Origin of the sequence: Rahnella woolbedingensis (assembly GCF_003602095.1) — a bacterium.
In the GTDB taxonomy this organism is placed as follows: domain Bacteria; phylum Pseudomonadota; class Gammaproteobacteria; order Enterobacterales; family Enterobacteriaceae; genus Rahnella; species Rahnella woolbedingensis.
The window spans coordinates 115,344-223,614 of the sequence record NZ_RAHH01000005.1; the positions used below are offsets into that span (position 1 = coordinate 115,344).

Sequence of the window (108,271 nt, forward strand, 5' to 3'; positions counted from 1 at the left end):
TACGCACCACCGCGTCAAAACCGTCCTCCACCACATCGACAATTCGGTCAGTAAAATCTAAATCCAGTTCGATATCGGGATAGCGGCGCATGAACTCGCCAAGCACCGGCAATAACAGCGAACTGACCTGTGGCAGACTCAGCCGCAGCCTGCCGCGCGGGCATTCCGACAGTTGCAGCAACTCGCTTTCTGCGGCTTCAAGTTCCGCGACAATCCGCCGACTGCGCTCCAGAAACAGCGAACCTTCGGCAGTCAGCGTCACGCTGCGGGTGCTGCGGTGAAACAGCCGCACATTCAGTTTGGCTTCCATCCGCGCAATGCTTTTCCCCACCGCCGACGCGGAAACACCAAGGATGCGCCCGGCGGCTACAAAACTGCGGGTTTCCGCCACATGCACAAACACATTCAGGCTGCTCAGACTTTCCACCTTCACCTCCGATTGCGGACATTTTCGTCCGTATATTCTGGAAATCTACCCTACTTTTTCCGCAACAGGGAGTTCTCTATCGTGATTTAACTCTTTCTGAAACCGAGATAACACTATGGACACTGCTGCACTGAAATCCCGAACCGATCAGGTTCTCGACCGGGCGATTGAATCAAAACGGCTGGTCGGTGCCATCGTGCTGATTGCCCGTCACGGCGAACTGATTTATCACCGCGCCACCGGTCTGGCTGACCGTGAATCTGCCCGTCCGATGGCGGAAAACGCCCTGTTCCGTCTGGCATCTGTCAGCAAACCCATCGTTTCTGCTGTCGCGATGACGCTGATTGCACAAGGAAAACTGGCTCTGGATGACGACATAACTCAATGGCTGCCAGATTTTCGCCCTTCCCTGCCAGACGGACAGCCTGCACACATCACTGTCCGGCAGTTATTAAGTCATACCGCGGGGCTGAGTTACCGCTTTTTTGAGCCTGACGGTGAAGGCCCGTACGCCCGCGCAGGGATCTCCGACGGCATGGATAGCAGCGCTATTTCGCTGGCAGAAAACCTGCGGCGTTTATCCGGTGTCCCTTTGCTTTATGCACCGGGAACTTCATGGGGATATTCGCTTGCCGTGGACGTATTAGGTGCAGTACTCGAACAGGTCTGCGGATTACCGCTCGGCGAGGTGGTGAAACAACAACTGACCGGACCGCTGAATATGCAAAATACCGGTTTTTTTGCCCACGATCCCACACGACTGGCGACGCCGTATGTCAGTGATCTCCCTGAGCCTCACCGCCTGCGTGAAGGCGAATTAGTGCCCGCTTTCGAAAACACCGTGGGTATCGAATATTCTGTGGCGCGGGCGCTCAGTGCGCAGGCGTTTCCCTCTGGCGGAGCAGGCATGGTCAGCAGCGCAGGCGATGTGCTCACAATGCTGGAAATGCTGCGCCGTGGCGGTGAACCGTTACTGACGCCTGCGCTGGTCGATGAAATGGGACGTGACCAGACCGGCGGCGCTGAACTGCCGGAATCACCGGGTCTCGGCTTCGGGCTGGGCTTTTCTGTGCTGCGCGATCCGCAGGCGGCGGCCTCGCCGGAATCCGCCGGAACCTGGCGCTGGGGCGGAGCCTACGGGCATTCGTGGTTTGTGGACTGTGCCGCAGGGCTGAGCGTCGTGGCTTTCACCAACACGCTGTATGAAGGCATGTCAGGCGCTTTCGTCAATGAACTGCGTGATGCCATTTACGGAGTTCAGCCATGAATTCCACTGCACAAAAATCCCCGCTTCCGCTTTCGGCTTTACTGGCGATGGCGCTGACCGGTTTTATCGCCATTATGACCGAAACGCTTCCGGCCGGATTATTACCGCAAATTGCGACCGGTCTGAACGTTTCACAGGCTATAGCGGGGCAGTTGATCACGCTGTATGCCGCCGGTTCGCTGATGGCAGTCATTCCTCTTGCGGCACTGACCCGGGGCTGGAACCGCCGCACTGCGTTGCTGACCGCCATCGTCGGATTTCTGGTTTTCAATACCCTGACCACGTTCTCCACGCATTATATGCTGACACTGTTTGCGCGCTGGATGGCCGGGGCTGCGGCGGGTCTGGCGTGGGGCTTACTGGCAGGCTATGCGCGGTGGATGGTGCCGGTTGAACAGCAAGGACGCGCGTTATCGGTGGCGATGGTCGGTACGCCGCTGGCGTTGTCGGTGGGCGTTCCGCTCGGCACCTGGATGGGGTCTCTGCTCGGCTGGCGGATGGCGTTCGGGGTGATGTCTGCGCTGACACTGTTTCTGGTGGTCTGGGTTATCAGAAAAGTACCGGACTATCCCGGACAGGCCGCCAGCCAGCGCCAGTCGTTGCGTCATGTGGTGACGATGCCCGGCGTACGCAGCATTTTGCTGGTCATCCTGCTGTGGATGCTGACGCACAACCTACTTTACACCTACATTGTGCCGTTCCTGCAACTATCGGGTCTGAGCAATCGTGCGGATCAGATATTACTGGTCTTCGGGACGGGTGCGCTGGCGGGCATCGGTATCACCGGCCTGCTGGTTGACCGGCGCTTGCGGCAGACTCTGTTGCTCAGCCTTGTGCTGTTTGCCCTGGTTTCCCTGGCACTGGTTTTCTTCAGTCAGTCACCCGCGATGGTGGTTTTGTGTGTGGCGCTGTGGGGATTCACGTTCGGCGGCGCGGCGACGTTACTGCAAACGGCTATCGCAGACGCCACCAGCGAACACGCCGATATGGCGCAGTCGATGGTGGTCGTTGCGTGGAATCTGGCCATTGCAGGGGGCGGCTTAACCGGAGGTATCTTGCTGGAAACCACCGGCGTTAAGGCTTTTCCGCAAACGATGCTGCTTCTGCTGGTCGCCGGACTGCTCATCGCCTGGCGCGCTAAAATGCACGGCTTTCGTCCCGGCTCCCGCCATACTAAAACAGCACAAAATCCTAAAGGGCAGCAACAGGATCAAAGTTTCAAAACGGCTGAAAAGGTATAATTTCTTAAACCTTTCCGGAACCAGTTGCCTGAATGTCTGCCAGTAGCCCCTGTTTCTGGCAGACTAAAAAACAGGCAGAAAATGAAACAATGAGAACCATGGAAGCACGTAACAAAGCCGTTATACTTTTGTCAGTGATCCTTGCCGCCGCCCTGCTGCTGATGGCGTTCGAATGGCTGAGTGATCAGGCGGTGCCTGAACTGAAAGAGCACGTTATTCACTATGTGGATGAACACATGGCGCACTAAATTGCCCTGATGGCAGGAGGAGTGAGGGTAACCAAAAGGATGATGACCAAACACTGGAAAATGGTTGTAGTGCTGTTGTGCATCTGCGGCGCATTGATGCTGTTGCGCTGGGCGGCGATGTTCTGGGGGTAAAGTTTTGCAAATTCCCCCTTTTAAAACTGATTAAATAAGCACCAGCCCGGTCAGGGGCTTGAAACCTTCCGCCTCGCGGGCCAGAATATCCTTAGTGATTTTTAAGAGCCCGTTCGTCTGCTTATGAATAACCGCAAACCGCGTCGTCCTCACGGGCGATGGACTTATTACATCATGTACGAAGACATTCTGTGGCCCTGCCCGGTTCGCTGGGAATGGGAGAATGGCTACGGCGGCTGGCTGCCATTTTATTACTCCCCGACGCTGGAATTTGTCGCGGGCGATCCTGACAGGGCCACCAAAGTGGCGGGCAACAAGGCCCGCGCTCTGCGTAAACCCGTCAGAATTCACGAGTATGAATACTGATTTCTTATCTTCTGCAAAACCTTACGCGCTTTCGATCAATCCGCTGGCACGTAACACCCGCCGCTTCACGGCATCCGGCAGTACCGAATTCACTCCACCGACACATCCCAGACTGAACCAGTGACGCGCACGCGTGATACCGGTATAAATCAGCTCGCGGGTTAAAATCGGGCTGAGATTCTCCGGCAGTAACAACGCGGTGTGAGTAAATTCCGACCCCTGCGATTTATGCACCGTCATCGCGAACACCGTTTCCACCGACTGCAAACGCCCCGGCATCACCCAGCGGATGTCCTGAGTGCCGTCTCCGGCCAGAAACGCCACCCGCAGCACCTGCACCACGGAACCGTCTGCCAGCCGGTGCGGAATTTCCAGCGTAATGCCGATGTCGCCGTTCATCAGGCGCTGACTGTAATCATTTCGGGTCACCAGCACCGGACGTCCGGGATACCAGCCGACCGAAGCTTTGAGTAATCCTTCTTGATACAAAATTTCAGCGATGCGCTGATTAAGCCCTTCCACACCCCAGCGCCCGCCACGTAAGGCACACAACAACTGGAACTGGCTGTACGCCAGCAGCACTTTGGTCGCCCAGCGGTTAAAGGCTTCCGGCGGTTCGTCGTCCGCTGGCCGCTCTTTGATCATCACGTTGAGATAATGCTGATAGCCGACCGGTGGTTCGGTACCTTCGCGTTTCGCCGCCGCAGGAAACTGCGCTGCACTTCCCTTCACCACCCAGTTGCGCAGTTCGCTGTCATCGTCAGCGCTTAATGTCAGTTGCGCGAGATCGGCATATCCGTGTTTCAGGACCTGTTTCAGCGTTTTCACATCACCTTCGTTTACCGCTTCCGCCAGCTGGCCAATACCGCTTTGCGCATCAAAACGGTAACTGTGGCGCAGCATGACGACCGCCTGATCCATCGCAGACCCTTGTGGATCCACCAGCGCATCGGGGATCTGCTCACCGGTGGCACTTTGCAGCCAGTCGCGGGTTTGCGGCAGATAATGACCGCCCGCCGCACGTTGGCATAACTCGCTGAGCAACGCACCCGCTTCCACCGATGCCAGCTGATCTTTATCACCGAGCAGGATCAGGCGAGCGTGATCAGGCAACGCCGCCAGCAGCGCTGCCATCATTTCCAGATCGACCATCGAAGCTTCGTCCACCACCAGCACATCCAGCATCAGCGGATTTCCCTGATGATGGCGAAAATGTCGGGTATCCGGGCGGCTGCCAAGCAAACGGTGCAGCGTGACGACTTCAGTATTAATGCTCCCACGCACTTCATCGCCGTTACCGAGCCCGCTGAGATCCAGCTTAGAGACCGCACCGGCAATCGACTCATTCAGACGCGCCGCCGCCTTACCGGTCGGCGCAGCCAGGCGTATACGCAGCGGCTGACCGTTTTCTTCCAGCGCCAGCGTCTGTAACAACGCCAGCAGACGCACCACCGTCGTGGTTTTGCCCGTCCCCGGCCCGCCGGTAATGATGCTAAACGCGCTGCCCGCCGCCAGTGCGCAGGCCAGTTTCTGCCAGTTGGCAGTAGCGGAGTTCGCCGCAGGGAATAACGCCGTCAGCGGTGCCTGCACCCTTTGCGCCGGTAATGTGTGCAGCGCGCTGAGTGCCAGACGCTGTTCAATCGCCGCCCGTACATTCTGTTCGTACTGCCAGTAACGGCGCAGATACAGGCGCTGTCCGCTGAGCACCAGAGGTGAATTTCCCTCGCCGTGTCCGACCAGCTTCGGGTGCGCCAGCGCCGCCATCCATTCATGCAAACTCAGGTCGTCCAGCACTGCTGCCGGGCGGATCACCGCATTGTCAGCATGATCACCTTCCGGCGGCAGAGAGAGTGAAAACGCGCTGTCTTCGAGCGTGGCCTGCAAATCCAGACACACATGCCCGCGCCCCAGCTGATAGCTGGTCAGCGCCGTCGCCAGCAATAACAACGGATGCGCATCCGGCGCTTCTTTTGCCAGAAACGTCACCAGTGCGCGATCCAGTTCGCGCAACCAGCCACATTCCACCCAGCTCGCCAGCAGTCGGGCAATCTCTTCACGGCTGTTGATTTTCATACTTGTTCCTCCGCACCGCTGAACAGAACGTCGAGCTGTTCCATTAACGCTTTATCCGGTCGCTGAACGCAGACGCCGTTACCCGGTGCATGGCTGCCACGCAGGAATAAATACACTGCACCGCCGATGTGCCGGTCGTAATCGTAGTCTGGTATGCGGGATTTCAGCAGCCGATGCAGCGCAAACAGATACAGCGAGAACTGCAAATCGTAGCGATGATCACGCATTGATTGCGTCATATTTTCCTGACCATAGCCGCTGGCGTCTTCACCAAGCCAGTTGGATTTGTAATCCAGCACGTAATAACGTCCGTCATGCTCAAACACCAGATCGATAAAACCTTTCAGCATGCCGTTGAGATCTTCCGCCAGCAACGGCGCGCGTCCGGCCCCCTCAAGCGTATGTTGCTGAACCAGCTTATCAAGGCGTCGCGTCGGCACGCGGGTCAGCGAGAACCAGAACTCCATTTCGACCTGATAAGGCGCCAGTTCAGCCAGTGAAAAAGTATTCCCGCCCGGCAGCGGCAACGGCTGCGTCAGTAAAGCCGTCAGCCAGCCGGTCAGCGGTACGATCCACTTTTCCCAGCCGCGCGTATTACAGCGACGCGCGACCTGATCGGCGATTTTCGCCGGGTCTGCCGCCAGCGCCGCAAACCCTTCATCACCGGCCCATTCGAGCAAACCGTGCAGGAAATTACCCGGCGCAGGGCCACGCGGGAACGCATACAAGTTCTCACCGGTCATGGGCAGCGACAGCGCCTGTAGCGGAGCTTGCGCCGACTCCCTGGCAGCGACCTGCGTTCTCTGATCTTCCAGATAGCTGTCTTGTGCGGCGCTTTCGATTTCGCCACGCGGTTCACTGTTCAGTATTTCAGGCATGACATACGTGCCAGCCGGTGCAATTTGCAGACCGGAGAAACTCGACACCCACCAGCGCGGCCCTTTACGGGTACGCAGCGGCGGACGCGGCCCCAGTTGCGGCAACGTCTGCTCGCTGCGATATACCGCACCGTCAGACACCGGCAGCGGCCACGCGCGAATATGCTCCGTTTCCAGCGCCTGCAAACTGGCAGGCAGCACGTCGGCCTCCATCGCCTCACCGCCGTTAAAACGGTCATTGAAAAATAAATAGCCAGGCGCGCTTTTTTCAAACTCTTTCAGCGGAGCCATTCCCAGCCACAGCGCATAGCGCGAACGGGTCAGCGCCACGTAAAACTTGCGCAGATCTTCCCCCAGACGCTCGCTGTCAGCCAGTGCCAGCTGTTCATCGGACGCACTCAGCGCCACTTCCAGCTCACCTTCCGGCGTATGCCATTTCAGCGGTGAATCCTGCTTTTTCACGGCGCGGAATGCACAGGCAAATGGCAGGAAAACCAGCGGATATTCCAGCCCCTTGGATTTATGCACGGTGACGACTTTCACCAGATCCGCATCACTTTCGAGGCGCAGTTTGCGGGCATCGCCGCCCTGATGTTCGTCCTGACACTGTTCCGCCAGATAACGGATCAGCGCATGTTCGCCATCGAGCTGCACGCTGGCCTGTTGCAGCAGTTCGGAAAGATGTAGCAGATCGGTCAGCGCGCGTTCGTCACCACGGCCAAGCAAACGGCGCGGCACGTCGAATTCCCACATCAGGCGGCGCAGCATCGGCAGAATACCCTGCTTGCGCCAGCAGGTACGCAGCGCCTGAAACTGCTGAACGTAGCGCTCCCACTCGTTTTCGTCCTGATTCAGCCTGTCGAGCGCCTCCCAGCTAAGGTTCAGCGAAGGCGTGCCCAATGCCGCGCGCAGCAGACGATCGTTTTCCGGCGCGGCACAGGCCGCCAGCCAGTACTGCAATTCACCCGCCTGCGCACTTTCAAAAATTGATTCCTTATCAGAAAGATACACGCTGCGCACGCCACTTTTTGACAGTGCCAGACGTATTGCCGCCGCTTCACGACCGGTGTTCACCAGCACCGCGATATCCCCCGGCATCACCGGTTTCAACGTTTCCCCTGGCTGACCAAAGCCTGCACAACCCTGCTGGCCAAGGCGCAACAGCTGGACGATTTTTGCCGCACAGCCTTCAGCCATCAGCTGAACGTATTGCGATTTTGGCAACGTTTCCGTCTGATTCTCGGGATACCACAGCGTCAGTGCGGTGGCTTCGGCGTCGTCGATCACCAGCGTGTCGGCGCGCCCTTTGGCTTCCACCGCCACGAACGGCACCTGATTTTCAGCACCACGGCGGAACAGGAAAGCGCCCTCGCCGGAGCGGCGGTTTTCCGCTAATTCAAACACATCGTTAACCGCGGCCACCATTGCCCGGGTGGAACGGAAGTTAGTCGCCAGCGTGTAGTGGCGGCCACCGGTATCACGACGGGCACGCAGATAGGTATAAATGTCGGCGCCACGGAACGCATAAATCGCCTGTTTCGGATCGCCGATCAGGATAAGCCCCTGCTCCGGCGAGTTTTCAGCCACACGGTATATGGTGTTGAAAATGCGGTATTGCAGCGGATCTGTATCCTGAAATTCGTCGATCATCGCCACCGGGAATTGCGTGCGGATGATCTCCGCCAGCCGCGCGCCGTTGTCACTGCGCAGGGCGACATCCAGACGGGTCAGCAAATCGTTGAAGCCCATCTGCGCGCGCTTTTGCTGCTCGGTATCAAAACGGTTCTGGATCCAGCGGCAGGCGTGTTGCAGTAATCCGCTGCGGGCATCCGGCAAACTTTCCAGACGTGCTTTCAACGTTTCCATCGCCGTCAGCGCCGCATGTGCAGGCGGTTCGCCCTGCTTCCAGCACTCGGCTAAACCTTCCGGCGTCAGGCGCTCCCAGCCGGTTTTCAAATCCGGCATGACTTCATCACTGGTCGCCCAGGTATGCAGTTTCTCCAGCCACGGATTGAAATAACGCGCCTGAATTTTCCGGCCATCGACCACTTTCGCCGCCACCGCCCCTTCGAGGATCGTGCGCAGCTCCTGCGTCCACTCCGGCCAGCCTTGCTTAAGTTCAGCCAGTTCCGCCGCTTTCTGCTGGCTGACTGTTTCGCACACTTCAGCTGGCGTCTGCTCTGAACCCAGCTCTTCAGCATATTCCAGCAGCGGCATCACGCTGCGGTGTAAATCTTCCGGCGCACGCCACCAGCCACGCAGGGTACGGATTTCTTCCTCGCCGAGCGGGAAATAAAAACTGCGCCAGTAATCGCGTACCACGTTCATCAGCAGTTCGGTTTGATCGGTTTCCAGTGTCTGAGTAAACAGGCTGTCGCTATCGAACGCGTGCTCACCGAGCATGCGGTTACACCAGCCGTGAATGGTGGAAACGGCGGATTCATCCATCCATTCCGCCGCCAGTTGCAGCTTGCGGGCACAGCCCGGCCATTGCTCCGGTGTATATTCCGCGCGCAGGTTTAGCAGGAATTCGTCGCCAGATGACGGCTCATGCGGGTCTTCCTGAAAACACACCGCGGCTTTGGACAGGCGTTCACGAATACGATCGCGCAGCTCTTTGGTGGCGGCATCGGTAAAGGTCACCACCAGAATTTCCGGCGGCGTCAGCGGACGGCTGAAGGCGTTATCGCCCCCGTGCCCGAGCACCAGCCGCACATACAGCGCGGCAATGGTGAAGGTTTTGCCGGTACCGGCGCTGGCTTCAATCAGGCGGCTGCCGGTCAGCGGGAAGTCCAGCACGTTCAGGGTGGATGGCACCGTCTGCTCCGTCATTCCTTCGCTCCTTTTTTGCTGCGGGATAAGTGATTTCTCAGCGGTGCCAGCAGGGTATCCGCCAGCCGGGCGAACTCACCGTCTGACCAGAGCGTGGCCAAATCCGGCCATGCACGGGCCAGATAAGCATTGCTGTCACGCTCACCAAATTTCATGTTCGCCGGGTCATGATTTTCATAACTGTCGCGGGCGGCGAACCAAGCATCACTGTCTGGCGCACTGTGCTCTGTACCGTCTTTTTTCAGCCAGACAAACGCGGTTTTCACTGCCAGCGGCAACGGCCGCAACTGCCCCGTTTTCCACGTTTCAATCAGCGTTTCCCACAAATTGCGCGCCAGTTCAGTATCCAGCGGCGGCAATTCGGCGGTGCCGTTTTTACTGACAATCACCGTCTGCATTGGCTTTCCGTCGAGATGCCCTGCGATATGCGCGACCCAGTAAGGCAGCAGCCGGTCGAAGCGGTAACTGCGTTCTTTGGTCATGATGCCGATACTTTCCAGCACCACGCGCGCACGGTCGCCTGCCGGATTTGCCCGCAGTTCGCTCAGCCAGTCGGAGAACATCACACTGCCGGTTTCAGATTCCAGCGCCTCATTAGCCAGCGGTTGCGGCCAGTTATCCAGCACCTGCTGATAGCTGTCAAACAGTGTATCCATCGGCTCTGCCAGATCCTCACTCAGCACCGCAGCAAATTCACCCGGTGCCAGCTCGCCGCGCCGCTCAATGCGTTCAAGCTGCTGGCGTAAAACGTCCTGCCGCGAAACGCCCGCTTCCAGCGCCCATTTCTGTGCGCGGATCAGCTCATCCTGCAAACGCCAGTTTTCCAGCGCATTGATGTCGAACGGTTCCTGATCTTCACTGCCGGGATTTTCAAGTTCAAAATAGATATTCAGCCGCTGGCGGAAGAAACTGCGCACCGGATCTGACAGAAAATCCGACAGCTGACGCAGCGTCAGCGCGCCTTCCTGCTCCACCGGTTGCAAGGGTTGCGCGACAATTGCGGCAGTTTCCGCTTCCAGTCCGGCGCGCCATTCGTGGGCGTAACTGAACAGCGTACTTTCCTGACTAAAATAGTCGCGGTTGAACGGTTGCAGACGATGTTCGACGGTCAACGCATGTACTAAATCTTCGCCGTCTTCCGCTTTCCAGCCTGCCGCCAGATGGTCACGCAACTGCGCCACCAGCACGGACGGCGGCCGCTCGGTGTTGTCATGAATGCTGCGCCCTACCCAGCTGATGTGTAAGCGTTCGCGCGCAGAAAGCAGCGCTTCCAGGAACAGATAACGGTCATCTTCGCGGCGCGAACGGTCACCGGGACGGTAATCGCGCCCCATCAGGTCGAAATCCATCGGCACACGGTTACGCGGATAATCGCCGTCGTTCATGCCCAGCAGATAAACGTGGCGGAACGGAATGGCACGCATCGGCATCAGCGTGGCAAACGTCACTGCGCCGCCGAAAAACGGTTGTGTCAGGCCGGACTGATCGAACTGCGCCAGCCAGTGATCGCGTACCACCGACAGCGGCAGTTCGGCCTGTAAATCCACGCTTTCGCAGGCCTCGAGCCAGGTTTCCAGCTCGCCATGCAGACGCACTAAAATAAAGCCGTCTTCGCCGTCATCTTCCGCGAAGTATTGCGAAAGAATATTACGCAGACGCTCGCCCCACACCAGCGGCGGCGCAGGTTCCCGCAGCTGACGCCAGGTATCATCAAGACAGTTCAGCAGATGCGACAACGGGCCAATCAGCGCCGCATCCAGTCCGCCGATTTCATCCAGCGGCTCGATGTTTTCCCACGCCTCACCGCTGCCCACTGCATAACCGAGCAACATCCGTTGCAGGCCGAAGAACCAGCTGTTTTGCTCCGGCGACAACGGCAGTTCGAGGCTCTGACGCTGTTTTGCATGCAGCCCCCAGCGCACATTAGCGGCGCGGATCCAGCGGTGCAGTAGCGGCAGTTGTTCTTCTTCGATGGCAAAACGCTGACGCACCGACGGCACATCGAGTAAATCCAGCAAATCGCTGACCGCAAAACGCGACTGCGGCAGTTCCAGCAGGCTTTCCAGCGCGCCAAGTAAAGAGTTGTTCTGGCGCGGCCCCTGATCGGCGACGGTGAACGGGATATAACGCGGGTCGCTGCGTTCCATCAGGCCAAATACTGCCTGAATGTGCGGCGCATACCCGTTGATGTCCGGCACCATCACGATGATATCGCGCGCTTTCAGCGTCGGATCTGCCGCCAGCGCTGCCAGCAGGCGGTCGTGCAACACTTCCACTTCGCGCTGTGCGCTGTGGGTAATATAGAAGCGCAGGGAATCGTCGTTTTGAATATCGACCGCGGGCCATTCTTTGATTGTTTCGGCCAGCGGGCGCAGCTGTAAAATATCTTCCTGTAACTGATGTAACAGGGTATCGGTGCCGTTCGACGTAAAGAGATCGATGCGCGGGATCACCGGCGCCAGTTGCGCGGCATAGGATTCGTGATTGTCATATTCATTGAGCAGACCGATATAATCGCGCCCTTGTTTGCCCCACGCCGCCAGCAGCGGATGCGCGTGCTGATGGAGTTCATCTTCGCTAATTACCTGCGGCATTCCCGGCTTACGTAACTGGCGTTTGCGTTCTGCACGCAGCAGATCTTTATCAGCGATAATATCGCTCCAGTCGTGCTCGCACGGGTTATGCACACACATAAAGATATGTGTCCAGCGGCCCAGTACTGCCAGCAGTTCAAGGGATTGTTGCGGTAAGGAGGAGATACCAAACACCACCAGTCGTGCGGGTAAACCGGCAGGACGCTGGTCTGCAGGGAGGGTTAGCGCGTGTTGCAGGAACCGCTGATGCAGCGCCGCACGGCTGGTGCCGCGCTCATTTTCAGGCACATCTGCCAGCAGCGCACGCCACAGTTGCGGCTGCCACAGCAGGTTTTCCGGCAACGGCTCGTTACCTTTACGGCTGGTGCGCAGAACATCCAGCCCGTTGCCCCAGTCTTCCAGCCAGTCAGCGCGGTAAACCTGATACTGGTCGAATAAATCCGCCAGACGTTGGGAAAGCTGATGCAGTTTGCGCATATCGCCGTCATCTTTTAAGAAACGTGCCAGTGGCGCAAACACCGGTTCGGCAAGCAGTTCAGGCAGCAGGCGGATCAGGCGCCAGGTCAGCAGCGGACGGTCGAATGGCGACGATTCCGGCACCTGTTCTTTGCCGAGCACCGCGCGGTAAACCTGCCAGAAAAAGCGCGCCGGAAGTTTGATATCCAGCGCTGCCGCGATCCCGCAACCACCGTCGGCCACATCGCGGGCCAGCGCCAGTTTCAGCCACTGGTTTACACCGTTGCTCTGAACCAGAATCACTTCATTTTCCAGCGGCGACAGTGGATGCGCCGCCATCCACGAGACCAGCACGTCCCTCAGCGCTTCTGAGTGATTTCCGTGTAACACCATCAAACCTGAATTCACGCCCGCATCCCTTGTTATCGCCTGTCAGGGTTCAGATTTTGCGTTGATTTGGAAAGGATTGAAAGGACAGAAAAGAAAAGAGGCAAGGCTTGCGGCCAGCCTCGTAGTAAAATGCAACGTACTGAAATTTACCCCCGCGCATTCCTCGCCGCCCCGATCATCCCATCCAGCCATTCCTGATGGCCGTTGATCATCGGGTTAGGTCGCGTTACAGCCAGTTCGCGCGCCGGTTTTCCGTTTTGGGTTTCCTGCGTCAGGATACGCACGCGGCCGCCGGACAGTTCTTCTATCAGCCATGCGTGATGCACGTCGAGACGGGTGTCGGCATCGCCTTCAGCCCAGCCATGCCACGCCATGCGCGCTGGCTGACCTTTGATCGGCGGGACGTATTCGTTAACCTGCGCTTCTACCGGAAAACCGAAGGTGCTGAAGCGAAAACGTGCGCCGTCGCTCAGGCCTGGTCCGCTGCCGTCGTGAAAGGCAATGTCAGATACGTTGCTGTAATAAACAGGCCATGCGGCTGTGTTATCAAGCTGCGCCCAGAGCTCTTCAACAGTCAGGCCGGTGATGATCACTTCGTTAGACGCGAAGTTGTCAGTTTCGCCGGGGATATAGCCTTCCGGCCAGTTGATCGCATTCATCTGTGTTTCCTTTATATCTGTGGAACAGCCCGCGGGCTGGTGTTCACAAAGAATACGGCTCGCTGAGATATTACGTAAATAATGATTTTTGATAGTCGGTATGTATTATTTTTATATCTGGAGGCGGGACAAAAAAACAGGCAGAAGAATATTTCTGCCTGTGGGTTAATTCGCTGAACTAAAACGATTATCAGCTGATGCTGTAACGCTCAAGCCAGTGTGCATAAGGCGCAGGCAGAACCCATGACGGATTATCCTCACCCAGCTCTTTCGCCAGCGCATACGGATAATGCGGGTTGGCGAGCATCGCACGACCGATCATCACCAGATCCATATCTCCTTCGCTGATGCAGCGCTCGGCGATTTTCGCGGATGCCACACCCCATGAACTGGCCATCGGCAAACCGGCTTCTGTACGCACGCGACGTGAAACCGGCGCGAGGAAACCGGCACCCCACGGGATCTGCGCCTCCCAGGTGGAGAACCCCACGCTGACGTTGAGCATATCCAGCCCTTTTTCACGCAGAATACGGGTCAGTTCGATGGATTCCGCCAGCGTTTCTTCGTCGCGGCCATCGTATTCAATCACGCCAAAACGCGCGGTGATCGGCAAATTTTTCGGCCAGACGGCATTCACGGCGTCGAAAGTTTCAATCAGGAAACGGCTGCGACCGGCGAAATCACCGCCGTATTCGTCGGTGCGCGTATTGGAATGCACGGAGAAGAAACTTTGTGCAAGATAGCCGTGGGCAAAATGCAGTTCCAGCCATTCAAAACCGGCATCGCGGGCGCGTTTTGCGGCGGCAACAAAATCCGCCATCACGCGCTGGATATCGGCTTGGGTCATTTCTTTCGGCACTTTTGGCAGATGTTTGCCGAACGCGACGGCGGATGGCGCGATGGTCGCCCAGCCACGCGGATCGCCTTCAGCGATGTGATCGTCCCCTTGCCACGGCAGGTTGGCGCTGGCTTTACGGCCTGCGTGGCCGATCTGGATCCCCGGCACCGCGCCTGCGGCTTTGATGGATTTGGCGATCTTCGCCAGTTCAGCGGCCTGTTCATCGTTCCAGATCCCAAGACATCCCGGGGTGATACGGCCTTCCGGTGAAACCGCCGTCGCTTCGACAATCACCAGGCTCGCGCCGCCGCGGGCCAGCGTTGCGTAATGCACCTGATGCCAGTCGTTCGCTACGCCATCTGTGGCGGAATACTGGCACATCGGCGGAACGGCAATGCGGTTTTTCAGGGTGATGTCTTTGAGCGTAAAGGGCGTGAACAATGCAGACATAAAATTTCCTCGGTGGATTGGCGCATTCAGCACTCAGAGTGCTGCCAAAGAGCTATAAGCAGAAGTATAGAAATATTATAGTGCGTATCATCTTTCGTTATAACTCAATCGGTGCCCTGCCCATGCGCAATCTGAAGAGTCTCGACCTGAACCTGCTAAAGACTTTTGATGCGCTGCTTGATGAGCGCAACGTGACCCGCGCCGCAGAACGTCTTTCCCTGACGCAGCCCGCCGTGAGCAGCATGCTGACACGTCTGCGGGAAAGCTTTGATGATCCTTTATTTGTGCGTGCGCGTTACGGCATCGTGCCGACCGAACGCGCGCTGGCGCTGGCTAAACCGGTGAAACGGGTGATGGCGCAAATCGATGCCTTGTTGCAGCCGGAAGAGTTTGTACCCGCTGATTGCGAAATGACGTTTACCCTCGCTGCTACCGATTACGCGCTCAGTGTGATTATCGTGCCGTTCTTTTCTCTGTTACGGCAGCTGGCGCCGGGCATTCATCTGTCGGTTCAGCGGGCTGAAGACTCAACGATTCAGGCGCGGCTTGAGCGCGGTGAAATCGACCTCGCACTGCTCACGCCGGAGACCACGCCGCCAGATTTGCATATCCGCCATTTATACGATGAGCGGTACGTTTGTACGCTGCGCAAAGGCCATCCGGCGCTGGATAAAGGTAAGATTTCGCTGGATACTTTTTGTCAATATGACCACGCGCTGGTGTCGCTGAGCGGAGAAAATTTTGCAGGGGTGACCGATACTGCGCTTCAGGCGTTGGGTAAAAAGCGCAATGTGGTGCTGTCGGTGAACAGTTTTCTGGTTCTGCCGCCGGTGTTGCAGACCACGGATCTGATTGCTGTCGTGCCGGAACGACTGGTGCGTGACGGACCAGGGCTGGCAGTCATGCCCCCGCCACTGGATATTCCCGGCTTTACCAAAGTCGCCGCGTGGCATGAACGCTCACATCTTTCTGCCGCCCATCAGTGGCTGAGACAGCAATTGGCTGATGTCTGTCGCGAACAATAATTACGCTTTCTGAAACTACTATAAAACTACTTTAAAAGGGTTCAACCGTGGAAAAACTCCCTGCCATCACCATCACTTATTGTTCCCAATGCAACTGGATGCTGCGCGCCGCGTGGATGGCGCAGGAATTGCTGAATTCGTTCAGTACCGATCTTGCCTCCGTGACGCTTGTCCCCGGCACCGGCGGTATTTACGAGATTAAAGTTGATGACGAAGTTATCTGGGAGCGTAAACGCGATGGCGGTTTCCCGGATGCTGCGCCGCTCAAACAGCGCGTGCGTGATATCTGTTTCCCACAGAGATCGCTTGGGCATGTGGATAAGAAGAAGATTGAGGGGAAATAGGCCCTACGGCTGCCCTTCATTAGCATGAGGGGCATTAGGTTATTTTTCTGGTTATTATTAACTTGGCTTAAATATTAATTAGGATTTCATAAAGCAGCCAGAGAAATTAACGAGTCAGGGAGTATTGCTCATACTGGTTTTATCATGAATTATCTGATTCCTGACGTTGATAGTTGTATTCATTATTTAAAAGCCCCCCAGAAAGCAATGAATAACCTTTTAAATAAAATGGTTTTTGTGGTAATTTTGTTCAAACCCTAAAAACCTAGGCTCATCATGGCTGAAATAATCCCAACCATTAATAGTTTCCCTGGTAAATCAACTTTAGGGGAAAAGCGTTTTGCACGAAAAGTAGAAACATCTCTCAATGATAGCTGCTTATGCTGGTATGACATTCCTGTTGGGAAATTGCGGCGTTATCCTGATTTTATCATTCTCAATCCGGAGCGTGGTTTACTGTTTCTGGAAGTGAAGGATTGGTCAATTCAAAATATTCTGCAAATAGACAAATGCAGCGTTAAGTTTCAAGGTAATGATGGCATCAAAACAAAGTCTAATCCTTTTGAACAGGTCCGTCAGTCCGGTTATTCTGCAATTAATCAGTTAGAACGCGACATCAAATTGCAGCAGGATAATGAAAAATATAAAGGGAAATTATGTGTTCCCTATAGCTGGGGGGTAGTTTTCAGCAATATCACGCGAAAACAATTAAACTCAGCAATCCCCCTTGAAATACAAGAAGAAATACTCCCTCCTCAACAAGTTATCTGCAGTGACGAAATGACTGAATCTGTCAGTAAACAAGATTTTTCTGACAGAGTGTGGGGGATGTTCCGTTATGATTTTAAAAAACCATTACAACCCTCACAAATTGATCGTATACGCTGGCATTTATTCCCTGAAATCAGGATCAACCATGCTCAACTTGATTTATTTGGAGAAGAAACGGTAAACGAGCAAGACTCATACTATTCAGAACCCCCTGAAATAATTAGAATTATGGATATCCAACAGGAGCTTCTAGCACGAAGTTTGGGTGAGGGGCATAGAGTGATTCACGGCGTTGCGGGTTCAGGTAAGACCTTAATTCTTTTATACAGATGCCTTCATCTGGCTGCAGCAATTTCCACGCCCATTTTGGTTATTTGTTTTAATGTCACACTGGCAGCCAAACTTAGAAAACAGCTTGCTGAGCGTGGTTTATCAGACAAAATAGAAATATCTCATTTCCATGGCTGGTGCAAAATTCAGGTCGATAAGTATAATCTCCCCCTAATGAATCCCGAAAAAAAAATCTGGGAAAGACAAGCTGATGCTGTCATGTTGGGGGCAGAGGAAGGCAGGGTTCCGCCAGGTCAGTACGGAGCGATATTAGTCGATGAAGGGCATGATTTCGATTCAGCATGGTTATCGCTTATCACCAAAATGGTTGATGTAAAAACGAATGCCCTTCTCTTCATGTATGACGATGCGCAATCAATATATAAAAAACGAGCTGCGCTCGACTTCTCTCTTGCCAGTGTAGGGATTCAGGCTCAGGGCAGAACGTCTATTCTGAAATTAAATTATAGAAATACGAAAGAGATTTTACATTTTTCCTATGACTTTTCTAAACAATACTTTGACTCTCATGATGAAGAACATATGGCTTTTATGCAACCGGAAGCGGTCGGTATGAAGGGGAATTATCCTGTCGCAAAGTCATTCTCTTCATTGTCAGCAGAAACCCTTCACCTTATTGCATGGATTAAAAACCAACACGCCCTTGGAATAAACTGGAAGGATATTGCAGTCCTCTGTCCTTCGGGGAGAATCCGCAAGTATCTTGAAATAGTATTTTCTAAACAGAATATCCCTCATGGGTTCTTATTTACTTCTTCGGAAAAGAAGGATTACAACCCCTCCGATGAAAAAATATGTATTTTCCCCTTACCTAGCAGTAAGGGCCTGGAATTTAATTCAGTTGCGGTAATAGACAGCAGCCATATAATTGAAGATGGAGAAGATCTTACAAATTCTATTCGCCGGTTATATGTTGGTTTCACAAGGGCAACTCAGAATTTGCTGGTTAGCTGGCACAAGAAAAATTCCCTGAGCGAGATTTTGGAAAGAACATCTTCAATTAAATAATTATCTGCTGGTGACGCTGCGGTTTTCACCGCAGCAATCCGGTCATTAACCGGCTTTCAGCATATCTAAAATGACTCTTGCATAGCCTTTCGCGATGGCGGGATTGGAAAGATATTGCATCATGATTTCCTGCTGGGCGGCGTTACAGCCCATGATGGCTTCATCAACCGCTTTTGGAAAGTCTCCCAGCATTACCTGCTCAGATGTATTATTCGCAAGTTGCGTCATAACCGTCTGGTTTTCAGAAATCTTGCCGCAAACAGTGTATAAGCCGCTGATCAAATCTTTTTCCGTCAGGTTATCGGTAATAAACAGTTCGTTTAAACGCTCCAGCACATGCGACAGAAAATCCTCCCGCCGGTCCTTGGCTTTTGCCGAACCAACGTCATTACCGGGTTCCAGCCGGTGTTCAGGGGAGTCTTCTTGCAGCCGCAGACTTTGCTCGCGCATTTTCGACAGACGGTAATGACTCATCACCACGTTCTGCAAATCCACATCATCTTCCTGCACATTTTGTTCGCGCAGCAACGGGCGCAGGTGCCTCGCGAACAGGCTGAGCTTCTCCAGATCTTTATTGTCGTAATCGATAATTTGCGAAATAAATTCATAAAAACGCACAAAGCTGCCGAGGTCTTTTTTGAAAATTTCCAGCCGGTCTTTTTCTTGTTTGCATTCTTTAAAGGTGTTTTCCGCGTTGGCGATAATCACCGGATCCTGCGTTTTTTTTGTGCGTTCAAGGATATCTTTAGCCTGCTTGTAAGCGGCAATCGCCGAGGCATAGCGTTTTTCCCAGCGCACTACAGCCGGTCTGCTGATGTTGCTGAGTGCCGCGCTGGATTTGTTTTTACTAAAAAATGCCGTGCAGAACTGTTCGACTTCGTTCCATTGAAAAATCCCGCTGGTACGCAGCTTTTCAAATAACTCGAACACCAGCGCCGGATCGGACACATCCGTCAGTTCGGCGGTCTGATAATACGGCTGAAAGGCAGCGAGAATGTCGTCCGGTAGGTTATAGAAATCGAGGATAAAGGTGCCGGATTCAGCTTTGCCCGGATAGATGCGATTCAGGCGTGAAAGGGTCTGCACGCACTCGACGCCGCCGAGTGGTTTATCAACATACATGGCGCAGAGTTTTGGCTGATCAAAACCGGTCTGAAATTTGTTCGCTACCAGCATCACCTGATAATCGTCGCTGTCGAAAGCCTTTCTCATATCGCGCCCTTTCAGGCCGGGATTCATATTGGTTTCCGTGAATTTCTGCCCAAGCTGCGCGGCGCTGTTCGGGTCACTTTCCGTGAATTCCACTTCCCCGGAAAACGCCACCATTGCGCTAATTTTCTGGTAATTATTTTCAACAATGTATTTATCGAACGCCAGTTTGTAACGCACCGCTTCCTTACGCGAAGACGTGACGACCATGGCTTTGGCCTGGCCGCCGAGCAAGTTCATGACGTGATTTTTGTAGTGCTCGACAATCACTTTTACCTTTTGCGAGATATTGTAATCGTGCAGTCGCACCCACTGATTCAGCCGGGTTTTGGCCTTTTTACTGTCGACTTCTTTATCCACATCCGCCTGTTTTTGCGCCAGTTTATAAGCCACCTGATAGGTAACGTAATTTTTTAGCACGTCGAGAATAAAACCCTCTTCGATGGCCTGCCGCATGGAATAAACATGAAACGCCTGTGGCCGGTTGGTTTTAGAAGCCGGTTCACCGGGATTGGGAAGACGGCCAAACAGTTCCAGCGTTTTGGCTTTCGGCGTGGCGGTAAACGCGTAATAGTTAAGATTGGTGCTGCCGCGCCTTGCGGCCATGGTGGCGTCCATGATGTCTTCGCAAGTCAGCTCAGCATCATCGCCGGTATCTTCCAGCATCAGCGCTTCTTTCAACTGTCGCGCCGTTGAACCGCTCTGCGAAGAATGTGCCTCATCGACAATAATCGCGTACTGGCGCTGTTTAAGACTCAGGCTGTTTTCAATCGCTTTCAGAACAAATGGAAACGTCTGGATGGTGACGATAATGATGGGCTGCGAGTTTTCCAGCGCGGCGGCGAGCTTCTCAGCTTTTGAGCCTTCGCCGGTTTTATTATTGATGCGCCCGACCACGCCTTCGGCATGTTCAAACTGGTAGATGGTGTCCTGCAGCTGGTCATCAAGCACCGTGCGGTCGGTAACCACAATCACCGAGTGAAACTGCTTTGCGCCGTCTGCGGTATACAGCGTCGAAAGCTGATGCGCCACCCAGGCAATCGAGTTGGATTTGCCGGAACCGGCGCTGTGCTGGATCAGATATTTATTCCCGCAGCCCTCTTCTACTGCCGCGCACACCAGTTTATTCACCACATCCCACTGATGATATCGCGGAAATATCAGCGCTTCTTTTTTGTATTTCAGCCCCTTCCAGTCTTCTTTCTCTTCGATTTGCAGATGCACATAACTACCTAAAATCGTCAGCAGATTATCGGGCAGTAACACTTCATTCCACAGATAATCCGTCGCATAACGGGTCTGATCGACAGGCGTCGGATTGCCCTTTCTGCCTTCCGGTGTACCTTTGTTGAACGGCAGGAAAAACGTCTGATTGCCCGCCAGCCGGGTGGTCATGAAGACGTCGTACTGGCTGACGGCAAAATGCACCAGCGCACCGCGTTTAAATGTCAGCAGCGGCTCCGGCTTTTTGGTTGCCGGATCTTTCGGCACACGGGTTTCTTTATACTGACGGATGGCGCTCTGCACCGTCTGCTTAAACTCGGATTTCAGCTCCAGCGTGGCGACCGGCAGGCCGTTGACGAACAACACCAGATCGATACGCCAGCTTTTGGCTTTACTGCCGGTTGCCGCAAAATGTTCCGCGCTGGCATACGGGCTGTAAACCAGTTCGGGCACCACGCGGCAGATGTTCTGCCGGAAGCGCGCCAGCGTATCCGGATTCAGGCCGTGCTCCGGTTTGAACTGACACAACATGAAACTGGCATTGCGGATTTTCAGCCCGTGGCGCAATACGCCAAGCGTGCCGTAGGTGCGTGAAAGTTTGTCCGTGGCGTTGGTGTCCGCTTTGTTCAACTGCGCCAGCAGCGCATCAAGGAAATGACGCTCAGTGTCATACGGATGCACCCGCGCCAGCTTCTCCCACTCATTCGGCTGCGTGGTTTGCACAAAAGTCAGAACGTCCCGAAGATACAGCGCCCGCGCACGGTCGTAGCCGTCCGGTTTACCGGTGATCCAGCCGTTCGCGCAGAGTTGCGATACCATTTCATCCTGAAAATTTCGCTCTTTAGTAGGATCCGACATCATGCCATCACCTCGTCGGATTCAGTTTGCGTGACAGGAACCTGCCAGTCGCGGACGTCGATTTTGCCGGTGACAGCGGCGGAAATCAGGGCGGTGCGGCGTTCTTTGAGGAGTTCGATCTGTTGCTGCTGGAGTTCGATCAGGGTATCGATTTTGGCGGTTTCGTGATCGAGGAAGGCGGCGATTTGGGTTTGTTCTTCCGAGGAGGGTATCCACATATAAACAGAGCGTAGTATTGCCTGTGTAATACTGAAAACTTTCACCCCCTTTACAGAATACTTGATTTGACTTCTGAACTGTGAACAATCGAAAAGATAAGCATAGAACCGGCTATTTTTACTTTCATGAGGACGAGCAATAATAGTATGGTAACCAGCAAATAAAACGTCATCACTTACAAGTTGAGTGAAATTTCCTGAACCTTCAATATCTTCGGATGTGTCAGCGAAAACCAAATCACCTTTATTCAGCAATGAATTCGGCGAATTTATTAAATATTGTATATTTACGCATTTAAGAAGATGTTTTTCAGGATTGACTTCGAAACCAAATTTTGAATGCACCTCGCCATAATTAACACAAGGAACTCCTTCATCCATTAAATTCTCTTTTGTAATTGTCAATCCTTTCCCAAATGAAAACATATACCGCATCTTATTAATGCGCCAACATTTAGGAATCACCCCCAGCCACTCAACCCCGGAATCCTTATATTCCCCATACGCCTTATACCGCCCGCTCATGAGTGCACCTCCTGCAGCAGCGTCATAATTTCGGCACTGATCGCATCGAGGTCGGCGTCGATCTCTTTCAGGTCTCGCGGCGGCTGATAAACATAGAAGTGGCGGTTAAACGGGATCTCGTAACCGACGACGCCGATCTCATTGTCTTTGGCATCGCGTTTATCGGCGTTGATCCAGGCGTCACTGACGTGCGGTTTTACCTCGCGTTCGAAATAACTCTCGATAAGCTGGATGGTGACGACGTCAGGATTGAGCGGGACGTTTTCGTTGTCGCGTAAATCACCGTCCGGCTCGAATTCCACCACTTTGCCTTTGTAGCGGAACGCGCCATACAGCGGCTGTTCGCTTTCTTTCAGAATTTTTTTCACCACTGGTTCTGCAGAAGGATTTTTGGTGGTGACGGCATCGATGAACTGCTTTTTCTCTTTGGTATCGAACTTCACACCGGCGATGCTGAGCGCTGTTTTCAGTGAGTTTTCAAACTGATTAAAGTCGTTGCTGACGCTGTGTTTACCGCCGTCAGTAGCACCAAACGCGGTCTGGATCAGGCGGGCCTTTTCCATCAGCGTGCGTTGCGCCAGCCACAGTTTGGAGTCGAGCAGATCTTTGATCTGCTTCTCTTTCAGTTCGGGGAAATCGGCTTTGATAATGGCGCGGGCTTCGGTTTCCACATCAGAGAAATCGCCGTAAGTTTGCGTATTCCACGGCGCGGCGAAATCCTGATACAGGCGCTCCATCGGCGCGTTAAACGGTTTCGGCGCGAATCGTAAAGTAGCGACGGCTTCATCGGTGATTTGAGCAGAAAGGCGCAGCGGGCGTTCGATGGTCAGGCGACGGTAGCCGAAATCGGTGCTGTTAAAGATTTTGCTGGCGAACGTTTTCGGCGCGTCTTTTTTACTGCTGGCAGACTGACGGCCACGGCTGGATTTCTGCTCCGGCGCTTTTTCTAACCCCAGTTCATGTAATGGCGTCGGGTTAATGACCGCGAAATCCCCGAAGGTGCGGGTGATGAGTTTGATATCCTCCTCGCCCATCAGATTGCGTTTCGCCCCCAGGGATTTGCGCATTTTGCCGCACAAGTTTGAGCCGTCGAGCAGCTGTACTTTGCCTTTGCGCGCACTATCTTTGTTATTCGACAGGATCCACACATAGGTCGAAATGCCGGTGTTGTAAAACATGTCGGTCGGCAGCGCGACGATGCCTTCGAGCAGATCGGCTTCGAGAATATACCGGCGGATCTCGCTTTCACCGCTGCCCGCCCCGCCGGTAAACAGGGGTGAACCGTTGAGAATAATGCCGATGCGTCCGCCGCCGTCTTTTCCGCTGTCACGCATTTTGCTGATCAGATGCAACAGGAACAGCAGTGAACCGTCAGATACACGCGGCAATCCGGCACCGAAACGGCCATCAAAACCTTTGAGGGTATGCTCGTCGCTGATCTCGGTTTCAATTTTCTTCCAGTCCACACCAAACGGCGGATTGGAGAGCATATAGTCAAATTTGTCGGCAGGAAGCTGGTCGTTAGAAAGCGTATTTCCGAGTTTAATCAGGCTGACATCCTGCCCTTTAATCAGCATATCGGCCTTGCAGATGGCGTAGGATTCCGGGTTCAGTTCCTGCCCGAACGCACGCATCACGGCTTTCGGATTCAGCTCATGCAGGTATTCCATCCCCGCCGATAAAAAGCCGCCGGTGCCCGCCGTCGGGTCATAAATGGTGCGGATGATCCCGTCGCGGGTCAGCGCTTCATCGTCTTTCATAAAGACCAGCGCGGTGGTCAGGCGCACAATGTCGCGCGGGGTAAAGTGCTCGCCCGCTGTTTCATTAGAGCCTTCCGCAAACCGGCGGATCAGTTCTTCAAACACCAGCCCCATATCGTGGTTGGATACCGCCGCCGGGCTGAGATCGGTTGCTGCGACTTTTTGCACTACTTTAAACAACAGATTGGCTTCGCCGAGCTGACTGATAAATTCGCTGAATTTGAAGTGTTCGAAAATCTCGCGGGCATCGGTAGAGAAGCTCTGAATGTAGTTCTCCAGATTATCCCGGATATCTTTTTGCCCGAGATTTCTGAGATTCATCGGCGAAGTATTGAAGAAAGCCAGTCCGCCGGTGGCGCGCAAAATCAGCTTTTCCTGCGCTTCTTCCGGCAGGTACATCGCCTGAACTTTTTGCGCCTCCATCACGACGGCGTCTTTGCTGTTTTCCAGCACGCATTCCAGACGGCGCAGTAAGGCGAAGGGAAGGATGATACGGCCGTACTGTGACTGCTTGAAATCACCACGAAGCAGATCAGCCACTGACCAGATAAAGGCAGCAGTTTGAGAAAAGTCCATTCTTGACATGGAAAGTCCGTTTCTATTTTTCGGAAAGGTAAGCGAAATACATTAGCGATACTGAAGATAAAAAACCCAACACAGATCATATTAAAGACAATTGATCTGTATTAGCACCAATTTACAATAATTAATAATAAATAACGTAAGCGATATTCATGTTATTTATCTATAACACCTTTCCTTCCCGTGCAAACCGCTGCCGTCTTCGCCCCTCTCAATACTGTTTATTTTGTGACTCACTTCAAGTTTTTTCCTTTCCTGCCGATACATAAAACTTAAGATTCCTTCCAGGGAAACGCCCATGTTAAAGACTATCCGCTCACGCATTATCACAGCCTGTATCGCCATCGTAGCGTGCTCGCTGGTTATCAATACGTTCCTCAGTTACACCGTTGCTAACAAATATAACGGTCAGGCGACCGACAGTACGCTGAACGCCCTGACCTCCAGCCACACGCAAGGGATAAGCGACTGGGTGAGTTCTAAAACAGGGATGATCGTTTCACTGCAACAAGTCGCCATGTCGGAAGATCCGATCCCGGTGCTCAAACAGATTGCCAGCGCAGGCGGATTTACTAACGTCTATGTCGGTTATGCCAACAAAACCGCGAAGTTCTCCGATCCGACCGGTGTGCCTGCGGATTACGATCCGACCGGTCGCCCGTGGTACACGCAGGCAGCACAAGCCGGACATCCGGTTGCCACGCCGCCGTATATCGATGCAGGCACCGGTAAGCTGGTGGTCACTTTCGCCGTCCCGGTTATGGAATCTGGCACCCTGAAAGCGATTGTGGCCGGTGACGTGTCGATGGACAGCGTGGTGAATAATGTCAATACCATTCATCCGACGCCCGGCAGTTTCGGCATGCTGGTGGATAAATCCGGTATTATCATTGCGCATCCTGATGCCAGTCTGGCGCTGAAACCCTTTTCTGCGCTGGCACAAGGTGTCGATTTACCGGCGCTATTTGCGGCGAATTCACCGCTGGATATTGAGCTTAATGGCACGGTAAAGCGCGTTCGCGCCATGCCGGTGGCGGGCACCGAGTGGTTTACGCTGGTGGCGCAGGACAAGAAAGAATCCACGGCGGGCATGCGATCCCTGCTGACCTCATCGGTAATTACGCTGATTGTCATCGTACTGATTTCAGCAGTGGTCATCGGGCTGATGATCAGCAAATCCTTCCGCCGTCTGTCGGTGGTGCGCGATACACTTAACGCGATCAGTTCCGGTGAAGATGACCTCACACAGCGCCTGCCGACTGACGGGCACGATGAAGTGACGCAAATCGCGCATGCCTTCAACACCTTCGTCGATAAGCTCAGCAAAGTGATGTCGGAGATCCGTACCACCAGCGAATCAGTCAAAATTGCCGCTGATGAAATTGCCGCTGGCAATAATGATTTGTCGGGCCGTACCGAATCCGCAGCGGCCAGCCTGCAACAAACGGCGGCGTCGCTGGAACAAATCACAGCGACGGTTTCTCAGTCGGCAAGTTCGGCCAAACAGGCGTCCAACACGGCGCGATCGGCATCCGAAGCGGCCATACGCGGTGACGAAGTGGTGACCAAAGTCATCACCACGATGGAAAGCATCGAAACGGCTTCTTCGAAAATCGGGGATATCACCGGCGTTATCGACGGCATCGCGTTCCAGACCAACATTCTGGCGCTGAACGCGGCGGTCGAGGCCGCGCGTGCCGGAGAACAAGGGCGCGGTTTTGCGGTAGTCGCCAGCGAGGTACGCAGTCTGGCGCAGCGCAGCGCCCAGGCGGCGAAGGAGATCAAAGTGCTGATCGAATCCACCGTCAGCAGCGTGGCATCCGGCTCGGCGCAGGTGCGGCTGGCCAGTGACAGCATGAGTGAAATCGTCAGCAACGTGTCAAACGTCAGCCATGTGATGCTCGAGATCACCCACGCCTCTGAAGAGCAGATGCAGAGTATCCACGAGATCAACCGGGCAATCACCCAGCTCGACGGCATGGTGCAGCAGAACGCCGCCATGGTTCAGCAGTCCACCGGTGCCGCGTCGGCATTGCAGGAACAGGCAACGGGTCTGGCGCTCGCCGTAGGGCATTTCCGGGTGTAATCACGCCGCCTGACTAAGATATTCACCGTAGCGCCCGGACTTTATCCTCCGGGCGTTTTTTGTTTTACTTCTGCGACTCTTCCTGCAATTTCCGCCGACCTCAGATTTTTCGCAGTGTCTTTTTTATGCTAGGATTTCGACAAGAATATATAAAAACAGCGTGTCATCTTTGAGGAACAATGAATGAAGTATCCCGTTGAGTTTCGATGGACTCAAAAACATGAGGATTATTGTGTACACCATAAGATCCATCTTAAATTCCCGGAAATAGTGAAAGGAATATACAAAAAGAGAAATATATTCCTTTTTAAAAAAGGGGAGAGAATAAAATTCACCACGGATGTTTGGATCGAAGAATATGCCTCGATGCCGCGGAAAAGTTTCTGTTCGATGGGCGCGTATTCTTATGCGTGCAGTAAATTACCCAATAACCTCAAAACCGGCAGATTTTGCAGCCTGGCCGCAGGGGTGCGGATTATGGGGCCGCAACACCCCATCCACCGGTTTACGACCAGCCCGCTGACCTATCATGATTTTTTCCCGAAAGTGGCACAGGAGCAATTCGGAGAAACGCTCAACATTGCCGGGTTCGACTATATTCCGGCGGAGACGGTATTAGGTCATGATGTCTGGGTGGGAGAACACGCCGTATTAAAAGGCGGTATCACCATCGGTAATGGAGCTGTTATTGCGGCCAATGCGGTGGTCACCAGTGATGTGCCGCCTTACGCCATCGTCGGCGGCATTCCGGCTAAGATCATTAAATACCGCTTTGCACCGGAGATCATCGATCGCCTGCAGGCGATTGAATGGTGGGATTATAAAATTACCGATCTACCCGATGTCACCCAATCGCATGACATCCTTTATTTCCTCCAGCAGATGGAAGAAAAAATAGCCCGTGGCGAAATAAGAAAATATCAATATAAAGTGGTTAATATCGCGCAAGAGTTGGCGAAAATATAACAACATCCACACGCTGCCAGCCACTCCTCAGAGGTGTGGCCGGCGGTTCATCACTTTCCCGTTCTCGCCGCGAAAATTGCCGACAGTCTGTCCGGCCTTTTTCATGCGCCTGCGGGCGCTAGGCTTTCAGTTCCCGCTCAACCAGCGTAGTCAGCACGCCGATACCCAGCGGAATGATGTCGTCATTAAAGTCATATCGCGGGCTGTGCAAAGAGGCCGACGGCGTTGCGCCATCCGCACCTAACCAGAAATACGCCCCCGGACAGGCCTCGAGTAAATAGGCAAAATCTTCTGCGGCCATTGACGGCGCATTATTGAAATGCACTTTCTGAATGCCAGGCGTATTTTCAGCTGCGTCGCGCACAATATTCGCCTGCGCAGCGTGATTTTGCGTCACCGGATAGCCATATTCCCAGCGCACTTCCCCTTTCACACCAAACGGCTGAGGCACCGCATTGACGTATTCCTCAATCAGCTGCCAGCAGGTTTCACGGGTTTTACTGCTCAGGCAACGCAGCGTGCCCGACATTTGCAGCGTTTCCGGGATCACGTTGATGGCTTCACCGGCCTGAAGCTGCGTCAGGCTGATCACCGTTTGTTCCAGCGGCGACAGGCGGCGTGAAATCAGGCTTTGCAGCGACAGGATAAGTTGCGCGCCCGCCACCACCGGATCTGCGCCAAGTTCCGGCATCGCCGCGTGGCAGCCCTTACCGGTCAGCGTGATAAAGAAATTATCCTGCGAGGCCATCATCGGCCCCTGACTGACCGCCACCTCGCCGACCGGCAAGCCCGGCCAGTTGTGCAGCGCGTAAACCGCCTGCATCGGGAAGCGTTCAAACAGCCCTTCTTTCACCATCATTTCGCCGCCACCAAAGTTCTCTTCGGCAGGCTGAAAGATGAAATGCACAGTTCCGCGAAAATGGCGGTTCTCACTCAGATGTTTTGCCAGTCCCAGCAAAATCGACGTATGGCCGTCATGACCGCAGGCGTGCATCAGCCCCGGATTCTGCGACTGGTGAGCGAAATCATTCAGTTCATGGATGGGCAGCGCATCGATATCTGCGCGTAAACCAATGGACGGCCCCTCGCCGTTTCGCAATGTTGCGATAACGCCGGTTTCCGCGATTCCGGTGTGGACTTCGAGGCCAAATGACAGTAACAGCTCACTGATTATTTTTGCGGTGCCATGTTCATTCAGACCCAGTTCCGGGCGCATGTGGAAGTCCCTGCGCCATTGTTTTGCCTGCTCAATAATGTGTTGGGAAATGACCGCCATAAACCCTCTGTGCTGTTCAAAATCCGAAGCTGTGCGATGCGCTCACCGGCACGTATTGGGTTAAAAGTATCACATCCCGTCGTGAACAGTTAAACGGGCTCGATGAAATTACGGTGGGGGATCTACTCCCGTGTTCCTAAAATGGCTCTCTGTTTCTGCTTTGTATATCAGGGTTTATTTTCAGGACATTTCGATCTGCGCCCTTAAGTTACGGACACGAAAAAGGCGGCAAACGCCGCCTCTTCTGCATACTGCTAATGACTGCTCAGCTTATTTGTACATTTCTGCTGTACCGTAAAGCTGGTTATTACCGGATGCACCGATAATACGATATGAACTTGCGCCCGCCTGGGTGGCTTTTGCATTCAGTTCTGATTGCAGACCGGAAATTGAACCGGTGCTTGATGCGCCGACCACACCGAGTGATTGCTGACCTGCCGGAGCGGACTGAACTTCAGTGGCTGCCAGAGTGGTGAATGATGCGGTTGCCAGTGCGATAGCGGCGAATGTCATAGCGATAGTTTTCATGATGTTATTTCCTGTTCGTTAATTTTTGTTCGGGGTGCCTTCTTCAGGAACCTCAGTTTCAGGTCAACGTTATTTATTCATTAACGTTCGATAAGTAAATATTAAGCGTCGGTGATATGTTGTGCAAGCACTTTATTTAACGAACGTTAACTAATTGTGCGTTCGCAAGGAAATGGCAGAGATAAGGTGTAAAGCTGGAAAGGGGAAACCCCGACAATCACGCGGGGTTTTAGGGATGCCTTCAATGCAGACCCTGAAGTGATGTCTTCTTATTTTTTGTTAAAGCCCGGTATAAAGCGGTTCACATCCACTTCAAGGAACTCGCTGCGCTGGAAATTCGCTTTCAGGTTGTAAGGTACTGTGCAGTCGAAAATGGTTTTGCAAGCAATACCGTGGTCGCGCACCGACGGGCTGAAGGCCGGATCTGATGATGGATCCAGCGGATGGCAGCGTACGCCGGGAATAAAAACGGTGCTGACGTCGCCCTGATAACGGGTGGTCATTGCCCAGATCACGTCGTTGAGGTCGAAGACATCGACATCTTCATCCACCAGCATCACGTGTTTCAGCTCGGAGAAAGCGGCGAATGCCAGTAATGCGGCCTGGCGCTGGCGACCTTCATCCGCTGCAAAACGTTTTTTCACCTGCACAACCGCCAGGTATTTACCAGTACCCGGAGACGGGCAGTGAACGTTCTGCACAAAGCCCGGCAGCGCGCGTTCTACCATCTGCAAAATACTGGCTTCGGTCGGGATACCGGCCATATTGGTATGTTCGTCGCTTGGCCCGATACAGGTTTGCAAAATAGGATGGCGGCGGTGCGTGATGGCTTTCACTTTAATCACCGGCACTTCGGCCTGCGCGGCACCGGTGTAACCCGGGAATTCAGGCATCGCTTTGCCGGTGTTGGTATTCTGATCTTCGCGAACGCGATAGTTCGGCACCAGTTCACCTTCGATAACCACTTCGGCGTTGGCGATACCACGCGCGTTAACAGTCAGAGCATCCACCAGTTCGACGGCCTGATTACGCAAACTGCCTGCGACAGACAGTTCGTCAAAGCCCAGAGGCGTGGTTGGCGGCTCGAAGCACGCCCCGATTTCAATCGCCGGATCAACGCCGATGCTGATGGTGATAGGCAGCGCTTTACCTGCGGCCTCGGCTTTCTGGCGGAATACGTCGAGGTGGCGGACAGGCACAAAGTACATAGAGATTTCGTCTTTGCTCTGCACGCACAGGCGGTGAATGGTGACGTCATGCTCGCCGGTTTCAGGATCTGCGGCATAACACATACCCAGTGTGAAATACGGGCCTGCGTCATCCGGCGTATTGGTTGGCGCTGGCAGGATTTTCAGAATGTCGAAATCCGGGTCGGTTGCCAGATGAACCACTTCCTGACAGACCGCTTTTTCACGCGGGATAACGACCGGCGGAACAGGATTCGACACCGAATCTTTCAGCATAAACGCCAGATTTTCCGGCGTGGTGCCAAACAGGCGCGCCACACGTTTACGCGAAGACAGCAGGCCAATCAACACCCGCATATCGTCATACCCTTTGACCTTATTAAAGATCATCGCCGGACCGGTTTGGGTCGGACGTTTCACGGTGCCATTGGCCCCTACGTAGCGATATACACCGGATAACTCTGCAATGGGATCAACAGGTTCATCGGTGTAGATAAGTTCGTCGTCGTACTGGCTTAACACCTCCAGTGCGGAACGAAGATCAGTCACTTTGGTTTGTTTTTCAGACATCTCAGGCTCCTTAATTCATGTAACCGGTAATGCAGCCGGAAAATTAGTACTGCTGCTTCCCGCCAGTGTGCAAAGGATCGGTGATAAGAGTCCAATAACAATACACGGCTCTTTGATAAGGGATTATTATGAGGAAAACGCATGGGAGGATTTATGGATCACCGGCAATTACAGTCATTTGTGGTGCTGGCAGAGGTACTGCATTTTGGCAAAGCGGCCCTGCAACTCAACATCGCGCAACCCGCATTAAGTCAGCAGATTAAAGCACTTGAACAGTCACTGGGTATCCCGCTCTTCACCCGTGATAAGCGCCATGTGGCGCTGACCTTCGAAGGGCAGCAGCTGGTGGAAGAAGCACGTACAGCTATCACGCACTACGAGAGATTTCTCGAGAACGCGCGCAGTTTGCGACAGGGGCATAAAGGGCAGCTGAAGATCAGCTATGTCGGGTCGTCGATTCTGGATCCGGCTCTTGCGCTGTTAATTAATGGTTACCGCAGACAGAAACCGGACATTGAAATCGTTATCGAGGAACATAACGTTCACGAGCAACTAACACTTTTACTCAATTATCAGCTGGATATCGCCCTCGTGCGTTCGCCGGTGCCACGGTTTGCGGAACTTGAGTATCTCGATATCGCCACCCGCCCGCTGATTGCCGTGCTGCCACGTGATCACCCTGCCGGTTCCGGGCAAAAAATCGCCCTCTCCTCGCTCTCGGGATCCCCCTTCCTTATCCAGAAGGATCCGCCGGGTGTGGGCCTTGGCTGGTCAGCCATCAACGCCTGCCAGCAGGCCGGATTTGTGCCACAGAAAATTCAGTTCACGCAGGATGTTTCCGCTGCAATCGGGCTGGTTTCGATGGGCATGGGCGTGACGCTGGTACCAGAAACCCAGCGCTCAATGATGATTTCGGATGTGAATTACTGTTTCCTGACCGATCCCGGTGCGACCACCACGCTGACCCTCAGCTGGCAGCGGCATCTGAAAAATAAAGCGCTGGCGGATTTCATGGTTTATGCGCGGGAACTGACGAAGCCTGTGTAACAGGAGTTCGCCTGTCAGCAGGACAGCCCGAACTCATGCTTTTTTTCTACAGCATCAAATTCATGCTTTTCACCATCATGATTGAACAGACCTGGACTGCTTTCTGCTCTCGTGAAATTCAATAATCAGCGCGGCAAGGTCGTCTTCTTCAGCGTACAGATAGGCAACTGGCACATCCAGCACTTTGGCTATCCGCTTTACCGTGTCCTGATCCGGCTGATGTTTGCCCTTTTCATACTGATTCATGCGCGCACTTGATGATGCCTCATCCACACCTGCCAGAACGCCTAACCTATATTGAGAAAGTCCCGCACGCAGACGCGCTTCCTTGAGTCTCTTAATCAACATGATGTCGGAGCCAACCTTTTACTAAGTTATTCTTAGTTTTGTATTGTGTTATTTTTAAGCGCCACACATACTAAGGATAACTTAGTAATCACCATTAACAGTGAGTCTTACATGACAGGTTCAAAAGATTGGCACACTGCAGATATCATCGCAGCAATCAGAAAGAAAGGGACAACAATGGCTGCAGTTTCAAGGGACGCGGGATTGAGTTCATCCACACTTTCCAACGCGCTGGCAAGGCCGTGGCCGAAAGGTGAAATGATCATTGCCAGAGCAATCGGGATCGAAGAGAAAGAGATCTGGCCGAGCTGGTACAGGGATGCAAAAACAGGAATTGTAATAACCAGAAAACTGAGAAGCTGAGCGGGTTAATGATTTGAAATCAGGAGGATGTAAATCTTAAATGGTGCCGACTACCGGAATCGAACTGGTGACCTACTGATTACAAGTCAGTTGCTCTACCTACTGAGCTAAGTCGGCATTTTGGAGTGTTACCGGGGAACTACGGGGTGCTAAATTAGTGAAATCTGACGCTGACGTCAAGCCCTCACAGGTGCGTTTGCTGCTTTTCTCATCACCCTGCTCAAAATAGGGACTTAGCACCGGCTTCATGACGAAAAATCCACCGGTGCTACGCGTTACGGACGGACTAAATCGTCGCCGTAACCAATCCATTTGTAGGTCGTCAGGGCTTCTAATCCCATCGGGCCGCGGGCGTGCAGTTTTTGCGTGCTGACCGCCACTTCTGCGCCTAAACCGAACTGCCCGCCGTCGGTGAAACGGGTGCTGGCGTTGACGTAAACCGCGGAGGAATCCACCTCACGCACGAAACGGTCGGCGCTGCTGATGGAACGGGTAAGGATCGCATCAGAATGCTCGGTGCCGTAGGTGCGGATATGCGCCACGGCGGCGTCCAGACCAGCGACCACGGTCACGTTCAAATCCAGCGACAGCCATTCATCCGAATAATCTTCTTCGGTCACGGCCAGTACTTTCGCCGGGCCATTTTGCAGATAAGGCATCGCGGATTCGCTGGCGTGCAGCGTGACGCCTGCACGGTGCATTTTATCACTCAGTTCCGGCAGGAAACGGGCAGCAATCGCCTGATGTACCAGCACGGTTTCGAGGCTGTTACAGGCACTCGGACGCTGCACTTTTGCGCTTTCCAGCACGGTCAGCGCTTTGTCGAAATCTGCGCTTTCATCCACAAACGTATGACATACGCCGATACCGCCGGTGATCACCGGAATGGTGGACTGCTCGCGGCACAGCTTATGCAGCGCCGCGCCGCCGCGTGGGATCAGCATGTCGACGTATTTATCCAGACGCAGCAGTTCCGCGACCAGTGCGCGATCCGGACTTTCGATGGCCTGTACCGCCGCTTTCGGCAGACCGCACTCTTCCAGCGCCAGCTGAATGACGTTTACCGTCGCCTGATTGGTGTGATGCGTTTCTTTTCCGCCGCGCAGGATAACGGCATTGCCGGTTTTCAGGCACAGGCTGGCGACGTCGATGGTGACGTTCGGGCGCGCTTCATAAATCACGCCGATCACACCGAGCGGCACACGACGGCGTTCGAGACGCAAACCGCTGTCCTGCAGTGAACCATCCATCACCTGCCCTACCGGATCGCTCAGACGGCAGACGTCGCGCACGTCGCTGGCAATCGCCGATAAACGTGCGGGCGTCAGCAACAGGCGGTCTAATAACGCTTCGCTCATGCCGCTTTCGCGTGCGGCGGCCATGTCGAGTTCGTTGGCAAGAATAATGCTCTGGCTGTTGGCTTCGAGCATGTCGGCCATCAGCATCAGCGCGCGGTTTTTCTGCGCGGTGCTGAGGGTGGAGAGCTGCCAGGACGCGGCTTTCGCGGCCTTGCCCATCTCGTTAAGCATGGAATACTCCTTAACTGACAATCATGTCGTCACGATGCACGGCAACCGGGCCGTATTCGTAACCGAGAATTTCGCTGATCTGCTGAGAGTGATGGCCGGCAATCATGCGCATCGCATCGCTGTTATAGCGGCTGACACCGTGCGCGAGGTCGCGTCCGTTCAGGTTGCGGATGCGGATCACTTCGCCACGCGAGAAATCGCCTTTCACTTCGCGGATACCTTTTGGCAGCAGCGAGCTGCCACGCTCCATCATGGCGGAAACCGCGCCGTCGTCGATGGTGATTTCACCGGCAGGCGGTGCGCCGAAGATCCAGCGTTTACGGTTCTCCAGCGGCGTCTGCATCGCGTGGAAACGGGTGCCGACTGACACGCCGTTAATCACATCGCCAATCACGCCCGGCAGGTTGCCTGCGGCAATAATGGTATCGACACCCGCACGGCACGCGACATCCGCAGCCTGCAACTTGGTCGCCATACCGCCGGTGCCCAGGCCGGAAACGCTGTCGCCCGCCACGCCACGCAGTTCGTCATCAATAGTCATGACTTCGCGGATCAGTTCCGCCTGCGGGTTGGTGCGCGGATCGGCAGTAAACAGGCCACTTTGATCAGTCAGCAGCAGCAGTTTATCGGCACCAGCAAGAATGGCCGCCAGCGCAGAAAGATTGTCGTTATCGCCGACTTTAATCTCCGCCGTCGCCACCGCATCGTTCTCGTTAATGACCGGCACAATGTGGTTATCGAGCAGCGCATGCAGGGTGTCGCGGGCGTTCAGGAACCGCTCGCGGTCTTCCATATCGGCACGCGTCAGCAGCATCTGACCAATGTGGATGCCATAAATAGAAAACAATTGCTCCCACAGCTGGATTAAGCGGCTTTGCCCGACGGCAGCCAGCAGCTGTTTGGAAGCAATGGTGGCGGGGAGTTCGGGGTAGCCAAGATGTTCACGCCCGGCAGCAATTGCGCCCGACGTCACAATCACAATCCGATGCCCTGCCGCATGTTGCTGCGCGCATTGGCGGACAAGCTCAACAATGTGAGCACGGTTGAGGCGGCGTGAACCGCCAGTGAGCACGCTGGTGCCCAGTTTTACAACCAGTGTCTGGCTACCACTCATAATCGTTCCATTAGTGTGAAGAAGAAGTGCTTCTGTGTCTTTTTAACAGGGGAGAAGCGTTATGCCAACCGGCATAACGCTATAATAGCAGCATTCAGTATGGGAATGGGTAGTACGGAAGGTCAGGCAGAGAGCTTCACCGGTTGTTCGCTGAAATCATCAGCGGGTTCCAGTCTGAGCGACATCTCTTCAATCATCTTATTCAGGTTCTTGTGAAACACTTTTAGTGTCGTCTCAAGCTTCTCACGAACTTCAGCATCTTTAATGTTTTGCGCTTTCCAGATGCCATCTTTATCGAACAAACCGAAATGATAAACATAGGTAAAACGTTCAGCTTCTGCCTGTAACTCAATCCACCAGCCCCAGAATTCACGTTTCTCTGGCGCGGGTTTCACGTTCACACAAACCGCTAAGCAGTCAAAGAAAAAGCGGTCGTTCTCGCATTTCCCTTCTCTAATGTACGGCCCCAATGTACCGAAACGTTTCATTAGCCTGCTTTTAGGATGACCACTTGGTAACGTCATTGTACAACCTCCATAGAAAGACGATCCTTTTTAGCAAAACGTTAGGAATTAGCAACCGTTAAGTTAACGCATATGCTTTTGCAACCACTCACAAATCTCGCGCAAAGCGCGATCAAAATGCGCGTAAAGCGGCTCGTTCTGAATCGCTAAAAGCTTGCCTTCAGATGAGGAATCCGCAATCAACTTGGCTTCAGCCTTCGGACTGAAGATGTCATTTTCCCAATACGCAGCCAGCATTGGCGTCGGCGTTCTGCGCCCGAGCAGCCCCTGCATTTTCAGAGAATATCGATTAAGTTCGGTTTTGAGGGCGGAATCCGACGCGCTCGACATCCCGAGCCGGCTCGCCAGTACATCCATATACATATCGGGAACCTGTTCCTGACATTTCGGACAGCTCAGCAGGGAATGCACCAGCGCGCCTAATGTGGCGACAGCGCAAACACGGCGCGGTTCGAGATAGGCCAGACGCACAGCGACGTTCGCACCAAAGCGATAACCGAGCAGGCTGACACGTCTGGCATCGACCCACGGAACATCGGAAAGCTGGTGCAACACCTGCTGATGCAGGAAGCTGGTGTCCTGAGTGAGTTTCCATTTCGACGAAAACCCGATCGACGGCATGTCGATGGTCAGCATCGCAATGCCCATCGGCGCGAGATATGAACGGAACAGGCGCTGATGGTCACTTTGCAAAGTATCCAGACCCCCGCACACCATCACCGTTGGGAACGGCGCTTCACCTTCATTCGGCAGATGCAGAAAACCGGTAATTGGCGCTCCGCCCGGAATTTTGAAGTCGATCTCTTTGAGAGAATACGGCGAATGTTCTGACGCTTTTTCAAACGCTTTATTGGCCAGCACTTCGGACTGTTCTGCCAGCGTATCGCCTTTCAGATGCGGATAACCGGCGATGCTGTAAAGATTCGCCGCCTTCAGCCAGTATTCACTGGCCAGGTTCGGATCTTTTTCTTCGGCGGCTTTTTGCTGCCACGCCATCGCCTGATTAGACCATTCGTAAACCCAGTTGCCGTTACGGTAGCCAATCACCGTGTCCAGCAGCAGCGGATTGCTGTGCTCGGCTTTGGAAACTGCTATGCGCGAAAGCACTTCTTCAACTTCTAAAGGATCTACACCCCGCCATATCCACATCAGGCGGTTAATGGTTCTGTACCAGCAATTTACCGTGTCGCCTTCCAGCGCAGTATGCATCGGCGGGTGCGTTTTATGATGATGAACGCGACGAACCAGCGTCGAAGTTTCCGGGTATTTAAAGGAAGGTTTAAACAGTTTTTCCGTAAGGTTGGCTGGAGCCATAATGCATGATCCTCCGTTAGCAAGCAGCAGGCCGCCTGCAGGCGACCCTTTCTGGACGGGATTATAACCCGCCCACGGTGCGACAGGACAGGAATGAGGTCAAGCGGAAAGGATTTCAAGTCAACAAAAGCAAAACGCCCGGCAATGAGCCAGGCGTTTATAAACAGCGGGAAAAATTATTTTCCTACCAGAGGCGGGACGAATACCACGCCCATATCCCACGGCTGTTCGATCCAGGTGTTCTGCGGAATGTCGATCACGTAATCATCGACCAGCGGTGCGCCGGCTGGTTTAGCGAAGATGGTGATGAAGTGTGCTTTCGGATACATTTCGCGAATGGCTTTCGCGGTGCCACCGGTATCAACCAGATCGTCGATGACGATAAAGCCTTCGCCGTCGCCTTCTGCGCGTTTCAGCACGTGCATTTCGCGCTGATTATCATGGTCGTAGCTGGAGATACACACGGTATCCACATGGCGGATGCACAGCTCGCGAGCCAGCAACGCTGCAGGAACCAGGCCGCCACGGCTGACTGCAATAATACCCTTCCATTGTTCTGCCGGCAGCAGGCGTTTAGCCATGGTGCGGGCGTGGATTTGCAGCATGTCCCAGGTTACAACGTATTTTTCGCTCATAAAGGTGTCCCAGCCAGTGAATTAACGGCTTTTAAAAATTTATTGGGGGGGAAAAAGGTTGCGCGAGATTATAGTGAGTCCGGCTCACAAAAACCAGTAATTATCTGGCCTCAGCGGCCTAAAAATCCCGGAATTTATCCCCGCGCCCGCGCACAGGTTAAGATTAAGTGATATTCTGTCAGACCACTCGCCACACAGTCTGGCGGGGATTACTTAACCTTAAACCTACAGCATCTCAATCAGTTCCCCTGCAAATGGAGCCTGAATGAGCTGACTGTTACAGGAGACTTATAGTGTCTGAACTGTCTCAGCTTTCGCCACAACCGTTGTGGGATATTTTTGCCAAAATCTGTTCAATTCCGCATCCTTCTTACCATGAAGAAGAACTGGCAAAACACATCGTTGAATGGGCACAGGAAAAGGGTATCCACGCTGAGCGTGATGAAGTCGGCAACATTTTGCTGCGTAAACCGGCCACCAAAGGCATGGAAAACCGCAAAGCCGTAGCCCTGCAGGCGCACCTCGATATGGTGCCGCAGAAAAACAACGATACCGTTCATGATTTCACTAAAGATCCGATCCAGCCCTTCATCGAAGACGGTTGGGTAAAAGCCCGCGGTACTACGCTGGGTTCTGACAACGGCATCGGTATGGCGTCCGCGCTGGCTGTTCTGGCTGATGACAGCGTAGAACACGGCCCGCTGGAAGTGTTGCTGACCATGACCGAAGAAACCGGCATGGCAGGCGCATTCGGCCTGCAACCGAACTGGTTACAGTCTGAAATCCTGATCAACACCGATTCCGAAACCGAAGGCGAAATCTATATGGGTTGCGCCGGCGGGATTGATTTTACTGCCACACTGCCATTAAGCCGTGAAGCGGTACCGGCCGGTTTCACTACCCTGAAACTGACCCTGAAAGGCCTGAAAGGCGGCCACTCCGGCGCTGATATCCACTTAGGGCTCGGCAACGCAAGCAAACTGCTGGCGCGTTTCCTGGCTGATAATGCCGAAACCCTCGGCCTGCGCGTACTGGACTTCACCGGTGGCACACTGCGTAACGCCATCCCGCGTGAAGCGATTGTGACTCTGGCCGTTGCCGCAGATAAAGTGGATGCACTGAAAGCGGCTGCTCAGGAATTCCTGGCGACCATTCAGTTCGAACTGTCAGCGGTTGAGAAGAAAATTGCTCTGGTCGTGGAACCGGCTGAAAGCGCTGCAAAAGCGCTGACCGCTGAAACTCAGGGTAAATTCATTGCCTTACTGAACGCAACGCCTAACGGCGTGATCCGCATGAGTGACGACGTGAAAGGCGTGGTAGAAACCTCGCTGAACGTCGGTGTTGTCACCATGAAAGATGACGAAGTGGCGATCAACAGCCTGATCCGTTCTCTTATCGACAGCGGTAAAGAATATGTGGTCAGCATGCTGAATTCACTGAGTGAACTGACTGGCGCGAAAAGCCTGGCAAAAGGCAGCTACCCTGGCTGGAAACCTGAGCCAAGCTCTCCGGTCATGACGCTGGTGCGTGAAACTTACCAGACACTGTTCAACAAAACTCCGAACATCATGGTGATCCACGCCGGTCTGGAATGCGGTCTGTTCAAAAAACCGTATCCGGAAATGGACATGGTTTCCATCGGGCCAACCATCACCGGGCCACACTCGCCGGATGAGCAGGTTGAAATCGCCAGCGTTGAGCTGTACTGGAAACTGCTGACGGCTCTGCTGAAAGCGATTCCTCAGAAGAACTGATTTTTAAGCTCCCTCCCCTGCGAAGGTGTTTAGACCGGACACATGGTGAACACATGTTCGGGGACATAGTGAACACTTTTTGCCGTGTTTACCCACCGTGATCGACTTCGTCTTGAGGTCGATCACGCCGATTTTCGTTTTATACCACCACACGCTGTAGATGCCATCAATTGCCTCTTCTTCTATCCCTAATTGCTCTTTGATAAAAGCCTTCCCAACGCGATACGCCTTCCCGTTAAGCGTCAGCTTTCCGCTGATATCTACTTTTCTCGTCTGCATGTTGCTATCGTATTCCGCTGCTTTAGGCTGTGGATTGTAAGCTCGCGAGCTCGGGCTGTAGCGGCTTGATGGAACGGATAGCGCGATGCCTTCGTGAGGCCGTTGCGTGTTGTAAATCTCCCGCCACTCATCCAGCGCCTGCTGCATCACGGGCAATGACGGGAAGTCCCGCTGCACCAGAAGCTCCTCTTTTAAAGTCCTGTGAAAACGCTCATCCTTGCCCTGCGTTTGCGGATGGTAAGGTCTTGAATGACTGACGCCTATTCCCTGACGCATCAGCCAGAGTTCCAGCCGCGTCCAGATGCCGACGGTGCTTCCCCAGGGCGAACCGTTATCCATCGTCATCCTTTCGGGCAGGCCATAACGCTCGAACGTGTCGATAAGCTTATCCTGCACCGTCTCCCGGCGTTCATCCTTACACCCCTGTAAACACAGGGAAAATCGGGAGTGGTCGTCCAGTACGGTCAGCGGGTGGCAACGCCCGTCGCCACAGGGGACGTGCCCTTTAAAATCCATCTGCCACAGGCTGTTGGGATAAGGATGCTCGAAGCGCCCGACGGCGGGATGACCGGCGGGCTCTTTAGGCTGAATAAGACCGTGGCGCGTCAGTACGGCGTGCACCGTGCTGACGGCAGGCAGCGTCAGGCCGAGATCTTCAAGCCGCCGCTTCAGCTTGCGTGCACCCCATGCGGGATGCTGATGACGCAGTGAAACGATGCGCTGTTCAAGGTCGGTGTCGGTATGTAAAAGAGAGGTAACAGGCCGGGTAGAACGGTTGACCAAGCCCGCCTCGCCGGCGTCGACAAATCGCCGGAGCCACTTATAGCCGGTGTTCGGGGCAATGTTGAACGCCCGGCAAAGTGCGCGAAAGTTAGCGCCTCCCCCTTCGCAGGGGGAGGCGCTAAAAGCAGCCCTTACAAACGCTTAAAATTATTCCCAGGGCAACAGCAACTGCCGCTCAATCTGCGGATCCTGCAACGTCACATGCAACCCCACCAGCCTGACTCCCCGACCGCCGCGCCGTTGTTCCCAGGTATCACGCGCCACTTTCAGCAAATCTTCTTTATTTAGCACCGGCCAGACGTGTTCCTGCGTGGTCTGCTGGAAATCATGAAATTTGAGTTTTACGCCCTGCCGCGCAATGCGCAGATCCGGACTGACACGGCTTAAGCGCGTCTGTAGTTCGGGATATAAACGTTCGATCAGCGCCACGCACTCTTCCCAGCTGTGAATATCTTCCGCCAGGGTACGTTCCACGCCGACGGATTTACGCAGGCGTTCAGGCGAAATTTCACGTTCGTCGATCCCCTGACAGCGTTCCCACAACACGCGGCCAAACTTACCGAAACCCTTGAGCAGTTTTGCCAAATCATAACGCTGCACATCGCCGCAGGTGATCAGCCCCTGCTCCTGCAAGCGCTGGGCGGTGACTTTACCAACGCCTGGGATTTTACTCAGCGGAAGATCCTGCAAAAACGTCTCGACTTTGTCCGGTGTTATCACAAACTGGCCGTTAGGTTTGTTCAGATCAGAGGCGATTTTTGCCAGGAATTTGATCGGCGCAATGCCCGCAGAAGCCGTCAGATTGATCTCATCGAAAATAGCCTGACGGATTTCAGCAGCAATCAGCGTGGCAGAACCGTTGCACTGCGTGGCCACGGAAACATCCAGATAAGCTTCGTCGAGTGACAACGGCTCGATCAATGGCGTATAACGCGCGAAGATTTCACGAATATGATTGGACGCTTCTTTATAAGCTTCCATTCTGCCGGGGATGACTTTCAGATGCGGGCACAGTTTCAGCGCCATTCCGGTGGGCATCGCGCTGTGAACACCGAATTTGCGGGCAGGATAATTGGCGGTACTGATGACACCCCGGCGGTCACGACTGCCGCCGATGGCAATAGGAATGTCGCGCAGGGAAGGATCATCGCGCATCTCGACGGCCGCGAAAAAGCAGTCCATATCCACGTGAATGATTTTACGCATAGCCCTCCCCCAATGACTGTATAAGTATACAGTTGAATGACGTAATTTCAAACACAGAAAATATCGGTTGATTTCGCTTAATTAATCACCAGGAATGGCATTGGAATAGTTTTACAATTCAAAGCCACAGAAATGATTATTTGGTGATTGCTAAAAAATTAATCAGTATTAATATGGCATCGTTTCAGACAGGCAGTACATAAGAAGAAAATCAGTGGCGGTCTTACAGGCAGTTCAGCTGTAGACAAAATAATCAGAAATATTACCAAGCAGGATTTAGAATGATCAGAATCGCGCTGTTTCTTGCGATGCTTCTCAGTTTGCCTTTATTTACAGCAAATTACGCCGTAGCCAGCGACGCTGTCCCGGTAAACGCAGCACTTAAAAAACAATTATTAGGTGCGCCCGTTTATATCCAGATTTTCAAACAAGAACGTAAACTCGAATTGTATGCTCAGCTCGACGGCGAATTTCGTCTGATCGGCAGCTATGGTATCTGTGATTTTTCCGGCGGTTTGGGAAATAAACGTCGCGAAGGCGATTTCAAAAGCCCGGAAGGTTTCTATAACGTGGATATTCACCACCTGAAACCCGACAGTCGCTTTTACCGCGCCATTAACATCGGCTTCCCGAATGCTTACGACATCTCGCAGGGTTATTCAGGTAAGTATCTGATGATCCACGGTAACTGTAAGTCAATCGGTTGCTATGCGATGACCGACGGTTATATGGACGAAATCTTTACCTATGTGCAGGCCGCGTTCCAGTTCGGGCAGCGTAATCTGCAAATCAGTATTTATCCGTTCAAAATGACCGATGCCAATATGAAGGCGCACAAAAATTCCAGCTACTTCAGCTTCTGGAGCCAGTTGCAGCCGGGATTTGCGTACTTTGAGAAACACCATCAGCCGCCGAACGTCGTGGTGAGTGATGGTAAATATGAAGTGTTGCAGCCGTTGTCCAACACCCCGCTGTCTTCACAGCTGGCGTTCGCCCCGATGAAATAATGCGAACTCACCTGGGGCAATTTTGTTCCAGGTTTCGTTTGCCGTCAGCGGTTGCGTGGCAATCACGGTGACGACATCGTTCGGTGTCGTCTGCTGCTGAAAATCAATTTCCACATCCTGATCCAACAACGTTGCCTTACCGAAAGGCGCCCGCCGCGTGATCCAGTGCAGATTGGTCGAGCAATACGCCATCACAAATTCCCCGTCCGACAGCAGCATGTTAAACACGCCTTTCTGCCGTAACTCATCCGCCAGCGACGCGATATAACGAAACACCGGCGGCCAGCTCGCAGGCCGGCGCGGATAACGTTGGGTGAGTTTGTGCAGCAGCCAGCAAAACGCATATTCGCTGTCGGTCTGACCTATCGGGCGCAGCGTACCGGTTTCCAGCTGGCGATAACCGCGAAGCTGGCCGTTATGGGCGTAAGTCCAGTTACGTCCCCACAGTTCGCGGGTAAACGGATGGGTATTTTCCAGCGCCACTTCGCCACGATTCGCCTGGCGAATATGGGAAATCACCGCGCAAGATTTGATCGGATATTCCTGAACCAGGCGGGCAATGGGCGAATTAAAACTCGGCATCGGATCTTTAAAAGTACGGCAGCCATTGCCTTCATAAAAGGTAATACCCCAGCCGTCTTTATGCGGGCCTGTCCCGCCTCCGCGCTGCACTAATCCGCTGAAACTGAAACAGATATCAGTTGGAACGTTAGCGCTCATCCCGAGCAATTCGCACATCACCAGCCTCCTTTATGGCAAAGGTCTTATGCCTTCGCCATTTCTTTTTCGATCAGAAGAATCAAAATATGAATGACTTTGATGTGGATTTCCTGCACGCGGTCTGCGAAACCAAAGTGCGGAACGCGGATTTCCACGTCGGCTGAGCCGTCCATTTTGCCGCCGTCTTTACCGGTCAGGGTAATGACTTTCATGCCTTTGGCACGCGCCGCTTCGATAGCTTTGATCACATTGCCGGAGTTGCCGGAAGTGGAGATGCCCAGCAGAACGTCGCCTTTCTGACCCACGGCTTCCAGATAACGGGAGAAGATATAGTCGTAGCCGAAATCGTTGCCGACGCAGGAAATGTGGCTGACGTCAGAAATGGCAATCGCCGGATAGCCCGGACGGTTTTCACGATAGCGGCCAGTCAGCTCTTCCGCGAAATGCATGGCGTCACAGTGTGAACCGCCGTTACCGCAGGAAATCACTTTCCCACCCGCTTTGAATGAATCAGCCAGCAGCACTGCTGCACGTTGAATAGACTCAATATTTGCCGGATCGCTGATGAATTTATTCAGCGTATCAGCAGCTTCGTTCAGTTCAGTACGGATAATATCCTGGTACATAGCAGCCTCTTTTATGTCCATTTGCAGCCGGTTTCAGCACGGCCGATAGCAATAAAACGTTCCGCTGTGCAGTTTAACGGAAAGCCGAAACAGCGAGAAGCAATGAAGAGGTAATGATTCCGATAGTTTCGGATTTTGACGCTTCGTGCGGCCGGTTTGTGAGCTGTGTTGTAATTAGTATGTAAACACATTGATAAAGAAATGAGCATGAACTAAAACCATAGTATCCCTATAACAGGTCAGACCTCCTACTACTCAGGAGCTTTACTATGATGGTTCTTAGCATTGTTGCATTTGTCGTGATCCTTGGTGTGTTGTTCTATCACAAGGTCAATCTTGCCCTCAGCAGCCTGATTTTACTGGCGTTTACCGCTGTCATGGGTGCCATTCATCTGTGGACGCTGTGGCTGTTACTGCCGCTGGCGATCATTTTGCTGCCGTTCAACGTGCCCGCCCTGCGCCGCGCATTGTTCTCAGCCCCTGCCCTGCGCACCTTCCGTAAGGTGATGCCGGCGATGTCGCGTACTGAAAAAGAAGCGATTGAAGCCGGGACTACCTGGTGGGAAGGCGATCTGTTTGGCGGCAAGCCGGACTGGAAAAAGTTGCAGGATTATCCTGAACAACGCCTGACCGAAGAAGAGCAGCGCTTTATCGACGGCCCGGTTGAAGAAGCCTGCCGCATGGCGAATGACTTCCAGATAACCCATGAGCTGGCTGATTTGCCGCCGGAACTGTGGGCATATCTGAAAGAGCATCGCTTCTTCGCGATGATCATTAAGAAAGAGTACGGCGGCCTGGAATTCTCTGCTTACGCTCAGGCGCGTGTGCTGCAAAAACTGGCCGGTGTATCAGGTATTCTGGCGATCACCGTCGGCGTGCCAAACTCCCTTGGCCCTGGCGAACTGCTGCAACATTACGGTACTGAAGAACAGAAAGATCACTATCTGCCGCGTCTGGCCGAAGGTCTGGAAATCCCTTGTTTCGCCCTGACCAGCCCGGAAGCAGGTTCTGATGCCGGCGCAATTCCGGACTTCGGTATCGTGTGTCAAGGTCAGTGGCAGGGCAAAGAAGTTCTCGGTATGCGTCTGACCTGGAACAAGCGCTACATCACGCTGGCTCCTATCGCCACCGTGCTGGGTCTGGCGTTTAAACTGAAAGACCCCGATCACCTGCTCGGCAATGAAACCGAACTGGGCATAACCTGTGCGCTGATCCCGACCGATACCGCCGGTGTCGAAATCGGTCATCGTCACTTCCCGCTCAACGTTCCCTTCCAGAACGGCCCGACGCGTGGTCACGACATTTTCGTGCCGATCGATTACATCATTGGCGGCCCGAAAATGGCCGGTCAGGGCTGGCGGATGCTGGTGGAATGTCTGTCCGTAGGACGTGGTATTACCCTGCCGTCTAACTCGACGGGTAGCCTGAAATCTCTGGCGCTGGCGACCGGCGCATATGCTTATATCCGCCGTCAGTTCAAACTGCCTATCGGCAAAATGGAAGGTATCGAAGAGCCGCTGGCGCGCATTGCCGGTAACGCTTATGTGATGGATGCCGCCGCAACCCTGATTACCAACGGGATTATGCTCGGCGAAAAACCGGCGGTGCTGTCCGCTATCGTCAAATACCACTGTACCCACCGCGGCCAGCGCGCCGTGATGGATGCGATGGATATCACCGGCGGTAAAGGCATTATGCTCGGTACCAGCAACTTCGTGGCCCGTTCTTATCAGGGCGCACCGATTGCGATTACCGTGGAAGGTGCCAACATTCTGACACGCAGCATGATCATCTTCGGTCAGGGCGCTATCCGCTGCCATCCTTATGTTCTGCGTGAAATGGCCGCTGCCGAGAAAAACGATCTGGTTGATTTTGACCGCGCGCTGTTCGGGCATATCGGTCACGTCGGCAGTAACAAAATGCGCAGCTTCTGGCTGGGTCTGACTGGCGGGCGCACCAGCGATACGCCGGTTAACGATAAAACGGCGCGTTACTATCAGCACATTAACCGTCTGAGCGCTAACCTGGCGCTGCTGTCTGATGTTTCGATGGGCGTGCTCGGCGGCAGTCTGAAACGTCGCGAACGTATTTCCGCCCGTCTCGGCGATATCCTCAGCCAGATGTATCTGGCGACGGCGACGCTGAAACGTTATGACGAAGAAGGCTGTCACGAAGCGGATTTACCGCTGGTTCACTGGGGCGTGCAGGATTGTCTGCATCAGGCTGAAGTGGCTATCGACGATTTGCTGCGTAACTTCCCTAACCGTTTCGTGGCTGGCGTGATGCGTCTGGTGATTTTCCCGCTGGGCCTGTCACACGCGGCACCGTCTGACCGTCTGGATCACGAACTGGCGCGTATTCTGCAACTGCCCTCTGCGACCCGCAGCCGTATCGGTCGCGGTCAGTATTTGGCACCCAGCGAGCACAACCCGGTCGGTCTGCTGGAAGAAGCGTTGCAGGATATTCTGGCCGCTGAGCCGGTGCACAAACGCCTGTGCGAAGCGATGGGCAAAAAGCTGCCGTTCACCCGTCTGGATATTCTGGCGCAAAAAGGTCTGGATGCGGGTCATCTGAGTGCTGATGATGCGCGTATCCTGAGCCGTGCGGAAGAAAGCCGTCTGCGTTCCATTAACGTCGATGAGTTCGAACCGGATGCCCTGGCCGCACAAAAACCAGAAGCGGAGAAAGACAGCGCAAAAAAGGATGAGGCGAAACCCCGCCACACCGAAGCTGCCTGATTTAACCGTTAACTTATAAAAAAAAGCCTGAGTGTTTACGCACTCAGGCTTTTTGCTATTTGTGAAGATAACCACGTATTACCCTAAATAGTTCGTGTCACAGGAAGGCGGCAAACAAGCGAGTCCCGAATCACTTACTTAAGTAAGTGATTCGGGCGAGCATGTGCAGCCAACGCACCTGTGACGCGAAATATGACGGGTAATTTAGAAGAAGTATTTGAAGCGAACACGCCCGCCGTATCTCTTCTCGTTACTGTCGACATCTGAGTACGTTCTCTCGCCATCAAGCATCGACACGTAGGCCCCGAGATAGACGTTGAAGTTTTTCATATCCATGACATTTGGGATGAGGTAGCTGGCATGGAGGGTGTGAATATCGTAGCTGCCCGGTTCATTAAACCAGTCGTCTTTGTAATCTGATGCACGCAGGCCATCAATACTGAAATCTTCGATTTTGTTATGCGCGTAGATGTAGCCCAGTTCGAGATTTTTCCACAGCACATTCGCTCCGACGGTAAAATCTTTTTCGTCTGTCGCGTCCATATATGCGGTGCTGAGGTTAGTCACAATGCCGTTTTCCGGATCAGCTTTCTGCCCGTTCCAGGTCATGGTCAGGCCGTAACCGTTACGTTTGGACTGATCGATGGTATTACCCTGCGCATCTTTGTAGCCGTAAGCATTGTCGACCACGTTGCTTTCCATCGCGGCGGCGACCGAATAGACATCCCCTTTCCAGGCAATAACCGGGCGCAGATAGGCAACGTTTTTATCTTGTTCCAGATGGTTACCGTGATAATTGTTGTCGGCAAACAGTGAGGTCCCGTCTTCAAGCAGGGTATTAAGCTCGAAGTACCAGTTGCCGATGTTTTTGTTCAGCAGAATGTTGCCACCGCTGTTACTACGCCCGCGCCCTTCTTTCATCATGTAGACATAACCGTAACCGTCAGCGTACAAATCGTTGGCGGTATTACCGGAATATTCGATGAAGGTATCCTGATTAAGCGGGAACATATCATAGGCTTCGAAGCGCCCGATTTTCGCCATCCAGTCTTTTTCTTCACCGAAGAAGAACGTCGCATCATCCACACCCATCGAGCCATTTAAGTTAGCGGTCGGTTGCACGGAGAAACCGGAGAACTGACCATTTTCATTACGGCGATAACCGTCAAGACCGATTAATAAACGGCCGTTCACATCCCAGCGTTCATTGTTACCTGCTTTCCAGTTCTTATTATCACTGGTGCGGATTGACGTTAATTGCCCGCTACGACTGGTTCCGTCGACGTTAAATTCCACATCGCCGTATAATTTCAAATTATCAAAACCATTCAGGGTTAAAACCTTGTCTTTCGATATACCGTCAGTTTTCACTTCTACCGGTGCGGCTTGTTTCACACTGGCTATTTCCTGCTCGCGTTGCACATCCTGTTTGGTGAGCTGCTGAATTTGTTTCTCTGCCGATTCTGCGCGCGCTTCTGCCTGCTGCAGGCGCTGTTCCAGCAGTGCCATTCGGGCTTCGAGACTGGCACTGGAACTTGCCGCCATCGCTGAACCAGATACAGCGATCCCCACTAATAAAGCCAGTGTTTTAATCTTTCTCATAATTCAGATATCCTTCCCAATAGAAAACAAACCCGCCGCTATAAAATCAACGTCGTTGTTTTATTTTTTAAAATAATGCCCAGAGATTTCATAATGAGAAATGAAGATAGATTCAGGCTTAATAAGCTGTCAAAATTAAACTGGGGAAACGTGAAGTAAAACTGTAATAACGAAATATCATCCTTATAAAACTAATAAACGTAAAACGGGGCGCTTTAGTTAAAAGCACCCCGCTTATTATTCATTTTGAATTTATTTCACTGAATATACGTATTCAGCGATTGTTCAGTCTTAGCCCTTTTTCGGGCGAACTTTCGCGGTCAGACCTTTCAGGAAGTAACGCAATACCTGATCGCCGCAAGGACGGTAATTCTTGTGGCCTTCTTTACGGAAGAACGCGCTCAGTTCACCTTCGGAGACTTTGAAATCTGCCGCAGTGAGCACGGAAATCATGTCTTCGGTTTTCAGCTCAAACGCCACACGCAGTTTTTTCAGCATAATGTTGTTGGTCAGGCGCTTTTCCACTTCCGGTGCCGGGAAGCGATCGTCTTTGCCACGTTTGAAAGTGATCAGGCCATTGAGGAAGTTCGCCATGACTTCGTCCGGCACTTCCATATAGCCTTCTTCGTCTTCTTTTTTCAGGTAACGCGACATCACTTCAGGGCTGACAGGCGTACCGGTCGTTTTGAGGATCTCGATCAGCTGGCCTTCGCTTAAATCCAACATGTAGCGCACGCTGCGCAAGACATGGTTATGCATCATAATTCTGTATTCCTGTTAAAAGTAAACCGAGGAAATGCCACCGGGTTTACCCCTACGCACCTCGAAGCCGGCATTATACAAGAATCTTACAGGATTAGCTGAACTGACGGATCCGCGCAATAAGTGACTCCACATCGCCGATTTGTTGTGCGGTCAGAATGAGTTTTTGTCCAAGGCTCAGCGCATGGCGCTGGCAATCGGCACGCATCGCAGCCTCTTTAATGGTATCGAGATCAGCGACATGCGCCAGCCCGATGGTCCGGCGGATCAATTCCGCGCCGCAGTAACCGACCGCATCGTGCCAGACTTCCTGCAGGAAAGCCTCTGCATAACCGGGCTCAGCCAGCGTCGGATCCTGTGATTTATCCCGCGCCAGCTGCAGGAAACGTTCGGAGAAACTCAGCCACAGTTCGCGCACATCTTTCAGGCGCTGCTCGCGGCCATCTGCCGCTTCACGCACGCCGACCAGTCCCGGCAGGCCGCAGTAGTTGAGCAGCAAATTGCCCATCGCGGAACCGGGGTCAAATCCGACCGGACCGTAATAGCCAAATTCCGCATCGATGGCTTTCAGTTTTCCTTCGGCAACGAAAATCGAACCGCTGTGAATATCCCCGTGCAGCAAGGCTTCTGCTTTGCTCAGGAAACGATGTTTCAGGGCAGCGACCGCCAGACGCAGCGGTTTGTCGGCACGCAGCGCGTCCACTTCCGGCTGCAATATGGCGTCAAAATTATTACGCTCGTGATCCACATACGGATCGGTGAAGAACAGATCTTCCGTTATCTGACACAGTTCCGGATTGGTGAAACGGGACACTTCGGCTTTTTTGGTCTGCGCGTTCTGGAAGAAATCCGAGGTATGGAACAGCGTCTGCGCCAGATATTCACCCAGCTGGGCGCATGCCTCGGGGTAATATTTTCCCTGCACCAGTTCGCTGCGCCAGATGTGATGATCTGACAAGTCTTCCTGCACCATCACTGCCAGTTCAGCATCATGATGCAATACGGTGACAGTATGCTGCGGACAGTACTGACCGTGGATAATCAGGGTTTCGGCTTCAATACGCGCACGGTCTAACGTCAGCGGCCAGGATTCCCCCACACAACGCACATAAGGCAGCGCCTGTTTGACAATCACCCGGCTTATGCCCGCGGTATCGCGGATCTTAAACACCAGATTCAGGTTTCCGTCACCGATTTCATCGGCGGTGACCAGAGATTGAGGATCCGCCACGCCACCAAACTGACGGGCATATTCAACGGCATCTTTGGCGGTAAATGTGTAGTAGCGTGACATCCTGACCTCTCGAATTCTTTTTTAGCCTTTAAAGCGTTTAGACGTCTATACATCCGTTCAGCATGTTGGCAGAATAAGTGACCAGATGCAACCGGGCAACAAGGATTTAACTAATAATGCAAAGCCTCACAACCACCAGTTTACGTATTCGTGAAAACCAGCTGTGGATCCTCGATCAGCAAGCCCTGCCGCAACAGTCTGACTGGCGCGAATGCCGTGACGTCAGCGAACTGGTGGATCACCTCCGCACCCTGCGTGTTCGTGGCGCGCCGCTGATTGGTTTATCCGCCAGCCTGCTGCTGGCCCTGCTCGCCGAACAGGGGATGGCGCCTGATGAACTGCATCACGCACTGGAAACGCTGCGTGCCTCGCGCCCGACCGCCGTGAATCTGATGAATAATCTCGACCGGATGAACGCTGCGTTGCAACAACCTGATTACGTGAAAGCCTTAGTGGAAGAAGCGTTGCGTCTGGTGGAGGAAGACAAAGCGCTGTGCGACAGCATTGCCACTCACGGTGCCACGCTGGTTACGCCCGGCAGCCGCCTGCTGACGCATTGCAACACCGGCGGACTGGCAACGGCGGGCGTCGGTACAGCCATCGGCGTTATCCGCCGCGCCCATGAACAAGGCAATGTGGAACAGGTGTGGGTGGATGAAACCCGTCCGCTGTTGCAGGGCGGACGCCTGACCGCATGGGAACTTGGCGAGCTGGGCATACCTTATCAGCTGATTTGTGATTCGATGGCCGCCGGCCTGATGGCGCAAAAACGTGTCGATGCCATCTGGGTCGGCGCTGACCGCATTGCCGCCAACGGCGACGTCGCCAATAAAATCGGCACGTACAGTCTGGCGGTTCTGGCGAAATATCACGGCATCCCGTTTTACGTCGCCGCGCCGCATACCACGCACGATCCGCACTGCCCGAACGGTGCCGCGATCCCCATAGAACAACGCGCAGCGAGCGAAGTCACCGGCGTTTCCGGCAGTTTTGGGTCCGTGCAATGGGCACCGCTCGACGCGCAGGTTTATAACCCGGCGTTTGATGTGACACCTGCAGAGCTCATCAGCGGATGGGTGCTGGATGTGGGGGTGGTGACACCGGAGCAGGTTAGCAAAGGGATCTTCGCTGCATCCCTGAAGTAGGTGCGCGTCTAAAAGCCGCTGGATGCTTCGCAAACAGACGGTGAAAGTTTCGGTTTCTCAATTGCAGCGATCGCTTATCGCGCTGCGCCGAAACCGCCCAAAGGAGGAAAGTGCTTTTCCTCCTTTGGATTCCTCCACGCTTTTTTCCACAAGCGCTTCGCTCGCTGGCCATGTTTCAGGTATCGCAGCGACAGGCTGGAAACCTTGCCGCTGCATGGTGCCTTCATTTCGGGATTGCAGCCTCAGGTCTGCAACCTCTCACTCAGCAAGATTTCTGAACCGCCCGCACGATCTTAATTTCAAAAACGGAATGGATTGATCTTTTAGATAAGTATATTGGCGTGCTCAAAATTCAGCTGAACGGAGCGGCTTCGAGACCTGTGGCTCGAAGACCGAGAGAAGGCAGTGCGAAGCACCTGGATTTGCGCCACTGACCAATGCACCAGAACATGACCGTTGTGCCCGCGACAGCGCGCAGTGAAAAAAGCGCGGAGTCCAGAGGCCCGCGCGTTACCGGGTCTCTGGTCGGTGTGGGCCGACGCCCACGACCTTGAACTTGATTCAGATTTAAAGCCTTTCAAAGACGCCCTCTTACTCCCCCATTCTCGGGTAATCATCCGCAATCTTATCGCCGGTAAAATGCGCCACCCATCCTTCGGGATTATCAAACACGCGGATGGCGGTAAACGACGGGGAACGACCCATATCAAACCAGTGGCGGGTGTTGGCCGGTACGGAAATCAGATCGTTTTTCTCGCACAGGATCTGGAAGATTTTGCCGTTCAGGTGCAGACAAAAAAGCCCGGCGCCTTCGACAAAAAAACGCACTTCGTCTTCGCCGTGAGTATGCTCGGAGAGGAATTTGGTACGCAGCACTGTGCGCTGTTCGTTGTCCGGACGCATGCTGATCACGTCCCAGCTCTGATAGCCCTTCTCTTCGACCAGCTTATCAATTTCATGCTGATATGCGGCGATCACGTCCTGCGGCTGCGGGTTCTCGCCTAAATCGCGGTCGGCCTGCCAGCGCTCAAAACGCACATCAATTTTGCTCAGTTCGGCAGCGATGGCGTCGCCGTCACGGCTTTCCCACACCGGTGCGGAAGGATCCTGGTCACTAAAAATCGTCAATGCACTCATGGTCAACCCTCTTATAAGAATGTTTCTAAGGCTATCTGATCAAAACGATTAACTTGCAGGTGGCTGCTGAGGTCATCAGCGTCATCGCGGATCAACTGACAGGTATGCCAGCCCGCTAAGCGCGCGGCGTCCAGTTCCTGACGGATGTCCGATAAAAACAGTAAATCCTGTGGCGGCAATATCAGTTGTTCGGCGATGTTCTGATACGACTCAGTTTCACGCTTGGCACCGACGCGGGTATCGAAATATCCGCTGAACAGCGGCGTTAAATCACCGGCATCGCTGTAGCCAAACAGCAGTTTTTGCGCGTCCACCGAACCGGAAGAATAGACACAAAGTTGCAGGCCGTCGGCTTTCCAGGCTTGCAGCTGTGGCGCGACATCATCATAGAGATGCCCGCGAAAATCGCCATTCTCATAACCGGTACGCCAGATAATGCCCTGCAACACTTTCAGCGACGTCGATTTCACGTCGTTATCCATGTAGGTAAACAGCTGTTCGATCAGCGCTTCGACGCTGGCCTGTGGCCGGTCGATTTCAGCGCGTAATGCCTCCAGCGCCGCCGCAACGTCCGGCTGCTCATGCTCATGGCGCAAAAACTCAGCCAGGCGCTGGCGGGCGTAAGGGAATAACACATCATGCACAAAACGGATGTCCGTCGTAGTGCCTTCAATATCAGTGACGATGGCGCGGATCATTTGGCCTCCAGCAGGCGGCGTTGCAGTTCACACTGGAATAAGAATTCCAGCCCTTCCAGATGGCGGCGCGCTTCTGCGACATCCCGTCCCCAGCACGTCAGCCCGTGGCCGCGCAGCAGAAAACCATACTGCAACGGCGTGTGCTCTGATGAGGCGATAATTTTCTGCGCCAGCGCAGAAATATCCTGGCTGTTATCGAAAATCGGGATCACCACCTGGTCCAGGTGCGAGGTCTGGCCGCTGAGCGATTTCTGCATCTCGTAGCCTTCCAGCACCAGCGCGCCGCTGCGCTCTACCCGCGATAATACGGTCGAATTGACCGAATGGGTATGCAACACCGCGCCTGTTTCAGGATAGCGGGAATACAGCATCGTGTGCAGGCCGGTTTCTGCTGAGGGACGACGACCGCCTGGTGCAAGACCGGTTTCCAGTTCCACCAGCAGGAAGTCTTCTGCGGTCAGTGATCCTTTGTCTTTGCCTGATTCGGTGATCAGGCAATGGTCATCGCCTTCGCGCACGGACATATTGCCGCCGGTTGCCGGGCTCCAGCCCTTCTGACCAATCCAGTGACAGGCCGCCAGCAGCGCGCCCAGTTGCAAATTTTCTGTCATCTTTATCCTGAAAAAACGGTGCGTTGAGGGACTGAGTTTGGGGTGAAAAAAGCGATATATATAAAGCGTAGTGCCTTAGACCGAATTGGCATTTAGCCATCTAAGCGTCTTGATTGCCAAATATTAACATCGTGTTATATTGTCAGCAACATCGCTATTTGCACACCTGACGCCTGTCAGGTCAACGGTCCAGGAGTCTTGACCCGCCATGAGCACAGCAGCATTGATCCCCGAAAGTAAACTTCCCGCCTTAGGCACCACGATTTTCACCCAAATGAGTGCTCTGGCGCACAAACACAATGCGATTAACCTGTCGCAGGGTTTTCCTGATTTCGATGGCCCGCAATATCTCAGAGATCGTCTGGCGTATCACGTCAGTCAGGGCGCGAATCAGTACGCCCCGATGACCGGCACCGCGCAGTTGCGTGAAGCGATTGCCGCGAAAACAGAACAGATTTACGGCTATGCGCCGGACGCCAATACTGACATCACCATCACTGCTGGCGCGACCGAATCGCTGTATATCGCCATTACCGCGCTGGTGTCGAAAGGCGATGAAGTCATTGCTTTCGATCCAAGCTATGACTGCTACGCCCCGGCGGTAGAACTGGCGGGCGGCGTGATGAAACGCATTCAGTTGCAGCCGCCTGAATTTAAGGTGAACTGGGCGGAATTCGCCGATCAGGTAACCGACCGTACGAAACTGGTGATCATTAACACGCCGCACAACCCTTCGGCCACCGTCTGGAGCCACAGCGACGTCGAACAGCTCTGGCAGATCATCGCCGATAAACACATTTTCGTGCTCAGCGATGAAGTCTACGAACACATTTGTTTCGCGCCGGAAGGCCACGCCAGCGTGCTGCGCCATCCCGAGTTGCGTCAGCGTGCGATTGCGGTGTCGTCGTTCGGCAAGACCTATCACATGACCGGCTGGCGCGTGGGATATTGCATCGCACCGGCCATTATCAGCGCCGAACTGCGTAAGGTTCACCAGTATCTGACCTTCTCCATTACCACGCCGGTACAGCTGGCGCTGGCGGATATGTTGCGTGAAGCGCCGGAACACTGGCAGGAATTACCCGCGTTTTATCAGGCCAAACGTGACCGTCTGGCACAAGGGCTGGAGAACAGCCGCCTGAAGGTTTTGCCGGGTCAGGGCACCTATTTTCTGCTGGTCGATTACAGTGACGTGTCCGATTTAGACGACGTTGCATTCTGCCACTGGCTGACTGAACATGTGGGCGTCGCGGCGATCCCGATGTCGGTTTTCTGCGCTGCCCCTTTCCCACATAAACTAGTCCGGCTGTGCTTTGCCAAACAGGAAGCCACGCTGGACGCTGCTGCGGAGCGCCTGTGTCAACTTTAAAACTTTCCGTATTGCAACAGCCGCTGGTGTGGCTGGACGGCGAGGCAAACCTCGCGCATTTCGATAGCCTGCTCGGTGCCCTGACGGGTCGTGACCTGATTGTGTTGCCGGAAATGTTCACCACCGGTTTCGCCATGCAGGCTCCGGGCAGCGCGCTGCCGGAATCCCGCGTGGTGCAATGGCTGCAACAATGGGCAAAACAGCTCGGGGCGATGATTGGCGGCAGTGTGGCGCTGAGCACCACAGAAGGTGCCGTGAATCGCTTCCTGCTGGTTGAACCGCAGGGCAAAGTGCATTTTTACGATAAACGCCATCTGTTCCGCATGGCCGGTGAACACAACTATTATGTACCGGGCAAGCGTCGTGAGATTGTTGAATGGCGCGGCTGGCGTATCCTGCCACAGGTCTGTTATGACCTGCGTTTCCCGGTGTATTCCCGCAACCGTCAGGATTACGACCTGGCACTTTACGTCGCCAACTGGCCCGCACCGCGCAGCCGCCACTGGCAGACATTGCTTGCTGCCCGTGCGATTGAAAATCAGTCGTATGTGGCCGGTTGCAACCGCGTCGGCCACGACGATAACGGCCATTACTACAGCGGCGACAGCCTGATCATTAATCCGCAGGGTGAAGAACTGGCGCGTGCCGAACCGGGCTCAGCCATGATTATTGAAGCCGAATTATCGCTGGAAGCCTTACAGGATTACCGCGAAACCTTCCCCGCCTGGCGCGATGCCGATACCTATCTTTTACATGATTAAAAAGATGCCCCGGACTTTTCAGCCGGGGCATTATTAATTCGTAACGGGCAGATTCATTCCCGCCGCTATTAATTCCCGCCGATAAAGTCAGCCTTGCCAATATTCACACCCAGATGGCGCAGAATGTTGTAGGCCGTGGTGATGTGAAAATAGAAGTTCGGCATGGCAAATACGGTAACATAGCTGTGTGCGGTGAATTTGAGTTCATGGTTTTTGCCTTTCACTACGATTTCACGGGATTCGTCGCCTTCCAGTTTTGCGACATCCACGCTTTCGATAAAGCGCAGGGTTTTGGCGATACGTTCCTGTAACTGGGCAAACGTCACTTCATTGTCTTCCATCGCCGGTGCGGCAACGCCTGACAGACGGGCAATCGCGCCTTTGGACATATCACTGGTGATTTGCACCTGACGCGCCAGAGGATACATATCATCAGCCAGACGGGTATTCAGGACTTCTTCTTCTGATTTTCCGTTTTCCTTTGCCCATGCCGCGCCCTTCTCCAGCAATGCTGAAAGGTTCTTTAAACCACGAACAAACTGTGCTGCCGTACTGCCATAAAGAGATGCTGACATGATGCTTCCTTAGTAAGTGAAGTGTTAGAACAACCGGCGCTACATTAGCGCGTTCCGTTCTAAACAGCGCGACGTTTTATAGCAGTGAAGTGTGACGAAATGCTGGTTTGCGACACACTTCCCTCTTTTTGTCAGAGCATGTAAAGACATCCCGGTGTGGATCAATTCTTGCATTCAATACCCCCGCAAAAAACATCTGACAGAGGACTACTGATGACCATCACCTTTATTGCACACTCCACGCCCGAACCTGCGTTGTACGGCGCGATGGCAGCGATACTTGCTGAACTCCGCGCTTTGCCGCTGTGTCACTTTCCCGTCAGTCATGATGCACAACGTTACCCGAATGCCCGTCAGCACGTGACGGCGCAGGGACACGCACTGACCAGCGGACTGGTGTGGCTTGAGCGCCTGACCGGGCGCGGTGCGGGTGAAGAGTCCGGCCTTGAATCTCTGATATATCGGGCACTTAAAGAAGATATCGTCGTGCCGCTGCGTGAACCGTTACCCGCCGGGCTGGCGGCACAAATCACGGAACAGGACATAGAAATTGAGTCACTGACCGTGGTACGCACTCAGGATAAATTTCAGCTCGAAGACTGCCTCACCGGCAAAATTCGCAGTAATGGCTGGGGGCGCGATGCCTTCGGCCGCTGGGCGTTAGGCTCCGTCTCACAGCCGGTGATGCGGGCAGGAAAAACCCTGCGCGTGGCGCTGGTGGGCGATTTTGCCGAGCAGCGCGACAGCTATCCGGCGATGCTCGCTGCACTGGGAGACGCCGCCGATGCACTGGCAATGAACATTGACGTGGTTTATGTGACCGCCGCGTTACTGGGCAGTCAGCTCGACTGCACGCTTTGCGATGTCGATGGCATTATCTTGCCGGGAGCGACGTTAACGTCAGGCGATCATCAGGCCAGCCCGCTGGCGACCGCCGCATGGGCACTGGAAAACCGCACCCCGGTGCTGGGTATCAATCAGGGAATGCATCAGATGGTGACGGCGCTGGGCCAGAAAGTGCTCGGGCCGGATCGCGTGGTGATGCACGGCCCGTCAACGCTGGGCAGTCTGCAAACCGGTCTGCCGCTCGCCGAGCACGCGCAGCCGCGGCTGGGGAATCATCCGGTCATCACCCGCAATGGCAGCCTGCTGGCGAATAAAATGGGCGACGAATTTACGCTGCGCTATAACCAGCGCCGCTATCTGAATCCGCATTTGCTGGCGGAACTGGAATGTACGGGATTGCGGATTTCAGGTTATGACGAAAGCGCCGAACAGGCGCAGGCGGTAGAACTGGATAATCATCCGTTCTTTATGGGCGTTCAGGGGCAGCCGGAGCTGATGTCGCGCCGCGAACGTCCGAATCCGCTGCTGATGGCGTTTCTGCAACAGGTGCGTCAGAGTAACCGTGAGCGGGATGTCAGCCACGCGGCGCTGACTCAAAGCGTGCGGTTAAAGCATCCGCACCTGCTGATGGGCTGATTGACAGAAAGTTAGCTGCCGCGATAGGTCGAGTAAGAGTACGCACTGATCAGGAGCGGCAGATGGTAATGATCCTGCTCGCCGTCGATCATCACATCAATAATTGCCGAGTGATAAAGCGTGTCGCGCCCGGTCGCTTTGAAATACGCGCCGATGTCGGCACATAACCGGTAATGGCCGCAAGCCACCGGTTCAGGCGTTAATTTCGCGGCGCGCCCGTCAGCGTCGGTTTGGCTTTCGCTGATAACCGTGATTTTCTGCCCTTCAAGGCTTTCCAGCCAGACGCGCACATTGGCTGCGGGCTGGCCCAGAGAGGTATCGAGAATATGCGTGGTAATGCGGGTCATGGCTGGAATATCTCCTTTAAACGCAGAAGGGTGATTTCTTTAAGCTGCTGAGCAGTTTCCTGATATTCGGCGTCCGGTGAGTTCTTCAGACGTCGTTGCAGATTCTCGAGGATTTCTTCTGAACTGCGCCCTTTGGCGCGGATCAAAAATACCCGCCCGAAGCGTTGTTCATAGCGCAGATTACCTTCATGCAGCGCATCAATCACCGTTTGCTGGCTGATATTGAGCGTCGCCTGTTCGCCACGGGAAAGCTGCGCTTCCTGACTGGCACCGCTGGCGCGTTCACCGATGCGCGGATGCGCCGACAGCGCCTGAGTAATATCTTGCGGCTGCCAGTTTTCGCAGGCAGAACCGGCGCTTTGCAGCACCTCTTCCACGCAAGTGTAAGGCCGCATGTCACTGACCGTTTTCGCCCAGGCCGGAATATTCACCAGCGGGCGCAACAGCGCCACGGCTTCGAATTCGGATAACGCATTAAATTCTTCCGGGGTCATAAATGCCCCTCACTGAAACTCAGCACCGTATTGATATACGCCTGCACCGCGTAAGCCACGTCACCGGTGGTGACGGATTCATCGGGATGATGGCTGATGCCGTCTTTGCAGCGCACAAACAACATGCCGACCGGCCAGCATTCGGCGATAGCAATCGCGTCATGTCCGGCGCCGCTTGGCAGTGACATCGCCTGCCCCTGCAATTGCAGAACGCTCTGACTCAGACGGTGCTGCAAACCGGCGCTGCACGTCGTCGCGCTGATACCGTAAAACTGTTCGGCGGCAAACGCCAGCCCGCGCCGGGCGGCGATATCCCGCCCTTTCGCCAGCAGCGTTTCCAGCAGCGCAGAGAGATCATCATCACGCGGACCACGGACATCCAGCGACAATTTCACCTGCCCCGGAATAACGTTCACCGCGCCCGGCAGGCATTCGAGCGTGCCGACGGTGGCCACCAGATTGCGGCCGGTGGTCGTGGTGATACTTTCAATCGCCAGCGTCCATTCGGCGGCGGCGGTCAGGGCGTCCTGACGCTGCCCCATCGGCACGGTGCCGGCATGTCCGGCGTGACCGGTAAATTCGCAATTAAGGCGACGCGCACCGTTGATGGCGGTAACAACACCGAGCGGCACATCTGCCGCCTGCAGGCACGGCCCCTGCTCGATATGCAATTCCAGATAAGCGCAGAAATCGCTGACCGCACGCTGTGACGCGCCGATCTTCAGCGGATCCAGCCCGAAATTCTGCATGGCTTGTGCGACCGAAATCCCCTTCGCGTCCTGACGTTCCAGCCAGTCCGCTGGCCAGGTGCCGGTCAGCCCGCGACTGCCGAGCAGCGTGATACCAAAGCGAGTGCCTTCTTCGTCGCAAAACCCGACAATTTCCACCGCCATCGGCAAGCGGATGCCGTTCTGATGCAAATGCGCCACCACTTCCAGCGCGGTCAGCACGCCGAGCGGACCGTCGTAACGCCCCGCATTACGCACGCTATCGAGATGCGAACCGAGCAGCAGCGCAGGCGCAGAAGCGTCCAGCCCTTCGTAGCGTCCGCAAATATTACCGACGCCGTCCTGCCAGACGCGCATACCTGCGGCAGTCATCCATTCGCTCACCAGACGGTTGGCCTGCAAATGTTCTTCGGAAAGATACACACGGGTCAGTTGTCCCGGCATTTCACTGATGGCGGCGAGTGCGTCGCAGCGCGCCATCACCCGTTCAGCGGCAAATTTTGCGCTTTCGGAAACCGCAGCCAGCGTAAAGGCTTCAGCCATTACTGACCTCCTGCGTAATGATCCCAGGCAGCCTGCGCCCCTGCGCCGTATTTCGACGCAAAGCCCAGACGGTTAAGCACGGCTTCCAGCGCCACCAGGGTTTGCAACACGCAGTCTTTACGCGCGTTGTAGCCCATGGTGCCAATACGCCAGATTTTCCCGGCCAGCGGACCAAACGAAGTACCGATTTCAATGCTGAAATCGTTGAGCATCATCTGACGAACCTGTTCGCCGTGAACGCCCTGCGGGATCACCACGCCGAGTACGTTATTCATGCGGTGGTTCAGGTCGCCAAATACTTCCAGCCCCATGCCCTGAATGCCTGCCAGCAACGCGCCGCCGTGCAATTTGTGGCGTGCAATGCCGGTATCGAGCCCTTCTTCCAGAATGATGCGGGCACATTCGCGTGCGGCAAACAGCATGCTGGTGGCTTCGGTATGGTGATTCAGACGCTCCGGGCCCCAGTAATCCATGATCATGCCCAGATCGAAATAGTTGGAGTAGATCATCTCTTCGTCACCGTCGGCGTGATCGGCGGTACGGATGCCTTCTTCCACGCATTTACGGCGGCGGATTTGTTCTTCAAAGCGCGGGCTGATGGTCACCGGTGAACTGCCGGAAGGACCGCCAAGGCATTTTTGCAAACCGGCAGATACGGCATCTAAGCCCCAGGCGTCGGTTTCCAGCGGGTTGCCGCCAAAGGACGCCGTGGCATCGGAGTAGAACAGCACGCCGTGGCGACGACAGATTTCCCCCAGCTGTTCCAGCGGCTGCAACATGGTGGTGGACGTATCGCCCTGCACGGTCAGCAACCAGCGCGGTTTCACCGATTTAATCGCATCTTCGATTTGCTGCGGGTCAAACACTTCCCCCCACGGCGCTTCGAGGGTGTGCACTTCGGCACGGCAGCGGCGGGCGATTTCACACAGCAGATGTCCGAAACGGCCAAACACCGGCACCAGGACTTTATCGCCCGGACGGATACCGGAAAGCAGCACGGCTTCTATCCCGGCGCGCGAGGTGCCGTCGATCAGAAACGTCCACTGGTTTTCGGTTTTGTACAGCGCGCGGTACAGCGCCATCACTTCGTTCATGTAGCCGGTCATGACCGGATCATATTGCCCGACCAGCTGGCTCGCCATCGCCCGCAATACACGCGGATCAGCATTGATCGGCCCCGGCCCCATCAGCAGACGGGTCGGCGGGTTGATTTGTCCGGGAGAGATGAAATCTGACATAGTTAATCCTTTAAAATATTAGCTTGCGGCAGCTTCGTTCAAACCGCGGACCGAAGCGATAAATTGTTTCAGTTCTGGCGTTTTCGGGTTGGCAAACAGCGCCCGGCTTTCGCCCTGTTCCCACACGGTGCCCTGATGCATGAACACCACGCGGTCGCCCACCTCACGGGCAAAATTCATTTCGTGCGTCACCAGCACCAGCGTCATGCCCTCTTTCGCCAGTTGCTCGAGCACTTTCAATACTTCGCCGACCAGTTCGGGATCCAGCGCCGAGGTGATTTCATCACACAGCAGCACTTTCGGCGTCATCGCCAGCGCACGGGCAATCGCCACACGTTGTTGCTGGCCGCCGGAAAGATTCGACGGGTAATAATCCATCCGATCCGCCAGCCCGACTTTAGCCAGCATCTGCGCGGCAAGTTCACGGCATTCGGCGGCAGACTTTTTCAGCACACGGCGCGGTGCCAGCATGACGTTTTCCAGCGCGGTCATGTGCGGGAAAAGGTTGAAGCTCTGGAATACCATGCCCACGGAACGGCTGATGTCACGCGCCTGCGAATCGCGGTCGGTGATGGTCATACCGCCCAGTTTGATGCTGCCATCCTGATAGCCTTCCAGCCCGTTCATGCAGCGCAGCAGCGTACTTTTTCCTGAACCGCTGCGCCCGATGATTGAAATCACTTCGCCGCTGTCGATATCCAGATCCACGCCTTTCAGTACGTGGTTCTGGCCGTAAAATTTCTGAACCTGGTTGATGGTGATCAGTGGCATTACTGTTTCTCTCCACGCAATGATTTTTCTAAATGCTGGCTGTAACGCGACAGCGGATAGCACATCAGGAAGTAGCCCAGCGCCACTAATCCAAACACTTTAAACGGCTGATAGGTCACATTGTTCAGCATCGTTCCGGCTTTGGTCAGTTCGACAAACCCGATAATCGACGCCAGCGCTGTGCCCTTCACCACCTGTACGGAAAACCCGACGGTCGGCGCGATGGCAATCCGCAGCGCCTGCGGGGTGATCACCCGCCACAGCGTTTGCCCGAAATTCAGGCCGAGGCAGCGCGACGCTTCCCACTGACCTTTCGGTAACGCGGCAATGCTGCCACTCCAGATATCCACCAGATAGGCGCTGGTGTAAAGCGTCAGCGCCAGCGCAGCCGCCGTCCACGGGCTGACGTTGATTCCAAACAGCCCGAGGCCAAAGAAAGCCAGAAACAGCTGCATCAGCAACGGCGTGCCCTGAAACAGCTCGGAATATAAACGCACAAACCGCGTTGGCCAGCGGCGTTTGGTCAGGCGCAATAACAGCAGCGGCAAGGTCACCAGCGTGCCACCGATAAACGCGGTCAGCGAAAGCAGCAACGTCCAGCGAGCCGCCAGCAGGAGATTGCGCACAATGTCCCAGTCGGTGAAAGTCATCATCAGTTTTCACTCCCAAAGACACGGCGTCCGGCGAGCAGTAACAACTGACGCATCGCCACTGACAACAGCAAATAGAACAAGGTAGTGACCAGATACACTTCAAAACTGAGGAAAGTCCGCGACTGAATTAAGTTTGCGGCAAACGTCAGTTCTTCATAGGACACCTGCGATACCACCGAAGACCCGAGCATCACGATAATGCACTGGCTGACCAGCGACGGATAAATGCGTTTCAGCGACGGCGGCAGCACGATGCGCAGGAAGGTCTGGCTGCGCGTTAATCCCAGCACGCGCCCGGCTTCCCACTGGCCTTTCGGCGTCACCTGAATACCGGCGCGGATAATTTCGGTGCTGTACGCGCCGAGGTTAATCAGCATCGCCAGCAGCGCCGCCTCACCGGCGGTCATTTTCAGGCCGATGGCCGGCAGGCCAAAGACGATGAAAAACAGCTGCACCACAAACGGCGTATTACGGATGGCTTCGACATAAATGCCCCAGACCGTCCGCAGGGTTTTATGGTTGCCACAGCGGATGGCCGCGCCGCAAATCCCGATTGCGACGCCGCCAATGGTTGCCAGAACCGTCAGCTCAATGGTGGTCCATAATCCGGCCAGCAGTTCCGGCATATAAGGCCACAGCGCGCTAAAGTTAAGCTGATAGGTCATGAAAGATCTCCGTCAAAACCCTGATCACGCGCCGATGGAAGCTGGCAGCGGCGCCTTCATCCATTTTTCAGACAACGTATTCAGCGTCTTATCTTTAATGCCTTCGGCGATCAGTTCATTCACTTTGTCTTTCAGTGCCGGTTCGTCTTTACGCAGCCCGACGTAGCACGGCGAATCTTTCAGCATCACTTTCGAAACCGGGGCTTTAGCCGGATTCATACGGGCAATGGCAGCCACCACCAGGTTGCCGGTAGCGATGTATTCCACCTGACCGGACAGATATGCAGACAGCGTAGTGTTGTTGTCTTCGTAACGCTGAATTTTGGCGTCTTTCGGAGCGACATCCGTCAGCGCCAGATCTTCCACCGCGCCACGGGTCACGCCGATGGTTTTGCCGGACAGTGCTTTCAGGTCGGACAGTTTGTCACCCTGCGCGCCAAACACGCCGAGGAAGAACGGTGCATAGGCATTGCTGAAGTCGATCACTTTTTCACGCTCAGCGTTTTTACCGAGGCTGGAAATCACCAGATCGACTTTATCGGTTTGCAGATAAGGCACACGGTTGGCGCTGGTGACTGGCACCAGTTGCAACTTAAGTTTCATCTTATCGGCCAGATACTGCGCCATATCGATGTCATACCCTTCCGGCTGCAAATCCTTGCTCACCGAACCAAACGGCGGGAAATCCTGAGGGACAGCCACGCGCAGCACGCCGCGCTTTTGAATATCCTGCAACTGATCGGCCATTACGCCCGATGCCTGAAGCACCAGCATTGCCGCACCTGCCCAAGCCAACAGCCGTTTGTTCATGTTCATAGATTATCTCCGGTGAAAAGTTTTTGGAACGATAGATTCTTATATTTAAAACTTTGCAACGAATGTGCCAAAAGCGACGCAGCGGAAAAAATGTGCGCAAAGTCACGGTATGACAAGGAATTAGAAAACAGCGGGCGGGATCAGACGCGGTTAATTTGCCCTGAACCAGGGCAAAAAGCGTGAGGTGATGAAAAACAGGATGCACTGAAATCGTGCGAAAGCACCAGAAAAGCGCCGGTTTTGTTCCTCAGACGGGAATCAGCGCTGCTCAAGTTCATCCAGCGCGTTATACAAATCGCTTATCTGATGAATGCGCTGACGGCCAGAGGCGAGAATATCGTGCAGCAGCGCGTTGCTGAGTAAATTCGCCAGACTCATGGCGGAAGAATAGCTGTCGAACGCCGATACGCTGTCGAGCGGCGCAGCCAGATGCCAGCTGGCGAGCGGGATAAGCGTCTGCGCCTGTGGTTCACAAATCAGCAGCACCGGCACGCCAAGCGACTGTAACTGCGTCAGAATTTCCTTCGCCATACGCGGTCTGCGGCGGAAAGCCACAAAAATCACCACATCCTGCGCAGTGAGATCTACCAGTTCTTCCGCCAGCGTCTGCCCCGGTTGCGGCATGATCATCACGCCTGGACGCACCTGAATCAGCTGCTGACGCAGGTGCAGCGCCACCGGATAACTGTTGCGAAAACCCAGCAAACGCACCTGTCGCGCCTGACTCAGGGCGGTGATCAGCGCACCAAACTGTGCGCCATCGATCTGGTTAATCCACTGCGTCAGGTTTGCCATTTCCTGCTTATAGTGCCGCGATAACAAGGTGTTACCCTGCACCGCGTCACGGCTGTCGGTCAGCGGCATCCCGCTCTGGCGCAGGGTGCGCATTTCATCGCGCATATCGCGATAACTCGGGTAACCGAGACGCTTGAACAGGCGGCTGACCGTGGCTTTCGATACGCCGCTAAGCCGCGCCAGCTCTGCGCTGTTGTAGCTCATCAGGTCGTCGATACTGGCTAAAATAAAATCGGCCACCCGCTGTTCCTGCGGCGTCAGTTCTGCGTAATGGTCACGCAGACGCTCATCAATCTGTTTCATCTTTTCCCCTAACCCTTGGGTATTTGTAACCAATGTTTCAGCGGAACATACCATGCACTAAGCTTGCCAATGCAAGCTAAATTATGTGGGAAAGCCACCAGGTTCTGCGGATGTGGAACACCTCTTGCTTAACTTTATCCCTACGCGCCCAAAACCCTGCAAGCACGGGCAGCATTAAAAAAGCGTCTCAAAAAAGGACATCGCATGATTAACAGTAACAGCGCACCGTTGGGTATGGCGGTCACACCTCATCATCTGGCGAGCCAGAGTGCGCTTGCGGTATTGCGCGAGGGCGGCAATGCCATCGAAGCGATGGTAGCCGCAGCCGCCACCATTGCCGTGGTGTATCCGCATATGAACGGGCTGGGCGGCGATGGCTTCTGGCTGATTGTGCCACCACAGGGCAATCCGGTGGCGATAGATGCCAGCGGTGCGGCAGGCTCCCTGGCCTCTCTCGATTTCTACGCCGGTGAAACCCATATTCCACACCGTGGCCCGAAAGCGGCACTGACGGTGGCAGGCACCGTCGGCGGCTGGCAGGAAGCGCTGAAGGTGTCGGCTGAATTTGGCGGCGAGCAAAAACCGCTTTCGCGCCTGCTGCGTGACGCCATCCGTTACGCTGCGGACGGCATTCCGGTGACCGCTTCTCAGGAAGCCGCCACCCGCGCCAAGCAACATGAACTGAAAGATTTCCGTACTTTTGCCGACGTTTTTCTGCCGAACGGCGAGGTGCCGCGTGCCGGAAACCGTTTCACCCAGCCGCAGCTGGCGCAGACGTTATCCATGCTGTGCGAAGACGGGCTGAACAGTTTCTATCGCGGTGAGCTGGCTGACAATATGGCCGCCGACATGGAAAAACTCGGTATGCCGGTGACCCGCGCCGATCTGGCCGCATACAAACCGCAGCGCCGTGTACCGCTGCGTCTCAAACACAGTAAAGGCGAAATCTACAATCTGACACCACCGACGCAGGGGCTGGTTTCGCTGGCGATCCTCGGGCTGACCGACCGTCTGCCGCTGGAAACCATGGATGAAAGCGCGACCATTCACAGCATTGTCGAAGCCACCAAACTGGCGTTCGGCCTGCGCGACCGTTTCATCACCGATCCGCGCATGATGACGCAGGACGCCCAGAGCCTGCTTGATCCGCAGTATCTCGACGCCCTTGCCACCCGCATCAAACCGCACAGCGCCGCCGACTGGGGCAAAGGCAAAGGCCCGGGCGATACCGTCTGGATGGGCGTGATGGACAGCAGCGGGCTGGCGGTGTCGTTTATCCAGAGCATTTATCACGAATTTGGCAGTGGCGTCGTGCTGCCGGGCAGCGGCGTATTGTGGCAAAACCGTGGGGCGTCCTTCAGCCTCGACGCCAGCCATTTACTGGCACTGGCACCGGGAAAACAGCCATTCCACACCCTGAACCCCGCCGCCGCACGCTTATACGACGGACGCACGATGGTTTACGGCTCGATGGGCGGTGACGGCCAGCCGCAAACACAGGCGGCGGTATTCATCCGCCACGTGGTGCAGGGACAATCTTTGCAGCAGGCCATCAGCGGTCCGCGCTGGCTGCTGGGCCGCACCTGGGGCGAAAGCTCGGATTCGCTGAAACTGGAAGGCCGTTTCGCCTATCCGACGCTGGCCGGGCTGAGACAGCGCGGTCACGACGTCGAGCTGTTGCCGGATTTCAGCGAAGCCGTCGGTCACGCCGGGGCGATTGTCCGCCACACCAACGGCATGTTTGAAGGTGCCTCCGACCCGCGCAGCAACGGCAGCGCCGCCGGATTTTGATCAGACTTCGCTCATAAGCATTGATAAGGAAGTAGCATGAAAAATACCCCCGCAGCGACGGACTGGGCCGCGTATATCCGCCAGATGGAATCCGTTCTGGCGCTGGAACTTGACGACATACGTCGTCAGGAATTGCTGGTGCAGTTCAGTCGTATCGCGCAAATGGCGCAACCGCTGATGGATTTACCGCTCGATTCGCGTCTGGAAATTGCCGGGGTGTATAGAGCATGAAGAGTGTATCGCGCATGAAATCGTTTGATAGCTTTACCGTCAGTCAGTTACATCAGGCGATTACGCAGGGTGAAATTTCAGCGACAGAAATTGCCAGCGCCACGCTCGACGCGGTTGAACAGGCCAATCCGGCCATCAACGCGTATACGCATATCACCCGCGAGCGCATGCTGAGTGAAGCCGCAAAAGTCGATAAAACCCGCGCCAGCGGAGCCACACTTGCGCCGCTGGCAGGCATTCCTTATGCGGTGAAAAATTTGCTGGACGTGGCCGGTGAAGTCACGCTGGCGGGCGCCAGCCTCAACAGCAGCAACGCCGCCGCCCGTCATGACGCATGGACGGTTTACCGTCTCGCCGCACAGGGCGCAATGCTTTCCGGCATGCTGAATATGGACGCTTACGCCTACGGTTTTACCACCGAGAACAGCCATTACGGCGCAACGCGTAACCCGCGGGATCTGGCACGCGTCGCCGGAGGATCTTCCGGTGGTTCAGCCGCCGCCGTGGCTGCCGGTCTGGTACATTTCACGCTCGGCAGCGATACCAACGGTTCCATTCGCGTGCCTTCTTCGCTGAGTGGCATTCTCGGCCTGAAACCCACCTTCGGGCGCATTTCACGTCGCGGCAGCCAGCCGTTTGTCGCAAGCCTCGATCATATCGGCCCGATGGCGCGATGCAGCGAAGATCTTTCGCAGGTGTATGACGCGATCCAGGGCACGGATCCGCAGGATCACTTCCAGGCTGATAAGCCGGTTACCGCAACATTTTCTCAGCTCGGACGCGGCCAGCAAGGTTTGCGCACGGCGGTGCTGGGCGGATATTTTGCGACCTGGTGCGACGAGCATGCCAAAGCTGCCGTGCGCCAAATTGCTCAGGCACTGGAAGCGCAGGAAGAAGTTGAGATGCCTCAGGCCGAACTGGCGCGTTCAGCGGCGTTTATCATCAGTGCCTCCGAAGGCGGCAATCAGTATTTGCCAAAATTGCGCAGCATTCCGCAACAGTTCGAGCCGCTGTCACGCGAGCGTTTACTGGCGGGCGCGATGATCCCTGCGGCGTGGTACGTGCAGGCACAGCGTTTTCGTCAGCATTTTCAGGAACAAATCTTGCCCTTGTTTGATCACTGGGACATTCTGATCGCACCTGCCACGCCGTGCCCGGCGACGCTTATCGGTCAGGAGACGATCAGAATTAACGGTCAGGATCTGCCAACCCGTGCCAATATGGGCATGCTGACTCAGCCGATTTCGTTCCTCGGTTTACCGGTGGTGACGGTGCCGGTCACAACATCGGCCGGTCTGCCGATAGGATTACAACTGATTGCGCCGCCGTGGCGAGAAGATCTGTGCCTGCGCGCAGCACGGGCGCTCGAACTTCAGGGAATAGTAAAAGTCAGCAGTTCTCCGGTGATGCCCGCGTAAAAACCGGCATCGCCGTTTTCAGGGTGAAGTAAAAAGAGTAAAGAGACGAAATCATGAAAACTGAACATATCGACCGCCCGGCGATCCTTGCCGAAATGAATGCGGCGTTTTATCGCTATGAACAGGCGCTGATCACAAATGATACAGACGTCCTCGACGAACTGTTCTGGCACGACCCGCGTACCGTGCGCTACGGTGCGGGAGAAAATCTTTACGGCATTGAAGCCATCCGCGCGTTCCGCTCAGCGCGATCGTCCCAGGGGTTAAACCGGGATCTGGTCAACACCACCATCACCACTTTTGGCGATGACATGGCGGTGGCCAGCACGGAATTTCGCCGCGAAGGGACGGACAAAATCGGGCGTCAGCAGCAAACGTGGGTGAAGATGGCGAGCGGATGGAAGATTGTGGCAGCCCATGTGAGTTTGATGATTTGACCGAACCATCGGGCGATTCAGCTTTGGAAAGCTGAGGAAACTTTTTTTCAGTTTCACCGGAGGGGAGTTTTGGTTATCACCAAGATGAAACCTGAACGGTGACAATTTCGGTTTTTCAATAACAGCGATCACTTGTCGCGCTGCGCCGAAACCGCCCAAAAGGGGCCAGGACGGGCCCCTCTTGGATCTCCCACGTCTTTTAACTGCGCGCTATCGCAGGCATGACGGACATGTTCCGGTAGAGCAGAGAGTAGCGCAAAATATTGCCGCTTCGCGGTTCCTTCTCTCGGTCTTCGAGCCTGTGGTCTCGAAGCCGCTCCGTTCAGCAAAATTTTTGATCACGCCAATGCACTTTTCTAAAAGATGAAAGCAGTCTGCCTTTGAATTTAAAATCGCGCGGGCGATTCAGAAATCTTGCCGAACGGAGCGGCCTGAAGACCTAAGGCTTCAGGACCGAGAGAGGGAACCGCGCAGCGGCAAGATTTCCAGCCTGTCACGGTGATACCTGAAACATATTATCTAGCGATAGCGCGCAGTGAAAAAGCGCGGGAGTCCAGAGGGCGCGCGCTTACGCGTCCTCTGGGCCAGTTTGGGCGGCGAGCCCAAGGTGTTGAATTTCGAGATTAAACACCGAAATGTTTAACCCAATGGTCGGCAATGTCCTGCCGCTTACAAACCCACACCTTCTCATGTGACCCGATGTAATCGAGAAACCGCTGCAAAGCGCGAAATCTCCCCGGACGGCCAAGGATCCGACAATGCATCCCGATCGACATCATTTTCGGTGAGGTTTCCCCCTCTTCATACAACACGTCAAACGTGTCTTTCAGATAGGTGTAGAACTGCTCGCCGGTGTTAAAACCCTGCGGGGAAGCAAACCGCATGTCGTTGGTTTCCAATGTGTAAGGGATCACCAGATGCTGTTTTGTCTCCCCGTTTTCCAGCTTTACCGGCGTCCAGAACGGCAGGTCATCGCCGTAATAATCACTGTCATACTGGAATCCGTCAGACTCAGCCACCAGTTGGCGGGTGTTCGGGCTGTCGCGGCCGGTGTACCAACCGGTTGGCGCTTTGCCGAACAAATCTCGAAGAACCGTGATGGCTTTTTGCATGTGCTGCGATTCTTCGGCTTTGCTCATGTCCTGATAGTGGATCCAGCGCCAGCCGTGGCTGACAACGTCGTAATCCGCCGCTTTGATCGCGCTGACGATTTCCGGGTTACGCGCCAGCGCCATCGCCACGCCGAAAACGGTCAGCGGCAGGCCACGCTTTTGAAATTCATTATGAATGCGCCAGAAACCGGCGCGGGAACCGTATTCGTACAGGGAATCCATCGACATGTGGCGGTCGGGGAAACTGGCGGCACCGATGATGTCAGACAGGAATTGCTCGGAACCGGCATCACCGTGCAAAACGTTATTTTCTGCGCCCTCTTCGTAATTGAGAACAAACTGCACCGCAATGCGCGCATTGCCTGGCCAGTTAGCGTGTGGCGGGCGTCCGGCATAACCGATTAAGTCGCGCGGGTAAGCATCAGTAAAACCGTACTCGAAATCAGACATAGTGTTCTCTCAGATTCAGTCCGGCAAAACGGCCAGACAAGGGTTTTTCCAGCGGATAATCCAGGCAGCCGTGCTTACTGGTCGTCAGTCGCAACGCCGCCAGCGACTCGATCATTTTGACCGCCGCGCTGACGCCGTCGATCACCGGTATATTCAGCTCCAGCGTCAGTTCCTGCGCCAGATCGGCCATTCCGCCGCAACCGAGCACAATCGCCCCGCTGCCGTCGGATTTTTTAGCCGCGATACATTGCTCGCGCACTTTCTGCTGCGCCAGTCCGCTGCCATCTTCGAGCGATAACACCGGCAAATCGATGGCGTGCAAAGCCGCGCAGTGACGCTCAAATCCGTACTGATGCAGCAAATGCCGGGCAATAGTCAGCGTGCGGGGCAGCGTCGTGACGACAGAGAATCGCGTCGCCAGCATGGTTGCCAGATGCATCGCGGCTTCGGCGATACCGACAACCGGCGCCCGTGCCAGTTCCCGTGCAGCCAGTAATCCGGGGTCACCGAAACAGGCAATAACGTGCCCGTCGACGCCGGCATCACGCCCGGCTTTTATCTGCTGCAACACGCCGAGCGTGGCAATCGCCTCGTCGAAATGTCCTTCAATAGACGGTGCGCCTTCTTCAGGACAAACGGCCAGAATCTGTGTATCCCGTGCTGCCACTGAACGGGCGGTTTGCGCCATCACTTCGGTCATCGCCAGACTGGTATTGGGATTAATCAGTTGTATACAAAGTGGATTCGCCATCAGTCAGAGTCCTTTTCTGTAACCGCCATCTGTGCGGCAAAAATCTGCGCGAAATCGGGCGTCGGTCCTTTGTTTTGCTCAAAGCGCAGGCTGGCGACGATGCTGTCAAAATGCTGCGCCATGCTGTTGGCCAATGCCGCGGTGTCGCGTTTTTTCAGCAGTTCCAGCAGATCGGCATGATCATGACAGCGGCACCCTTGCTGCCACGGCGCGCCCCAGGCGGCAATCGCCAGTGATGAACGTAATGTGAGCTGAGAAACGGATTCAGTCAGCACTTTGTTGCCTGAAATGGCCTGAAGCTGCACATGAAAAGCGGCAGACAAGCGGATTGCTGCGGCGCCGTCACGCTCGTCATGGGCACGTTTTTCTTCCTGTACCAGTTTCTTCAGCGCAACCAGATGTGTGGACTGACAACGCGCAATCACCAGCGGCAGGTTGGCACACTCAAGAATTTTACGGGTCGCGAAAACGTCACGTGCTTCAGCGGCATCCGGCGCGGTCACATGCGCACCACGCTTGGGCAATATCGTCACAAGTTGCACTGCGGCAAGGCGCTGTAACACCCGGCGGATACCCGTGCGACTGACAGAGAACACCTGGGCCAGTGCTTCTTCGGGTAATTTACTGCCGGGTAAAAGCTGGTGCTCAACAATAGATCGCACCAGCGCGTTATAAATATGGTCGTCCTTATCCTCGGTAAAATAGGCCGTATTCAGCCCGCTCCAACTGGTCATTGCTGTTACTCCGTATACCGTTTTGTGTATTTATCGTATACCTGAAATAGATTTTTTGTATACAAGAAGTGAAGTTTGGCCTGATTCATGCAGTGTTCCCGTGACTGCTTTTTAACTTTGGGCAGCCGGTATCCGGCTTCCGACTTTCACATGTTGTTTATGACAGGAGCACGATTTATGCCAAATCAGGAAATCACCTCCGCCACGGCGTCTTCCGGACAGGGCGCCGGCATCATCAAACCTTATTACAGCCCGCGGCTGTGTAATGATGACTTAGCGCCTACCCGTGACCAAAACTGGAGCTGGTACAACATATTTTCTTTCTGGATGTCAGATGTGCACAGCATGGGCGGTTATGTGGTTGCTGCGAGTTTCTTTACGCTCGGCCTGACCAGCTGGCAGGTACTGCTGTGTTTGTTGTGCGGGATTTGTATTGTGCAGATTTGTGCCAATCTGGTGGCGAAACCAAGCCAGCAGGCGGGTGTGCCCTACGCGGTGATTTGCCGTCAGGCATTTGGTGTGTTCGGGGCGAATATTCCGGCGGTGATCCGCGGACTGATCGCTTTCGCCTGGTATGGCATACAGACCTATCTGGCGGCCAGTGCGTTAATGCTGGTGCTGCTCAAATTCTTCCCTTCCCTGACGCCGCTGACCGTGCCGCACTGGCTGGGTCTTTCTGCGCTGGGCTGGATTTGTTTCGGCATTATGTGGGTATTGCAGGCGATGGTGTTCTGGCACGGTATGAGCGCAATCAAACGCTTTATCGATGTGGCGGGTCCGGCGGTATATATCGTAATGCTGATGCTGGCAGGCTGGATTTTGTATAAAACCGGGCTGAGCAATATCTCCTTTACCCTGTCAACCAAAACCCTGACGGTCGGCCAGCAGGGCTGGGAAATGCTCACTGCCACGGCGCTGGTGGTATCTTATTTCTCCGGTCCGCTGCTGAACTTTGGTGACTTCTCCCGCTACGGTAAAAGCATGAGCGAAATCCGTCGCGGTAACCGCTGGGGTCTGCCGTTTAACTTCCTGCTGTTCTCGATTGTGACCGTAGTTATCGTTTCCGGGACACAATCGCTGTTCGGCCAGATGATTACCGACCCTATCGAAACCGTCAGCCGTGTGGGCAACAGCGTGGCCGTAGCGCTGGGTCTGCTGACCATGATCATCGCGACTATCGGTATCAACATCGTGGCGAACTTCGTGTCACCAGCGTTCGACTTCTCTAACTGTTCACCGCAGAAAATCAGTTTCCGAACCGGCGGAATGATTGCCGCCGTCGGTTCGGTTTTACTGACGCCGTGGAACCTGTTCCAGTCACCGGAAATTATCCACTACACGCTGGACGTGCTGGGGTCATTTATCGGGCCGTTGTTCGGGATTTTGCTGGCGGATTATTATCTGATCAAACGCGGTCATATGGATGTGGATGCGCTGTTTAATGCCACGCCTTCCGGCCGTTACTGGTATCGCAACGGGTTTAACCCGAAAGCGATTGCAGCCCTGGTGCCAGCAGTGGTGATTGGTCTGGTAATCAGCTTTACGCCGGGCCTGCATCAGGTGGCGAACTTCAGCTGGTTTATCGGTGCATTCCTGGCAGGCGGTTTCTATCGCTACATCGCCCGTCATGATCGCGCGACCAGCGGCGCAATCGGCTATATGAAAACCGAAGCGGAATAACAGGCGGTTAAAAGGAAAAAATAGTCAGGATGGCTGAAACGACGAAGCCCTGAGTGATTTCTCACTCAGGGCTTCTGAATAGTGGCGGAACGGACGGGGCTCGAACCCGCGACCCCCTGCGTGACAGGCAGGTATTCTAACCAACTGAACTACCGCTCCGCGTTTTGTTCTGGTTAAGAACGGAGCGAATATTAAGGAATACACGCCCTTACGTCAATGCTTTTCCTGATATTTTCAATCAAGTGCACAGTTTTTCCGCAGAATGGATACTTTCAAAACAACGGCGAAGATTCAGGGCTTACGAACGCCAAAGGCAACTGCCGCCCTTTTTCACCACCAGATCCAACCTTTCTTCATGCCACGCCAGTTCCTGCTCATTTGCCGTGATCACTTTTAACCCGGAAGCCGGACGCGTCACGCGCTGGATCCCTAATCCGTCAGCACCGGTGTTTTGCTCGCCCTCGTGGGTGAATTTGATGCTGGTCTGCCCGCCGGTCATCATCAGATAAACTTCGGCAAGAATTTCGGAGTCAAGCAATGCGCCGTGCAGCGTTCGTTTGCTGTTGTCGATCAGGTAACGATCGCTCAGGGCATCGAGGTTGTTACGCTTGCCGGGGAACAGCTTGCGCGCCATTGACAGGCTGTCGGTGATTTTACAGAACGTTTCGGTTTTCGGCAGATTACGGCCGAGCATGTCGAACTCGTAATCCATAAAGCCGATATCGAACGTCGCGTTATGAATGACTAATTCGCCGCCGCGAATATATTCGATAAAGTCGTCAGCAACCTCAGCGAAGGTCGGCTTATCGGCGAGGAATTCATCGCTGATGCCATGAACGCCAAAAGCTTCCGGATCTACCAGACGGTCGGGTTTGAGATAAACATGGAAATTGCGCCCCGTCAGGCGACGGTTAACCACTTCAACAGCACCGATTTCGATAATCCGGTGCCCTTCATAATGGACGCCAAGTTTATTCATACCGGTGGTTTCGGTATCGAGAACGACGATCCTGTTTGATGTGTTTTGTAAATCCATAGCTCATTACCCACTGTCACGGATGTGGACGAAATTGCGCACAGGGTACCATCAGGCGGCCATTCAAGTCATTCAATGGCGTGCGGGTTCGGGAAAAGCGGCACCCTGGGGTGCCGCTAAGGATTTCATTACGCAGGAATTTGCTGGGTAATGCAGTGGATATTTCCGCCACCCAGAAGAATTTCGCGGGCCGGAATACCGGTGATTTTGAAGTCAGGGTACATCTGTGCAAACAGCGCTTCGGCCAGACTATCTGTCTGAGCATCGAGTAGCGGATAAATAATGTGCTGATTGCTTATCAGATAATTGACGTAAGAACCCGCCAGACGGTTACCTTCCAGACGTTCAATCGCCGTGCCCGGCAATACGCCAATCGTCTCTTCTGCGGTGGCGTGCATCACAGGAGGCGACGGCATTTTCCAGATTTTCAGGCTGCGGCCTTGGGCGTCTTTCGCTGCTTCCAGCACTTTTAAAGCCGCGGCAGATCGTGCGTACTGCGGATCCTGCTCGTCGTCGGTCCAGTGCAGGGCAACTTCACCCGGACGAACGAAGCAGCACATGTTGTCGATGTGCCCGTCGGTTTCGTCGTTGAATACGCCCTCTTCCAGCCAGATAAATTGCTTCACGCCGAGGTATTTCTGCAACTGCGCTTCAATTTCAGCTTTGGAAAGATGAGGATTACGGTTCGGATTGAGCAGGCATTCCGCAGTGGTCAGCAAAGTCCCTTCGCCGTCCACATGAATCGAACCGCCTTCCAGCACCAGATCGGTCGACACATAAGGGATCTGCTGATGCTCCGCCACCTGACGGGCCACCAGCTGGTCGCGCTCCCAGCTCGAATACAGGCCGCCGTTGAAGCCGCCCCAGGCATTGAAGGTCCAGTCAATGGCCAGACGCCCGCCTTGTGGATCCACCACAATGGTCGGGCCGGTATCGCGCATCCACGCGTCGTCGCTTTCCATTTCCACCAGCGTTATCTGCGCCGGCATCACTTCGCGTGCGTTGGCCATTTCCGCTGCCGGAACCGCCATAAACACCGGAGTCGACGTGGCAATAGCCGCCGCCACGTTGGCAAAAGCCAGTTGTGCCGGACGACCGTTTGAGCGCCAGTTGTCGGTGCGGTAAGGCCAGATCATCCAGACAGCTTGCTGCGATGCCCATTCAGCGGGCATCGCAAAACCTTCAGCCTGAGGATTGATATCAATAGAAGACATCAGTTATTTCCTTGTTGAACCGTCGGATGTCGCGATGGCGCCATACATTTCAGGACGGCGGTCGCGGAACAGACCCCATGACGCGCGCTGAGCGGCGACGGCATCCAGATCGAAGGTATGAACCAGCACGGCTTCTTCGGTTTTGCTGGCTTGTTGCACCAGCGCACCGGTCTGGTCAGCAATGAAGGAAGAACCGTAGAACGTCATTTCGTAATCAGGAATGAATTTGCTTTTTTCAGTACCAATACGGTTAGAAGCAATCACCGGCACCAGGTTAGCTGCCGCATGGCCCTGCTGAACGCGGGTCCAGTGTGGCTGGCTGTCAATTTCCGGATAAGCCGGTTCTGAACCGATCGCCGTCGGATAGAAAATGATTTCTGCGCCCTGCAGGGCCAGGCAACGAGCGGTTTCCGGGAACCACTGATCCCAGCAGATGCCCACGCCGATTTTCGCGTAACGGGTATTCCACACTTTGAAGCCGGTATCGCCCGGAATGAAGAATTGTTTTTCCTGATAGGCAGGACCGTTCGGAATATGAGTTTTGCGATAAACATCCAGCACACTGCCGTCAGCATCAATCATGACCAGCGAGTTGTAATAGGCGTTATTGCACTTTTCAAAGAAACTCAGAGGCAGAACGACTTCCAGTTCTTTCGCCAGCGCAGAGAAATGGCGGATAAGCGGGCTGTTATCCAGCTCCTGCGCCAGGCTGTAATGCTCAGGGCTCTGATCAATACAGAAGTAAGGTGCAGCAAAAAGCTCCTGGATAAGAATAACTTGTGCGCCTTTGGAATGAGCCTGGCGAACCAGTTTCTCAGCGTTAACAATATTCTTTTCCAGATCCCAGCTGCAGCTCATTTGTGTTGCAGAAACCGTAACATTTCTCATTAGACATCCTTAAAGCATTGAAAATTGGCAGTGAAAAAACCATGAAAGTCGGAACTCACTCAGAGTTTTGAACTGGCACTCTGCATTTTCCTATTATATTGCAAAAGACAGAGCTCTCCAGCCAAAAGAGTCACGATGATTCCGATAACAATCGGCAGGCTGTGGCTCATCTCTATTTTTCCGTCGAATAAATCAGGGAACACAAACAGAATGATCCCCTGAATAACAAACAGTAAGCACACGCCAGCGACCAGCCACTGGCCGAAAATGCCGCCAGGTACGCGATACGGACGCGGTGTTTCAGTTTCCTTATCGCGCAACCTGAACCATGCGCTGAAGAGCAGTAAATATGGCAGAAGGAAAATACAGCTCGAGAAGGAGAAGATAATCCAGAACAGGTCGCTCTTGTCACTGGCCAGTTGGCTGTAGCAGAGGATCACCAGCGTGGAAACCACCCCCGTCGCCACATTCGCGCCGACCGGCGTGTGAAAGCGGCGACTGAGAATACCCAGACAGGCAGGCAGTTCCCCGCTTTTTGCCGCTTCGGCGGCGGTGCGGCTCGAGCCGGACGTCCAGGTCACCATGTTGCTGATGAAGCTGAATAACGTCAGCACACACAAGATATTAAGGATTACCCGCGCGCCTTCACTTTGCCCGAAAATGATTTTCATCGCATCGATGATGCCTGATACCAGGCTTATCTGACTGACAGGCAGTGCGGCGAGAATGCCAAAAGTCCCGAATAAATAGAGCGCTGAGATGAGTATGGCAGCGAGAAACATTGCGATGCGCATCGTTTTCTCAGGGCTTTTGATCATCTTGCCCATACTCGCGACCAGTTCCAGCCCCAGCAGGCTGTAGATGATGGCGGGCAGGAAGCGGCTGCTTTCGTTGAGATGGGGGATCAGGTTATGCCACTCAAAATTGTTGGCGAGACCGTGTTGCAGAAAATAACGAATACCCGCAAAGCCCAGAACGGCAATCACGATGATTTTTGCGAAAGCTCCCCAGCGGGCAATTTTAAGACATACGCTGGTGGAGATATTGCAAAACCAGACCGTCAGCCAGGTCAGCACCAGACACAGCAGAATTTGCCAGTGCAGCGCCATTTTCGGCCAGTACAGCGAAGAAAAGGTGCCGGCAAACAGAATATAAACAGAAGGCATCCACAGCCCGACGTTGATCCAGTAGAGATAAGAGGTTCTGGCGGCCATGCGCGTCCCGAATGCCCGCTTAACCCAATCGTAAATACCGCCTTCAGCAGGCCAGGTGCTGCCCAGTTCCGTGACGACCAGCGTATAAGGCAGAACAAAGCCCGCCAGCATAATAACCCACCACGAAAAAGCCGACGGCCCGATGGCGGCAGAAGCCGTCAAAGTATCAAGGATCATGACCGCACAAAGGGTGAACATCGTCAGACTGCCCATGCCAATCTTTTGATTTTTATTCATTTCCATCATCACACCCTGCTTTTTTATCGGATAACAGTGAATATATCAGTGACAAGGAATATGAATGAAATGTATTGTTTTCATTAAATAATGAAGGATATTCATAATCATGCTGGACCTGAATCTTCTGCGCCTGGTGGTCATTCTGGCGAAAGAAAAAAACGTCACCCGCGCGGCGCTCAAAGCCAATATCACGCAGTCGGCGTTCAGCCATGCCCTTAACCGTATCCGGGAGCAACTGAATGACGAGGTGTTTGTACGCACGCGCAATGGCATGGAACCGACGCCTTATGCCGCCTCGATTATTCCGGTGATTGCCAGTTCACTGGACAGGCTGGAAGCCGTCACCCGCGGCGCTCATGCATTTGATCCGCTTCGTGATGCCCATACCTTTTATATCGGCGCGGTCGATTATTTTGAATTCATGTTTATGCCGGTGCTGACCGCCCGGTTTAAGCAACTGGCGCCGAATGTCCGGCTTTCCGTCGATATTCTTTCAGAAACGATCAAGCTTGAGCGCATTGAGATGGGGCAGCTGGACGCCTTCATCGGCGTCGACACCCTGCAACATGTTCCGCACTACTATAATAAGCACCCGCTGATTTCAGACCATTTCGTGGCAATCGCCTCAAAAGATCGTACGGATCTGCCTTCAGTTCTCACGATCAGAAATCTGGTTACGGAGCCGCAAATCCATCTGCCCGCCGTCAGTTCCGGCGCTGACCATATCGACCGCTGGCTGTCAGCGCAGCATCTCTATCGTCCGCTGGCGACAGTGGTACAAAGTTATGCTGTCGGTGGAAGAGTTGCGGTGACATCGGGTTATCTGATGTGTGTGCCCTATCGCATCGCCCGCGAACTGGCGGATATGCTGCCTTTGCGGATCCTCGAATTGCCCGCTGGTCTGCCTTCTTATGAACTGAATCTGCTGACGCACAGCTTGTTTGATCATCAGCCCGCACTGCGCTGGCTGATTAATGAGCTGAAAAATGCGCATATTGAATAACGCAGCACAGCAGGCAGAGGCGTCGAAGATATTGAAGTGCTCACTGCGCCGGTTTATGTCAGACTTGCCGTTTACTGTTAACCAAAGAGCCTGCCCGCAATGACCAAACAGGTAGAAATTTTCACCGACGGCTCCTGCCTGGGAAATCCCGGCCCCGGCGGTTTCGGTGCGATTTTACGTTATAAGCAACACGAAAAAGAGTTCAGCGCGGGTTTCCGTCTGACCACCAATAACCGCATGGAAATGATGGCAGCGATTGTCGCGCTTGAAGCACTCAGCACGCCGTGCGAAGTGACCCTGAGCACCGACAGCCAGTATGTGCGCCAGGGGATCACCACCTGGATCCATAACTGGAAAAAGCGTGGCTGGAAAACATCAGACAAAAAACCGGTGAAAAACGTCGATTTATGGAAACGCCTCGACGCTGCAATCCAGACGCATCAGCTGAACTGGATGTGGGTCAAAGGCCACGCCGGACACCCTGAGAATGAGCGGTGCGACGTGCTGGCGAAAGAGGCGGCGGGGAATCCGACGCTGGAAGATGCGGGCTATCAGGCTGAGAATTGATGAATTACCTTCTGGCGATCAACTAAAAAAAGTGAAGTCGCCAGTCAACACCCCTGCTATTTCTTTCGGGTGCAATAAAACAAGGGGGCATCATTGTGGATAAAAAGATAGCCAGATTGGTTTTCCTGAATAATTTGTATACTCATTCCCCGCCCGCTGTAACTAAAAAAATCAGGAATATAAGGCACCTGAATATCCAGTGACTTAGCACTCACATGATTATCGTCTGACGTCATAATGATGTTGTCATTTTCTTGTACATAGGTGAATGAGAGGGTTTTACTTATGTTAATCGACTTTCCATCAGCCTGTAAACTCCCCACCGAATGAAATTGCCCTACTCCATCATAAAATGCGTAATCCAGGATGACATTATAAACCGCATCCCCCTGAATGAGGGTAACTTCACTTTCGCAGGAAAAATGTTTTTTCTGATAAGAAACGAAAGCCCAAAAACCCGCTGATAAAAAAATCAGAATAATAATGGCAAAACTCATAAGCACAGAATTATTAATTTTCATTTTTGTCACTTATAAATACAAATGATACGCAACGGGCATCATTGTCTGTGATTTTTTGATCGCAAAGCAGCAGTGATGACGCTTCATACATTCGGTTAATAGCCATATATGTGATTTTTTTCGAGTGACATTGCAGAGGATGTTTTTTCATTAATTCCGAAAAGAGGGCGATATTTTTTTCATCATCCGGATAGGAGGAGTAAATATCACATCCGTTAACCGTTCCGGAAAACCGATACGCAGAGTAGTACGATGTATCAACCGGAAGTATTTTAAAAATACTTCCCCAAATGAAGATCATCACTATTATCCCCGCGATTCCGACCCCCCAGCGATATTTGTGTTCGGATGAAAAATAGCCGTGCGGGAAAACCGTCACATTCTCCAGAGACACGTCTTTTTTCTCTTCCGCCTCTTTTTCGCACTCTCCTCCAGAAATGTTAAGTTCAGTAACAGCGGCGGTCTGCTCTGCCTCCGGGACTATTTCACTCAGGTTTACTGAGATTTTAAATCCGATTTTCGGAAGCGTTTTAATCACGTCATCAGTCAATCCCGCAACTTTCAAACCCTTCCGAATTAACCCCTTATTTTGATACAAAGTATTTACTGTGACGAATGCCCCATTTTTTTCCCACACTTGATCAAACAAATATTTTTGGCTGACAGGCTGATCATTATGTAACAAGAGCAATCGCAAGCACTCACTGGCAGGCGAGTGCAGAATGATCTTCCTGGCCCTGGCAGCATCAATCTGTACAAGGCTGCGTTCCTCAGGATCAAAAAGAACAATATCATTGAGTAAATACAGTTTCTTCATATTCCGTACTTTTTTTGGATGCCCTTCCCGGCCAGTACTTCATTTTTCCAGCCAGTACTCCGCAGGAGGTATATTAAAACACTACGACATAAACATTAATTAATTCAATCAGATAAATATCTGCTGTCTAATCAAAAAGCTGATTAAAAACCTGCTTCACCTGAATCAGTATAATTCACTACAAATTTTAGTCGTCATGTTTACTCTTATCTGCAGAAAAGAAATCAGGCTTGAGACTCTTCAGAAGGAAAGCCGGCTCTTGTATAAAGGGTTTATATCAGCCGGAGGACAAAATCAATGAGAGTCTGTTTCATAACACTTCAATAAAAACATGAAGATGTAATAAAAATCAGTTTTTTTGACTAAAATTTATCTTTGTTTGGCATCTTATCTTGCCTTCATGAGATAGCGACACCAAAGATTAAAAAACATGAAAACGCATTTATTAAGAATTTAAATAAAGAATATACGCAAAAAGTAAGCACAAAACTCTGGAAACAATATTCAGAGCAGCAGCACATTGTCATTTGCGGATGTATTGCAAGTATTTAGCGTAGCAATATAATCCCCATCAAATAATTGTGGTCTTTATGGTTCGAGGCGTTTTATCCCATAAGTCATATCTACGGCGAGTAGAAGAGAAATGAACTATCAATTATGCGGTTTCCTTATCGGTAAGGAGATTCACTTCGACTTTGAGAAGCAGAGGCTATACCGACTCCCTTCTTCCAGTTTCGAGAAGGACATAACCTTTGCCACTGTTTTTCTCAATGACACCATGTTGTATTTCTTTTTATATTTACTGCTACATGCGCGTGACAGAGAAATAACTAAGGATGAAGTCATGAAAATTTTATGGGAGGAAAATAACCTGACGCCTTCAACACAGCGCTTGTGGCAAATATTGAAAGAACTCAATAGGAAACTAACTTTATTAGGCTTACCTGACAACTTTATTTTGAACATGAAAGGCAGAGGCTACCTTATCAAATACCCGGACATAAAACCAATTTACACCCGGAAAGATGAAGGCATTGCCTGGCAGGAATAATTCGGAATCAGCATTTCCATCTGAACAGAACACTTATTTTATTAACATCGCAATGAAGCAGTACCTTTATATTATTAAGAACAAAGATCTGAAAAGACCGTCAAACGAAACCGGATACCACTATGAATATGAATATCGCACGCCACTTTGAAAATTTAAAAGTCAGTAAAAAGCTTACCCTGGTATTTTCGGTAATGATGACGATCATTTTCATTGTTTTTTTATCAGGGATCTATGGTTTCAACAATGTCAGTGATAAGTCGAAAAAGGGATTTTTATCCGTTGAATTAAACAATGCACTTGAAAAAGCCAATCTCAACAGAACCAATTATCAGTACACACATGATGAACAATATCTGAAACAAAACACAATGGCGGTGCATAAACTGGCTTCTATTGTCGCTGAACTCAGAGAATTTTCCTGGTCTGCTGAAGGAAAGGTGGATCTTAATCGGGTTGACGACGCCGTTAAAAATTATCTGGCAGATACAACGCCGTTCCTTAAAGCACTGGAGAATAAAACACAGGCAGTCAATCTGATTAATTCCAAAGATATTTATAATGCCTCGATTAAAGCCGATAACCTAGGCCGTAATACCACATTACGCAGTGATATCGCAGTCAAAACAACACAACTCGCCTTTGTATTCAATGATATCGACTCCATGATGAGTGATTATCAGGAAAAACCTACTATTCAGGCAGAAAAGGATTTATCGAATCGGATCAATACGGGCATCCTGCAGGCTCAACAACTGCTACCTCAGTTTTCCGAAGACCAGCAGCCCTGGATCCGCCAAAGTATCAATGAAATGCAAAGTTTTCTGACGAATATGCCGGCTTATCTTTCCGCATGGACAGCGCAAGACGCCGCCTCGTCGCAACTTACTGTGCGGGCGAATGAGCTCACGAATGCTATTTCTCGTCTTTTTGCACTGCAAAAACACATCGCCGCCAATACTATTGCTGCCGCACAAAGCATCATGGTCACCGTACTTATGCTCGGCACGGTTTTTGGCATCCTGCTGGCCTACCTGGTCACTATTTCCATCACCCGCCCTCTGAGTAAAACTCTGGCAATGGCTGAAAGAATTGCAAAAGGCGATCTCACCGGAACACTGACTACCGAGCGTCGCGATGAGTCAGGTTTACTGATGCAGGCGGTTGCGGCAATGAATCAAAATCTGAAAGAGATAATTCAGGATGTCCGTGAAGGCGTCGACAGTGTCGCCCGCTCCTCTGCGGAAATTGCGGCGGGTAACATTGATCTTTCCTCCCGGACAGAGCAACAGTCGGCAGCGGTGGTAGAAACCGCGGCCAGCATGGAAGAACTGACTTCTACCGTGCAGCAAAATGCCAGTAATGCCAATTGCGCGCGAGAGCTTTCCGAACGTGCCGCAGAAAAAGCCGTTCATGGAAGTCAGGTTTCTCAGCAGGTTGTTGAAACTATGGAAAATATACGCCGAAGCTCACAACGAATTTCCGAAATTATTTCGGTTATCAATGGCATTGCTTTCCAGACCAATATTCTGGCTCTGAATGCGGCCGTAGAAGCCGCACACGCCGGAGAACAGGGCAAAGGTTTTGCCGTGGTCGCGGTCGAAGTTCGCAATCTTGCACAGCGCAGTTCCCAGTCATCGAAGGAAATCGAAGCGCTTATCCGGGAATCCACTGGATTTGTCGACAGCGGTTGCAGTCTGGTGGAAGGTGCGGGCGTGGCAATGGAAGATATCGTGACATCGGTGAGTCAGGTTCGCGACATCATGAACGAAATTGCTATCGCCACAGATGAGCAAAGTCGCGGAATTTCCCAGATTTCCGTAGCAATGACAGAAATGGACACCACGACACAACAAAACGCGGCATTGGTCGAAGAATCCTCCGCGGCGGCAAGCTCGCTCGAAGCACAAGCGTTACAGCTAGAGCAAAGGGTTTCAGTCTTCAAACTTGAGGACAAAACGAAACAGGGAACCCCGGTGGTCAGTTATGCATTGCACCCCGGCGCTGCGGCGAGAAAAGCCAGACCCGTCACGCACAATGAGGGCTGGACCAGCTTCTGAAGCATCAGGATAAGCAAATTTACTTTTTAACATCAGACCCGAACCGATAAAAACACCGCTGGCACCGGTGTTTTCACCCCCAGAAAACGCATCACTATTATTCTCCGGCACGTAATAACATCATGACAGAACAATCCGTTTCAGTTTCGGCGCAGGCATTGCTTATTGCCTTACTCACCCGTCAGATCTCAGCCTGGCAAACTCTTTTTTGTCCACCCCGTGGCAAAGAACATGTCTGCCCAAAGATCAGCGCCACTTTTTATAATAAAATTCTGGAACCCATGTGGTGGTGTTGTCGCGGGCCAAAACCGGTGACGATGCTGGAGAAGGATTCAATATATTGGCTTTGCGTTCTGGCTCAGGAGCCCACGCCTGTCGCCTTTGAGCTCTGGATTTTATCGGTGAAGTTTCGGTATCAGAAGCTGACAGGGAATCTATTGACCGCCGAAGCGGAAAAGTTTCTTTTAATATGTTTTATGGATTTTGCTGCCATCAATAAAATGTACATAAGCCAGGGACACGAGAACTGGAAGAGCTAACGGCGCAGGTCAGGAATAAGGTCAGATTCTTAATCCCGATGTTTCTCACGATAGCTCTTGGTCGCCCCGACTGCCTGCGATATTTTCTGCTTTTGCGCATGCACTTTTTTCGCGGTGGGTGTCAGCGGGAAAGTCCTTTTGCGGGCAATAATCAGCGTCATGCAACCCAGCGCAGGTAAATGCGTACTCAGCAATTTTCCGCCATTCTTTTTCCACGGCAGTACATGAAAACGCCGGTGAACCATCACTTCATAATTGAGCAAAGACAGCCAGTCGAGCAAACGCATTTGGGTAAACAAACGGCTGCTGTAAGGCTGGCGCTTGCGAAACACCGGCATCAGTTTGCCGATGCCTAACAGACTGAGCGGATTAAAGCTGCTGAGCACCATCCAGCCATCATCAATGAGCACACGATCCACTTCACGCAGTATGCGGTGCGGGTCATCGGCGTAAGCCAGTGTATGGCTGAGCAGGCAGGCATCCACAGATTTTGCGGCAAACGGTAAATAATAAGGGTCGCCATGAACATGCAGCCCTTCACCTTCCGGTGCAAAGTTCACCTGATGCGAGATAGGACAGGCGCTGGCATCGATTTCGGCACTTAATGCGCCGATTTTTAGCAGGTGAAACCCGTAGAGTTTGCCCCACCAGGGTTGCAGTTGTTGCTCAAGCGCGGCACGGTAGTAGTCGCCGCATGGGATATCTTCCCATGAAGCCGGTGCAACTATTTTCTTACGGGCACGGGCTGGTCGCATAGTTTGTTATCTTCTTTCAAGCAGTTGCCAAAGAGAGGTTGTTATGAATCTTATCAGTATTCCTGCCTTGCAGGACAATTACATTTGGTTGCTCGATGACCTGCAGGGGCATTGCCTGATTGTCGATCCGGGTGAAGCCGCACCGGTTTTAGCCGCGCTGAAAAAAGCCAGCCTGACCCCGACGGCTATCCTTCTGACCCATCATCATCACGACCATGTTGGGGGTGTTGATGAGATTTGCAGCCATTTTCCGGGTCTGAAAGTGTACGGACCTCACGAAACTGAGAACAAATTTAGTCAGATTAGTCTTAAAAATAGCGATAAATTGGTAATTGGCGGTCTGGAATGGCAGATCTTTGCTACCCCGGGGCACACTCTTGGTCATATTTCATACTATAGCGCGCCTTATCTTTTCTGCGGAGACACGATGTTCTCCGCCGGATGCGGTCGTTTGTTCGAAGGCACGCCCGAGCAAATGTATCAGTCGTTTCAACGCTTAGCAGCCCTGCCTGATGAAACATTAGTCTGCGCCGCACACGAGTACACTCTCTCAAATCTTAAGTTTGCCCGCTCCATTTTACCGGAGGATGATGATATTCATTCTCATGAGCACAAAGTGCAACAAATGCGTGAAAAGGGACAATCTTCCCTGCCTTCAACCCTCGGTCTTGAGCGTAAAATTAACCTCTTTTTACGTTGCGATGATATTGATTTACAAAACAAATTAAACCTTAACAATCCTTTAAAGCCTGACTGGCATGTTTTTGCCCATTTAAGGGCACGCAAGGATAGCTTTTAGCCCCAAAGGTTGTGTTTTTTTTCGAAGCAAAGTATTATCGCTCGTCTTTTAAGCAACTATGACACACACATGAAGGCAAACGCGATCCTAATAATCGCCTCCATGTTGCTCACAGGTTGCCAGGCGTCCAGGCAGGGCGTGAAGGTACCGGAACAACATGCACAGAGTTTGTCTTCAGCAAGTCAAAGTGAAGCAGGACAGTACACAGATGATGGCCGGGCGGCCTCTGGGGGATGGTTGGATGGAAACGACACCGTCTCCCAACAAAATTTGTGGAACTTCATAGGCGACGAGCTGAAGATGAAGGTTCCGGATAATCCCCGGATCCGCGCGCAAAGAGTTAAATATTTAAAGAATAAGAGCTATCTCCACGATGTAACATTACGGGCAGAGCCGTACATGTACTGGATCACCGAGCAGATTAAGAAACGTAATATGCCGATGGAACTGGTACTGCTACCCATAGTGGAGAGCGCTTTTGATCCTAAAGCGACCTCATCAGCTAACGCTGCGGGGTTATGGCAGATTGTGCCTCAAACGGGTCGAAACTATGGTTTGAAACAAAACCAGTGGTATGACGGTCGCCGCGATGTTGTGGCTTCGACAACTGCTGCGCTTGATATGATGCAACGCCTGAACAAAATGTTTGGTGGCGACTGGTTACTGACCGTTGCTGCGTATAACAGTGGTGAAGGCCGCGTGATGCAGGCGGTGAAAGCGAACAAAGCTAAGGGTCGTCCGACTGACTTCTGGGCACTGTCGCTTCCACGTGAAACATCGATTTACGTGCCGAAAATGTTAGCGTTAAGCGACATTCTCAAGAACAGTAAAAAATACGGTATCAGCCTGCCGAAACCGAATGAAGACCGTGCCCTGGCGCGTGTTGAAGTCGGACAGCAGATGCAACTGACCCAGGCGGCGGAGATGGCGGGCATGTCCCTCACCAAGCTCAAGTCGTTTAACACTGGCTACAAGAAGAATGTCACCGCGCCTAATGGCCCGCATTACATTGTTCTGCCGAAGACGCATGTCGACCAGTTTAAAGATTCACTGGCTGATGGTGATATCGCCGCAGTACAGGAAACCAAACTGGCCAGCAACACGCCGTCAGGTGCAAAACAGTACAAGGTTCGCTCCGGCGACAGCTTGTCTGGCATTGCAGCCCGACTGAATGTGAAGACTCGTGATTTACAGCGTTGGAACAATTTGCGCTCAGCAGGCGCGTTAAAAGTTGGGCAAACCCTGCAAGTGGCGGATAACAGCGTCAGCGATACCAGTGCCAATGGTGGCAGCATCACCTATCAGGTACGTAAAGGCGATTCATTGTCGAGCATTGCCAAGCGTCACGGCGTAAACATCAAAGATGTGATGCGCTGGAACACCAATGCCGACAACCTGCAACCGGGCAACAAGTTAACGTTGTTCGTCAGCAACAAGATGAGTCCCGATACCTGATTTTGAGCGGTACCGGCAATAAAAAAGCACCCTGAATATTCCGGGTGCTTTTTTTATGTCTGCATTTTTTGACCGCTGTTCTTTTGAACCGCAAAAAAAGCGCTACAGCGCCAGCGGTTTACTGGCCATAAATTCTACCCGCAGCGGGTTATGGTCAGAGGCGCGCGTTTCCATCACCGACGCACTCGTCACGCTCAGGTCGCGGTAGAAGATGAAGTCCAGCGGCCTGCCAAACGCCCGCTTGCGGTAGTCAGAAGGAAAACGCACTTCCTCCAGCTGGATATTCCCCGCAAAGCCATACAGCGCGTTAATACGCTGTTTGCTCCAGGCGTTGAAATCTCCCGCCATAATCACCGGCCCTTTGTGGTTGGCAATCTGCTCACCAATCGGGTCGAGTTGCTTGCTGTAGACATCGATACCGATACTGAAATTGACGGCATGAATGTTCACTACCATCAGCAAACGACCATCCAGAAGCGGATAGACGGTGACTAATGCCGATTTAGACAGCCTCAGAAGCGGCTCACGCTCACGCAGCGGGCAACAGTAAACCGGATGTGCCGCAGACAGTGTCATCACGCCAGAGGGGTGCTGAGGCAACATAAATGCCGGCACCTGATCGGCAGCCAGATAATTGGATGTCGCAAAACGGATCAGTTCCGGCGTTGTCTGCGCTTCCTGAAGTAGCACCAGTTGTGCATCTTTGCCGTAATCGCGCAGAACTGACAACCAGTCAGCCCGCTGCTGTTTAAAGATATTCCACACCATGACGCGCAAAATATTCGAATTGGGTAGCGCAGCACCCGGCGGCAAATCCGGCCCTAAATGTGCGAGGGCACCCGGAAAGATTTGCTCAGCGGGCTGACCTGCGACATACCTCATTGCATATGTTTTTTTCCGCACGCTAATCGCCTGTTACCCGTTATATCGTTGCTATATGAGAGAGATTCCCACAGCGAAAGTTCAGTATACGCCCGCAGGCGCTCAGGCCAAATCTGTTTACATTGGTATACAACCCGGTCACATCTACAGGCTAGCACAAAAACGAAAACGGCCCGCCGAAGCGAGCCGTGAAGAAAGTACAAACTGCAAATCAGGCCATTGAGGGTTTCAGTTTCCGGTCCAGATGCCCGCTCAGACGGATAAGCAGCAGCGCACCGGCAACGATCACCGCACCAATCCACGGCGTTTGCGCCAGACCCATCGTGGACACCACCTGACCGCCAATCACTGATCCTAAAGCGATACCGACGTTAAAAGCCGCAATATTCAGACCGGAAGCCACATCTACCGCGTTCGGTGTCACTTCCTCGGCTTTCTGCACCACATAAACCTGCAATCCCGGTACGTTGCCGAAGGCGAAAACCCCCATCACCAGCAGCGTGATCAGCGCCGGAATTCCAAAGCCGGAGGTGAACTGGAAAATCAGCAACAGCGCGGCGAGTGCGGCAAAAATAATCGTCAGCGCTTTGACGGCACCGTGACGGTCAGCCAGTTTGCCGCCCCAGATATTACCAATTGCGACCGACACGCCGTACGCCAGCAGGATCCAGCTCACCATGCTGGCTGAAAAACCGGCCTGTTCCTGCATCATCGGGGCAAGGAACGTGAAGGTGGTGAACACGCCGCCGTATCCCAGCGCAGTAATCGCGTAAATCAGCAACAGACGCGGATTCATCAGCACGTTGACCTGATCGGCAATGCGCGCCGCCGGTTTGTTTTTAATGTTATTGGGCACCAGGACTGCGCTGGCGAGGATGGCGATAACACCAATCAGCGACACCGCGAGGAAGGTTTCGCGCCAGCCGAAATGCTGCCCGATGAATGTCCCGAGCGGCACGCCGGTGACCAGCGCAACGGTCAGACCACCAAACATCAGCGCAATCGCCGAAGCAGCTTTTTCTTTCGACACCAGACTGGTGGCGATGGTCGAGCCAATCGAGAAGAACACGCCATGCGCCAGACCGGTCAGCAGACGCGCCATCACCAGCGTGCTGTAATTCGGTGACTGCCACGCCAGCAGGTTGCCCAGCGTGAACAGCACCATCAGGCCAATCAGCAGCGCTTTACGCGGTACACGACCGGTCAGCGCGGTCAGAACCGGTGCACCAATCGCCACGCCGAGCGCGTAGATGGACACCAGCAAACCGGCTGACGGAACCGAAACGCCCAGCTGCTGCGCGATGGTCGGCACCAGGCCGACGATAACAAACTCTGTTGTACCTATAGCGAACGCACTGATGGTCAGTGCTAATAGTGCAAGCGGCATAACCTTTACTCCACATGAATATCGATTTGATGGCGGCTATTATCGGCTTGTGCTTAAATGACAGAAATAACCAAAGTATCAATTGATTTATGCTGGAGTAACAACAATGCGAGCCAGTTCTGAAGAGTTGATTACCTTTGTCACCGTGGTCGAAAGCGGCAGTTTCAGCCGTGCGGCTGAACAGCTGGGGCAGGATAATTCTGTGGTCAGCCGTACGCTGAAACGCCTCGAGCAAAAGCTCGGCATCACCCTGCTCAACCGCACCACGCGCCAGATCAGCCTGACGCACGAGGGCGAGCGCTATTTCGTGCGGGTGCAGAAAATCCTCCATGAAATGGCGGCAGCCGAAGATGATTTGCTGGAGAACCGGGACGATCCGCAGGGGATGTTACGCATCGACGCGGCAACGCCGGTCATTTTGCATATCATTTCGCCGCTGGTATCTGAATTTACGGAGCGCTTCCCGAAGATGTCGCTCGCCCTGTTTTCGTCAGAGAGCAACATCAATCTCATCGACCATAAAGTCGATGTGGCGATCCGCGTCGGGGAGCTTGAAGATTCCAGCCTGCGGGCACGCAAGCTGATGCTGAGCTATCGCAGCGTACTGGCGTCGCCGGATTACCTGAAAAAATGGGGAACTCCGCTAAGCGCCGATGATTTGCTCAAACACCGCTGCCTGGGCTTTAACGAGGTGATGGCGCTGAACAAATGGCCGCTGCTGTGCGCTGATGGCCAGCAACTGACGGTCACGCCGTTTATCAGTTCAGGAAGCGGTGAGACGCTGCGCAGGCTGTGTTTACAGGGCAACGGCATTGCCTGCCTGTCGGATTTCATGACTGATGAGGATGTTGCGCGGGGAGATTTGGTGAAACTGCTGGTGCCGGACATCATGCGTATCGCCATGCCGCTGCACGCGGTGTATTACAGCGATCAGACCGTCAGTACGCGGATCCGGTGTTTTATCGATTTTCTGAGTGAGAAACTTGGGGCTGGAAGAACATAAATATTTGCTCCTCCCCGGCAAAGAGGAGGAGTTGAGCATCAATCCCAGTCTGGTGCCAGACCTTCAGGGCTGACCAGACGGCCATTGCGTTCCAGCGCGGCGATCTGCTGCATATCTGCATCGGTCAGCGCCAGTTGCTGCGCCAGCAGATTACTTTGCAGGTTTTCGCGTCGGGTCGATGAAGGGATCACCGCGTAGCCCAGCTGCAATGCCCAAGCCAGAACCACTTGCGCAGGCGTGGCGTTATGGCGGGCGGCAATCGCAATAATGGTCGCATCTTTCAGCGCGTCGCCGTAGGCCAGCGTCATGTAAGACGTTACGGCAATGCCGTTATGACGGGCAAAATCGACAACGGTCTGGTTTTGCAGGAACGGCGACAGTTCGATCTGATTGGTCGCAATCTGATCCGCGCCCACTGCATCGATCGCTTCCTGCATCAGCGCGACGGTAAAGTTGGAAATACCGATTTCACGGGTCAGCCCCATTTTCTTCGCTTCGACGAGTGCGTGCATCGTTTCTGCCACGCTGACGGCCTGATTCGGTGACGGCCAATGGATCAGCGTCAGATCGACATAATCTGTTTTCAGTTTACGCAGGCTTTCTTTCAGGCTGTCGATCACTTTGTCAGCCGCCAGGTTTTCAATCCAGATTTTGGTGGTGATGTAGAGTTCTTCACGTGCGACGCCGCTTTCTGCCAGTGCGTCGCCGACGGCAGCTTCATTGTCATAAATTTGTGCGGTATCAATGGCGCGATAGCCCAGTTCCACGGCGGTGGCGACAGACGCTTTGACGACGTCATCTTTCAGGCGGAAGGTCCCTAAACCGAAGGCAGGAATGCTCATAGTGTTCTCTCTTTTAATTTTTCAGGGTGATAAATCTTGGAGAGAGTATGAACTGCGCGTTCATGGATAAAAACGACCGCTTTGCCAGAAGACTTTTGATTTCAGCGCAATAATCCGCGGGAGGAAAACGCTGACCACTGCCGGGAAGCCTGCGCGATAAAATCGCCCGATGCCGCGTTAAAAGCATATTCTTCAGGTTCTGAAACACCCGCAGGCAGCGCCAGCGCACGCATCACAGATCCATCGGCTAAATACCACAGTTGAGTATCCGTGGCAGGTTCAGACGTAAAAGACTTTAAAGCCGGATTGAGACAGATCTTATCCATCTGCCATACGCTGCCACCCTGCTGTTTCAGCCAGGCCTCGCGCAGACACCACAGTTGCCAGAAAGCCATTTGCGGTTCGGCCTGTTCCATCAGCCACTGAAACTCGGTATCACTGAACGCTTCACGCGCCACGTCAAGATAATGCGCACGCGGGCGTATTTGCTCCACGTCACCTCCGGCTTCACCCGCCGCACATAACAGCAATTGCAGGTGATTTTTGCTGTGACTGAGAGAGAAATGCGGCAGGGAAGTATCGGCAAAAAAGGGTTTTCCCTGCGCTGAAATCTGTAGTTCCGGCAACGTCTCGCAACCGCAGGAAACTGCCAGCGCTTCGGCCAGCAGCGCCCTGCCCGCGCGCCATTGCTGGCGGCGGGTGGGATTCATTCCGGCACTTTTGGCGATCATTTCTGCGGGCAAACGGGCCAGCGAAAAATTGTCATCCAGCGACGCCGTCATGAGACGTGCAGAGTTCATCGTTTACGGCCAGCGGCGGAAAACTAAAGAGGTATTGATGCCACCGAACGCAAAGTTATTCGACTGAATAAATTCGGTCTGAATATGGCGCGATTCCCCCATGATGTAGTCGAGTTCGCCGCAAAGCGGATCCGGCTGCGTCAGGTTGATGGTCGGCACAAACCGGTCTTCACGCATCATTTCCAGCGACATCCAGGCTTCCAGCGCACCACAAGCCCCGAGCGTATGGCCGAAGTAACTTTTCAGCGACGAGATCGGCGCCTGAATACCAAACACTGCGGCGGTGGCATGACTTTCCGCAATATCACCGCGATCTGTCGCCGTGCCATGCGCACTGATATAGCCGATTTCCGATGCAGGGATACCGGCATTTTTCAGCGCTTTTTCGATACAAATCTGCATTGTCGATTGCTGTGGCTGAGTGATATGCGCCGCGTCGCAGTTGGTGGCAAACCCGACAATTTCAGCGTAAATCTTCGCGCCACGTGCCTGTGCGTGGTCGAGCGATTCAAGAATAAGCGCCCCGGCCCCTTCGCCAATGACCAGACCGTCACGCTGTGTATCAAACGGACGCGGCGACAGTTCGGGGTGATCATTCTGCTGGCTGGTGGCGAACAGCGTGTCGAAAACCGCCGCTTCTGACGGACAGAGCTCTTCCGCACCGCCCGCTACCATCACGGTCTGATAGCCGTGTCTGATGGCCTCATAGGCATAACCGATCGCCTGACTGCCGGAAGTACAGGCGCTGGAGGTCGGAATAACGCGCCCCTTCAGCCCGAAGAACAGACCGGCGTTCACTGCCGTGGTGTGCGGCATCATCTGCACGTAAGTCGTGCCGGTGATGTTATTGGTGTGTTTTTCGGTCAGCATGGTAGCGAATTCGCTCACCGGACCGGTGCTGCCGGTCGATGAACCGAAGGCAATACCGGTTTCGCCGTCTGTCAGTACCGGATCATCGAGCAAACCGGCCTGTTCCAGCGCCAGTTCTACCGCGCGTGTCGAAAGCAGGGAAACGCGCCCCATTGAGCGGATGCGCTTGCGGGTATAGTGCGCAGGCAAAGTAAAATCATCCACCGGCGCACCCAGATGGGTGTTCAGCCCCTGATAAATCAGCCACTCATCCATGTGGCGGACGGCATTTTTACCCTGTTGCAGACGCGCAGAAACCGCGTCCCAGTGGTTGCCGAACGCGGTAACGCCTTTCATGCCGGTAATGACTACACGCTGGATCATACCATGCCTCCGTTGATGGAGATCACCTGGCGGGTCACATAGCCCGCGATATCCGACATCAGATAGCTCGCCAGTCCGGCGACTTCTTCGGCACGCCCCATACGTTTAAGCGGGATCATGCTCATGGCGGCATCCAGCGCCGGTTGTTCCATGTCGAGCATACCGGTGTCGATCAGCCCCGGCGCAATGCAGTTGACGGTGATTTTACGTTTCGCCAGTTCCAGCGATAACGCCTTGCAGGCACCGATAACTCCGGCTTTGGCCGCACTGTAATTGACCTGACCGCGGTTGCCCGTGATGCCGGAAACCGAAGACAGCGCGATAATCCGCCCGCCCTGACGCAGGCCGATCATCGGCATCACGCAGGGGTGTAAAACATTGTAGAAACTGTCGAGATTGGTATGGATCACGCCGTCCCAGTCTTCGTCAGTCAGTGCCGGAAAGGCCCCGTCGCGGGTGATCCCGGCGTTATTAATCACACCGTAATACGCGCCATGCGCTTCGATGTCGGCTTCAATCACTTCACGGCACTGCTGGCGGTTGCTGATATCGAACTGCACAATGCGTCCGCTGCCGCCATTTTCCGTAATCTGTTGCAGGGTGTTTTCTGCCCCTGCTTTATCGCTGTGGTAGTGAATGACTACCAAAAAGCCTTCGTCCGCTAACTGGCTGGCAATCGCTTTGCCGATCCCCTTGCTGGCACCGGTCACTAATACCGAACGCGTCATTCCTGTTTCCCCTGTGTCAATTTAATAAGTTCATCCTTGTCTGGCTGGTACGTATTTAGCCGTCCCTGTGCAACCTGAAGGTTGTCTTGTTCTCGTTTAATGCAGATAACGCCTTCAAAGCTGGCGAGTTTTTCATCGCGCAATACCATAGCAACGCTTATCAGTAATTCACTGCCTGCAGCAAATTCCGGCACGCTGCATTTTATCGCCCTGCCGCCCAGCAGCATGCCGACCTGCGGCGATGCTCCGCCCTGCGCGCCGTGCCAGCCACTCCACACGCCAATGGTTTGCGCGATGAGTTCAATGGCGTACCACGCGGGCAACGCACCACGGGCATTAAGAAATGGTGCCAGCACGCTATTTTCTGATACCACGACGCGGCACAACGCCGTTTCTTCTGCCACGTCGATGACGTTTTCCAGCAACACCATCGGCGATTCATGCGGTAAATAATCTGCCGCGTTTAACGTCTTCATGACGGTCTCCCGATAACCAGACTGGCGTTATTGCCGCCAAAGGCAAAGGAGTTGGATAAAATGACCGGTTTTCCTGCCATTTCGGTGGTCTCCACCAGACGGATATCCGGCAGGCTGCGGTCCCGCGGCGTAACGCTGAAATCCTGTCGCGGCAATGCCATATTGTGCGTCAGGATAAGCCAGCTCAGCGCGGCTTCCGTCGCACCCGCCGCGCCCAGCGTATGACCGGTGAGATGTTTGGTAGAACTGCACGGCGTCCGGTTGCCAAACAGCCGGTGTATCACAGCCGCTTCTACCTGATCATTGAGCGGTGTAGCAGTGCCGTGCGCATTGATGTAGCCCACATCGTCGGGGCGAAGACCGGCCTGCTCTAATGCCATATTGATAGCGCGTTCTGCCCCCAATCCTTCCGGATGTGGCGCAGACATATGCCAGGCATCCGATGATTCACCGGCGCCAAGCAGGGCAATATCAGCCGGTTCGCGGGTCAGCAAAATCAGGGCTGATGCTTCACCGATATTAATCCCGTCGCGGTTTTGCCCGAACGGCGTGCAATGTCCGCGGGAATAAGATTCCAGGCTGTTAAAGCCGTTCACCGGCATCCGGCACAAACTGTCGGCACCACCGACCAGCGCGACATCAGCCAGCCCGGATTCAATCAGGCGCTTTCCGCTGATCATCGCTTTCGCGCTGGAAGAGCACGCTGTTGATAAAGTATAGGCGGGACCACTCAGATCCAGCAGTTGCGCCATAAACTGTGAAGGGTCGCCCAGTTCCTGCTGCTGATAATCATAGCCCGCAGGGAATTCGCCATGCTGCTGAAGATGGCGTACTGCATCCTCACCTTCAGCAATACCAGACGTGCTGGTACCCATCACGATCGCCACACGATCTTTGCCATAGCGGGCGACAGCATTGTTCACCGGCACTTCAATTTGCGCCAGCGCAGCCATTAACAGCTGATTATTACGGCTGCGGTGTGCCGATAAAGCCGCCGGGATCGCAGGCAGTTCGCCGGTAACACTGCCGAGCCACACAGGCCGGTCCTCGGTCAGCCAGCCTTCCTGCACGGTCATACCCGGCGCCACGCCCGCCTTCAGGCTGGCGGCAATTTGCGCACTGTTGTTTCCCAGCGCGTTAACCATGCCCACGGCCGAAAAGTAGATCATGTTAGTCACCGACATTCTGGATAGTTATCTGGTAGTGAAACGCCATCTGAGTAATCGAAACGGGCTGACGCGAGCCGCCCTGCGCCACGTAATCAATTCGGGTAACGGCGTGCCCTTCGTTATCCAGTAATGTGCGGCGAAGCGGCTGCTCATCGAACGTCCAGCCCGCTGGCAGCAACGGTTGCCAGCTCTGAACCGGCCAGTAGCTCAACATAATATCGGCCAGAACCTGATTTGCTGGAGGTAAACCCTCAATTTTTATCGCCTGCTCAGTGTGGATCCCCGTTTGATCGTAGACCACTTTGAACAGACGGATCCCCAACGGGGACAATCCGGCCAGTTGCAGCGATTTGCCATCCGCATTGAGCAGCACCAGCAATGACTGTTGTTTGCCATTGACGGTGGCCGTCAGCAACTGTTGCTGACTGACCGGTTTTTCCAGAATGGGTGCGGGGAGTTTCACCTGCACGCCGCGTTTCAGCCAGGCATGAGGCTCAGTCCCGGAAGGCGAATTTGTCGCACAGCCGCCAAGTATTAAGAGCAGAAGCGCCAGCACCGGCCACGTCATTCGGGTCATTTTTTGCGTCCTCGTTTTTTAGACGGTAAGGTCAGCGGCGACAGCAGGAAGGCGGTTAAGATACCTGCGCTCAGTACGATACCGAAACTGCTGATCGCCTGTGTCGAGCTGAACACCAGCATGCCGAACGTCAGTAATGTCGTCACTACTGCCATAAAAATGGCAAACATAGACGTCGTCGGCGTACCGCGCGGATTCGTGAAAAACAGGGTGTAGTTGATACCGATCCCCAGCACCAGTATCAGCGCCAGCAACGAGAAAAGATTTAGATTGTGACCGCTGAAGCCCAGCGCGGCGACGCCCATTCCGAGCGAAAGTAGTGTAGGAACGAGGCAAATCAGCCCGTGCGGCAAGCGAAAACGCCAGAGATAAATAGCCGCAATCACCGCCACAGCCAGCGCCAGCAGGTACGTCAGATAAACCCGGTACTGCGAGAACAGGCTACTGAATTCTGTTTTGCGGTCAATCCAGCCGGTTCCCGGTGTGGCAGCCGCCAGCGCCGCCATCGCCGCGCTGTCATGAACGCCGTTCACCGGGATAAGTGTGGCGCTGCGCCCGTCCGGCAGTGACAGCCACAGCAAACGCCAGCCTTCGCTGACCACGCTGTTAAGCCACTGCGGCACATCCACAGTTTGCGCACTGAGATCAGAGCGCGCCACCGTGACTCCTGCCTGTTGTAACTGCACAATAATTTGCGGGGCGCGCTGGCGGAGCAAAGATAAATCGCGCTGCTGTTGTGCCTGTGAAGGCAGGCTGATCGCACGGAAACCGTCAATCACCCCTTTACCTTTAGCCTGCGCCAGCTTGGGCCGCAGGGCTTCCAGACGTTGCAGTGTCTGCTCTGCGTTATCGCCATACACCACCAGCCATTTCTGGTCGTTCGTCTGTCCGGTGAGCGCGGCTATCTGTTGTTCCTGCTGCTGAAGATCTGCCGGAAGGGATTGCAGATCGGCGATGTCGTCGTTGATCTTTAGCCGCGATATTCCTGTCACCACCAGCACTAAAATCAGTAATGGCAATCCGATGCGCACGGCCTTACGGCTGCGCCATGCCAGCAACCAGCGCATGATAATCGCCAGCCCCGGAGTGGGTCCGACCGGCAAACGTTTCGATAAATACGGATACCAGCACATCACGGTAATACAGGCGGCACTCAGCCCGGCGGCGGCAAAAACGGCCAGCTGCTGCAGGCCGGGGAATGGCGCAATCAGCAACATCAGATAGGCAGCCACCGTGGTCAGCAGCGCCACAGATAAAGCGGGGAACAGCTTTTTCAGGCTTTCCAGCGGGGAATTCACCTCACCGTGTACGCGCCGTTCAGTCAGAAAGTACAGCGTGTAATCGGCGGAAATGCCGACAATGCTGGTACTCAGCACCAGCGTCATCACGTGAATTTCGCCAAATACCCATAAGGTAAAAACGGTGCCCGACAGCGCGCCGATAGCGATAGAAAGCATACTGAGCAGCAACGGCAGGACCGAACGGAACATCAGTAAGATCAGCGCAAATACGCCAATGACCGATGCCACGCCAATGGTGGACAGGTCGTGCTCCGCCTGCTGGCTGGCATAATGACTGTAGAAAATCGTCCCGCGCTCCAGCACTTTTGCACCCGGCCAGCGCGCCTCAAAGGCCTGTTTCGCCGCACTGAGCGCCGCCACGGTCTGCTTAGCTGAAGTGATGTCATACGAAGAGGCTTTCAGCTCACCGTGCAGCAGATACCAGCTGCGGCCGTTTTTATCACGGGCCATCAGCCAGCCCTGATCCAGCGTCATACCGGCGCTGTTTTGCTGCTGCGCCATTTGCGAAGCACGCACCAGCAACAGCGGATCGTTCGCCAGTTCTTTACCGCTGACGCCTGCAAAGGCCGAATAGACCTGGCCGAGGATCCACTGACTTTGCGCCTCAGCACCCGATTTCAGTCGCTGGCGGGTCGCCTCATCGAGCAATGCATTGCGATGTTTGAAGAAGAAAGCGCCCCACTCCTGCTGCCGCTGTGCATCCATCGGCCCTGCGACCTGGCTCAGTTGTGGCAAAGTTTGCAGTTGCCTTAGCCAGTCATCAGCGGGCTGGACTCCGGCGCCCGGCGGCGGGCTGACCAGCCACATCAGCTGTCTGTCCAGCCGCTGGGCGAATCCGTCAGAAAACGCCTGCGGAACATCCGCCGTCTGCTGCTGGGGCAAAAGCGCCAGCACGCTGCTGTTAATCTGACTGCGTGGCAGTAACCAGAACAGTGCCGCCACCAGCAGCGCGATAATCAGCAGCCAGCTTTGCGCCAGTTTTCTGTGAAGATCAGGATGCAAAATGGCGTTTCTCGGCATCGGTCAGCGTGGCAGGTGTCGTTTTCTGATTGAAGAAACGAATGTGTGTGGCGTCCCCCTGCATATCGTCAATATCGATATTGTTGAGGAAGGTTTCGCCATTGAGCGTGATACTGCGGAACAGACGGTTCAGCGGTGACACTTTCGGTGTCAGGATGAGTTTCCATGCCCCTTTGCCCAGATCGGTAAAATTAAGAGAGAAGTTTTCTTCCAGTACCTTACGGTCTGCATGGAACAACGCGCTCAGCAGGGAGTTAAACTGGAACATCTGCGGGTTATTATCCGCCGTCACCACCTGTGGTTCCTGACCTGCCATGATTTGCACCATGCGTTTTTCGGTCAGCAATAAGGTCAGGCTGAAGGGTTTTTCCTGCTGCCACCAAAGCCCCTGCTGCTGCGCTATCAGCAAATTCCCGCTGGAATTGAGCGGTTGCGCCATCCCGCTGATGGTTCTTTGCTGCGAAAAATCAGCACGCAACACCGGCACCTGACTGAAGCGCTGTTGCAATTCTTCCAGCGTGACGGCATGTGCGCTTATGCTGAAAATTGTCATCACAAGGAGCAGAAAGGCTTTCACAGGCTAACTCCTGTTTTATCAAAAAGTACCTGCGGCGAGACAAAACACATTTCTTTCGTAGCGGCGTCCACCGCGACCTGCAATGTATAGCCTGTCGTCGTGCGTTTACCGGTTTCGATATCGTAAATCTGATAGCCGATGCGCAGACGATTCTCGATTTCCTCAAGCTGCGCATGAACCGCAATACGCTGCTCAAACAGCACCGGTGCGATATATTTCAGGCGGGTATCGACTATCGGCCAGACATAACCCGACGCTTCCATCTGACGGTAGCCGTAATCAAATTGCTTAAGTAACTGCTCGCGCGCCACTTCCAGATAACGGAAATAGTTGCCGTGCCAGACCACGCCCATCGCGTCAGCATCATGAAAAGGCACGGTAATTTCAACGCGGGTAGAAAATCGCGGATCGTTAAAATGCGGATCAAGTTTGGAAGTCATATCAGTCAGGTTTCCTGTCAGGGGCGACATCCGCGGGATGCTGCCAGAAATCATAAAAATTGAACCAGTCGTGCGGTGCCAGCAGGCTGTAATGTTCAAGCCGTGCGGCATAGCGATCGACAGCGGCCTGAAGCGCGGGCAGACGATTGGCACGCGGCAGGAGAAGCGGATCGGCAAAAGATTCGCAGTAAATATGCAACTGCTGTCGCTGCATGATGCCAAACATCAGCATCACCGGCGCACGAAGCGCCGCGGCCAGAATAAATGGCCCCTGCGGGAAGGCGGCGGGTTTGCCCAGAAACTCGCTGTAAATAACGCGGGAATGTTCGCCACGCTGATGCTGGCTGGCTGACGTCCGGTCGCCGACAATCGCCACCCACTCACCGGCATCCAGTTTTTCCTGCAATAAGATGGCTGTCTCAGGGCCCATCTGGCTCACCTGAATCAGGTTAACCACCGCCTGCGGATTAATTTCTTTCATCACCCGATTAAACCGCTCGGCGTGTTCGGTAAATACCAGCGCGTTGACAGTCACGCGGTGATTGAGCGCACCCATCGCCCGGCAGGATTCGATGTCGCCCAGATGTGAGGCGAGGATCAACGTGCCGCGCCCGGAGGCAATGTGCGATTCGCAAATTTCGGGGTTCACCAGCACCGCATCAGTCAGGATTTTATCGCCCTGCCAGCTCGCCAGTTTGCTCAGCATCGATTCACCGAAACGCATGAAATGGCGGAACGTGCTCAGCGGATAAGGCAGGGAGATCTGACGTTCTGCGGCGGTGAGTCGGACACGCTCAAGCCAGTGGGCAGAGGCATTACGCTGTTTACGCCCGGTCAGCCAGAAATAGGTGATGACCGGATAAAGCAGCAGGCGAAAGGCCTGATAGCCCAGCGTCCGGTAAACTGCCAGCATTAGGCGAATGCCCCACAATCCTTTGCGCTCCTGCGTCGCGGACCAGTGTTGTGGCCTGTTTTTACGCTGACGCAGCAAATAAGGAATGCGCGGCAACATGCCAAAAAACAGCCGGGTATGCATCCACGAAATTTTCACATTGTCTTTAACGGCATCGAAATGCGAGAGGCCGTCTTCGGGATAAGTAACCCGTGTAGGCAGGAAGCGGCTGCGCGTACCCTGCCAGTAAAGACGCACCATGATTTCTGTATCGAAATCCATGCGCAATCCCAGCGTCTTTTCCGCCATCAGTTGCAGGCAAGGCCTGAGCGGATAAACACGAAAGCCGCACATGCTGTCTTTCACTGAGAATGACAGGGTTTCGACCCATACCCAGAAATGCGTGATATAGCGGCCATAGAGGCGCGATTTAGGCACGCTGTCATCGTAAACCGGCTGACCTGAAATCAGGCAATCCGGGTAGCTTCTGGCTTCCGCCAGCATCGCCGGGACGTCGGAAAGCTGATGCTGACCGTCGGCATCCACCTGAAGCGCGTGAGTGAAGCCTTGTTCGGCGGCCAGTCGCAGCGCAGCCATTACCGCTGCACCTTTCCCCTGATTTGCCGGAAGACGCGACAGGCTCATCCACGGCGTTACACAAGCCAGACGTTGTAACTCATCTGCCGTTTGCGCGTCACTGCCGTCGTCCACCACAATACAGGGCAGACCAAATGGCCGCAGGCTTTCCAGAACACCAGCCATCATCGGCCCGTGGTTGTAACAGGGAATAATCAGGCAGGGGGAAAACGTATCTGGCGGCATCATGGACATAATGTGATTTTTCCACTGCTGGCGACCGCATCACCCACACTGTAACGAAATACCAGCCGGTGTTTTTCTTTCAGCCAGTCGATCTGCAAATCCACGGTTTCTTCAGGTAATAGTGGTCGCTGGAATTTCACCACTTCCATTCCGGCAAACGCTTTATTCATCCCCAGAATTTCTTCTGCGTAGATCATGACCCAGTTCACCTGCGTCACGCCGGGAAGGATTGGCGAAGACGGGAAGTGGCCTTCAAACCAGAATAAACCGGCAGGCAATGTGAGCGTGAGAAGCAGGCTGTTTTCGCCATTGAGTTGCTGATTCAGCACATCAGGGAAAATCATAAAAACATTTCCTGTAGTTCAGCAGCCGAGCGTTTGCCTTGCTGGTTAAGGGGGATGGCCGCAACTATGCGCCAGTATCGTGGCAGCGCGACAGGCGATATCCAGCTGCGCAGCGTCTGGCGGAGGTTATCCAACAGAGCCGCCTGACCTTGCGAATCCAAAAATTGTTCTCCGCTGCGGCTTAACACCAGCACCGCAGCCACATAAACCCGACCGCGTTTTTCCACAGTCAGCACACTGGCTTCCGACAGCAGATCCCGCTGGCACAAGCGTTGTTCAATTTCAGTCAGTGAAACCCGTTGCTCGGCGATTTTCACGATCCGGTCTTTGCGACCCAGCAACTCAAAATGGCGCGGATCGGAGGGCCGCATTCTTATCTCATCGCTGAGCGTGAAATGGCCAGAAGGTGAGACCAGCGGCGAAACCAGAGCCGTATTGCCATCCGGACAGGGCGAAAAAGCGATATCGCCAAAAAGTGTCCAGACCCCATCGGGCTGATACTGCCGGCGAAAAGCGATAATACCGGTTTCTGTTGTGCCGTAGATTTCCGTCGGCAAATCACCACAGGTGCGTTCGACTAAGCGGGCGGCGGCATGTTTCAGCGGGCCGCCGGCAGAAAAAACATGCCGGAGTTTTGGCGTATTCAGCGTCGGATCCAGTCTTTCCAGAAATGCCGGGCTGCTGATGAAAACCAGAGAATACGCGGCAGCCAGAGAGCGTAGCTGTTCATGGTATTTAACGCTGGCGGTCGCAAACGGCAGCCCCAGCGACAACGGCAACATGAAGGCGAAACTCAGACCATACATATGATGAGGTGCAACGGTGGCGGCAAAGCGCGCGTCAGTAAATTCCGTCCCCCACAGCCCACAGAGCCACTGACTTTCAAGTTCCAGACAGGATACCGACTTGACGATTCTTTGCGGTTTACCCGTCGAACCGGAAGTAAACAGAATGACCGAGGCATCTTGCGGCCATTCTGGCAAAACCGTCAGCATCGCCTGCGGAGCGAAGGGAATACGCAGCACCGGGCAATCAGGTGATAAAGGGAGATCGGTAATCAGCGCATCAAATTCATTTTGCTGTTCAGCTAATACGGCAGGACGAAAATGACCGGGCAGAACCGGCGTTTTTCCGCTGTAAATCAATGCCAGCAGCGCCACTGCGAATGAATAGTTATCTTCCAGACATAACGCCCAGCGGGAATGAGAGGTCGCGCTGAGGCTGGCAATAAGAGATAGCACATCAAGACGAAACTCGTATTGCCGCCATTCCCGGTTTTCACTCCAGGCCACCAGGTGATCTTCAGACCTTTCTGTGCTCAGCCATTGGCACATCGGCAGGGTTATCACTGACGCAGACGCTTTCTGACTATCCATTCAATACCCATTAATAAGCCAATCAGCAGATAACTGATCCCGCCGTTATAAAGAGCCCATAAATCCATATCGCCTTTCAGGCAGGTATATAAGGCTATTAATCCATTACAGAAAAAGAAAATGCACCAGATCTGCGTAACCCGACGCGTATAAATCACGCCCCGCGGCGGTAATTCCGGTTCACTTAATCGGGCAAGTCGCTCAACCAGAGATTGTCGGGCATTGAGCGAGCTGAAAAATATCCCCAGCAATAAAGCATTTACCGCGACCGGGTAATACAGCAACATCGAAGTTTCGCGCAGCAAAACGCTGGTTGCCACCAGCACAATGCCCACGATGGCAATCGCTTTTCCAAAAAAGGTAAGCTGGGATAATTTTCCGCGAAAAGTCAGTAACCGCAAAATAAATACGGCGATCAGCAAAGGTGCCAGAACGCCTGTTCCCCAGTTTTTCAATCCGCACCAGACAGCTATCGGATAAGCAATCACCGCCACCGGCATTGCCCATCGGGCAATGTTTGCCAGCAGTGGGAATGATAAATGCCGGGACTTATTCACAAAATCAGGACTCGGGCGTGTTAAGCAATTCATCAATTGCATCAACAATATCCTGAACCGTTCTTACAGATTTGAACATTTCAGGTTTAATCTTTCTGCCCGTCGTCTTTTGCAAATGAACAACCAGATCAACAGCATCAATACTGTCTAATTCCAGATCCTCATAAAGCTTCGCTTGAGGACTGATATCACTTTCATCAATTTCAAATAGCTTGATTAATAACGCGCTAATTTGCTGGTAAATTTCTTGCTTCTGCATAGGAATCTCTTTAACCACGCTGTACTGATATAAATCTGGCCAGACTTTCAACAGAATAGAAATGTTCACGCATTTCCTGATTTTCAGCCGAAAGGATCACACCGTATTGCTTTTTCAACGCCAGGCCCAGCTCAAGAGCATCGATAGAATCCAGCCCCAAACCGTCACCAAAAAGCGGGGCCTGAGTCTCTATCTCATCTGGCGTCATACCCTCCAGATTAAGCGTCGTGATGATAAGGGCTTTAATGTCGTTACTTAATGAATCCATGACTTATTTCTCATTATCTTGAGTATTTCCACGCATCAGCTCATTGCGCAAATGCTGTGTCAGACGTCTTGCCGCCAGAGCAGGTGAAAGATCACTTTCATTAAGAAAGTCTTCAGCCTTTACCTTATCGGCAACAGTAATAACAAACTGAGGTTTTACCGGAGGAATTTGATACCATTTTCCCCGTTTAGTTAGCATAGGCGGCTGACAGGTAATATGAACAATTCTTACATCACAATTTGCTCTCAGCGCAATGTTTGCGGCACCACGTTGTAACGTCATCGGCTCACCGGGCACTGTACGCGTGCCTTCCGGAAAGATCAGCAACGTGCCCCCCGCTTTCAGTCGGGTTTCACATGCCTGTAGCAGCGCATCCGACCCCGAGTTAACCAGATATCCGGCAGCTTTAATCACGCCACTGAGAAACGGGTTTTGCAGCAAAGCCTGTTTGACTATGCAATCACAACGCGGCATTTGCGATGCCAGAATGACATAGTCAAGTAAGCTGGGATGGTTCGCGACGATGAGGCAGCCGGCATCCTGCTGAAACTTTTCATCACCTGTAAACCGGTAATCCATTACGCCCACCAGACGTAATCCGCCAAGAAAAAAACGAAAGCTGCTGCGGATGCTGTTTAATGTCATTCGATGCAATCTGTCAGGCCGGCGTATGACAAGCCGCAACAGATTAAACCAGATCAGCGAAAGCAACAGTCCGCCAATTCCGAAAAGTGCGAAAAAGAATCCGGTCGCCAGCCACCGCCAGATACGGTTCGGCAGAGAAGACATCTCATTGTTCAGTCCAGATCCTCTCATCACAAGTTACGCGACCATTGCCAGCGATGACGATTACCCGCACTCACATCAAATACCGGAGTAGCTGAAAGATAGCCGCGCAGGAACTGAAGACTCTGCGTAAGAGGTAACCTCTGATGTTCATCAGGCATAGAAACACGCTCACACTGCAAAGTATCGCCAGCCGTTAGTATTATTGCCACCGCATAAGGGAGAAACTCAGAATTAACCGATTCATTATATATCGCAGGGATCTGTCCGTCGAAATCAACCAGCATAATGCGGGAAGCTCCCGCTGATAACATTGATTGTGCTTCCAGCATCCCCTGCTGAAAACTGTCATCACCTGCCGCTAATGAAGTCACTGGCAGAGGATTTTTGCCGGTAATCGTTAGCCACCCCGCTGCAGTATTATGTACTGACATCGAAAACTCAGTCGGTGAAACAGGCTCTTCATTTGCTAAATTATGCAAAATTCGCCCTGTTTTTTCGAGTTCACCGTGACGACTGGTAAAAATGGCTGCGTCGACTTTATAATTCTCGAGCAATGAAAGACCGATATCCACGGCAAAACGACTTCCGATGCTCATGCGACGTGCGGTCATCATCGGAATTTGCGCGCTTTTAGGGATTTCCCCCGAGAATTTATCTGCATCAGGCCGATGGGCCCACTGGATCCAGTGTTCGCAACTGTTAACTCCCGGAGCAAGAGCCCGCCAGTCAAGCATATCCAGTGTGAATTTCATGATGAGTGATCTTCGTAAATTATCTGAAATAAGACTTTATGATATTTCATAGAAAGTTGCATCTGTAATTTGTCGGCATATTACTCAGAACTATGGATTTCACTTAAAATTCCACAGTCAGTTATATTGTGGCCTCATTTATTTATCCTAATATAAACAAATTACTCTCAGGATGAATGACGCCCAATTATCAAACTTTCAGGAATATAAAAATAATATGACTGATAACAATTACTATTTTGTAAGAATAATTATTTCGAATTAATAAAACCTATTTAACTGAAGGGACTAACAGAGTAATAAATAGCGGAATGAGAGTCTCAACAAGAAAACTATACGGCGAGAAAGGCTGTTTGATCTTTAAATTCGTAAAAACAGATGCAAAAAACCCCTGAATCTTTCGATTCAGGGGTTATGCAATAATTGGCGGAACGGACGGGGCTCGAACCCGCGACCCCCTGCGTGACAGGCAGGTATTCTAACCAACTGAACTACCGCTCCACCGGTTCTTTCACACGCATCAGCAATCGGCTGATACCTGCTTGTTCCTGTTATTTTCCTTGTCAGGGGAAAAGGAACACGTTCTTTACTAATTTGATGCCTGGCAGTTCCCTACTCTCGCATGGGGAGACCCCACACTACCATCGGCGCTACGGCGTTTCACTTCTGAGTTCGGCATGGGGTCAGGTGGGACCACCGCGCTACTGCCGCCAGGCAAATTCTGTTTCATTCATACCGCTCACCTTAAATCAGGATTGCACTACGAACCAATCTCGGAACATTCAGCTGAAAATCTACTCTTGCGAGCCTGTCTCTCAAATCAAAACACCTTTGGTGTTGTAAGGTTAAGCCTCTCGGGTCATTAGTACTGGTTAGCTCAATGCATCGCTGCACTTACA

Annotated in this window: 98 protein-coding genes, 3 tRNA genes, 1 rRNA gene and 2 pseudogenes (1 of these 104 running past the window's edge); 32 read left to right on the forward strand and 72 right to left on the reverse strand. The window is 53.6% G+C overall.

From position 1 onward, the window contains the following. Window positions 1-427: the 5' end (the start) of a LysR family transcriptional regulator gene (locus D6C13_RS05245; protein WP_120131866.1), read on the reverse strand. 482 nt of this gene lie to the left of the window's left edge; 427 of the gene's 909 nt are visible here — the first part of the coding sequence; the start codon lies at window positions 425-427; its stop codon lies beyond the left edge, outside the window. Window positions 428-542: 115 nt separating this feature from the next. On the opposite strand from D6C13_RS05245, the gene D6C13_RS05250 reads away from it, so the two are divergent. The 5 genes from D6C13_RS05250 to D6C13_RS05270 all read left to right on the forward strand — a co-directional run bounded on the left by D6C13_RS05250 (window position 543) and on the right by D6C13_RS05270 (window position 3,681). Further along, on the forward strand, window positions 543-1,694 hold the full coding sequence (locus D6C13_RS05250) for a serine hydrolase domain-containing protein (protein ID WP_120131767.1): 1,152 nt from the start codon (window positions 543-545) through the stop codon (window positions 1,692-1,694). Beyond that, window positions 1,691-2,935 carry an MFS transporter gene (locus D6C13_RS05255; RefSeq protein WP_120131768.1) on the forward strand — a complete coding sequence of 415 codons (1,245 nt, stop codon included), beginning with the start codon at window positions 1,691-1,693 and terminating at the stop codon, window positions 2,933-2,935. The genes D6C13_RS05250 and D6C13_RS05255 overlap by 4 nt, the downstream gene beginning before the upstream one ends. Before the next feature lie 98 nt (window positions 2,936-3,033). After that, entirely contained in the window at window positions 3,034-3,183 is a 150-nt protein-coding gene (locus D6C13_RS25590) for a hypothetical protein (RefSeq protein WP_167457985.1), read from the forward strand. A gap of 9 nt (window positions 3,184-3,192) precedes the next feature. Further along, the gene (gene yniD, locus D6C13_RS05265; protein ID WP_120131770.1) at window positions 3,193-3,315 is read left to right on the forward strand and encodes a small membrane protein YniD; all 123 of its coding nucleotides are present in this window, start codon (window positions 3,193-3,195) and stop codon (window positions 3,313-3,315) included. A 174-nt stretch (window positions 3,316-3,489) separates the two neighbouring features. Continuing rightward, window positions 3,490-3,681, forward strand: a complete 192-nt coding sequence (locus D6C13_RS05270; RefSeq protein WP_120131771.1) for a hypothetical protein — start codon at window positions 3,490-3,492, stop codon at window positions 3,679-3,681. A 21-nt stretch (window positions 3,682-3,702) separates the two neighbouring features. Here the strand turns inward: D6C13_RS05270 and recD are convergent, their stop codons facing one another. The 5 genes from recD to D6C13_RS05295 all read right to left on the reverse strand — a co-directional run bounded on the left by recD (window position 3,703) and on the right by D6C13_RS05295 (window position 14,851). Continuing rightward, window positions 3,703-5,754 carry an exodeoxyribonuclease V subunit alpha gene (gene recD / locus D6C13_RS05275; protein ID WP_120131772.1) on the reverse strand — a complete coding sequence of 684 codons (2,052 nt, stop codon included), beginning with the start codon at window positions 5,752-5,754 and terminating at the stop codon, window positions 3,703-3,705. Further along, entirely contained in the window at window positions 5,751-9,464 is a 3,714-nt protein-coding gene (gene recB, locus D6C13_RS05280; RefSeq protein WP_120131773.1) for an exodeoxyribonuclease V subunit beta, read from the reverse strand. The genes recD and recB overlap by 4 nt, the downstream gene beginning before the upstream one ends. After that, a complete protein-coding gene (recC, locus tag D6C13_RS05285; protein WP_120131774.1) occupies window positions 9,461-12,922 on the reverse strand; it encodes an exodeoxyribonuclease V subunit gamma in 3,462 nt (1,153 codons plus the stop codon). The genes recB and recC overlap by 4 nt, the downstream gene beginning before the upstream one ends. Before the next feature lie 128 nt (window positions 12,923-13,050). Next, window positions 13,051-13,563 (reverse strand): SRPBCC family protein, encoded by a 513-nt coding sequence (locus D6C13_RS05290; RefSeq protein WP_120131775.1) that lies wholly within the window; start codon window positions 13,561-13,563, stop codon window positions 13,051-13,053. A gap of 190 nt (window positions 13,564-13,753) precedes the next feature. Continuing rightward, window positions 13,754-14,851, reverse strand: a complete 1,098-nt coding sequence (locus D6C13_RS05295) for an NADH:flavin oxidoreductase/NADH oxidase (protein ID WP_120131776.1) — start codon at window positions 14,849-14,851, stop codon at window positions 13,754-13,756. A gap of 122 nt (window positions 14,852-14,973) precedes the next feature. On the opposite strand from D6C13_RS05295, the gene D6C13_RS05300 reads away from it, so the two are divergent. From D6C13_RS05300 to D6C13_RS05310, 3 genes are all read left to right on the forward strand, one after another. Next, complete coding sequence (locus D6C13_RS05300; RefSeq protein ID WP_120131867.1) at window positions 14,974-15,876, forward strand: LysR family transcriptional regulator; 903 nt, start codon at window positions 14,974-14,976, stop codon at window positions 15,874-15,876. Between the two features lie 47 nt (window positions 15,877-15,923). Beyond that, window positions 15,924-16,220, forward strand: coding sequence for an Rdx family protein (locus D6C13_RS05305; protein WP_120131777.1), 297 nt, complete (start codon window positions 15,924-15,926; stop codon window positions 16,218-16,220). A 276-nt stretch (window positions 16,221-16,496) separates the two neighbouring features. Then, complete coding sequence (locus tag D6C13_RS05310) at window positions 16,497-18,350, forward strand: 3'-5' exonuclease (RefSeq protein ID WP_120131778.1); 1,854 nt, start codon at window positions 16,497-16,499, stop codon at window positions 18,348-18,350. 45 nt (window positions 18,351-18,395) lie between these two features. Here D6C13_RS05310 and D6C13_RS05315 read toward each other — a convergent pair whose 3' ends face one another. The 3 genes and pseudogenes from D6C13_RS05315 to D6C13_RS05325 all read right to left on the reverse strand — a co-directional run bounded on the left by D6C13_RS05315 (window position 18,396) and on the right by D6C13_RS05325 (window position 24,729). After that, a complete protein-coding gene (locus D6C13_RS05315) occupies window positions 18,396-21,644 on the reverse strand; it encodes a type I restriction endonuclease subunit R (RefSeq protein WP_120131779.1) in 3,249 nt (1,082 codons plus the stop codon). A gap of 65 nt (window positions 21,645-21,709) precedes the next feature. Beyond that, window positions 21,710-22,384: pseudogene (locus tag D6C13_RS05320) on the reverse strand (restriction endonuclease subunit S); the annotation flags it as partial. After that, window positions 22,381-24,729, reverse strand: coding sequence for a type I restriction-modification system subunit M (locus tag D6C13_RS05325; protein ID WP_120131781.1), 2,349 nt, complete (start codon window positions 24,727-24,729; stop codon window positions 22,381-22,383). The pseudogene D6C13_RS05320 and the gene D6C13_RS05325, both read right to left, overlap by 4 nt. Before the next feature lie 295 nt (window positions 24,730-25,024). Here D6C13_RS05325 and D6C13_RS05330 point away from each other — a divergent pair, with 295 nt between their 5' ends. Together D6C13_RS05330 and D6C13_RS05335 are read left to right on the forward strand one after the other, a co-directional pair. Further along, entirely contained in the window at window positions 25,025-26,812 is a 1,788-nt protein-coding gene (locus D6C13_RS05330) for a methyl-accepting chemotaxis protein (protein ID WP_120131782.1), read from the forward strand. Between the two features lie 183 nt (window positions 26,813-26,995). Continuing rightward, the gene (locus D6C13_RS05335) at window positions 26,996-27,778 is read left to right on the forward strand and encodes a CatB-related O-acetyltransferase (RefSeq protein ID WP_120131783.1); all 783 of its coding nucleotides are present in this window, start codon (window positions 26,996-26,998) and stop codon (window positions 27,776-27,778) included. 118 nt (window positions 27,779-27,896) lie between these two features. On the opposite strand, the gene D6C13_RS05340 is transcribed toward D6C13_RS05335, so the two are convergent. The 3 genes from D6C13_RS05340 to D6C13_RS05350 all read right to left on the reverse strand — a co-directional run bounded on the left by D6C13_RS05340 (window position 27,897) and on the right by D6C13_RS05350 (window position 31,339). Beyond that, window positions 27,897-29,054 (reverse strand): M20 aminoacylase family protein, encoded by a 1,158-nt coding sequence (locus D6C13_RS05340; RefSeq protein ID WP_120131784.1) that lies wholly within the window; start codon window positions 29,052-29,054, stop codon window positions 27,897-27,899. Window positions 29,055-29,324: 270 nt separating this feature from the next. Next, a complete protein-coding gene (gene bhsA / locus D6C13_RS05345) occupies window positions 29,325-29,582 on the reverse strand; it encodes a multiple stress resistance protein BhsA (protein WP_120131785.1) in 258 nt (85 codons plus the stop codon). Window positions 29,583-29,851: 269 nt separating this feature from the next. Next, window positions 29,852-31,339, reverse strand: coding sequence for a UbiD family decarboxylase (locus D6C13_RS05350; protein ID WP_120131786.1), 1,488 nt, complete (start codon window positions 31,337-31,339; stop codon window positions 29,852-29,854). 153 nt (window positions 31,340-31,492) lie between these two features. Here D6C13_RS05350 and D6C13_RS05355 point away from each other — a divergent pair, with 153 nt between their 5' ends. Next, window positions 31,493-32,386, forward strand: coding sequence for a LysR family transcriptional regulator (locus D6C13_RS05355; protein ID WP_120131868.1), 894 nt, complete (start codon window positions 31,493-31,495; stop codon window positions 32,384-32,386). 75 nt (window positions 32,387-32,461) lie between these two features. Here the strand turns inward: D6C13_RS05355 and D6C13_RS05360 are convergent, their stop codons facing one another. Then, the gene (locus D6C13_RS05360; RefSeq protein ID WP_120131787.1) at window positions 32,462-32,734 is read right to left on the reverse strand and encodes a helix-turn-helix domain-containing protein; all 273 of its coding nucleotides are present in this window, start codon (window positions 32,732-32,734) and stop codon (window positions 32,462-32,464) included. A gap of 111 nt (window positions 32,735-32,845) precedes the next feature. On the opposite strand from D6C13_RS05360, the gene D6C13_RS05365 reads away from it, so the two are divergent. Beyond that, the gene (locus tag D6C13_RS05365; RefSeq protein WP_120131788.1) at window positions 32,846-33,097 is read left to right on the forward strand and encodes a helix-turn-helix domain-containing protein; all 252 of its coding nucleotides are present in this window, start codon (window positions 32,846-32,848) and stop codon (window positions 33,095-33,097) included. A 41-nt stretch (window positions 33,098-33,138) separates the two neighbouring features. Here D6C13_RS05365 and D6C13_RS05370 read toward each other — a convergent pair. From D6C13_RS05370 to gpt, 6 genes are all read right to left on the reverse strand, one after another. Further along, window positions 33,139-33,214 (reverse strand) — tRNA-Thr (locus D6C13_RS05370). Window positions 33,215-33,372: 158 nt separating this feature from the next. After that, entirely contained in the window at window positions 33,373-34,626 is a 1,254-nt protein-coding gene (proA, locus tag D6C13_RS05375; protein WP_120131789.1) for a glutamate-5-semialdehyde dehydrogenase, read from the reverse strand. 10 nt (window positions 34,627-34,636) lie between these two features. Then, window positions 34,637-35,740, reverse strand: coding sequence for a glutamate 5-kinase (proB, locus tag D6C13_RS05380; protein WP_120131790.1), 1,104 nt, complete (start codon window positions 35,738-35,740; stop codon window positions 34,637-34,639). Window positions 35,741-35,862: 122 nt separating this feature from the next. Then, entirely contained in the window at window positions 35,863-36,264 is a 402-nt protein-coding gene (gene crl / locus D6C13_RS05385) for a sigma factor-binding protein Crl (protein WP_120131791.1), read from the reverse strand. Window positions 36,265-36,327: 63 nt separating this feature from the next. After that, on the reverse strand, window positions 36,328-37,578 hold the full coding sequence (gene frsA, locus D6C13_RS05390) for an esterase FrsA (protein WP_120131792.1): 1,251 nt from the start codon (window positions 37,576-37,578) through the stop codon (window positions 36,328-36,330). A gap of 176 nt (window positions 37,579-37,754) precedes the next feature. Then, complete coding sequence (gene gpt / locus D6C13_RS05395) at window positions 37,755-38,213, reverse strand: xanthine phosphoribosyltransferase (protein WP_120131793.1); 459 nt, start codon at window positions 38,211-38,213, stop codon at window positions 37,755-37,757. 293 nt (window positions 38,214-38,506) lie between these two features. Here gpt and pepD point away from each other — a divergent pair, with 293 nt between their 5' ends. Further along, window positions 38,507-39,967 (forward strand): beta-Ala-His dipeptidase, encoded by a 1,461-nt coding sequence (gene pepD, locus D6C13_RS05400; RefSeq protein ID WP_120131794.1) that lies wholly within the window; start codon window positions 38,507-38,509, stop codon window positions 39,965-39,967. Between the two features lie 3 nt (window positions 39,968-39,970). On the opposite strand, the pseudogene D6C13_RS05405 reads toward pepD, so the two are convergent. Both D6C13_RS05405 and dinB read right to left on the reverse strand, forming a co-directional pair. After that, a pseudogene (locus tag D6C13_RS05405) lies at window positions 39,971-41,119 on the reverse strand (IS481 family transposase); the annotation flags it as partial. A 57-nt stretch (window positions 41,120-41,176) separates the two neighbouring features. Continuing rightward, window positions 41,177-42,235 carry a DNA polymerase IV gene (gene dinB, locus D6C13_RS05410; RefSeq protein ID WP_120131795.1) on the reverse strand — a complete coding sequence of 353 codons (1,059 nt, stop codon included), beginning with the start codon at window positions 42,233-42,235 and terminating at the stop codon, window positions 41,177-41,179. A 281-nt stretch (window positions 42,236-42,516) separates the two neighbouring features. Here dinB and dpaA point away from each other — a divergent pair, with 281 nt between their 5' ends. Further along, window positions 42,517-43,242 (forward strand): peptidoglycan meso-diaminopimelic acid protein amidase, encoded by a 726-nt coding sequence (gene dpaA / locus D6C13_RS05415; protein ID WP_120131796.1) that lies wholly within the window; start codon window positions 42,517-42,519, stop codon window positions 43,240-43,242. Here the strand turns inward: dpaA and D6C13_RS05420 are convergent. Together D6C13_RS05420 and lpcA are read right to left on the reverse strand one after the other, a co-directional pair. Continuing rightward, the gene (locus D6C13_RS05420; protein WP_120131797.1) at window positions 43,213-43,980 is read right to left on the reverse strand and encodes a class II glutamine amidotransferase; all 768 of its coding nucleotides are present in this window, start codon (window positions 43,978-43,980) and stop codon (window positions 43,213-43,215) included. The genes dpaA and D6C13_RS05420 overlap by 30 nt on opposite strands. Window positions 43,981-44,006: 26 nt before the next feature. Further along, window positions 44,007-44,588, reverse strand: a complete 582-nt coding sequence (gene lpcA, locus D6C13_RS05425; RefSeq protein ID WP_120131798.1) for a D-sedoheptulose 7-phosphate isomerase — start codon at window positions 44,586-44,588, stop codon at window positions 44,007-44,009. 269 nt (window positions 44,589-44,857) lie between these two features. Between lpcA and fadE the strand changes: the two genes are divergently transcribed. Further along, window positions 44,858-47,326 (forward strand): acyl-CoA dehydrogenase FadE, encoded by a 2,469-nt coding sequence (fadE, locus tag D6C13_RS05430; protein ID WP_120131799.1) that lies wholly within the window; start codon window positions 44,858-44,860, stop codon window positions 47,324-47,326. Window positions 47,327-47,530: 204 nt separating this feature from the next. Here fadE and D6C13_RS05435 read toward each other — a convergent pair whose 3' ends face one another. The 3 genes from D6C13_RS05435 to mtnK form a co-directional block, all read right to left on the reverse strand. Then, complete coding sequence (locus tag D6C13_RS05435) at window positions 47,531-48,928, reverse strand: carbohydrate porin (RefSeq protein ID WP_120131800.1); 1,398 nt, start codon at window positions 48,926-48,928, stop codon at window positions 47,531-47,533. A gap of 291 nt (window positions 48,929-49,219) precedes the next feature. Then, window positions 49,220-49,690, reverse strand: coding sequence for a YehS family protein (locus D6C13_RS05440; RefSeq protein WP_120131801.1), 471 nt, complete (start codon window positions 49,688-49,690; stop codon window positions 49,220-49,222). A gap of 94 nt (window positions 49,691-49,784) precedes the next feature. Beyond that, window positions 49,785-50,984 (reverse strand): S-methyl-5-thioribose kinase, encoded by a 1,200-nt coding sequence (mtnK, locus tag D6C13_RS05445; RefSeq protein ID WP_120131802.1) that lies wholly within the window; start codon window positions 50,982-50,984, stop codon window positions 49,785-49,787. 116 nt (window positions 50,985-51,100) lie between these two features. Between mtnK and mtnA the strand changes: the two genes are divergently transcribed. Next, entirely contained in the window at window positions 51,101-52,129 is a 1,029-nt protein-coding gene (gene mtnA / locus D6C13_RS05450) for an S-methyl-5-thioribose-1-phosphate isomerase (protein WP_120131803.1), read from the forward strand. 591 nt (window positions 52,130-52,720) lie between these two features. Here the strand turns inward: mtnA and D6C13_RS05460 are convergent. Genes D6C13_RS05460 through D6C13_RS05470 form a run of 3 tightly spaced genes read right to left on the reverse strand, consistent with a single transcriptional unit; the run spans window position 52,721 to window position 54,575 of the window. Continuing rightward, window positions 52,721-53,266 (reverse strand): 1,2-dihydroxy-3-keto-5-methylthiopentene dioxygenase, encoded by a 546-nt coding sequence (locus tag D6C13_RS05460; RefSeq protein ID WP_120131804.1) that lies wholly within the window; start codon window positions 53,264-53,266, stop codon window positions 52,721-52,723. 11 nt (window positions 53,267-53,277) lie between these two features. Beyond that, the gene (gene mtnC / locus D6C13_RS05465) at window positions 53,278-53,964 is read right to left on the reverse strand and encodes an acireductone synthase (RefSeq protein ID WP_120131805.1); all 687 of its coding nucleotides are present in this window, start codon (window positions 53,962-53,964) and stop codon (window positions 53,278-53,280) included. After that, entirely contained in the window at window positions 53,961-54,575 is a 615-nt protein-coding gene (locus tag D6C13_RS05470) for a methylthioribulose 1-phosphate dehydratase (protein ID WP_120131806.1), read from the reverse strand. Before D6C13_RS05470 ends, mtnC begins: the two co-directional genes overlap by 4 nt. A 208-nt stretch (window positions 54,576-54,783) precedes the next feature. Here D6C13_RS05470 and D6C13_RS05475 point away from each other — a divergent pair, with 208 nt between their 5' ends. Together D6C13_RS05475 and D6C13_RS05480 are read left to right on the forward strand one after the other, a co-directional pair. Next, the gene (locus tag D6C13_RS05475) at window positions 54,784-55,944 is read left to right on the forward strand and encodes a pyridoxal phosphate-dependent aminotransferase (protein ID WP_120131807.1); all 1,161 of its coding nucleotides are present in this window, start codon (window positions 54,784-54,786) and stop codon (window positions 55,942-55,944) included. After that, window positions 55,932-56,705: an amidohydrolase gene (locus D6C13_RS05480; protein WP_120131808.1), complete on the forward strand. Its 774-nt coding sequence runs from the start codon at window positions 55,932-55,934 to the stop codon at window positions 56,703-56,705. Before D6C13_RS05475 ends, D6C13_RS05480 begins: the two co-directional genes overlap by 13 nt. A gap of 68 nt (window positions 56,706-56,773) precedes the next feature. On the opposite strand, the gene D6C13_RS05485 is transcribed toward D6C13_RS05480, so the two are convergent. Then, a complete protein-coding gene (locus tag D6C13_RS05485) occupies window positions 56,774-57,280 on the reverse strand; it encodes a DUF1993 domain-containing protein (RefSeq protein ID WP_120131809.1) in 507 nt (168 codons plus the stop codon). Between the two features lie 213 nt (window positions 57,281-57,493). Between D6C13_RS05485 and D6C13_RS05490 the strand changes: the two genes are divergently transcribed. Next, window positions 57,494-58,762, forward strand: coding sequence for a glutamine amidotransferase-related protein (locus tag D6C13_RS05490; RefSeq protein ID WP_120131810.1), 1,269 nt, complete (start codon window positions 57,494-57,496; stop codon window positions 58,760-58,762). Between the two features lie 11 nt (window positions 58,763-58,773). Here D6C13_RS05490 and uraH read toward each other — a convergent pair whose 3' ends face one another. The 9 genes from uraH to D6C13_RS05535 all read right to left on the reverse strand — a co-directional run bounded on the left by uraH (window position 58,774) and on the right by D6C13_RS05535 (window position 66,115). Continuing rightward, window positions 58,774-59,109, reverse strand: a complete 336-nt coding sequence (uraH, locus tag D6C13_RS05495) for a hydroxyisourate hydrolase (protein ID WP_120131811.1) — start codon at window positions 59,107-59,109, stop codon at window positions 58,774-58,776. Beyond that, window positions 59,106-59,603: a 2-oxo-4-hydroxy-4-carboxy-5-ureidoimidazoline decarboxylase gene (gene uraD / locus D6C13_RS05500; protein ID WP_120131812.1), complete on the reverse strand. Its 498-nt coding sequence runs from the start codon at window positions 59,601-59,603 to the stop codon at window positions 59,106-59,108. Before uraD ends, uraH begins: the two co-directional genes overlap by 4 nt. After that, window positions 59,600-60,874 (reverse strand): allantoate amidohydrolase, encoded by a 1,275-nt coding sequence (hpxK, locus tag D6C13_RS05505; protein WP_120131813.1) that lies wholly within the window; start codon window positions 60,872-60,874, stop codon window positions 59,600-59,602. The genes uraD and hpxK overlap by 4 nt, the downstream gene beginning before the upstream one ends. Next, complete coding sequence (locus D6C13_RS05510; protein WP_120131814.1) at window positions 60,874-62,112, reverse strand: pyridoxal-phosphate-dependent aminotransferase family protein; 1,239 nt, start codon at window positions 62,110-62,112, stop codon at window positions 60,874-60,876. The genes hpxK and D6C13_RS05510 overlap by 1 nt, the downstream gene beginning before the upstream one ends. 18 nt (window positions 62,113-62,130) lie before the next feature. Beyond that, on the reverse strand, window positions 62,131-62,883 hold the full coding sequence (locus tag D6C13_RS05515) for an amino acid ABC transporter ATP-binding protein (RefSeq protein WP_120131815.1): 753 nt from the start codon (window positions 62,881-62,883) through the stop codon (window positions 62,131-62,133). After that, window positions 62,883-63,533: an amino acid ABC transporter permease gene (locus D6C13_RS05520; RefSeq protein WP_095923153.1), complete on the reverse strand. Its 651-nt coding sequence runs from the start codon at window positions 63,531-63,533 to the stop codon at window positions 62,883-62,885. The genes D6C13_RS05515 and D6C13_RS05520 overlap by 1 nt, the downstream gene beginning before the upstream one ends. Before the next feature lie 2 nt (window positions 63,534-63,535). Further along, window positions 63,536-64,201 carry an amino acid ABC transporter permease gene (locus D6C13_RS05525; RefSeq protein ID WP_120131816.1) on the reverse strand — a complete coding sequence of 222 codons (666 nt, stop codon included), beginning with the start codon at window positions 64,199-64,201 and terminating at the stop codon, window positions 63,536-63,538. 24 nt (window positions 64,202-64,225) lie between these two features. Continuing rightward, complete coding sequence (locus D6C13_RS05530) at window positions 64,226-65,011, reverse strand: transporter substrate-binding domain-containing protein (RefSeq protein WP_208642865.1); 786 nt, start codon at window positions 65,009-65,011, stop codon at window positions 64,226-64,228. A gap of 264 nt (window positions 65,012-65,275) precedes the next feature. Beyond that, window positions 65,276-66,115 carry a MurR/RpiR family transcriptional regulator gene (locus tag D6C13_RS05535; RefSeq protein WP_120131818.1) on the reverse strand — a complete coding sequence of 280 codons (840 nt, stop codon included), beginning with the start codon at window positions 66,113-66,115 and terminating at the stop codon, window positions 65,276-65,278. Window positions 66,116-66,319: 204 nt separating this feature from the next. Between D6C13_RS05535 and D6C13_RS05540 the strand changes: the two genes are divergently transcribed. Genes D6C13_RS05540 through hpxZ form a run of 4 tightly spaced genes read left to right on the forward strand, consistent with a single transcriptional unit; the run spans window position 66,320 to window position 69,992 of the window. After that, the gene (locus D6C13_RS05540; protein ID WP_120131819.1) at window positions 66,320-67,906 is read left to right on the forward strand and encodes a gamma-glutamyltransferase family protein; all 1,587 of its coding nucleotides are present in this window, start codon (window positions 66,320-66,322) and stop codon (window positions 67,904-67,906) included. A gap of 36 nt (window positions 67,907-67,942) precedes the next feature. Next, complete coding sequence (gene hpxX / locus D6C13_RS05545; protein WP_120131820.1) at window positions 67,943-68,137, forward strand: oxalurate catabolism protein HpxX; 195 nt, start codon at window positions 67,943-67,945, stop codon at window positions 68,135-68,137. Window positions 68,138-68,151: 14 nt separating this feature from the next. Then, the gene (locus D6C13_RS05550; RefSeq protein ID WP_120131869.1) at window positions 68,152-69,555 is read left to right on the forward strand and encodes an AtzE family amidohydrolase; all 1,404 of its coding nucleotides are present in this window, start codon (window positions 68,152-68,154) and stop codon (window positions 69,553-69,555) included. Between the two features lie 53 nt (window positions 69,556-69,608). Then, on the forward strand, window positions 69,609-69,992 hold the full coding sequence (gene hpxZ, locus D6C13_RS05555; protein ID WP_120131821.1) for an oxalurate catabolism protein HpxZ: 384 nt from the start codon (window positions 69,609-69,611) through the stop codon (window positions 69,990-69,992). Window positions 69,993-70,615: 623 nt separating this feature from the next. Here the strand turns inward: hpxZ and puuE are convergent. From puuE to D6C13_RS05570, 3 genes are read right to left on the reverse strand one after another with little or no spacing between them, the layout of a single operon-like run. Beyond that, the gene (puuE, locus tag D6C13_RS05560) at window positions 70,616-71,554 is read right to left on the reverse strand and encodes an allantoinase PuuE (RefSeq protein WP_120131822.1); all 939 of its coding nucleotides are present in this window, start codon (window positions 71,552-71,554) and stop codon (window positions 70,616-70,618) included. Further along, on the reverse strand, window positions 71,547-72,305 hold the full coding sequence (locus D6C13_RS05565) for an aspartate/glutamate racemase family protein (RefSeq protein ID WP_120131823.1): 759 nt from the start codon (window positions 72,303-72,305) through the stop codon (window positions 71,547-71,549). The genes puuE and D6C13_RS05565 overlap by 8 nt, the downstream gene beginning before the upstream one ends. Continuing rightward, window positions 72,305-73,039 (reverse strand): GntR family transcriptional regulator, encoded by a 735-nt coding sequence (locus tag D6C13_RS05570; protein WP_120131824.1) that lies wholly within the window; start codon window positions 73,037-73,039, stop codon window positions 72,305-72,307. Before D6C13_RS05570 ends, D6C13_RS05565 begins: the two co-directional genes overlap by 1 nt. A gap of 177 nt (window positions 73,040-73,216) precedes the next feature. Here D6C13_RS05570 and D6C13_RS05575 point away from each other — a divergent pair, with 177 nt between their 5' ends. Continuing rightward, a complete protein-coding gene (locus D6C13_RS05575; protein ID WP_120131825.1) occupies window positions 73,217-74,719 on the forward strand; it encodes an NCS1 family nucleobase:cation symporter-1 in 1,503 nt (500 codons plus the stop codon). 82 nt (window positions 74,720-74,801) lie between these two features. Here D6C13_RS05575 and D6C13_RS05580 read toward each other — a convergent pair. The 5 genes from D6C13_RS05580 to D6C13_RS05600 all read right to left on the reverse strand — a co-directional run bounded on the left by D6C13_RS05580 (window position 74,802) and on the right by D6C13_RS05600 (window position 79,308). Further along, window positions 74,802-74,878 (reverse strand) — tRNA-Asp (locus D6C13_RS05580). A gap of 139 nt (window positions 74,879-75,017) precedes the next feature. Further along, entirely contained in the window at window positions 75,018-75,755 is a 738-nt protein-coding gene (gene dnaQ, locus D6C13_RS05585; RefSeq protein ID WP_120131826.1) for a DNA polymerase III subunit epsilon, read from the reverse strand. Window positions 75,756-75,883: 128 nt separating this feature from the next. Then, window positions 75,884-76,969 carry an agmatine deiminase gene (gene aguA / locus D6C13_RS05590; RefSeq protein WP_120131827.1) on the reverse strand — a complete coding sequence of 362 codons (1,086 nt, stop codon included), beginning with the start codon at window positions 76,967-76,969 and terminating at the stop codon, window positions 75,884-75,886. A gap of 3 nt (window positions 76,970-76,972) precedes the next feature. Beyond that, complete coding sequence (aguB, locus tag D6C13_RS05595) at window positions 76,973-77,857, reverse strand: N-carbamoylputrescine amidase (protein WP_120131828.1); 885 nt, start codon at window positions 77,855-77,857, stop codon at window positions 76,973-76,975. A 59-nt stretch (window positions 77,858-77,916) separates the two neighbouring features. Next, window positions 77,917-79,308, reverse strand: coding sequence for an APC family permease (locus tag D6C13_RS05600; protein ID WP_208642862.1), 1,392 nt, complete (start codon window positions 79,306-79,308; stop codon window positions 77,917-77,919). Between the two features lie 109 nt (window positions 79,309-79,417). On the opposite strand from D6C13_RS05600, the gene D6C13_RS05605 reads away from it, so the two are divergent. Next, the gene (locus tag D6C13_RS05605) at window positions 79,418-80,314 is read left to right on the forward strand and encodes a LysR family transcriptional regulator (RefSeq protein ID WP_120131829.1); all 897 of its coding nucleotides are present in this window, start codon (window positions 79,418-79,420) and stop codon (window positions 80,312-80,314) included. Between the two features lie 99 nt (window positions 80,315-80,413). Beyond that, window positions 80,414-80,881: a ribonuclease HI gene (gene rnhA / locus D6C13_RS05610; RefSeq protein WP_120131830.1), complete on the forward strand. Its 468-nt coding sequence runs from the start codon at window positions 80,414-80,416 to the stop codon at window positions 80,879-80,881. Between the two features lie 56 nt (window positions 80,882-80,937). On the opposite strand, the gene D6C13_RS05615 is transcribed toward rnhA, so the two are convergent. Both D6C13_RS05615 and D6C13_RS05620 read right to left on the reverse strand, forming a co-directional pair. Further along, window positions 80,938-81,402 (reverse strand): hypothetical protein, encoded by a 465-nt coding sequence (locus tag D6C13_RS05615; protein ID WP_120131831.1) that lies wholly within the window; start codon window positions 81,400-81,402, stop codon window positions 80,938-80,940. Then, window positions 81,392-82,219: a winged helix-turn-helix domain-containing protein gene (locus D6C13_RS05620; protein ID WP_120131832.1), complete on the reverse strand. Its 828-nt coding sequence runs from the start codon at window positions 82,217-82,219 to the stop codon at window positions 81,392-81,394. The genes D6C13_RS05615 and D6C13_RS05620 overlap by 11 nt, the downstream gene beginning before the upstream one ends. 643 nt (window positions 82,220-82,862) lie before the next feature. Between D6C13_RS05620 and D6C13_RS05625 the strand changes: the two genes are divergently transcribed. The 3 genes from D6C13_RS05625 to D6C13_RS05635 all read left to right on the forward strand — a co-directional run bounded on the left by D6C13_RS05625 (window position 82,863) and on the right by D6C13_RS05635 (window position 85,869). After that, window positions 82,863-83,270, forward strand: coding sequence for a helix-turn-helix domain-containing protein (locus D6C13_RS05625; RefSeq protein WP_120131833.1), 408 nt, complete (start codon window positions 82,863-82,865; stop codon window positions 83,268-83,270). 128 nt (window positions 83,271-83,398) lie between these two features. Continuing rightward, window positions 83,399-85,330 (forward strand): methyl-accepting chemotaxis protein, encoded by a 1,932-nt coding sequence (locus tag D6C13_RS26065; RefSeq protein WP_120131871.1) that lies wholly within the window; start codon window positions 83,399-83,401, stop codon window positions 85,328-85,330. A gap of 122 nt (window positions 85,331-85,452) precedes the next feature. Beyond that, entirely contained in the window at window positions 85,453-85,869 is a 417-nt protein-coding gene (locus tag D6C13_RS05635; protein ID WP_120131834.1) for a hypothetical protein, read from the forward strand. A gap of 29 nt (window positions 85,870-85,898) precedes the next feature. Here D6C13_RS05635 and D6C13_RS05640 read toward each other — a convergent pair whose 3' ends face one another. Next, complete coding sequence (locus D6C13_RS05640) at window positions 85,899-86,624, reverse strand: class I SAM-dependent methyltransferase (protein ID WP_120131835.1); 726 nt, start codon at window positions 86,622-86,624, stop codon at window positions 85,899-85,901. 43 nt (window positions 86,625-86,667) lie between these two features. On the opposite strand from D6C13_RS05640, the gene gloB reads away from it, so the two are divergent. Next, a complete protein-coding gene (gloB, locus tag D6C13_RS05645; RefSeq protein WP_120131836.1) occupies window positions 86,668-87,423 on the forward strand; it encodes a hydroxyacylglutathione hydrolase in 756 nt (251 codons plus the stop codon). A 69-nt stretch (window positions 87,424-87,492) separates the two neighbouring features. After that, on the forward strand, window positions 87,493-88,878 hold the full coding sequence (mltD, locus tag D6C13_RS05650; protein WP_120131837.1) for a murein transglycosylase D: 1,386 nt from the start codon (window positions 87,493-87,495) through the stop codon (window positions 88,876-88,878). A 102-nt stretch (window positions 88,879-88,980) separates the two neighbouring features. On the opposite strand, the gene D6C13_RS05655 is transcribed toward mltD, so the two are convergent. Together D6C13_RS05655 and D6C13_RS05660 are read right to left on the reverse strand one after the other, a co-directional pair. Next, the gene (locus tag D6C13_RS05655; RefSeq protein ID WP_120131838.1) at window positions 88,981-89,781 is read right to left on the reverse strand and encodes an endonuclease/exonuclease/phosphatase family protein; all 801 of its coding nucleotides are present in this window, start codon (window positions 89,779-89,781) and stop codon (window positions 88,981-88,983) included. A gap of 190 nt (window positions 89,782-89,971) precedes the next feature. Continuing rightward, window positions 89,972-91,147: an MFS transporter gene (locus D6C13_RS05660; RefSeq protein WP_120131839.1), complete on the reverse strand. Its 1,176-nt coding sequence runs from the start codon at window positions 91,145-91,147 to the stop codon at window positions 89,972-89,974. A gap of 106 nt (window positions 91,148-91,253) precedes the next feature. Here D6C13_RS05660 and yafC point away from each other — a divergent pair, with 106 nt between their 5' ends. Next, window positions 91,254-92,150, forward strand: coding sequence for a DNA-binding transcriptional regulator YafC (yafC, locus tag D6C13_RS05665; RefSeq protein WP_120131840.1), 897 nt, complete (start codon window positions 91,254-91,256; stop codon window positions 92,148-92,150). 38 nt (window positions 92,151-92,188) lie between these two features. Here yafC and dkgB read toward each other — a convergent pair whose 3' ends face one another. The 20 genes from dkgB to rrf all read right to left on the reverse strand — a co-directional run bounded on the left by dkgB (window position 92,189) and on the right by rrf (window position 108,087). After that, complete coding sequence (gene dkgB / locus D6C13_RS05670; RefSeq protein ID WP_120131841.1) at window positions 92,189-92,992, reverse strand: 2,5-didehydrogluconate reductase DkgB; 804 nt, start codon at window positions 92,990-92,992, stop codon at window positions 92,189-92,191. Between the two features lie 101 nt (window positions 92,993-93,093). After that, complete coding sequence (locus tag D6C13_RS05675; protein WP_120131842.1) at window positions 93,094-93,792, reverse strand: 4'-phosphopantetheinyl transferase superfamily protein; 699 nt, start codon at window positions 93,790-93,792, stop codon at window positions 93,094-93,096. Window positions 93,793-93,795: 3 nt separating this feature from the next. Continuing rightward, window positions 93,796-95,025 carry a beta-ketoacyl-ACP synthase gene (locus tag D6C13_RS05680; protein ID WP_120131843.1) on the reverse strand — a complete coding sequence of 410 codons (1,230 nt, stop codon included), beginning with the start codon at window positions 95,023-95,025 and terminating at the stop codon, window positions 93,796-93,798. Next, entirely contained in the window at window positions 95,022-95,753 is a 732-nt protein-coding gene (locus D6C13_RS05685) for a 3-ketoacyl-ACP reductase FabG2 (protein ID WP_120131844.1), read from the reverse strand. The genes D6C13_RS05680 and D6C13_RS05685 overlap by 4 nt, the downstream gene beginning before the upstream one ends. Continuing rightward, a complete protein-coding gene (locus D6C13_RS05690) occupies window positions 95,750-96,229 on the reverse strand; it encodes a hotdog family protein (RefSeq protein WP_120131845.1) in 480 nt (159 codons plus the stop codon). Before D6C13_RS05690 ends, D6C13_RS05685 begins: the two co-directional genes overlap by 4 nt. Beyond that, window positions 96,226-97,398, reverse strand: a complete 1,173-nt coding sequence (locus D6C13_RS05695) for a beta-ketoacyl-[acyl-carrier-protein] synthase family protein (protein ID WP_120131846.1) — start codon at window positions 97,396-97,398, stop codon at window positions 96,226-96,228. Before D6C13_RS05695 ends, D6C13_RS05690 begins: the two co-directional genes overlap by 4 nt. Window position 97,399: 1 nt before the next feature. After that, window positions 97,400-97,975, reverse strand: a complete 576-nt coding sequence (locus D6C13_RS05700; RefSeq protein WP_120131847.1) for a DUF3261 domain-containing protein — start codon at window positions 97,973-97,975, stop codon at window positions 97,400-97,402. After that, window positions 97,972-100,278 carry an MMPL family transporter gene (locus D6C13_RS05705; protein ID WP_120131848.1) on the reverse strand — a complete coding sequence of 769 codons (2,307 nt, stop codon included), beginning with the start codon at window positions 100,276-100,278 and terminating at the stop codon, window positions 97,972-97,974. Before D6C13_RS05705 ends, D6C13_RS05700 begins: the two co-directional genes overlap by 4 nt. Then, complete coding sequence (locus tag D6C13_RS05710) at window positions 100,268-100,873, reverse strand: LolA family protein (RefSeq protein ID WP_120131849.1); 606 nt, start codon at window positions 100,871-100,873, stop codon at window positions 100,268-100,270. Before D6C13_RS05710 ends, D6C13_RS05705 begins: the two co-directional genes overlap by 11 nt. Beyond that, window positions 100,870-101,313: an acyl-CoA thioesterase gene (locus tag D6C13_RS05715; protein ID WP_120131850.1), complete on the reverse strand. Its 444-nt coding sequence runs from the start codon at window positions 101,311-101,313 to the stop codon at window positions 100,870-100,872. The genes D6C13_RS05710 and D6C13_RS05715 overlap by 4 nt, the downstream gene beginning before the upstream one ends. Window position 101,314: 1 nt before the next feature. After that, window positions 101,315-103,036, reverse strand: a complete 1,722-nt coding sequence (locus tag D6C13_RS05720) for a glycosyltransferase family 2 protein (RefSeq protein WP_120131851.1) — start codon at window positions 103,034-103,036, stop codon at window positions 101,315-101,317. Next, a complete protein-coding gene (locus tag D6C13_RS05725; RefSeq protein WP_120131852.1) occupies window positions 103,027-103,371 on the reverse strand; it encodes a 3-hydroxyacyl-ACP dehydratase FabZ family protein in 345 nt (114 codons plus the stop codon). The genes D6C13_RS05720 and D6C13_RS05725 overlap by 10 nt, the downstream gene beginning before the upstream one ends. Further along, entirely contained in the window at window positions 103,368-104,747 is a 1,380-nt protein-coding gene (locus D6C13_RS05730; RefSeq protein WP_244212636.1) for an AMP-binding protein, read from the reverse strand. Before D6C13_RS05730 ends, D6C13_RS05725 begins: the two co-directional genes overlap by 4 nt. Continuing rightward, window positions 104,717-105,247 carry a COG4648 family protein gene (locus D6C13_RS05735; protein WP_244212641.1) on the reverse strand — a complete coding sequence of 177 codons (531 nt, stop codon included), beginning with the start codon at window positions 105,245-105,247 and terminating at the stop codon, window positions 104,717-104,719. The genes D6C13_RS05730 and D6C13_RS05735 overlap by 31 nt, the downstream gene beginning before the upstream one ends. A gap of 61 nt (window positions 105,248-105,308) precedes the next feature. Continuing rightward, on the reverse strand, window positions 105,309-105,563 hold the full coding sequence (locus tag D6C13_RS05740) for an acyl carrier protein (RefSeq protein WP_120131853.1): 255 nt from the start codon (window positions 105,561-105,563) through the stop codon (window positions 105,309-105,311). A gap of 10 nt (window positions 105,564-105,573) precedes the next feature. After that, a complete protein-coding gene (locus tag D6C13_RS05745) occupies window positions 105,574-105,831 on the reverse strand; it encodes a phosphopantetheine-binding protein (RefSeq protein ID WP_120131854.1) in 258 nt (85 codons plus the stop codon). Window positions 105,832-105,834: 3 nt separating this feature from the next. Continuing rightward, window positions 105,835-106,647 carry a lysophospholipid acyltransferase family protein gene (locus D6C13_RS05750; RefSeq protein ID WP_120131855.1) on the reverse strand — a complete coding sequence of 271 codons (813 nt, stop codon included), beginning with the start codon at window positions 106,645-106,647 and terminating at the stop codon, window positions 105,835-105,837. After that, complete coding sequence (locus D6C13_RS05755) at window positions 106,647-107,372, reverse strand: beta-ketoacyl synthase chain length factor (RefSeq protein ID WP_120131856.1); 726 nt, start codon at window positions 107,370-107,372, stop codon at window positions 106,647-106,649. Before D6C13_RS05755 ends, D6C13_RS05750 begins: the two co-directional genes overlap by 1 nt. Before the next feature lie 424 nt (window positions 107,373-107,796). Beyond that, window positions 107,797-107,873: transfer RNA gene (locus D6C13_RS05760), tRNA-Asp, on the reverse strand. A 98-nt stretch (window positions 107,874-107,971) separates the two neighbouring features. Beyond that, window positions 107,972-108,087, reverse strand: a 5S ribosomal RNA gene (gene rrf / locus D6C13_RS05765). Window positions 108,088-108,271: the final 184 nt, after the last annotated feature.

Bases quoted from the DNA above. Each gene is read 5' to 3' on its own strand.
- D6C13_RS05250 (WP_120131767.1), top strand. From the start codon at position 543: ATGGACACTGCTGCACTGAAATCCCGAACCGATCAGGTTCTCGACCGG.
- D6C13_RS05255 (WP_120131768.1), top strand. From the start codon at position 1,691: ATGAATTCCACTGCACAAAAATCCCCGCTTCCGCTTTCGGCTTTACTG.
- D6C13_RS25590 (WP_167457985.1), top strand. From the start codon at position 3,034: ATGGAAGCACGTAACAAAGCCGTTATACTTTTGTCAGTGATCCTTGCC.
- yniD (WP_120131770.1), top strand. From the start codon at position 3,193: ATGGCAGGAGGAGTGAGGGTAACCAAAAGGATGATGACCAAACACTGG.
- D6C13_RS05270 (WP_120131771.1), top strand. From the start codon at position 3,490: ATGTACGAAGACATTCTGTGGCCCTGCCCGGTTCGCTGGGAATGGGAG.
- recD (WP_120131772.1), bottom strand. From the start codon at position 5,754: ATGAAAATCAACAGCCGTGAAGAGATTGCCCGACTGCTGGCGAGCTGG.
- recB (WP_120131773.1), bottom strand. From the start codon at position 9,464: ATGACGGAGCAGACGGTGCCATCCACCCTGAACGTGCTGGACTTCCCG.
- D6C13_RS05290 (WP_120131775.1), bottom strand. From the start codon at position 13,563: ATGAATGCGATCAACTGGCCGGAAGGCTATATCCCCGGCGAAACTGAC.
- D6C13_RS05295 (WP_120131776.1), bottom strand. From the start codon at position 14,851: ATGTCTGCATTGTTCACGCCCTTTACGCTCAAAGACATCACCCTGAAA.
- D6C13_RS05300 (WP_120131867.1), top strand. From the start codon at position 14,974: ATGCGCAATCTGAAGAGTCTCGACCTGAACCTGCTAAAGACTTTTGAT.
- D6C13_RS05310 (WP_120131778.1), top strand. From the start codon at position 16,497: ATGGCTGAAATAATCCCAACCATTAATAGTTTCCCTGGTAAATCAACT.
- D6C13_RS05315 (WP_120131779.1), bottom strand. From the start codon at position 21,644: ATGATGTCGGATCCTACTAAAGAGCGAAATTTTCAGGATGAAATGGTA.
- D6C13_RS05325 (WP_120131781.1), bottom strand. From the start codon at position 24,729: ATGTCAAGAATGGACTTTTCTCAAACTGCTGCCTTTATCTGGTCAGTG.
- D6C13_RS05330 (WP_120131782.1), top strand. From the start codon at position 25,025: ATGTTAAAGACTATCCGCTCACGCATTATCACAGCCTGTATCGCCATC.
- D6C13_RS05335 (WP_120131783.1), top strand. From the start codon at position 26,996: ATGAAGTATCCCGTTGAGTTTCGATGGACTCAAAAACATGAGGATTAT.
- D6C13_RS05340 (WP_120131784.1), bottom strand. From the start codon at position 29,054: ATGGCGGTCATTTCCCAACACATTATTGAGCAGGCAAAACAATGGCGC.
- bhsA (WP_120131785.1), bottom strand. From the start codon at position 29,582: ATGAAAACTATCGCTATGACATTCGCCGCTATCGCACTGGCAACCGCA.
- D6C13_RS05350 (WP_120131786.1), bottom strand. From the start codon at position 31,339: ATGTCTGAAAAACAAACCAAAGTGACTGATCTTCGTTCCGCACTGGAG.
- D6C13_RS05355 (WP_120131868.1), top strand. From the start codon at position 31,493: ATGGATCACCGGCAATTACAGTCATTTGTGGTGCTGGCAGAGGTACTG.
- D6C13_RS05360 (WP_120131787.1), bottom strand. From the start codon at position 32,734: ATGTTGATTAAGAGACTCAAGGAAGCGCGTCTGCGTGCGGGACTTTCT.
- D6C13_RS05365 (WP_120131788.1), top strand. From the start codon at position 32,846: ATGACAGGTTCAAAAGATTGGCACACTGCAGATATCATCGCAGCAATC.
- proA (WP_120131789.1), bottom strand. From the start codon at position 34,626: ATGCTTAACGAGATGGGCAAGGCCGCGAAAGCCGCGTCCTGGCAGCTC.
- proB (WP_120131790.1), bottom strand. From the start codon at position 35,740: ATGAGTGGTAGCCAGACACTGGTTGTAAAACTGGGCACCAGCGTGCTC.
- crl (WP_120131791.1), bottom strand. From the start codon at position 36,264: ATGACGTTACCAAGTGGTCATCCTAAAAGCAGGCTAATGAAACGTTTC.
- frsA (WP_120131792.1), bottom strand. From the start codon at position 37,578: ATGGCTCCAGCCAACCTTACGGAAAAACTGTTTAAACCTTCCTTTAAA.
- gpt (WP_120131793.1), bottom strand. From the start codon at position 38,213: ATGAGCGAAAAATACGTTGTAACCTGGGACATGCTGCAAATCCACGCC.
- dinB (WP_120131795.1), bottom strand. From the start codon at position 42,235: ATGCGTAAAATCATTCACGTGGATATGGACTGCTTTTTCGCGGCCGTC.
- dpaA (WP_120131796.1), top strand. From the start codon at position 42,517: ATGATCAGAATCGCGCTGTTTCTTGCGATGCTTCTCAGTTTGCCTTTA.
- D6C13_RS05420 (WP_120131797.1), bottom strand. From the start codon at position 43,980: ATGTGCGAATTGCTCGGGATGAGCGCTAACGTTCCAACTGATATCTGT.
- lpcA (WP_120131798.1), bottom strand. From the start codon at position 44,588: ATGTACCAGGATATTATCCGTACTGAACTGAACGAAGCTGCTGATACG.
- fadE (WP_120131799.1), top strand. From the start codon at position 44,858: ATGATGGTTCTTAGCATTGTTGCATTTGTCGTGATCCTTGGTGTGTTG.
- D6C13_RS05435 (WP_120131800.1), bottom strand. From the start codon at position 48,928: ATGAGAAAGATTAAAACACTGGCTTTATTAGTGGGGATCGCTGTATCT.
- D6C13_RS05440 (WP_120131801.1), bottom strand. From the start codon at position 49,690: ATGATGCATAACCATGTCTTGCGCAGCGTGCGCTACATGTTGGATTTA.
- mtnK (WP_120131802.1), bottom strand. From the start codon at position 50,984: ATGTCACGCTACTACACATTTACCGCCAAAGATGCCGTTGAATATGCC.
- mtnA (WP_120131803.1), top strand. From the start codon at position 51,101: ATGCAAAGCCTCACAACCACCAGTTTACGTATTCGTGAAAACCAGCTG.
- D6C13_RS05460 (WP_120131804.1), bottom strand. From the start codon at position 53,266: ATGAGTGCATTGACGATTTTTAGTGACCAGGATCCTTCCGCACCGGTG.
- mtnC (WP_120131805.1), bottom strand. From the start codon at position 53,964: ATGATCCGCGCCATCGTCACTGATATTGAAGGCACTACGACGGACATC.
- D6C13_RS05470 (WP_120131806.1), bottom strand. From the start codon at position 54,575: ATGACAGAAAATTTGCAACTGGGCGCGCTGCTGGCGGCCTGTCACTGG.
- D6C13_RS05475 (WP_120131807.1), top strand. From the start codon at position 54,784: ATGAGCACAGCAGCATTGATCCCCGAAAGTAAACTTCCCGCCTTAGGC.
- D6C13_RS05485 (WP_120131809.1), bottom strand. From the start codon at position 57,280: ATGTCAGCATCTCTTTATGGCAGTACGGCAGCACAGTTTGTTCGTGGT.
- D6C13_RS05490 (WP_120131810.1), top strand. From the start codon at position 57,494: ATGACCATCACCTTTATTGCACACTCCACGCCCGAACCTGCGTTGTAC.
- uraH (WP_120131811.1), bottom strand. From the start codon at position 59,109: ATGACCCGCATTACCACGCATATTCTCGATACCTCTCTGGGCCAGCCC.
- uraD (WP_120131812.1), bottom strand. From the start codon at position 59,603: ATGACCCCGGAAGAATTTAATGCGTTATCCGAATTCGAAGCCGTGGCG.
- hpxK (WP_120131813.1), bottom strand. From the start codon at position 60,874: ATGGCTGAAGCCTTTACGCTGGCTGCGGTTTCCGAAAGCGCAAAATTT.
- D6C13_RS05510 (WP_120131814.1), bottom strand. From the start codon at position 62,112: ATGTCAGATTTCATCTCTCCCGGACAAATCAACCCGCCGACCCGTCTG.
- D6C13_RS05515 (WP_120131815.1), bottom strand. From the start codon at position 62,883: ATGCCACTGATCACCATCAACCAGGTTCAGAAATTTTACGGCCAGAAC.
- D6C13_RS05520 (WP_095923153.1), bottom strand. From the start codon at position 63,533: ATGACTTTCACCGACTGGGACATTGTGCGCAATCTCCTGCTGGCGGCT.
- D6C13_RS05525 (WP_120131816.1), bottom strand. From the start codon at position 64,201: ATGACCTATCAGCTTAACTTTAGCGCGCTGTGGCCTTATATGCCGGAA.
- D6C13_RS05530 (WP_208642865.1), bottom strand. From the start codon at position 65,011: ATGAACAAACGGCTGTTGGCTTGGGCAGGTGCGGCAATGCTGGTGCTT.
- D6C13_RS05535 (WP_120131818.1), bottom strand. From the start codon at position 66,115: ATGAAACAGATTGATGAGCGTCTGCGTGACCATTACGCAGAACTGACG.
- D6C13_RS05540 (WP_120131819.1), top strand. From the start codon at position 66,320: ATGATTAACAGTAACAGCGCACCGTTGGGTATGGCGGTCACACCTCAT.
- hpxX (WP_120131820.1), top strand. From the start codon at position 67,943: ATGAAAAATACCCCCGCAGCGACGGACTGGGCCGCGTATATCCGCCAG.
- D6C13_RS05550 (WP_120131869.1), top strand. From the start codon at position 68,152: ATGAAATCGTTTGATAGCTTTACCGTCAGTCAGTTACATCAGGCGATT.
- hpxZ (WP_120131821.1), top strand. From the start codon at position 69,609: ATGAAAACTGAACATATCGACCGCCCGGCGATCCTTGCCGAAATGAAT.
- puuE (WP_120131822.1), bottom strand. From the start codon at position 71,554: ATGTCTGATTTCGAGTACGGTTTTACTGATGCTTACCCGCGCGACTTA.
- D6C13_RS05565 (WP_120131823.1), bottom strand. From the start codon at position 72,305: ATGGCGAATCCACTTTGTATACAACTGATTAATCCCAATACCAGTCTG.
- D6C13_RS05570 (WP_120131824.1), bottom strand. From the start codon at position 73,039: ATGACCAGTTGGAGCGGGCTGAATACGGCCTATTTTACCGAGGATAAG.
- D6C13_RS05575 (WP_120131825.1), top strand. From the start codon at position 73,217: ATGCCAAATCAGGAAATCACCTCCGCCACGGCGTCTTCCGGACAGGGC.
- dnaQ (WP_120131826.1), bottom strand. From the start codon at position 75,755: ATGGATTTACAAAACACATCAAACAGGATCGTCGTTCTCGATACCGAA.
- aguA (WP_120131827.1), bottom strand. From the start codon at position 76,969: ATGTCTTCTATTGATATCAATCCTCAGGCTGAAGGTTTTGCGATGCCC.
- aguB (WP_120131828.1), bottom strand. From the start codon at position 77,857: ATGAGAAATGTTACGGTTTCTGCAACACAAATGAGCTGCAGCTGGGAT.
- D6C13_RS05600 (WP_208642862.1), bottom strand. From the start codon at position 79,308: ATGAATAAAAATCAAAAGATTGGCATGGGCAGTCTGACGATGTTCACC.
- D6C13_RS05605 (WP_120131829.1), top strand. From the start codon at position 79,418: ATGCTGGACCTGAATCTTCTGCGCCTGGTGGTCATTCTGGCGAAAGAA.
- rnhA (WP_120131830.1), top strand. From the start codon at position 80,414: ATGACCAAACAGGTAGAAATTTTCACCGACGGCTCCTGCCTGGGAAAT.
- D6C13_RS05615 (WP_120131831.1), bottom strand. From the start codon at position 81,402: ATGAAAATTAATAATTCTGTGCTTATGAGTTTTGCCATTATTATTCTG.
- D6C13_RS05620 (WP_120131832.1), bottom strand. From the start codon at position 82,219: ATGAAGAAACTGTATTTACTCAATGATATTGTTCTTTTTGATCCTGAG.
- D6C13_RS05625 (WP_120131833.1), top strand. From the start codon at position 82,863: ATGAACTATCAATTATGCGGTTTCCTTATCGGTAAGGAGATTCACTTC.
- D6C13_RS26065 (WP_120131871.1), top strand. From the start codon at position 83,399: ATGAATATCGCACGCCACTTTGAAAATTTAAAAGTCAGTAAAAAGCTT.
- D6C13_RS05635 (WP_120131834.1), top strand. From the start codon at position 85,453: ATGACAGAACAATCCGTTTCAGTTTCGGCGCAGGCATTGCTTATTGCC.
- D6C13_RS05640 (WP_120131835.1), bottom strand. From the start codon at position 86,624: ATGCGACCAGCCCGTGCCCGTAAGAAAATAGTTGCACCGGCTTCATGG.
- gloB (WP_120131836.1), top strand. From the start codon at position 86,668: ATGAATCTTATCAGTATTCCTGCCTTGCAGGACAATTACATTTGGTTG.
- mltD (WP_120131837.1), top strand. From the start codon at position 87,493: ATGAAGGCAAACGCGATCCTAATAATCGCCTCCATGTTGCTCACAGGT.
- D6C13_RS05660 (WP_120131839.1), bottom strand. From the start codon at position 91,147: ATGCCGCTTGCACTATTAGCACTGACCATCAGTGCGTTCGCTATAGGT.
- yafC (WP_120131840.1), top strand. From the start codon at position 91,254: ATGCGAGCCAGTTCTGAAGAGTTGATTACCTTTGTCACCGTGGTCGAA.
- dkgB (WP_120131841.1), bottom strand. From the start codon at position 92,992: ATGAGCATTCCTGCCTTCGGTTTAGGGACCTTCCGCCTGAAAGATGAC.
- D6C13_RS05675 (WP_120131842.1), bottom strand. From the start codon at position 93,792: ATGAACTCTGCACGTCTCATGACGGCGTCGCTGGATGACAATTTTTCG.
- D6C13_RS05680 (WP_120131843.1), bottom strand. From the start codon at position 95,025: ATGATCCAGCGTGTAGTCATTACCGGCATGAAAGGCGTTACCGCGTTC.
- D6C13_RS05685 (WP_120131844.1), bottom strand. From the start codon at position 95,753: ATGACGCGTTCGGTATTAGTGACCGGTGCCAGCAAGGGGATCGGCAAA.
- D6C13_RS05690 (WP_120131845.1), bottom strand. From the start codon at position 96,229: ATGAAGACGTTAAACGCGGCAGATTATTTACCGCATGAATCGCCGATG.
- D6C13_RS05695 (WP_120131846.1), bottom strand. From the start codon at position 97,398: ATGATCTACTTTTCGGCCGTGGGCATGGTTAACGCGCTGGGAAACAAC.
- D6C13_RS05700 (WP_120131847.1), bottom strand. From the start codon at position 97,975: ATGACCCGAATGACGTGGCCGGTGCTGGCGCTTCTGCTCTTAATACTT.
- D6C13_RS05715 (WP_120131850.1), bottom strand. From the start codon at position 101,313: ATGACTTCCAAACTTGATCCGCATTTTAACGATCCGCGATTTTCTACC.
- D6C13_RS05720 (WP_120131851.1), bottom strand. From the start codon at position 103,036: ATGTCCATGATGCCGCCAGATACGTTTTCCCCCTGCCTGATTATTCCC.
- D6C13_RS05725 (WP_120131852.1), bottom strand. From the start codon at position 103,371: ATGATTTTCCCTGATGTGCTGAATCAGCAACTCAATGGCGAAAACAGC.
- D6C13_RS05730 (WP_244212636.1), bottom strand. From the start codon at position 104,747: ATGGATAGTCAGAAAGCGTCTGCGTCAGTGATAACCCTGCCGATGTGC.
- D6C13_RS05735 (WP_244212641.1), bottom strand. From the start codon at position 105,247: ATGCCGGTGGCGGTGATTGCTTATCCGATAGCTGTCTGGTGCGGATTG.
- D6C13_RS05740 (WP_120131853.1), bottom strand. From the start codon at position 105,563: ATGCAGAAGCAAGAAATTTACCAGCAAATTAGCGCGTTATTAATCAAG.
- D6C13_RS05745 (WP_120131854.1), bottom strand. From the start codon at position 105,831: ATGGATTCATTAAGTAACGACATTAAAGCCCTTATCATCACGACGCTT.
- D6C13_RS05750 (WP_120131855.1), bottom strand. From the start codon at position 106,647: ATGAGAGGATCTGGACTGAACAATGAGATGTCTTCTCTGCCGAACCGT.
- D6C13_RS05755 (WP_120131856.1), bottom strand. From the start codon at position 107,372: ATGAAATTCACACTGGATATGCTTGACTGGCGGGCTCTTGCTCCGGGA.